Annotated in this window: 86 protein-coding genes and 1 pseudogene (2 of these 87 running past the window's edge); 51 read left to right on the forward strand and 36 right to left on the reverse strand. The window is 71.8% G+C overall.

Annotated elements, in window-relative coordinates:
* Both ACSRUE_RS09895 and ACSRUE_RS09900 read right to left on the reverse strand, forming a co-directional pair.
* Positions 1-142 carry the start of a hypothetical protein gene (locus tag ACSRUE_RS09895; protein WP_441290775.1) on the reverse strand. 569 nt of this gene lie to the left of the window's left edge, so 142 of the gene's 711 nt are visible here — the first part of the coding sequence; its start codon is at positions 140-142; the stop codon falls past the left edge of the window.
* A gap of 247 nt (positions 143-389) precedes the next feature.
* A complete protein-coding gene (locus ACSRUE_RS09900; RefSeq protein ID WP_441290776.1) occupies positions 390-1,373 on the reverse strand; it encodes a tetratricopeptide repeat protein in 984 nt (327 codons plus the stop codon).
* Positions 1,374-1,723: 350 nt separating this feature from the next.
* Between ACSRUE_RS09900 and ACSRUE_RS09905 the strand changes: the two genes are divergently transcribed.
* Entirely contained in the window at positions 1,724-2,191 is a 468-nt protein-coding gene (locus ACSRUE_RS09905) for a hypothetical protein (RefSeq protein ID WP_441290777.1), read from the forward strand.
* On the opposite strand, the gene ACSRUE_RS09910 is transcribed toward ACSRUE_RS09905, so the two are convergent.
* Together ACSRUE_RS09910 and ACSRUE_RS09915 are read right to left on the reverse strand one after the other, a co-directional pair.
* A complete protein-coding gene (locus ACSRUE_RS09910; RefSeq protein WP_441290778.1) occupies positions 2,188-4,344 on the reverse strand; it encodes an AAA-like domain-containing protein in 2,157 nt (718 codons plus the stop codon). The genes ACSRUE_RS09905 and ACSRUE_RS09910 overlap by 4 nt on opposite strands.
* A 24-nt stretch (positions 4,345-4,368) precedes the next feature.
* Positions 4,369-6,600, reverse strand: a complete 2,232-nt coding sequence (locus tag ACSRUE_RS09915; RefSeq protein WP_441290779.1) for an AAA-like domain-containing protein — start codon at positions 6,598-6,600, stop codon at positions 4,369-4,371.
* A gap of 556 nt (positions 6,601-7,156) precedes the next feature.
* Here ACSRUE_RS09915 and ACSRUE_RS09920 point away from each other — a divergent pair.
* A complete protein-coding gene (locus tag ACSRUE_RS09920) occupies positions 7,157-8,299 on the forward strand; it encodes an AAA family ATPase (RefSeq protein WP_441290780.1) in 1,143 nt (380 codons plus the stop codon).
* A 24-nt stretch (positions 8,300-8,323) separates the two neighbouring features.
* On the opposite strand, the gene ACSRUE_RS09925 is transcribed toward ACSRUE_RS09920, so the two are convergent.
* Together ACSRUE_RS09925 and ACSRUE_RS09930 are read right to left on the reverse strand one after the other, a co-directional pair.
* Positions 8,324-9,250, reverse strand: a complete 927-nt coding sequence (locus ACSRUE_RS09925) for a PD-(D/E)XK nuclease domain-containing protein (protein ID WP_441290781.1) — start codon at positions 9,248-9,250, stop codon at positions 8,324-8,326.
* 265 nt (positions 9,251-9,515) lie between these two features.
* A pseudogene (locus ACSRUE_RS09930) lies at positions 9,516-10,046 on the reverse strand (AAA family ATPase); the annotation flags it as partial.
* Positions 10,047-10,225: 179 nt separating this feature from the next.
* Here ACSRUE_RS09930 and ACSRUE_RS09935 point away from each other — a divergent pair.
* The 3 genes from ACSRUE_RS09935 to ACSRUE_RS09945 all read left to right on the forward strand — a co-directional run bounded on the left by ACSRUE_RS09935 (position 10,226) and on the right by ACSRUE_RS09945 (position 14,651).
* Complete coding sequence (locus ACSRUE_RS09935) at positions 10,226-11,617, forward strand: DUF1501 domain-containing protein (protein ID WP_441290782.1); 1,392 nt, start codon at positions 10,226-10,228, stop codon at positions 11,615-11,617.
* The gene (locus tag ACSRUE_RS09940; protein WP_441290783.1) at positions 11,614-12,846 is read left to right on the forward strand and encodes a c-type cytochrome; all 1,233 of its coding nucleotides are present in this window, start codon (positions 11,614-11,616) and stop codon (positions 12,844-12,846) included. Before ACSRUE_RS09935 ends, ACSRUE_RS09940 begins: the two co-directional genes overlap by 4 nt.
* Positions 12,847-12,968: 122 nt before the next feature.
* Positions 12,969-14,651: a metallophosphoesterase family protein gene (locus ACSRUE_RS09945; protein ID WP_441290784.1), complete on the forward strand. Its 1,683-nt coding sequence runs from the start codon at positions 12,969-12,971 to the stop codon at positions 14,649-14,651.
* Between the two features lie 231 nt (positions 14,652-14,882).
* Here ACSRUE_RS09945 and ACSRUE_RS09950 read toward each other — a convergent pair whose 3' ends face one another.
* A complete protein-coding gene (locus tag ACSRUE_RS09950; protein WP_441290785.1) occupies positions 14,883-16,373 on the reverse strand; it encodes a HEAT repeat domain-containing protein in 1,491 nt (496 codons plus the stop codon).
* Positions 16,374-16,685: 312 nt separating this feature from the next.
* Between ACSRUE_RS09950 and ACSRUE_RS09955 the strand changes: the two genes are divergently transcribed.
* From ACSRUE_RS09955 to ACSRUE_RS09985, 7 genes are all read left to right on the forward strand, one after another.
* Positions 16,686-17,798, forward strand: a complete 1,113-nt coding sequence (locus tag ACSRUE_RS09955) for a hypothetical protein (protein ID WP_441290786.1) — start codon at positions 16,686-16,688, stop codon at positions 17,796-17,798.
* The gene (locus ACSRUE_RS09960; RefSeq protein WP_441290787.1) at positions 17,795-18,418 is read left to right on the forward strand and encodes an RNA polymerase sigma factor; all 624 of its coding nucleotides are present in this window, start codon (positions 17,795-17,797) and stop codon (positions 18,416-18,418) included. The genes ACSRUE_RS09955 and ACSRUE_RS09960 overlap by 4 nt, the downstream gene beginning before the upstream one ends.
* The gene (locus ACSRUE_RS09965) at positions 18,415-19,272 is read left to right on the forward strand and encodes a hypothetical protein (protein ID WP_441290788.1); all 858 of its coding nucleotides are present in this window, start codon (positions 18,415-18,417) and stop codon (positions 19,270-19,272) included. Before ACSRUE_RS09960 ends, ACSRUE_RS09965 begins: the two co-directional genes overlap by 4 nt.
* A 61-nt stretch (positions 19,273-19,333) precedes the next feature.
* Positions 19,334-20,059, forward strand: coding sequence for a hypothetical protein (locus ACSRUE_RS09970; RefSeq protein ID WP_441290789.1), 726 nt, complete (start codon positions 19,334-19,336; stop codon positions 20,057-20,059).
* 184 nt (positions 20,060-20,243) lie between these two features.
* Entirely contained in the window at positions 20,244-21,038 is a 795-nt protein-coding gene (locus ACSRUE_RS09975) for a BPTI/Kunitz domain-containing protein (RefSeq protein ID WP_441290790.1), read from the forward strand.
* 350 nt (positions 21,039-21,388) lie between these two features.
* Entirely contained in the window at positions 21,389-23,098 is a 1,710-nt protein-coding gene (locus ACSRUE_RS09980; RefSeq protein WP_441290791.1) for a DUF1592 domain-containing protein, read from the forward strand.
* Complete coding sequence (locus ACSRUE_RS09985) at positions 23,095-24,501, forward strand: DUF1552 domain-containing protein (protein ID WP_441290792.1); 1,407 nt, start codon at positions 23,095-23,097, stop codon at positions 24,499-24,501. Before ACSRUE_RS09980 ends, ACSRUE_RS09985 begins: the two co-directional genes overlap by 4 nt.
* 15 nt (positions 24,502-24,516) lie before the next feature.
* Here ACSRUE_RS09985 and metH read toward each other — a convergent pair whose 3' ends face one another.
* Positions 24,517-28,359: a methionine synthase gene (gene metH / locus ACSRUE_RS09990; RefSeq protein WP_441290793.1), complete on the reverse strand. Its 3,843-nt coding sequence runs from the start codon at positions 28,357-28,359 to the stop codon at positions 24,517-24,519.
* Positions 28,360-28,361: 2 nt separating this feature from the next.
* Positions 28,362-29,315, reverse strand: a complete 954-nt coding sequence (locus tag ACSRUE_RS09995) for an ArsR/SmtB family transcription factor (protein ID WP_441290794.1) — start codon at positions 29,313-29,315, stop codon at positions 28,362-28,364.
* Between the two features lie 561 nt (positions 29,316-29,876).
* On the opposite strand from ACSRUE_RS09995, the gene ACSRUE_RS10000 reads away from it, so the two are divergent.
* The 6 genes from ACSRUE_RS10000 to ACSRUE_RS10025 all read left to right on the forward strand — a co-directional run bounded on the left by ACSRUE_RS10000 (position 29,877) and on the right by ACSRUE_RS10025 (position 39,388).
* Positions 29,877-31,895 carry an arylsulfatase gene (locus ACSRUE_RS10000; protein ID WP_441290795.1) on the forward strand — a complete coding sequence of 673 codons (2,019 nt, stop codon included), beginning with the start codon at positions 29,877-29,879 and terminating at the stop codon, positions 31,893-31,895.
* Between the two features lie 80 nt (positions 31,896-31,975).
* A complete protein-coding gene (locus ACSRUE_RS10005; protein ID WP_441290796.1) occupies positions 31,976-34,297 on the forward strand; it encodes a multiheme c-type cytochrome in 2,322 nt (773 codons plus the stop codon).
* 110 nt (positions 34,298-34,407) lie between these two features.
* Positions 34,408-35,508 (forward strand): aldo/keto reductase, encoded by a 1,101-nt coding sequence (locus tag ACSRUE_RS10010; RefSeq protein WP_441290797.1) that lies wholly within the window; start codon positions 34,408-34,410, stop codon positions 35,506-35,508.
* 1,196 nt (positions 35,509-36,704) lie between these two features.
* On the forward strand, positions 36,705-37,775 hold the full coding sequence (locus ACSRUE_RS10015; RefSeq protein WP_441290798.1) for an IS1 family transposase: 1,071 nt from the start codon (positions 36,705-36,707) through the stop codon (positions 37,773-37,775).
* Between the two features lie 162 nt (positions 37,776-37,937).
* On the forward strand, positions 37,938-38,591 hold the full coding sequence (locus ACSRUE_RS10020; protein ID WP_441290799.1) for a GNAT family N-acetyltransferase: 654 nt from the start codon (positions 37,938-37,940) through the stop codon (positions 38,589-38,591).
* Positions 38,592-38,737: 146 nt separating this feature from the next.
* A complete protein-coding gene (locus ACSRUE_RS10025; protein ID WP_441290800.1) occupies positions 38,738-39,388 on the forward strand; it encodes a hypothetical protein in 651 nt (216 codons plus the stop codon).
* Positions 39,389-39,425: 37 nt separating this feature from the next.
* On the opposite strand, the gene ACSRUE_RS10030 is transcribed toward ACSRUE_RS10025, so the two are convergent.
* The gene (locus tag ACSRUE_RS10030) at positions 39,426-39,986 is read right to left on the reverse strand and encodes an RNA polymerase sigma factor (RefSeq protein WP_441290801.1); all 561 of its coding nucleotides are present in this window, start codon (positions 39,984-39,986) and stop codon (positions 39,426-39,428) included.
* Entirely contained in the window at positions 39,983-40,270 is a 288-nt protein-coding gene (locus tag ACSRUE_RS10035; protein ID WP_441290802.1) for a transcriptional regulator, read from the reverse strand. The genes ACSRUE_RS10030 and ACSRUE_RS10035 overlap by 4 nt, the downstream gene beginning before the upstream one ends.
* A 266-nt stretch (positions 40,271-40,536) precedes the next feature.
* Between ACSRUE_RS10035 and ACSRUE_RS10040 the strand changes: the two genes are divergently transcribed.
* Both ACSRUE_RS10040 and ACSRUE_RS10045 read left to right on the forward strand, forming a co-directional pair.
* Complete coding sequence (locus tag ACSRUE_RS10040; RefSeq protein WP_441290803.1) at positions 40,537-40,698, forward strand: hypothetical protein; 162 nt, start codon at positions 40,537-40,539, stop codon at positions 40,696-40,698.
* Positions 40,699-41,158: 460 nt separating this feature from the next.
* On the forward strand, positions 41,159-41,824 hold the full coding sequence (locus tag ACSRUE_RS10045; protein ID WP_441290804.1) for a nitroreductase family protein: 666 nt from the start codon (positions 41,159-41,161) through the stop codon (positions 41,822-41,824).
* A gap of 24 nt (positions 41,825-41,848) precedes the next feature.
* Here ACSRUE_RS10045 and ACSRUE_RS10050 read toward each other — a convergent pair whose 3' ends face one another.
* A complete protein-coding gene (locus tag ACSRUE_RS10050) occupies positions 41,849-43,570 on the reverse strand; it encodes a protein kinase domain-containing protein (RefSeq protein WP_441290805.1) in 1,722 nt (573 codons plus the stop codon).
* 360 nt (positions 43,571-43,930) lie between these two features.
* Here ACSRUE_RS10050 and ACSRUE_RS10055 point away from each other — a divergent pair, with 360 nt between their 5' ends.
* Positions 43,931-46,249 (forward strand): helicase-related protein, encoded by a 2,319-nt coding sequence (locus tag ACSRUE_RS10055; RefSeq protein WP_441290806.1) that lies wholly within the window; start codon positions 43,931-43,933, stop codon positions 46,247-46,249.
* A gap of 275 nt (positions 46,250-46,524) precedes the next feature.
* Positions 46,525-47,211 carry a queuosine precursor transporter gene (locus ACSRUE_RS10060; RefSeq protein WP_441290807.1) on the forward strand — a complete coding sequence of 229 codons (687 nt, stop codon included), beginning with the start codon at positions 46,525-46,527 and terminating at the stop codon, positions 47,209-47,211.
* Positions 47,212-47,219: 8 nt separating this feature from the next.
* Here the strand turns inward: ACSRUE_RS10060 and ACSRUE_RS10065 are convergent, their stop codons facing one another.
* On the reverse strand, positions 47,220-48,134 hold the full coding sequence (locus ACSRUE_RS10065; protein WP_441290808.1) for a hypothetical protein: 915 nt from the start codon (positions 48,132-48,134) through the stop codon (positions 47,220-47,222).
* 204 nt (positions 48,135-48,338) lie between these two features.
* Between ACSRUE_RS10065 and ACSRUE_RS10070 the strand changes: the two genes are divergently transcribed.
* On the forward strand, positions 48,339-49,196 hold the full coding sequence (locus ACSRUE_RS10070; protein ID WP_441290809.1) for a hypothetical protein: 858 nt from the start codon (positions 48,339-48,341) through the stop codon (positions 49,194-49,196).
* Positions 49,193-50,296, forward strand: a complete 1,104-nt coding sequence (locus tag ACSRUE_RS10075; RefSeq protein ID WP_441290810.1) for a metallophosphoesterase family protein — start codon at positions 49,193-49,195, stop codon at positions 50,294-50,296. The genes ACSRUE_RS10070 and ACSRUE_RS10075 overlap by 4 nt, the downstream gene beginning before the upstream one ends.
* 30 nt (positions 50,297-50,326) lie before the next feature.
* Here the strand turns inward: ACSRUE_RS10075 and ACSRUE_RS10080 are convergent, their stop codons facing one another.
* Entirely contained in the window at positions 50,327-51,484 is a 1,158-nt protein-coding gene (locus ACSRUE_RS10080; protein WP_441290811.1) for a pyridoxamine 5'-phosphate oxidase family protein, read from the reverse strand.
* A gap of 343 nt (positions 51,485-51,827) precedes the next feature.
* On the opposite strand from ACSRUE_RS10080, the gene ACSRUE_RS10085 reads away from it, so the two are divergent.
* Together ACSRUE_RS10085 and ACSRUE_RS10090 are read left to right on the forward strand one after the other, a co-directional pair.
* The gene (locus tag ACSRUE_RS10085) at positions 51,828-52,661 is read left to right on the forward strand and encodes an AraC family transcriptional regulator (RefSeq protein WP_441290812.1); all 834 of its coding nucleotides are present in this window, start codon (positions 51,828-51,830) and stop codon (positions 52,659-52,661) included.
* Between the two features lie 468 nt (positions 52,662-53,129).
* On the forward strand, positions 53,130-53,741 hold the full coding sequence (locus ACSRUE_RS10090; protein WP_441290813.1) for a helix-turn-helix domain-containing protein: 612 nt from the start codon (positions 53,130-53,132) through the stop codon (positions 53,739-53,741).
* On the opposite strand, the gene ACSRUE_RS10095 is transcribed toward ACSRUE_RS10090, so the two are convergent.
* Genes ACSRUE_RS10095 through ACSRUE_RS10105 form a run of 3 tightly spaced genes read right to left on the reverse strand, consistent with a single transcriptional unit; the run spans position 53,738 to position 56,526 of the window.
* Positions 53,738-54,676 (reverse strand): HvfC/BufC N-terminal domain-containing protein, encoded by a 939-nt coding sequence (locus tag ACSRUE_RS10095; RefSeq protein WP_441290814.1) that lies wholly within the window; start codon positions 54,674-54,676, stop codon positions 53,738-53,740. The two genes, ACSRUE_RS10090 and ACSRUE_RS10095, sit on opposite strands and share 4 nt — an antisense overlap.
* On the reverse strand, positions 54,673-55,533 hold the full coding sequence (locus ACSRUE_RS10100) for a DUF692 domain-containing protein (protein ID WP_441290815.1): 861 nt from the start codon (positions 55,531-55,533) through the stop codon (positions 54,673-54,675). Before ACSRUE_RS10100 ends, ACSRUE_RS10095 begins: the two co-directional genes overlap by 4 nt.
* A 6-nt stretch (positions 55,534-55,539) precedes the next feature.
* Positions 55,540-56,526: a MopE-related protein gene (locus ACSRUE_RS10105; protein WP_441290816.1), complete on the reverse strand. Its 987-nt coding sequence runs from the start codon at positions 56,524-56,526 to the stop codon at positions 55,540-55,542.
* A gap of 382 nt (positions 56,527-56,908) precedes the next feature.
* On the opposite strand from ACSRUE_RS10105, the gene ACSRUE_RS10110 reads away from it, so the two are divergent.
* The gene (locus tag ACSRUE_RS10110; protein ID WP_441290817.1) at positions 56,909-57,688 is read left to right on the forward strand and encodes a hypothetical protein; all 780 of its coding nucleotides are present in this window, start codon (positions 56,909-56,911) and stop codon (positions 57,686-57,688) included.
* A gap of 77 nt (positions 57,689-57,765) precedes the next feature.
* A complete protein-coding gene (locus ACSRUE_RS10115; protein WP_441290818.1) occupies positions 57,766-58,773 on the forward strand; it encodes a DsbA family protein in 1,008 nt (335 codons plus the stop codon).
* Between the two features lie 120 nt (positions 58,774-58,893).
* Here ACSRUE_RS10115 and ACSRUE_RS10120 read toward each other — a convergent pair whose 3' ends face one another.
* From ACSRUE_RS10120 to ACSRUE_RS10140, 5 genes are all read right to left on the reverse strand, one after another.
* A complete protein-coding gene (locus ACSRUE_RS10120; protein WP_441290819.1) occupies positions 58,894-59,622 on the reverse strand; it encodes an Hsp20/alpha crystallin family protein in 729 nt (242 codons plus the stop codon).
* 226 nt (positions 59,623-59,848) lie between these two features.
* Positions 59,849-60,157 carry a response regulator gene (locus tag ACSRUE_RS10125; protein ID WP_441290820.1) on the reverse strand — a complete coding sequence of 103 codons (309 nt, stop codon included), beginning with the start codon at positions 60,155-60,157 and terminating at the stop codon, positions 59,849-59,851.
* 65 nt (positions 60,158-60,222) lie between these two features.
* Complete coding sequence (locus ACSRUE_RS10130; protein WP_441290821.1) at positions 60,223-65,364, reverse strand: AAA family ATPase; 5,142 nt, start codon at positions 65,362-65,364, stop codon at positions 60,223-60,225.
* A gap of 76 nt (positions 65,365-65,440) precedes the next feature.
* Positions 65,441-66,535, reverse strand: a complete 1,095-nt coding sequence (locus ACSRUE_RS10135; RefSeq protein WP_441290822.1) for a type VI secretion system protein — start codon at positions 66,533-66,535, stop codon at positions 65,441-65,443.
* Positions 66,532-67,173, reverse strand: coding sequence for a DotU family type IV/VI secretion system protein (locus ACSRUE_RS10140; protein ID WP_441290823.1), 642 nt, complete (start codon positions 67,171-67,173; stop codon positions 66,532-66,534). Before ACSRUE_RS10140 ends, ACSRUE_RS10135 begins: the two co-directional genes overlap by 4 nt.
* Positions 67,174-67,424: 251 nt before the next feature.
* Between ACSRUE_RS10140 and eno the strand changes: the two genes are divergently transcribed.
* Positions 67,425-68,720, forward strand: coding sequence for a phosphopyruvate hydratase (gene eno, locus ACSRUE_RS10145; protein WP_441290824.1), 1,296 nt, complete (start codon positions 67,425-67,427; stop codon positions 68,718-68,720).
* A 192-nt stretch (positions 68,721-68,912) separates the two neighbouring features.
* Here eno and ACSRUE_RS10150 read toward each other — a convergent pair whose 3' ends face one another.
* Both ACSRUE_RS10150 and ACSRUE_RS10155 read right to left on the reverse strand, forming a co-directional pair.
* Positions 68,913-69,287, reverse strand: a complete 375-nt coding sequence (locus ACSRUE_RS10150; protein ID WP_441290825.1) for an RNA recognition motif domain-containing protein — start codon at positions 69,285-69,287, stop codon at positions 68,913-68,915.
* Between the two features lie 601 nt (positions 69,288-69,888).
* On the reverse strand, positions 69,889-71,016 hold the full coding sequence (locus ACSRUE_RS10155) for a S8 family serine peptidase (RefSeq protein ID WP_441290826.1): 1,128 nt from the start codon (positions 71,014-71,016) through the stop codon (positions 69,889-69,891).
* 130 nt (positions 71,017-71,146) lie between these two features.
* On the opposite strand from ACSRUE_RS10155, the gene ACSRUE_RS10160 reads away from it, so the two are divergent.
* On the forward strand, positions 71,147-71,479 hold the full coding sequence (locus ACSRUE_RS10160) for a hypothetical protein (protein ID WP_437982231.1): 333 nt from the start codon (positions 71,147-71,149) through the stop codon (positions 71,477-71,479).
* A gap of 155 nt (positions 71,480-71,634) precedes the next feature.
* Positions 71,635-71,868 carry a hypothetical protein gene (locus tag ACSRUE_RS10165; RefSeq protein WP_441290827.1) on the forward strand — a complete coding sequence of 78 codons (234 nt, stop codon included), beginning with the start codon at positions 71,635-71,637 and terminating at the stop codon, positions 71,866-71,868.
* A 27-nt stretch (positions 71,869-71,895) separates the two neighbouring features.
* On the opposite strand, the gene ACSRUE_RS10170 is transcribed toward ACSRUE_RS10165, so the two are convergent.
* Entirely contained in the window at positions 71,896-72,804 is a 909-nt protein-coding gene (locus ACSRUE_RS10170) for a fibro-slime domain-containing protein (protein WP_441290828.1), read from the reverse strand.
* A gap of 524 nt (positions 72,805-73,328) precedes the next feature.
* On the opposite strand from ACSRUE_RS10170, the gene ACSRUE_RS10175 reads away from it, so the two are divergent.
* From ACSRUE_RS10175 to ACSRUE_RS10205, 7 genes are all read left to right on the forward strand, one after another.
* Positions 73,329-74,876, forward strand: coding sequence for a YncE family protein (locus ACSRUE_RS10175; RefSeq protein WP_441290829.1), 1,548 nt, complete (start codon positions 73,329-73,331; stop codon positions 74,874-74,876).
* Positions 74,873-76,300, forward strand: coding sequence for a hypothetical protein (locus tag ACSRUE_RS10180; protein ID WP_441290830.1), 1,428 nt, complete (start codon positions 74,873-74,875; stop codon positions 76,298-76,300). The genes ACSRUE_RS10175 and ACSRUE_RS10180 overlap by 4 nt, the downstream gene beginning before the upstream one ends.
* A gap of 583 nt (positions 76,301-76,883) precedes the next feature.
* Complete coding sequence (locus ACSRUE_RS10185) at positions 76,884-78,065, forward strand: hypothetical protein (RefSeq protein WP_441290831.1); 1,182 nt, start codon at positions 76,884-76,886, stop codon at positions 78,063-78,065.
* Between the two features lie 57 nt (positions 78,066-78,122).
* Complete coding sequence (locus ACSRUE_RS10190) at positions 78,123-79,157, forward strand: expansin EXLX1 family cellulose-binding protein (RefSeq protein WP_441290832.1); 1,035 nt, start codon at positions 78,123-78,125, stop codon at positions 79,155-79,157.
* Between the two features lie 212 nt (positions 79,158-79,369).
* Positions 79,370-80,473, forward strand: a complete 1,104-nt coding sequence (locus ACSRUE_RS10195; RefSeq protein WP_441290833.1) for an alpha-hydroxy acid oxidase — start codon at positions 79,370-79,372, stop codon at positions 80,471-80,473.
* Between the two features lie 310 nt (positions 80,474-80,783).
* Positions 80,784-81,701: a metallophosphoesterase gene (locus ACSRUE_RS10200; RefSeq protein WP_441290834.1), complete on the forward strand. Its 918-nt coding sequence runs from the start codon at positions 80,784-80,786 to the stop codon at positions 81,699-81,701.
* A gap of 769 nt (positions 81,702-82,470) precedes the next feature.
* Positions 82,471-83,223 (forward strand): hypothetical protein, encoded by a 753-nt coding sequence (locus ACSRUE_RS10205; protein WP_441293076.1) that lies wholly within the window; start codon positions 82,471-82,473, stop codon positions 83,221-83,223.
* A gap of 64 nt (positions 83,224-83,287) precedes the next feature.
* Here ACSRUE_RS10205 and ACSRUE_RS10210 read toward each other — a convergent pair whose 3' ends face one another.
* Positions 83,288-83,983, reverse strand: a complete 696-nt coding sequence (locus ACSRUE_RS10210; protein WP_441290835.1) for a Kazal-type serine protease inhibitor domain-containing protein — start codon at positions 83,981-83,983, stop codon at positions 83,288-83,290.
* An 864-nt stretch (positions 83,984-84,847) separates the two neighbouring features.
* Here ACSRUE_RS10210 and ACSRUE_RS10215 point away from each other — a divergent pair.
* From ACSRUE_RS10215 to ACSRUE_RS10225, 3 genes are all read left to right on the forward strand, one after another.
* Positions 84,848-86,074 carry an ROK family transcriptional regulator gene (locus ACSRUE_RS10215; RefSeq protein WP_441290836.1) on the forward strand — a complete coding sequence of 409 codons (1,227 nt, stop codon included), beginning with the start codon at positions 84,848-84,850 and terminating at the stop codon, positions 86,072-86,074.
* A 180-nt stretch (positions 86,075-86,254) separates the two neighbouring features.
* Positions 86,255-86,458: a CopZ family metallochaperone gene (locus ACSRUE_RS10220; RefSeq protein WP_437712074.1), complete on the forward strand. Its 204-nt coding sequence runs from the start codon at positions 86,255-86,257 to the stop codon at positions 86,456-86,458.
* Between the two features lie 57 nt (positions 86,459-86,515).
* The gene (locus tag ACSRUE_RS10225) at positions 86,516-87,895 is read left to right on the forward strand and encodes a GH1 family beta-glucosidase (protein ID WP_441290837.1); all 1,380 of its coding nucleotides are present in this window, start codon (positions 86,516-86,518) and stop codon (positions 87,893-87,895) included.
* A 136-nt stretch (positions 87,896-88,031) separates the two neighbouring features.
* Here the strand turns inward: ACSRUE_RS10225 and ACSRUE_RS10230 are convergent, their stop codons facing one another.
* Together ACSRUE_RS10230 and ACSRUE_RS10235 are read right to left on the reverse strand one after the other, a co-directional pair.
* On the reverse strand, positions 88,032-88,349 hold the full coding sequence (locus ACSRUE_RS10230; RefSeq protein ID WP_441290838.1) for a hypothetical protein: 318 nt from the start codon (positions 88,347-88,349) through the stop codon (positions 88,032-88,034).
* 161 nt (positions 88,350-88,510) lie between these two features.
* Entirely contained in the window at positions 88,511-90,715 is a 2,205-nt protein-coding gene (locus tag ACSRUE_RS10235; RefSeq protein ID WP_441290839.1) for a protein kinase domain-containing protein, read from the reverse strand.
* Positions 90,716-90,829: 114 nt separating this feature from the next.
* On the opposite strand from ACSRUE_RS10235, the gene argS reads away from it, so the two are divergent.
* Both argS and ACSRUE_RS10245 read left to right on the forward strand, forming a co-directional pair.
* Positions 90,830-92,563, forward strand: a complete 1,734-nt coding sequence (argS, locus tag ACSRUE_RS10240) for an arginine--tRNA ligase (protein ID WP_437763924.1) — start codon at positions 90,830-90,832, stop codon at positions 92,561-92,563.
* A gap of 179 nt (positions 92,564-92,742) precedes the next feature.
* Complete coding sequence (locus tag ACSRUE_RS10245) at positions 92,743-93,975, forward strand: choice-of-anchor L domain-containing protein (RefSeq protein WP_441290840.1); 1,233 nt, start codon at positions 92,743-92,745, stop codon at positions 93,973-93,975.
* 80 nt (positions 93,976-94,055) lie between these two features.
* On the opposite strand, the gene ACSRUE_RS10250 is transcribed toward ACSRUE_RS10245, so the two are convergent.
* Positions 94,056-94,568 (reverse strand): hypothetical protein, encoded by a 513-nt coding sequence (locus ACSRUE_RS10250; protein ID WP_437763926.1) that lies wholly within the window; start codon positions 94,566-94,568, stop codon positions 94,056-94,058.
* Between the two features lie 359 nt (positions 94,569-94,927).
* Positions 94,928-95,305, reverse strand: coding sequence for a hypothetical protein (locus ACSRUE_RS10255; RefSeq protein ID WP_441290841.1), 378 nt, complete (start codon positions 95,303-95,305; stop codon positions 94,928-94,930).
* Between the two features lie 181 nt (positions 95,306-95,486).
* Between ACSRUE_RS10255 and ACSRUE_RS10260 the strand changes: the two genes are divergently transcribed.
* The 3 genes from ACSRUE_RS10260 (at position 95,487) to ACSRUE_RS10270 (ending at position 99,459) form a co-directional block, all read left to right on the forward strand.
* A complete protein-coding gene (locus tag ACSRUE_RS10260) occupies positions 95,487-97,298 on the forward strand; it encodes an ABC transporter ATP-binding protein (protein WP_441290842.1) in 1,812 nt (603 codons plus the stop codon).
* A gap of 108 nt (positions 97,299-97,406) precedes the next feature.
* Positions 97,407-97,862, forward strand: coding sequence for a helix-turn-helix domain-containing protein (locus ACSRUE_RS10265; RefSeq protein ID WP_437763929.1), 456 nt, complete (start codon positions 97,407-97,409; stop codon positions 97,860-97,862).
* Positions 97,863-98,145: 283 nt separating this feature from the next.
* On the forward strand, positions 98,146-99,459 hold the full coding sequence (locus ACSRUE_RS10270) for a serine/threonine protein kinase (RefSeq protein ID WP_441290843.1): 1,314 nt from the start codon (positions 98,146-98,148) through the stop codon (positions 99,457-99,459).
* A 535-nt stretch (positions 99,460-99,994) separates the two neighbouring features.
* On the opposite strand, the gene orn is transcribed toward ACSRUE_RS10270, so the two are convergent.
* Positions 99,995-100,558 carry an oligoribonuclease gene (gene orn, locus ACSRUE_RS10275; RefSeq protein WP_441290844.1) on the reverse strand — a complete coding sequence of 188 codons (564 nt, stop codon included), beginning with the start codon at positions 100,556-100,558 and terminating at the stop codon, positions 99,995-99,997.
* Between the two features lie 120 nt (positions 100,559-100,678).
* Here orn and ACSRUE_RS10280 point away from each other — a divergent pair, with 120 nt between their 5' ends.
* Together ACSRUE_RS10280 and ACSRUE_RS10285 are read left to right on the forward strand one after the other, a co-directional pair.
* On the forward strand, positions 100,679-101,911 hold the full coding sequence (locus ACSRUE_RS10280) for an acetyl-CoA C-acetyltransferase (protein ID WP_441290845.1): 1,233 nt from the start codon (positions 100,679-100,681) through the stop codon (positions 101,909-101,911).
* Positions 101,908-103,008: a cation diffusion facilitator family transporter gene (locus tag ACSRUE_RS10285; RefSeq protein WP_441290846.1), complete on the forward strand. Its 1,101-nt coding sequence runs from the start codon at positions 101,908-101,910 to the stop codon at positions 103,006-103,008. Before ACSRUE_RS10280 ends, ACSRUE_RS10285 begins: the two co-directional genes overlap by 4 nt.
* A gap of 32 nt (positions 103,009-103,040) precedes the next feature.
* Here the strand turns inward: ACSRUE_RS10285 and ACSRUE_RS10290 are convergent, their stop codons facing one another.
* The 4 genes from ACSRUE_RS10290 to ACSRUE_RS10305 form a co-directional block, all read right to left on the reverse strand.
* A complete protein-coding gene (locus tag ACSRUE_RS10290; RefSeq protein WP_441290847.1) occupies positions 103,041-104,627 on the reverse strand; it encodes a hypothetical protein in 1,587 nt (528 codons plus the stop codon).
* Positions 104,585-104,968, reverse strand: coding sequence for a hypothetical protein (locus ACSRUE_RS10295; RefSeq protein WP_437763934.1), 384 nt, complete (start codon positions 104,966-104,968; stop codon positions 104,585-104,587). Before ACSRUE_RS10295 ends, ACSRUE_RS10290 begins: the two co-directional genes overlap by 43 nt.
* Positions 104,968-107,433 carry an Hsp70 family protein gene (locus ACSRUE_RS10300; protein ID WP_441290848.1) on the reverse strand — a complete coding sequence of 822 codons (2,466 nt, stop codon included), beginning with the start codon at positions 107,431-107,433 and terminating at the stop codon, positions 104,968-104,970. The genes ACSRUE_RS10295 and ACSRUE_RS10300 overlap by 1 nt, the downstream gene beginning before the upstream one ends.
* A 176-nt stretch (positions 107,434-107,609) precedes the next feature.
* Entirely contained in the window at positions 107,610-108,767 is a 1,158-nt protein-coding gene (locus ACSRUE_RS10305) for a CAP domain-containing protein (protein ID WP_441290849.1), read from the reverse strand.
* 105 nt (positions 108,768-108,872) lie between these two features.
* Between ACSRUE_RS10305 and ACSRUE_RS10310 the strand changes: the two genes are divergently transcribed.
* From ACSRUE_RS10310 to ACSRUE_RS10320, 3 genes are all read left to right on the forward strand, one after another.
* Entirely contained in the window at positions 108,873-110,345 is a 1,473-nt protein-coding gene (locus tag ACSRUE_RS10310) for an MlaD family protein (protein WP_437763937.1), read from the forward strand.
* Between the two features lie 110 nt (positions 110,346-110,455).
* Entirely contained in the window at positions 110,456-112,081 is a 1,626-nt protein-coding gene (locus tag ACSRUE_RS10315; protein ID WP_441290850.1) for a multiheme c-type cytochrome, read from the forward strand.
* A gap of 106 nt (positions 112,082-112,187) precedes the next feature.
* Positions 112,188-113,105, forward strand: coding sequence for an alpha/beta fold hydrolase (locus tag ACSRUE_RS10320; protein ID WP_441290851.1), 918 nt, complete (start codon positions 112,188-112,190; stop codon positions 113,103-113,105).
* Positions 113,106-113,335: 230 nt separating this feature from the next.
* Here ACSRUE_RS10320 and ACSRUE_RS10325 read toward each other — a convergent pair whose 3' ends face one another.
* Positions 113,336-115,343, reverse strand: the 3' portion of a protein-coding gene (locus tag ACSRUE_RS10325; RefSeq protein ID WP_441290852.1) for a hypothetical protein. 17 nt of this gene lie beyond the right edge of the window; 2,008 of the gene's 2,025 nt are visible here — the last part of the coding sequence; its start codon lies beyond the right edge, outside the window; the stop codon is at positions 113,336-113,338.

Below are 115,343 nucleotides of genomic sequence, written 5' to 3' on the forward strand. Positions count from 1 at the left end.
CTCCGGCGTCGAGCGCGATCGAGGTGCTTCCGCCTGGGCAGGTCATCGCGTTCGCCATGACCGTGGAGGGCAGCTCGCACGCCGCCGGACCGCATTCGCACGCATCGCACGTGTCCGGCAGCCCTTCAGGCGCGTCAACCATCCAGCCTTCCCACTTCGGTGGCTGGCCGTCGATACAGGGAGGTGCATCGTCCTCCGGACCTACCCACATCCACAGCACTGGAGCCGAATCGGCCGGCGGCGGAAGCAGCGGCACAAACCACTCGTCTTCGCACGCGAGCAGCGTTATCGCGGAGACGAACAGCAACATCGGACGCCGCATCAGAAAGGCCTCCGTGCCAGCGTCGCCATGCTCACGCGCTGACGGTCCAAAGCGGCATCGCCGACGCTCACCATCGAACGCGAACCTCCGCGCCGTGCGCCGTCACTCGAATCTGCGCGTCGTTCGGCAACCAGACGTACACGAGGGTGGCCGCGCCTGCTGCCGCCCCAGCGATCAACGCGCTGGTACCCAGGAGACGCATCAGCTTCCCGCTTGCGGCAGTATCGACCATCTCGTCGTAGTCGGGTTGAAATGCGGGGTCGACCGTGCTCATCAGCTGGGCGTGCTGTCGAGCCGCCTTCGCCTCCTGCTCGTACCCCTGCGCGCTCTGCAGGGACACGGTGCCTGCCACCAAGAACCCGACCGAGGCCACCGCGCCCGTCGTGACGATCCGGAAGTCCGGCCCGGACCGGCCTGCGCCCTGCGGCGGCCCTTTTGGCGCCGCAGGCCCGGGCGCACCAGGCCCGGAAGCCCCCTTCGGCGGCCGAGCGCGCTCCTCCGGCGCTTGTGCCGGCTTGTCGAACGTGAGCGGCACCTCCTTCGACTCGCCCGCCTCCACCTTCACACCCGCGCGCGCGACCTGCCCCTCCTGCCCGACGGCCATCACCTCGTGCTGGCCAGGCCTCACGTAGACGCGGCTGCCGTCCTTCACCCCCCGGCCGTTCACGAACATGCCCACGACGCCGGGCGGCGGCATGAGGACCACCTCACCCACGCGCCGCCGGGCCCGGGCGAGGTCGGCGTGCCGGTGATCATACAGGCGCCGCTCCACCTCCGTGCGCGGGGCCGGCATGTGCTCGACGCACTGCGAGAGCTCCACCACGGCCTCCTCCCAGCGGCCCATCCGCGCGTCGAGCTGCCCCATGTTGCACATCGCGACGTTCGACCGCTCGATATCGTACACCTCGCCCCACAGCTCCCGGGCTCGCGCGACGTCGAGCCGAGCCAGCGCCGCCCCGGCCTCGCGAATGAGCTCCTTGACGGCTCGCGAGCGCTTCAGAGGCGCCTCCGCGCGCGCGGGAGCAGCCGCGAGCAGCACGAGGAACAACACTGCCCACGACGGAAGCCAGGATGCTGATCGAGGACCTCGCACGCTCCACCTCGGGCGCGCCAACGTACGTGACCGCGCGCCAGCGTCACGTTCGCTCTCTACCATCCTCCGTATGTGTCTGGCCAGCGCTCCCGGCACGTGAGCGATGCCGCGAGGCATCTGGCGTTGCATTGCATTTCGGCGACGAAATTTCTCATCCCATCCGCATCGATCGCCGTCTCATCCTTCCGAAATCGCACCCGCGCGGAGGATGGCCCTTGGACGGGCGGTGCGAAGGAGGTCGCAGCGCTCTACCGCTGGGTTGACGAACTCCTCCACCGGCGGGCGCTCCGCTGTCCGCGGATGTGCTGGTGTGCGAGGCGGCGCTGTTCGACACCTGGGGCGACTACCTCGCGGCGCTCGGGCTCCCCGATCACGGCCTGGATCTCCCGCGCGCCACGCAGACCAACGCGCTCATGCTGGCGGCGTTCGAGCGGCTCGGGATCGCGCTCTGCGACCGCGCCCTGGAGCACGATCTCAAGGCGAAGGAGCGCGTCCCGATCGAGCGGCGGCTGATCTTCGCGTTCGATCTGCCCGCGCAGGACCCGGACGAGGCGGCGTTCGCCCCGCGCTTCGACGTCCTGCACCGGACGTTCCTGAGCTACCCGTCGCGGCTCGGGCCGCCGGATCGGCAGGGGAAGTTCTTCGCGCTGTACGAGGGGACGGTCGCGCGGCACCGCGCGAAGGGCGCGGCGAAATCGCGGTTCTCGCCGGAGGAGGCGGGGTGGGCGGCCGTCTGTTACGGGCTCGTGCGGCACCCGGAGTTCCACCTGTATTAGTCGTGGTTCTGTTGGATGTGCTGTCCGGGTTGCGCAGTCCCCTGCTCCCGCCCATGAAGATTCGGGAGGGAACAAGTCGTTTGCCGGCGAGCTTCGCGGTTTTGGCATTGCTGCTCCCGGGTGATCGCTGCGTCGCGTGCGACGATCGCTGCATCGCGTGTTTTCTCGGCGGCAAGCCGAGCGTCGTCCAGCCTGCGTTGAGCGACAATCGCCTCCTGCACCTCCTGCGCGCGCTCGGCTTTGCTCCGAGCCAGCTCTTCCGTGGCTTTCTTGAGGCTCGTTTGGAGCGATTTTTTTTCGAGGGTGAGCCTGTCCACGAGGTCTTTGTTCTCCTCGATGTATTTCTTGACCTTTGCCTCTTCATCGCGCTTCTGCGCGAGCGCTCCTTCTCGCGCGATCAAATCGGCCTCAAGCCGAGAATTCTTCTCTTCGAGCGCTCGCTGGCGACGGCCTTGCTCCTCTGCCTGGGCTCTCGCTTCCTCCGCCTGGTCTCTCGCTTTGTCCGCCTCGACTCTGGCTTGCTGGGCGGCATCCTGGGCCAGCGCGCCGAGAGCGATGCTCCCCAGGAGGAGCATGCCGGCGATCGGCAGGCCGATCAGCAATAAGCGGCGCTTGTACAACCGGGTAGACTCCTCGATTTGCCTGCGTTTCTCCTCAGCCTCGAATTGACGGCGTCTGACCTCGGTGAGCTCGATCTGCAGAGCAGCGCGCTCCTGCTCCGCCTGTTCCTTCTCCCGCTCGACGCGCGCCTTGTCTTCCGCGATCTCGGCGAGCTCCAGTTCGACCTGCCTCACTTCCGTCTGGATGGACGCTCGCTTCAAGCCCAGCTCCGCCGTCTCGCGGCGCTGGCTCGCGTCGAGGAACGCTCGCTCGTCATCCGACAGCGGGGCCGTCTTCGCGAGGCGCAGCGCGTCCTCCAGGACCACCCCCCGGAGCAGCGCGTCCTCGTCACGGCCCGATTCGATCCATTTCCACACCGCCTCCGCGATGAACCGCCGCTCCCCCTTGCTCTTCAACCACTCCATGTCGAGCGCGGTGCTGAAGATCCGGTTCCGGAGCTTCAGCTCTCGTCCCGCCGCGGTGCGCGCATCCTTCACCATGCCGCAGAGGCGCAGCTCCATCTGCACGGCGCTCTCCGTGTCGGCGGCGACGTCCTCCCCGAGGAGCAGGCTCCGGTAGAGGAGGATCTTGTCGGTCAGCATAGCCCCGGGTCGTCCGAAGGACGCATCCTCGAAGCGACGGGCTGCATAGTTCAGGTTCGGATCCTCGAGAGGGCGCTCGAGGAACTCGCGCCGCATGACCTCATCCACCGTCGCGTGCTCCGCTCCGACGGCGACGCGCGCATGGCCGGCGAGGGCGGCGCACGCGCGCATGGTCATGTACGGGTGTCCGTCGGTCCACGCGTAGATCGTATCGAGGAGCGCGCTCGCCTGCGCCCCGAGCGCGTCAAGACCCGGCGCGAGCGCGTCGAGCTCCGTTCGCGTGAAGTCGTCGAGCGGGATCGCCTCGCTGATGTTGAACGGCGTGACCGTCTTGTTCTTCACGAGGTCGTTGGGCGTGGTCACACCGATGAGGCAGAACGTGAGCCGCCGCAGATCGGCGTCCTCGCTTCGCTCCTCATGGAGCGCGCGGATCGTCAGGAAGAAATCCTCGAGCCCGAAGCTCGCCAGGCGGACCGCCTCGATCTCGTCCAGGAAGATCACCACGCGCTGGCTGCCGAGCTCCGTCTTGAGGAGGCGCCGCAGGCAGTCGCCGAAGCGCCTCGCGGGCGCGACATGGCGGTGTTCCTCCCAGAACGCGACCGGATCGTCGGCTCGCAGCCGGCGGGAGATCTCCTCGGTCAGCCCGAAGAACCACTCGTCCTCGCTCCCGGCCGTGCCGACCGCCGTCAGATCGACCGACGCGCACCGGATGCCGCGCTCCGCGAGCGTCCGCGCCGTCCGGACGCGCAGGCTGGACTTGCCGATCTGGCGCGGCGCCAGGATATGACAGTACCGCCCGTCGAGGAGCGCCTCGGGCAGCAGGCGGTCCGCGGGGCGCTCGACGTAAAATGAGCTCTCCAGCAGGCTGCCAGTGAACTGGAAGCGGCGCGGCGGCGCGTCGCGCGGGTCGGAAGCGGACGACGGGGGCAGGGCGTCCTGGCTCACCATCATGACCAGGATCGTAACGCGCCGGGGTCAGCAGCGCTCCCGGAAGTAGCTCGCCACGAGTACGTTGGGGACGTCGTACCCGCTGTCCGTCCGGTGCACCAGCCCCGTCTGGTAAAGCCGTGCGTATTCGTCGGCGCTGAGCTTGATGGTCGGGTCCCGCAGCACGGCGCAGAACGGTTTTCGGAGCTCTTCGCGCTCCGACACGACGAGCCACATCTGACGGAGAGCGGACGCGCAGTGCTCCACCTTGAGCCGCTCCAGGTCGAGCAGCTCGTCCTTGCTCGTGCCGGTCGCCTCCAGGAACAGGATGAGGCGGGACAGATACGGTTGCCCGCTCGTGAGCTCGAAGAGGCGCTGGAGCTCCTGGTCGCCCCAGCGACCGCCGTAGAGCCGCGCGAGATGGTGCAGTTGCTCGATCCGGAAGTTGTCGATCCGGATGTGGCGCGCGGCGGCGAAGAGCTCCGACACCGCGTCGGGTGCGTGGAAGTAGAGGCTGGAGCCGGGCGCCGCGAGCAGCAGCCGCACCGGAGCCCACCGGCCGTCCTCGCGGTTGTCCACCCACTGACGGAGCATCCGGGCGACCGGGTTGCCTGCTGGCCGACCGATGATCCGCTCCATCCGGTCGAGAGCGACAACGACGCGCTGGGGCGAAAGGGGCGGTGCCAGGATGCGCTGCTCGAGGAGCAGCGTTAATCGGCGATCGGGCGTGCTAGGCCTCTGCCAGGCGAGGTCCACCCAGTCCGCGACGGAGGGACCTACGTGGCCCCCCTCCTGGAGGGCTTTCGCGTAGGCGTCGACGAGGAGGAGCGCCATTTCCCAGAAGCAGGCCGGCGGGTCCTCCAGCGCTCGATCCGTCAGCAAACCGAGGTCGACGTGGAGGACCAACCGGTGGCCGCCAGCCGCGCGGTCCTCCTTCCGGATCAGCGCGATGATCCGGCGCATGACCGTGCTCTTGCCGGACATCGGCGGGGCCTTGAGGATGACCGGCGCGGCCGGGTGACGCAGCATATTCACGACGAGCTGCTCCTCGCTCGCGTGAGGGACGTACCACGCCTCGCTGTACCCGAGGCCCGGCGGCTCCGGCATCGCGGCATCCCCCTGCGATGCGAGCGCCACGCTCGGCCGCGACGGGGGCGCTCCTCCGTGCTGTACGGGCTGGGCCGGCCGCGGCCTAGTGCCGAGATCGCTCGAGAAAGAGTTCTGCTCATCGAGGGAGAAGCGATCGTAATCGGGCACCAGCCGCCATAGCCCCGTGCCCGCCTGCCGCCGCGCGATGCGGGGCCACACCCGCAGCGTGCCGCGGCGCTCCGCGTCGAGATCGATGCGCCCCGCGCTGTAGCCGTGTAGGCGGGTCACGTGGCTCCCCTGCGCGCCGTTCCATGTCTCCAGCCCGAAGAGCGACGCCCCCTGAAAGTGCCGCTGCGCGGGCGCGCCGCCGACGCTCTGGACCACCGCGTGCGGCTCGTGCATGTGGCCATAGACATGGCCGATGAACCACTGGGGGAGCAGGATGGACCCCTGGTAGAAGGCCAGCGCGTCGGGCGTCAGCCACTCGGGCGGATGGTGGGTCATCAGGAGGCACGCGTGGTGCTGTGCCGTCCACCCTCTGGGGCTTCCGTTACAGATCGCGTGGAGTTGATCCGGGTGCAGTGCGATCTGGCCTCGCTGGATCGAGCCGCTGAGGTGGAGGAATGCGGAGTTCAACCCGACGACGCCGAGAGATAGGCCGTCCTTCTGAATGGAGGCGGCGAACTCTCCCGGCAACAGGCCCGCGTCTCTCACCGTGAGCCAGGCCGGCGGCGGGTGGGCGGCGTGCCACGACCGTGTCCAGCGGGTGTACTCCGCGAATGCGGTGTCCACGACGTCCCGGTAGGCCTTCCCGTCGGTCTCGTGCCAGAAGAGCGCCCCCCGGAGGTCCTGATCGTGCGACCAGTTGAGCAGGGCTCTAACCTCTGGCGACCGCTCGCTCGGGCGCTGCAGATCGTGATTGCCAGGGACGGCCAGCAGCACGGGGGTGGAGCCGAGGTCTGCCAGGTGGGTCCAGAGCTGCTGGAGCGTTTCCGTCAGCCTGTCGAACTGATCGCGGGTGCCGCTCTGCACGAGATCGCCGGAGAAGAGCACGACATCGAACGGCCCCGCCTGCCTGTGGACCAGCGCCAGATCGCGGCGAAACTCGTCTTCTAGTGAGGGCCAGAGCGGGCCCATGCCCTTCATTCCGACGTGCAGGTCGGTCAGATGGAGCCAGCGGATCGACGGCATAGGTCGCATGAGATTCGTTCCGCAGAAGCCCGTCAAGCGCACTGCTGTGCACGCAGCTGCCAGCGCACCTTCGAGCTCGCCAGCCGCCCGGGGAGCTCTGGGGAACACGCCCAGCAGCCCCGGGAACGCGTCCAGCGCCGGCGGGGAGCGTACCCAGCAGCGCCGGGAATGTGCCCAGCAGCGCCGACGAGCGCGCCCAGCAGCTCCAGGGACGTGTCCAGCAGCTCCGGGGAGCTCCAGCAGCTCCAGGGACGTGTCCAGCAGCTCCGGGGAGCATATCCAGCAGCTCCAGGGACGTGTCCAGCAGCGCCGAGGAGCATGCCCAGCAGCGCCGGGAAGCGCGCCCAGCGACCGCCGGCATGCGCGCCCGAGCCGCTGGCCGGCATCGGGGATGGGCTGGCGTGCTCCCGACCGCTGCTGTCCTGGTCGCGGCGCTGCGGCGCACCGCTCCGCCCTCCGCCCCGAGCCCGGTCGCGCGTGACTCCGGTGGCTCGCATGGCAGGATGGCGGCGCGGTGGCGCGCTTCTTCAACACTGCCGGTCCGTGCAGGCCCGACATGCACTACATGGTCGATCCCCTCCGCCGCATCGAGCGGCTGCGCCGGCTGATCGAACGCCAGAGCTACTTCGTCGTGCACGGTCCGCGGCAGACGGGCAAGACCACGTCGTTCCTGTCCCTGGCCGCAGCACTGACGCAGGAGGGCCGCTACGCGGCGGCGCTCCTGTCCCTCGAGGTCGGGCGCGCCTTCCCGGAGGACGTTGGCGCCGTGGAGGCCGCCATCCTTCAATCATTTCACGATGATGCGGCCTTCCAGCTCCCGCCCGACCTGCGTCCGCCTCCCTGGCCCGACGGGGCGCCGGGACACCAGCTGGCCGCCGCGCTGGCTGCGTGGGCGCAGGCCTGTCCTCTCCCGCTCGTGCTCTTTCTCGACGAGATCGACGCGCTCACCGGCCCTACGCTGCTCTCGGCGCTGAGCCAGCTCCGCGGAGGCCACCGGCGAAGACCGCAGGGCTTCCCCTGGGCCATCGCCCTCATCGGGATGCGCGATGTCCGTGATTACAGGGTCACCGCGGGCGAAGGGGCCCAGCTCGGCAGCACCTCGCCGTTCAACGTGAAGGAGGAGTCCGTGCTCCTGCGCGATTTCACCCGCGACGAGGTGGCGGAGCTTTACGCCCAGCACACGGTCGACACGGGGCAAGTCGTCGCGCCCGAGGCGTTCGACCTCACGTTCCAGCTGACCGGCGGGCAGCCCTGGCTGGTCAACGCGCTCGCCAGGGAGATGGTGGACGAGCTCGTGCCCGACCGCAGCGTGACGCTCCTGCCCGCGCACGTGCGCGCCGCGCGCGACGCGATCGTCGTCCGGCAGGACACGCACCTCGACAGCCTCGCCGCTCGCCTGCGGGAGGAGCGCGTGCGCGCGGTGATCGAGCCGATCCTCGCAGGCTCGGCGCTGGGCGCGGTGCCGGAGGACGACCAGCGTTACGTGATGGACCTGGGGCTCGTCCGCCAGACGGAGGGCGGCGCGTTAGAAATCGCTAACCCCTCCTATCGGGAGATCTTCCAGCGCTTCCTGTCCCCAATCGCGGTTGCCTGTCGCGCTATCGACAGATGGCGCGAGGAGAACGCCGGTAGCATATTGTCGATTGACGAGCTCGATGCTGCGCTGAGTACGGAGCGCGACAGCTGGGGAGAGCTATGAGCCGACGCAGGATCGCTGTCAGGATCATCGGCTGACCCCCGCCGCCGCGCGCACCGCCACCTGCTTGCCGCTGAACGCCACCGCGAGCGCGTGCACCGGAGACGCGCCGGCGGCGCGGAGCTCGGCCGTGTAGTCCCTGTGGGCGATCTGCGACAGCCTCTCTTCCAGCGCTTGCTCCGGCGTCTGGCCGCCCCGCGCCACCTTCATCTCCAGCACGACGCCGGGTTTGCCCGGCTGCCGGGGCCGCACCAGCACATCGGGCCTCCCTTCGCCGGACTCGCGGCTGGACCGCACCTCGTAGTCCGGCTCCAGGGTGGCGAGCAGCCCTGCGACGAACCCGTGATAGACCTCCTCCGGGCCGAGGCGGCGCGCCTCATGGTACGAGAGGACATTCACGACGAACGCCCGGAGCTGCTCCTCGAAGGCGGTCACATCGCCGCTCAGCAGCGCCCGCACCAGCCGCCGCGAGCTCGCGCCCTGCCCGGACAGCCGCTCCTCCATCCAGTCGCGGAAGGTGCTGATATAGACCTCGCGCACCTCGTCGTTCGGGATCGACAATCGATACGCCGGCACATGGGTCGTCCCCGCCTCGACCGCCTCGGCGCGCAGGTACCCCGAGAACACGAGCAGGGCAAAGAGCGCCCGCGGGCTGCCCGGCAGCTGGTCGAAGGCCACGTTCTCGTCGAGCCGCTGCTCGATCGCGCCCCCCTCGAGCAAGATGGCGATGTCGTCCTCGACGTCGAGCGCATGGTGCACCAGCAAATCCCTGATGAGCTCGTTCGCGCTGATCGACACCCAGTAGCCGCGGGTGCGCCTGTCGTCGCTGGCCAGGAAGCTCAGCACGGACCAGGGATTGTAGACCACGGTCTCGCCGAAGATGTAGCCGTTGTAGGCCATGCGGACGCTCTCGAGCGTGTCGAGCGCGCTCCCGTCCTTGAGGAGCGCGATCACCTCGGGCTCGGTGAAGCCGAAGCAGGTGGAGAACTCGGTGCGGAGGAGCGAATAGACACCGATGTTGTTGAGGCCAGAGAAGATGCTCTCCCTCGCGATCCGCAGGACGCCCGTGAGAACGGCCCTGGACAGATGAGGGTTGTCCTTGATCCCGCCGGTCAGGAAGTCGAGGACGCTCGCGGGCGTAGCCCCCGACGAACCCGGCGTGGATCGGCTCGTCGTACTCGTCGATCAGGATGACGACCTTCTCGCCGGAGGCGCGGTGCAGGTACGTGGAGAGATCGAACAGCGCGCGCTGATAGAGCACTTCGTCCGCGGTGCCGTCGAGGATGGCGCGGTAATCTCGCGCCTCCCGCTCGCTCAGGGCGCCCCCGTCGAGAAGCGCCCGGTGCTCGTCGAACAGCGCCTCGATCTTCTTCTGGATGGCATTCCAGCACGCCTCGAAGGCGGGCGCCTTGACGTCCCGGAAGGTCATGAACACGACCGGATAGCGCTGGAAGTGCGCCCGGTACGCTTCGCCCGCGCGCCAGACGGAGAGATCCTCGAACAGGTGCGAGAGGTCCTCGTCGCGCCTCTCGAAGAAGTACCGGAGCATCGACAGGTTCAGCGTCTTGCCGAAGCGCCGCGGCCGCGGGAGCAGGAGCCCCACGAGCCCCGGACGGTCGAGGAGCTCCTGGATGAGGTGCGATTTATCGACGTAGACGAGCCCGCGCTCGCGGAGATCGCGGAAGTCGGAGACGCCGAGAGCGACGTGCTGAATCATGGGGGCGCTCGACGGGCAGGGCACCAGGAGCATGGAGAAGTGCGAGCTCGGCAGCAAGCGGGCAGCGCCGGCCGTCAGCCTGCGCCGCTCTGGCCTCCAGCGCGCGCCCGCCAACCCAGCGGCCGTCACGAAGGCGGCACGCACGAGCTCGCCGGGCGGCAATGTCGTGCGGGCGCGCGCGGCCGCGGAGGGTATCCTGAGCAGCGCGCCCGATGCCTCGCCACGCCCCCCGCCCCCGCCGCCTCGCCGTCCCGCGCCGCGCGCTGCTCGAGGCCGCCGCGGGCGCGGCGCTCGCCGGCGTCCTCGGCCTGCCGGCGCGCGCGCTCGCCGCGCAGGGCAAGGCCGCGGAGGACGAGTTCTTCCTCTTCCTCCACGCGTCGGGCGGCTGGGACGTGACGCTCTGGGCCGATCCTCGCAACGAGGCCAGGGGCCTCGTGAGCCCCGCGACGACCGACAACACGGACACCGCGGGGCTCCGCCTCTGGGTCGACGCGCCCGCGGCTGGCGGCGCCAAGACCTTCGCGCCGGTCACGCCCAGGGGCTCGAGCCTCGTGTTCGGCCCCGGCATCGGCGCCCTCGCGGACATGCACGACCGGCTGTGCATCCTCAACGGCCTGGCGATGAACACCGTGAGCCACCCCGACGGCACGGCGTTCTCGACCACGGGACGGCACCTCAGCGGCGGCCGCACCGTGGCCTCGAGCGTCGACGCGATCTGCGGGAGCGAGCTCGGCGCGAGCCAGACCTTCCCCGTCGTCTCGGTCCAGTTCCCCTCGGCGTTCGTCGGCGATCGCCTCGATCGGCGCGCCGTCCCGCTCATGGTCGGGGAGATCGGCACCCTCAGCCGCTCGCTCTCCCGCGCGCGCCACTACGACACCGACGAGGACCGCGCCGCGGTGACCGCGCTCCTCTCCGAGGAGGCCAGGTCCCTCGCCGCGCGATCCAGCCACACCGACGCCCTGCGCGGCTTCGCCATCCAGGCGGAAGGGCTGGGCAAGATGCTGAGCGCAGGCCTCCAGGACGTGTTCTCCAGGGGCAAGCTCATCCAGGCGCACCCGGAGTTCAACCACGCGGCCCGCTTCGCAAGGCAAGCGGCCGTCAACGCCGCGTTTGCGATCGAGGCCATGCGGCGGAACGTGGTCCGCTGCGTGAGCTTCTCGAGCAGCGGGTTCGACACGCACACGAGCACCTACCGGCAGCACGCGGCCACCCAGCAGGAGCTCTTCGACCTCATCGCCGCCCTCCTCGGCTCGCTCGACAGGACCCCGCACCCGACCCGGGCCGGCAAGAAGCTCTCGGATCACACCCACCTCCTCGTGACGAGCGACTTCTGCCGCACGCCCCAGCTCAACACGGCGATGGGCCGCGACCACTACCCCAACAACTCCGCCATGGTGATCTCCCCGCGCTTCCGCGGGAGCTTCGCGTTCGGCAAGACCGACCCGGAGCAGCTCCTGCCGGCCCCGGCGAAGACGTTCCGGGGCGGGCCGCGGCCGATCGCCCCGCCCGACCTGCTCGCCACCTTCCTGTTCGCCTTCGGCATCTCCCCGCGCGAGCACCTGCGCGACGGCGAGGTGGTGCCGGAGCTGCTCCGGTCGCCGTGACGCTCCTCCGCCGAGCGGCGTCCGCCGCCGCGCTGGCGCTCTCGTCCTCGGCGCTGACGCTCTCATCCTCCGCGTTAGCGCTCTCGTCGTCTGCGCTGGCGCTCTCGCTCACCGGATGCGCGGCGCAGGCCGCGGCGCCCCTCCCGCCGCTCGTCGTGCGCGAGGTCGCGTGGCCGTCCCCGGGGGAGCTCGGCCCGGTGCGCGCGGTCGCCGACGACGGGCGCCGCGTCGTGGTGTTCCACGACGGCGCCGCGGCCGTCTTCGTGAACGGCGCCCTCGCGAGGGTGGAGCGCGCGCCCCACCGCTGGGTGAGCGCCGCGGCCCTGCCCGCGCCCGACGGCTACGGCACGTGGATCGTCGGCGTCGACGCCGAGGGCCGGCTGCTCCGGCTCCCGGGCCAGGGGGCCTTCGAGGTCGTCTCCGACCGCTACGGCCTCGAGCGCGCCGCGGTGCGGTCCGCGATCGGCCTCGGCGAGGGCGGCGCCGCCTTCGCGCTGGACCGCGAGATCGCGGTGGCGGACGGCGACACCGTCACGCGCTACGCGACGGGCCCGCTCGCGACGCTCGCGGCGGGGGCCGGGCGCGTGGCCTTCGCGGCCGGGGGCGACGGGCTCGGCGCCCTCGACGTCGCCACGAGGGCGTTGCGATCGTACCCGCTCCCGGCGGACGGCGCCGCGCCGCTGCTCGCCCTGACCGGCGCGGGCGCGCTGCTCGCGGCGACGCCCGCCGCGCTCTACGCGGAGGACGGCGCCGGCGTCCTGCGCCTCCGCTTCCGGGCGCGCGCCGCGCTCCACGGGCTCGCCGTCTCCGGCGACCGCGCTTGGTTCGCCGACGGCGACGAGCTCGGCATGCTCGATCAGGCCGGCGCGCGCGAGACCCGCGGCGCGCGCCTCCCGCAGGGCGGCAGGCTCGTCGGCTCGCCGAGCGGCGACGTGTGGCTGCTCGCGTCGGGCGCCCTCCGGCGCTTCGCCCCAGCGGACGGCGACGGGCCCGCCTGGGGCGAGATCGCGCCCGTGTTCGCCCGCGCGTGCGCGCGCTGCCACCTCCCGCGCGGCGAGGGCGGCGTCGACCTCTCCACGCCCGCGGCGTGGGCTTCGCTCCGCGAGGCCATCGCGCGCCGGGTCGTGGACGAGCGGAATATGCCGCCCCCGGGATACGCGCTGTCGGAGGCCGACCGCGCGCGGATCCGCGCCTTCGTCGGGCGCGCAGGGCCGCCCGCGCGGCCGTGATGTGGGCTCGCCGCCGTGGCCGCGACGCGCGCTCGCCCGCGCGGCCGTGAGGCGCGCTCGCCGCCGCCGCGCGCCCGTCTTGCGCTACCCTGGGGCACCATCGCGAAGAGGAGAGCTGCCTGATGATGTCGTTCAGCCCGGATCCGCGCGTCGCCGAGCAGCAGATGCACGCCATCATCTACTACCTCACGGGGTTCGGGTACATCGACGGCGAGCTCGATCCGACCGAGAAGTCCTTCATCCGCGGCTACATCCACGACCTCGTCCGGCAGCGCGCGCGCGACGCCCTCGGCGTCGGGGCCCAGGAGAACGAGGACGTCGTCGGCCGGTGGACCAGCCACTTCCACGAGGTCTTCTCCGAGATCGACCACCAGATCCAGAGCCATTTCACCGAGAGCGTCGCCGAGGGAGAGGACCCGAAGGACTTCGTCCTCTCCAAGATCAAGCTCCGCTGCTTCGAGCTCCTCGACGGCTTCGACGACGACAACCGGAAGGCGCTGCTCGCGACCGTCGACGAGCTCATGCTCGCCGACGGCGTCGTCCACCCGAACGAGCAGCGGTTCCGCGACGAGCTCTCGTCGCTCCTGTCGGCGTCGCCGATCGAGATCGACGACGTGGACATCGAGACGATCGAGCAGGGCGCGGTGGTGATCGATCCGGCCACGCGCAAGCAGGCGCGCGAGGTCGATCACCCGTTCTTCAAGGCGTTCGAGTGGGACTACGCGAGCGATCCGGCCACGTTCGCGGAGCAGGCCAAGGTCGACATGGACCTGATGCGCAGGTTCGAGGCGAAGCTCGAGGAGCAGCGCGCGCGCGGCGCGGGCCGGCTCGACGGCGCCGCGGATCTCGCGGGCTTCGCCGGGCAGGCGCCCTTCCTCGACGGCCACGTCTACGTCGCCTCGCCCGACCCCGCCGAGGACGTCGAGCTCCTGGTCATCGGCGACCTGCACGGCTGCTACTCGTGCCTGAAGGGGGCGCTGATGCAGGCCGACTTCTTCGCCAAGGTGCAGGCCCACCGCGACGACCCCGCGCACAACCCGCGGATGATGCTGGTGTTCCTGGGCGACTACATCGATCGCGGCAGGTTCAGCTACAACGGCGTCCTGCGCACGGTGATGCAGCTCTTCCTCGCCGCGCCCGACAGCGTCTTCGTGCTGCGCGGCAATCACGAGTACTACGTCGAGCTGAACGGCCGCGTCCTCGCGCCGGTGCGGCCCTCCGAGGCGATGAGCTCGCTCGCGGCCATCGCCCCGAACGAGGTGTTCGCCGCCTACATGCGCCTCTTCGAGGCGCTCCCGAACATGCTGGTCTTCGACAGGATCCTCTTCGTCCACGCGGGGATCCCGCGCGACGAGACCATCGCCGCCCGGTGGACGTCGGTGTCCTCGCTCAACGACCCGGAGATCCGGTTCCAGATGCTCTGGAGCGACCCCAGCGAGGTCGACGCGATCCCCGCGGAGCTCCAGAGGTCCACGGCGCGCTTCCCCTTCGGCAAGCGGCAGTTCAAGAGCTTCATGCAGAAGCTCGGCTGCACCACGCTGATCCGCGGCCACGAGCGCATCCCGGAGGGCTTCCGCGTCGTGCACGACGACCCCGACGGGGTGCTGCTGACCCTGTTCTCCGCGGGCGGGAAGACCAACGACGACCTGCCGGAGGCCAGCAACTACCGCGAGGTCACGCCGATGGCCCTCACCATCCGGTACAAGGGCGGCGTCAGCCAGCTGACCCCGTTCGCGATCGAGTACGAGCGGTACAACGATCCCAAGTACAACGCGTTCTTCCGCGAGCAGCTGCCGTCGCTCTAGTCAGAAGTCCGGCCGAGGCGATCGGTCGGCTGCTCGGGCTGCGGTGGTGGCGATGATGCTCGGCGCCCTTCACCGCGGGCGATGCGGCGGCGGAGGGCGCCCCGTTGGGCCACGCCGGAGCCGCCCTCGGCGGCGAGACAGGCGGAAACTATGAAAATCGCTGCTGTTTCCGGCGATCGCTCGTCGTCGAGCGGTTCTGACCTCCGGAGGCCGCGCCGCGGTCGCCGCGCTTCAATGCCGCGCGCGGCGATCGATCGCCTTGATGGCCATCCGGGCCGTGTCGCACACGCGGTCAACGTTGCTGCGGGTGCCGGTCGCGGTGCGCTCGAACGGCTTGGTCTCATCCTCGAGCAGCCGCTCGAGCGCCGGCCGCACCCGCGCGTCGCCGACGTCGCCCAGCATGCGCGCGGCGTCCTGGCGCACGAACGGATCGGCGTGCCTCGTCAGCTCGGTCAGCACCTCGAAGCCCGCGGCGCGGTCCTGCCGGACGAGCGCCCGGCAGGCGCTCATCCGGTGGGAGCGCTCCTCGCCGAGCGCGAACGCCCGCAGCCGCTCCACGAGCGCCGGCGCGTCCACGTGGACGAGCACCTGCAGGCCGTACATCGCCACGCTCGGCTCGGCGTGATCGAGCATCGCCGTCGCGGCGGCGACGAACGCCGCGGCCTCCGACGGCGGCACGCCCCGGCTCGCCATGCCCGCGAGGCGCCAGCCCGCGTCCGTCGCCACGCCCTTGCGCGGGTCGCGGGCGCGCGGCGCGAGGTCGGCCAGCAGGATCACCTTCGCCTCGTCCAGGGCGCGGAGGGCCGCCGACGCGATCGAGCCGTCGGCGTCGTCGAGCAGGGCGCGGGCATCGGCGGCCCAGCGCGCGGGATCGCCCTTGCACACGACCTTCAGCGCCGCCCGGCGCGGCCCCGGCTCCGGATCGCGCAGGAACCGCCGCGCCCGCGCCCCCGCGCCGTCGTCGAATTTGCCGAGCACCTGGAGCGCCTGCTGCCGGACGCCCGCCTCGGGGTGATCGAGCCGCGCGATCACCAGCTCGAGCGTGTCCCCGCCCAGCCGCGGCAGCTGGCACATCGCCGCCAGCGCCGCCGCCAGGCGCTCGCCCCGGCGCAGCGCGCCGGCCAGCTCGGGCTCGAAGCCCGGCATGCCGGTGCCGAACCAGTGGAAATCGTACCCGGCGAGGAGCTCGTCGAGCCAGCGCTCGTACCAGTCGAGGAAGCCCTCGTTCTCGGGGAAATACGGGCGCCCGCCGTCGAGGTCGATGTACACCACCCGGCCGCGCGCCGGCCCGGTGACCACGAGCTGGCTGAAGTAGCTGCAGCCCTGCATGCCGAGGCTCAGCGTGCCCCGCAGCGCGCGGTCCATCGCCTCGTCCTCGCCGGGCAGGAGCACATCGAGCCAGTCCTCCCCGGGCGGCAGCGTGTCGGGGTGCAGCGGGCACGCGGTGTCGAGGTCGTCGATCGCCTCGTACCGCGCCTCGTCGCACTGCGCGAGCGTCAGGAGCCCGTAGAACGGCCCGGCCCCGCCGTGCCCCACGTGCAGGAGGAACGCGCGGTAGTCCTCGGGCAGCCGCGCCCGCCGCGCGGCCTCGAACGCCGCCACCTCGGCCTCGGTGGCCGGCGGCCTCAGCTCGAAGCGATGAGCGTCGCTGCCAAAACACGAGAGGCCCCGCTCCCGGACCGCGGTCAGCTTGGCGACTATCCCATCGAGGCGCTCGCGCACGGCCTCACGCTAGCACCGGCGAGCGCCGCCGCGCGCCCGCCGGATCACGGCGCCGGGCGCTCGACGGGGGGCGGGCGTGGCGCCAGAAGGGCGCCGCGAGGCACGCGCGCCCGCCGCCTGCGGCTGCGCTGGCGGACGCGTCCCCTCGATCCTCTGGTAGACTCGCTGGCGCGTCGAGCCGCGCCGACCTCCCGAGCGGAGCGCAGGGCCTCCTGCGGATCGCGAAGGAGCCCGGCGCCATCGTCGTCCGCGATCCGCGGGACGTGATGGGCCCGCGCGACCGCCGCGGGTCGGACTTCATCGCTGCAGCCGATGTCCTCTTCTTCGTCTCTTTCTTTCACCGCGCTCGCCGCGCTCGCGCTCGCCGCGACGGCGGCCGAGGCGCGCGCCAGCGCCGCGGAGGGCGCGGCGAACGCGGGCGGCGTCGAGCTCGACTGGATCGCGCCCGGGGACTGCGCGGATCGAGGGCGCGTGCTGGCCGAGATCGAGCAGCGCCTCGGGCGGTCGTCCGAGGCGAACGGCGAGCCGCTGCTCAAGGCGCGCGCGGTGGTGTCCCGGAACGGGCGCGGGTCGTGGGATCTCCGCCTCACGACGACGCTCGGCGAGACGACACGGTCGCGCGAGCTCCACGGCGAGACCTGCGCCGAGCTCGCGGACGCGGCGGCGCTGATCATCGCGCTCGCGATCGATCCCGACGCAGCGAGCCGCGGCACCCCGACGGCGGAGCCGGACACCGGCGCGGCGCCAGGCGACATCTCCGGCGCGGATCCAGGCGCCGGCGCGGATCCAGGCGCCGGCGTGGCGCCGGAGGTGGACGCATCTCCGGACGCGCCCACCGCCGCCGAGGCGCCGCCCGCGGCCACGCCCCTGTCAGGGGCCACCGCGGCCCCGGCGCGGCGCCCGTCGCGCTCCCTCGAGCTGCGCGGCACGCTCAGGGCCTCCGGCGTCCTCGACACCGCCTCGCTCCCGGCGCTCGCCCCGGGCGCCGGCATCGCCGCGGGCGTGCTGATCGGAGCCGTCCGCGTCGAGCTGTCCGGCACCTACTTCGGCGCGCAGCAAGCGTTCGTCGAGCGGACGACGATGGGCGGCGACGTCCAGCTGACCACCGGCGGAGTGCGCGTGTGTTACGCGATGCGTTATCGCTCGATCGAGCTCGGACCCTGCGCCGGCGTCGAGGTCGGCGTCATGAGCGCGGCCAGCTTCGGTGCGGCGTCGCCCGGCTCGAACCGGGCGCTCTGGGTCGCGCCGCACCCCGGAGCGCTCGCGACCTTCGCCCTTTCGGACCGGCTCCGCGTCCCGCTCACGCTCGACGTTCCGTTCCCCGTGACGCGCGATCGGTTCGTGCTCGTCGGCATCGGCGCGGTCCACCGGAGCGCCGCCGCCGCGCTCCGCGCCTCGCTGGGGGTCGAGGTGCGATTTCCGTGACGGATCCGGACAGCGCCGGCCATGTACTTCGCGTGACGAGGACGTCCCCCGCGTCGGCGCTTCCCTTCGCGGGGTCCGTGTTCGATCCGCGCTTCGGCGTCCACGACGGGCCCGCCTCCCTCGACTTCGACGCGGTCTACGACGAGCACGCCGACTTCGTCTGGCGAAACCTGCGCCGGCTCGGCGTCAGCGAGGCGAGCCTGGACGACGCCTTCCAGGACGTCTTCGTCGTGGTCCACCGGCGGCTCGGCGAGTTCGAGCCGCGGTCGAGCGTGAAGGCGTGGCTGTTCGCGATCCTCTGCCGGGTGGCGCGCGATCACCGGCGCCTCGTCCGGCGCAAGGGAGGGCTCGAGGAGCTGCCGGGCGGCGTGGCGGACCGCGCGCCGGGGCCGGCGGAGCGGCTCGAGCAGGTCGAGGCGCTGAAGCTCGTCGACGCGCTCCTCGCGGAGCTCGACGACGACAAGCGCGCGGTGCTCGTGATGGCGGAGATCGAGGAGCTGAGCGCGCCGGAGATCGCCGCGGCGCTCGACGTGAAGCTGAACACGGTCTACTCGCGGCTGCGCGCCGCGCGCCGCGAGTTCGAGCTGGCGCTGGCGAGGCGCGGGGGCGGATGGCCATGAGCGATCCGGGCGAGAAGGCGCGCGCGCTCCTGAAGGCGGCTCAAGCCGACGGGCTCGCGCCGTCCGACAAGGCGCGGCTCCGCGCGGCGCTCGCGGGCAAGCTGGCGCTAGGCGCGCCGCAGGAGCCGTCCGGGGAGGCGCCCACCTCGCCCCCGCCGCCGCTCGCGGGCAGCGGGGCAGGCGGCGGCGTGCTCGCGGGCAAGGCGGCCGGCGGCGTGCTCTCGGGCAAGGTGATCGCGGCGGGCGCGCTGATCGGCGCCGTCGCCTTCGCCGGCGGGTTCTTCACCGGCAGGGCGACCGTCGACGTGCCTCCGCCGGCCAGCGCAGCGCCGCAGGCGAGCGCGCCCGCGGTGACGCCGCCCGCGGCGCCTCCTCCCGCGGTGACGCCGCCCGCGGCGGCTCCAGCCGCCGCGCCGGCGCCGATGGCGGCGCCCTCGCGCGCCGCCCGCGCGGTCGCTTCCGCACCGCCGCGGCCGCTGGATCCGGGCGCGGAGGACGCCGCGCGAGCGCCCTCGACAGGCGGCGGCGAACGCGAGCCGGCGCGCCCGCGCGGCGGACAGCCGGCGACGCCGAGCACGCTCGCCGCGGAGATGGCCCTGCTGCGCGAGGCGCAGGACGCCGTGCGGGACGGCGATCCGTCGGCCGCGCTCGATCGCCTCGACGACCTCGGCGCCCGGTTCCCGGAGGGCCAGCTCCGCGAGGAGCGCATGGCCGCGCGCGTGCTCGCCCTCTGCGCGGCAGGGCGGGCGCCGGAGGCGCGCGCGGAGGCCGAGCGGCTCCTCGGCGAAGCGCCGGGCTCGGTGCACATGGGCCGAGTCCGCGCCTCGTGCGCGTTCCGAGAAAATCTCGACTGACAGAGACGGATGTTCCTCGCGCCGGCCATGTAGCGATGGACCGCAAGAGACAGGAGGAACCATGAATCGTTCGACCCGCGTCGCGCTCGCGTTGCTCTTCACGGCTGCCTCGCTCGGGAACACCGGCTGTCAGTCGCAGGATCTGCCCATCGGCAGCGGTGAGCCCAGCCCCGACTCCAGCGCGGCCGCGCTGCTCGTCGCGCACTGGGATGGATACGTCGAGAACTTCAAGTTCCGCTCGGGATCGGACGTGATCCAGATCGACATCGACACCGTGGAGGGCGCATCGATCCAGGGGAAGGTGCGCTTCGGCACGGGAGCCGCCATCCCCCCGGCTGTGGATCCGGACGTGGGCTATCCCACGTCGATCGGGCCGGGCGACTACTACGATACCGAGCTGCCGTACGAGGGGTTCGATTTCACCATGCTCGATGCGCAGCTCACCGACCGCCGGCTGCATTTCGCCATCGATCCCCGAGAGCTCTGGACGGGCTGGTGCGAGCTTCAGACGTCGTACCTCATCCAGCCAGACTCGGACGCCTACCTCTGCATGCCCAACGGGGGGTGGGGAACAGGGGCCGCCGGCTGTACCCAGGACGGGCAGCCCGCCGACTGCGGATACATCGCGCTGTGTAGAATAGGCGTTTGTGATTGTGATGCATCCGGGTGCACCATCGATGCGCGCAACACGGTCGCCTTCGATTTTGTCGTCGACCAGCAGAGGGCAGACGGCAGCATCGTGTTCGGGAGCGCCATGTACAACGTCCGGCTGACGCGCGACCCCTGACGGCGAGCCGCTCGGGGACCGGCCGCCTCGACGACGCCGTCATGGTGTGCCGCGCCGTCTGGCACACCGAGGCCCCACGCCCGCGCGATCCGGGCCGAGATCGGCGGGCGCATCGACCGGACGCCCAGGGCATGCCCGTTGCAACTCGCCCGGCATGCCTCGGCGCTTATCCCTGGGTCTTGGCTTGCTTAGCTCCCTTCTGCTCGCCGCAGGCTGCTCCGGGAAGGTGGAGCCCGCAGGCTCGGGCGGCGGGGACCCGGGCGGAGGCGGTTCGTCTGCGGAGACCGGCGGCGGTGGCGGCGGCGGGCAATTGCCCGTCCGGTGCCTGCTGCCGGCGGATCCGGGTCGGTGTGACGCGGCGTTCCCGAAATACCGGTACGACCCGGCCGCCGGCGCGTGCAGGGAGTTCACCTACGGCGGCTGCGAGGGCAACGAGAACCGCTTCGATTCCCTCGCGGCGTGCGAGGAGGCCTGTCGGGGCGAGCTGCCCGACATAGGCGTCTGCAACGCGCCGAGCGATTGCGTCCTGGTGTCGCGGGGCTGCTGCGGCGCCTGTGACACGGCCGTCGCCGAGAACTTCAGGGCCATCAACCGCGCCGGGACGAAGCTCAACGAGATCATCCAGGGGTGCGGGGGCGTCGCGTGCGGCGCGTGCCCGGAGGTCACCGAGGCGGAGCGCACGACCCAGTACTTCACCGCCACGTGCGAGGCGGGGCGCTGCGTCGTCCTCGACGTGCGCGAGTCGCCGCTGACGGAGTGCGCGGTCGACTCGGACTGCGCCCTGCGCGACGGCCTCGGCTGCTGCGAGGGGTGCGACGGGACAGGCATCGTCGCCCTCCACCAGAGCGCGGAGCTCGATGCCCTGGTCTGTCCCGCCGGCATGGGCGCGTGCCCTCCGTGCGCGCCCGTGTTCCCGGACGGCATGACGGCGGTCTGCTCGTCGGGCAGGTGTCAGCCGCAGATGCCCCCGACGCCTTGAACGACGCGGGACGACGAGGGACGACCAGCGCTCCCGGCGTGCGTGGTCAGGCGCTGTCTCGTGAATCGTGGATAAGGCACTTTCCTGCGCCCACCTGGGCGCCTTTCCAGTCTCGACGCGTCATCGCCGCGCTGCGCCGATTCCGGTGAACAGCTCCGGCGCATTGGGTGGGACCGACGGAACCGCCGGGGCCGAAAGAACCGCCGGAACCGACGGAACCGCCGGGGCCGAAAGAACCGACCGCTCCACCGTCGCCTCGCATTGACGCTGAGCGCCTGGCCCCGATAGCCTGTTCCATGGAGCGCTCGTAGATTCTTCTTTCTTCGAGCTCATTCACGAAGGAGCTGCCCGTGAATCGAAGCACCCCGAGGATGCTGCTCGCGGCCATCGCGCTCTCCAGCGCGGCCGCGTGCTCGGGAACGTCTGGAGACGGCGGATCGGACCCGGGCGACGGCCCCGGCCCCGGTCCCGGCCCCGGCCCCGGTCCCGACCCCAGCGCCCAGTGCGCGCCCGGCGTCACCGCGCCAGGCCCCACCCCGCGCCTGACGCGGCTGACGCACGCGCAGTACGACAACACCGTCCGGGATCTCTTCGGCAAGGACATGAAGGCCTCGGCGGCGTTCCTCGCGGACCCGGCGTTCGAGGGGTTCAACAACAACGCCAAGGGGCTCCTCGTCTCCGACCGCCTCGCCCGCGATTACCGCCGCGCCGCGGAGACCATCGCGGCCGACGCCGTCGTCGACCAGGCCGTGCTCGGCAAGATCGTGCCGTGCGCGCCGGAGGGCGACGGCGCGACCTGCGCCCGGCAGCTCATCCGGGAGCTCGGCAAGCGCGTCTACAGGAGGCCGCTCTCGGCGGAGCAGGAGGAGGCGTACGTCGCCGCCTACGCCCGCGGCAACGGCCTCTTCGACGCGGGCACGCCGTTCGAGCAGGGCGTGCGCCACGTCATCGAGGCGATGCTCCAGTCGCCGCACTTCCTCTACCGCATCGAGCTCAGCGAGGCGCTCGACGGCGGGGGGATCATCCCGCTCGACGCCTACGAGGTCGCGACGCGGCTCTCGTACCTGCTCTGGAACAGCCTGCCCGACGACGCGCTCCTCGAAGCGGCGGAGGGCGGCGCGCTGGGCACGCCCGAGGGCATCGAGGCCGAGGCGCGGCGCATGCTCGCCGACCCCAGGGCCACGAGCGCCCTGGACGACTTCCACGCCCAGTGGCTCCACATGAGCCGTTACGCGGATCTCTCGAAGGATCCGGCGCTCTACGAGGACTTCGACGCGAGCGTGTCCTCGGCCATGGCGGCCGAGACGAGGCAGTTCATCCGGCACGTCGTCCTCGAGATGGAGGGCGACTTCAGGACGCTGATGACGGCGCCCGTCGGCTTCGTGAACGACAGGCTCGCCCCGATCTACGGCGTGGAGGGGTCGTTCACGAGCGAGCTCGTGGAGACGCCGCTCGACCCGGCGGAGCGGGCGGGGCTCCTCACGCAGGCCGGCTTCCTGAGCTCGCACGCGTTCTTCAACAAGAGCTCGCCGATCCACCGCGGCGTGTTCATCCAGCGCCAGATCCTCTGCACCGACCTGCCGGACCCGCCGGCGAACATCAACACGACGCTGCCGCCCATCCAGGGCGAGATCAAGACCACGCGCGACCAGGTCGAGGTGCACACGTCGCCGGACGCGTGCAACAAGTGCCATGGCGTCATCAACCCGCCGGGCTTCGCGCTGGAGCACTTCGACGCGGTCGGGCGCTACCGGGCCGACGAGGGCGGCGAGCCGATCGACGCGACAGGCACGATCGCCGTCGGAAAGGCCGAGATCCGCTTCGACGGCGCCGTGGACCTCGCGACGCAGCTCGCGGAGAGCCCCGTCGCGCAGCGGTGTTATCTGACGAACTGGTACCGCTACGGCAATGCGCGCCAGCTCTCGCGGGAGGACGCGTGCACGGTCGCCGAGCTCGACGCGAAGCTCGGCGCGTCCGGGTACAACATCAAGGAGCTGCTGGTCGCGCTCACGCAGACGAAGACGTTCAGGTACCGGGCCGTGGAAGAGGTGGACCAATGAATCGCAGAACGTTCTTGCGGGGCGCGTGCGGGGTGATGCTCGGCCTGCCGCTCCTCGAGTCGCTGCGCCCGCGCGACGCCAAGGCGGACGCGAGCGCGCCGCGCCGGTTCATCGCCTTCTTCATGTGCAATGGCGTGAACATGGCCAAGTTCTTCCCGAGCACGCAGTACGGCGCGCTGACGGCCGCCTCGTTCGGGGCGACGCGGGCCATAGCGCCCCTCGCCGCGTACCGGGACAAGCTCTTGATCCCGCGGGGCATCCACATGGTGCCGCGCGGCTACGGGTTCGACCCGACCGCGGGCGACGATCACGCGAAGGGGATGGGCTGCAAGCTCACGGCGCAGCCGCTCGTCCAGGGCACCCAGTACGCGGCGGGGATCTCGCTCGACCAGTTCATCGCGAACAAGATCAACCCGCCGGGCACGCCCGCGCTGACGCTGATGGTCGGGGCGAAGACGCCGAACGTGCGCGGGCACATCTCGTACACCGGAAGCGAGCAGCCCGTCGGCGGCGAGAACAACCCGTGGCTCGCGTACCGGGACCTGGTCGGCGGGACGGATCTCGAAGAGGAGGCGCTCGTGCGGCTCACGAAGCGCCGCGAGAGCGTGCTCGACCTGGTCTCGGTCGAGTACGAGGCCCTGCTCAAGAAGAAGCTCAGCAAGGCCGATCGCGACAAGCTCGACATGCACTTCCAGACCGTGCGCGACCTCGAGGTCGGCATGGGCGGCTCGGGGATCATCCCGCGCGAGCTCTCGCCGGAGCGAGCGGCGGAGATCGAGGCGATCGACCCGGACACGGTGGCGTTCGACGCGGAGTTCAAGAAGGTCGGGCGGATGCAGATGGACATCCTCGCGCTGGCGATCGCGACCGGCGCGACGCGATCGGCGACGCTGCAATGGGGCTCGGGCGCGGCGGGGCCCGTCTTCAAGTGGGATGGGATGGCCCACGAGTACAACCACCACAAGCTCTCGCACGGGAACACGAGGGACGACGACACCGGAAACGCCGTCGACGGCTACGAGGAGATGCTCTTCAACATCGATCGCTGGTTCATGGGCGAGTATGCCTACCTGCTCGACCGGCTCGCGGGCTACGAGGAGGGCGGGGCGACGGTGCTCGACAACAGCGCCGTCGTGTTCATGAACGAGCTCTCCGACGGCCTACGCCACGATTTCCGCGACCTGCCGTACATCATCGCGGGGAGCTGCGGCGGCTACTTCAAGACGGGGCAGTACATCAAGGTGACGCGGCAGTCCAATACGGTGCAGGACAAGGACGCGCCCCACAACAAGCTGCTCACGACGCTCGCGAACGCGGTCGGCTGCACCGAGGAGGGCGGGGGGCCGATCACGAACTTCGGCTCCTTCGGCCAGCCCGGCGAGATCGACGAGCTCAAGGCCTGATCCGGCGAGAGATTTCTACTGGTTTGAAGCGTCGTAGTTGAGGTTCGGGCGGAGCCAGCGCTCGACCTCGGCGACGGTCATGCCCTTGCGCGCGTGGTAGTCGACCACCTGGTCGCGATCGATCTTTCCCAGGCTGAAGTACCGGGCCTCCGGGTGCGCGAAGTACAGGCCGCTCACGCTCGATCCGGGCCACATCGCGAACGACTCGGTGATCTGGATGCCGGTGCTCTTCTCGACGTCGAGCAGCCGCCAGAGCGTGCCTTTCTCGGTGTGATCCGGGCACGCGGGGTACCCCGCCGCGGGCCGGATGCCGCGGTACTTCTCCTCGATGAGCTCGGCCTTGGTCAGGTCCTCCTGCCGGCCATAGCCCCACTCGTCGCGCACCCGCTTGTGCAGGCACTCGGCGAACGCCTCGGCCAGGCGATCGGCGATCGCCTCGGCCATGATGGCGTTGTAGTCGTCGTGCACCGCCCTGAACCGCTCGCACAGCTCCTTCAGGCCGATCCCGGCGGTCACCGCGAAGCCGGCGATGTGGTCCCGGAGGCCGGTCTCCCTGGGCGCGATGAAATCCGCGAGCGACCGGTTCGGCTCGCCGCTCTCCTTCGCCGTCTGCTGGCGCAGGAAGTGAAGCCGATCGAGCACCTCCGTGCGCGTCCCGTCCGTGTACACCTCCACGTCGTCGCCCACGGCGCTCGCGGCGAAGAAGCCGTACACGCCGCGCGCCGTCAGCAGCTTCTTCTCGATGATCGTGTCGAGCAGCGCGTTCGCCTCGGAGAAGAGCTGGCGCGCCTGCTCGCCGTACTTCTCGTGCTCCAGGATCCGCGGATAGACGCCCTTCAGCTCCCACGTGTGGAAGAACGGCGTCCAGTCGATGTACTCGCGCAAGGTCGCGAGCGGGAAGTCCTCGAGCACGCGCGCGCCGGTGAACTCGGGCACCGGCAGATCCTCGGCGCGCCACTCGATCCGCGTCCGGTTCGCCCGCGCGGCCTCGAGGGAGACGAGCTTGTGCTTCGGCGCCGCGTGGAGCCGCCGCAGCTTCTCGTACTCGGCGCGGTGCTGGGCGACGAACGCCGCCTTGCCCTCCTCGCTCAGGAGGCTCGTCGTGACGGGCACGGCGCGGCTCGCGTCGACCACATGCACGACCGGCTCGCTGTAATGCGGGGCCACCTTCACGGCGGTGTGCGCCTTGCTGGTCGTCGCCCCGCCGATCAGGAGCGGCAGCTTGAAGTTCTGCCGCTCCATCTCGCGGGCGACGTGGATCATCTCGTCGAGCGACGGCGTGATTAGCCCGCTCAGGCCGATCAGATCCGCCTTCTCCTGCCTGGCGCGCTCGAGGATCTTCTCGCACGGGACCATGACGCCCATGTCGATCACCTCGTAGTTGTTGCACGCGAGCACGACGCCCACGATGTTCTTGCCGATGTCGTGGACATCGCCCTTCACCGTGGCGAGGACGATCTTCCCCTGCGTCTTCACCGCCTGTCCAGCGGCGGCCATCGCCGCCTTCTCCTCCTCCATGAACGGCGTGAGGTACGCGACGGCCTTCTTCATCACGCGCGCCGATTTCACCACCTGCGGCAGGAACATCTTGCCCGCGCCGAAGAGATCTCCGACGACGCTCATTCCATCCATCAGCGGGCCCTCGATCACGGAGAGCGGGCGGCCGAGCTTGGCGCGCGCGTCCTCGGTGTCGAGTTCGATGTACGTGTCGATGCCCTTGACCAGCGCGTGCGACAGCCGCTCCTCGACGGTGCCTTTGCGCCACTCCTCTTCTTTCTTCTCGGCCGAGGCGGCGCCGGCGCTCCTGGCCTTCAGCGCTTCGCCGAAGTCGACGAGCCGCTCCGTGGCGTCCGGGCGCCGGTTGAGCAGGACGTCCTCGACGAGCTCGCGGAGCTCCGGCTCGATCTCCTCGTACACCTCGAGCATGCCCGCGTTGACGATGCCCATGTCCATGCCGGCCCGGATGGCATGGTAGAGGAACGCCGAGTGCATGGCCTCGCGCACCCGGTTGTTGCCGCGGAAGCTGAACGAGATGTTCGACACGCCGCCGCTGACCTTGGCGTGCGGCAGGTTCGCCTTGATCCAGCGGGTGGCCTCGATGAAGTCGACGGCGTAATTGTTGTGCTCCTCCATGCCGGTGGCGACCGTGAGGATGTTCGGATCGAAGATGATGTCCTCGGGAGGAAACCCCACCTCGTCGACGAGGATGCCGTAAGCGCGCTTGCAGATGCGGATCTTGTCCTCGTAGGTGGCGGCCTGCCCTTGCTCGTCGAAGGCCATGACCACGACGGCGGCGCCGTACTTGAGGACGGTCCTCGCGCTCTCGCGGAACTTCGCCTCGCCCTCCTTGAGCGAGATGGAGTTCACGATGCCCTTGCCCTGCATGCACCTGAGGCCCGCCTCGATGACCTCCCATTTCGACGAGTCCACCATGAACGGGACCTTCGCCACCTCGGGCTCGCTGGCCAGGAGCAGCAGGAAGCGCGTCATCGCGGAGACGCCGTCGATCATGCCCTCGTCCATGCAGATGTCGATGACGTTGGCGCCGTTCTCGACCTGCTGGCGCGCGACGCTCACCGCTTCCTCGAACTTCCCTTCCTTGATGAGCTTCGCGAACTTCGGCGATCCGGCGACGTTGGTGCGCTCGCCCAGGATCATGTAGACGCCGGGCTGCTGCGTGAACGGCTGCGAGCCGGACAGGCGCAGGGGGATCGGCGGGCCGGACGAGGCCGCGCCGCCGGGCGGGGCCTCCGCGGGGGGCCTCGGGTCGAGGGCGCGCGGGGGCTTGCCGGCGAGCGCCTTGGCGATGGCCGCGATGTGCTCGGGCGTGTTGCCGCAGCAGCCGCCGGCGATGTTGAGGAGGCCTGCGTCCGCGAAGCCGCCGATGTGGCGCGCCATGTCCGGCGGCTCCAGATCGAAGCCCGTGGGGGAGAGCGGGTTGGGCAGGCCGGCGTTCGGGTAGCAGGAGATCGCGGCGCTGGACTTCTCCGAGAGGTCGGACAGGAACGGATACATCAGGTCCGGGCCGAGCGAGCAGTTCAGCCCGATGGCGAGCGGGTTCACGTGCTTCACCGCGTTCCAGAACGCCTCGACCGTCTGCGCGGAGATCATCGTCTCTCCGCCGCGCCCGACGGCCGCCGAGATCATCACCGGCAGGGTCTTGCCGTCCTTGTCGAACACCTCTCGAATGGCGACGAGCGCGGCCTTCGCGTTGAGCGAGTCGAAGATGGTCTCGACCAAGAGCACGTCGGAGCCGCCGGCGATCAGGGCGCGGATCTGGTGGACGTACGCCTGTTTCACCTGATCGAACGTCACGACGCGGAAGCCGGGGTCGTCGGCGTCCGGGGAGTTGGACAGGGAGACGGTGAGCGGGCCGATGGCGCCCGCGACGAACCGCTGCCGCCCGTCGGCGTTCGCCACGCGATCGGCCCATTCGCGGCACTGCCGCGCGGACTGCTCGTTGATCTCCCAGGCCAGGTCGTTGAGGAACGGGTCGTCGATGATCCCTTGATAGAAGGCCGGGTCCTTCCGCCCGCCGTGCTCGCGCGGGTCGTCCACGAAGAACTCGCTCTGCGTGATGCTGGTCGCGCCGAAGGTGTTCGTCTCGATGATGTCCGCGCCGGCCTCGAGGAACCGCCGGTGGATATCGCAGATCATCTCCGGCTGCGTGAGCGAGAACAGATCGCCGTTGTTCAGCAGGTCTTTCTTCGAATCCGCGAAGCGCTCGCCCCGGATGTCGGCTTCCTTCATCCCGTAGGTGCGGATGGTCGTCCCCATCGCCCCGTCGATGATGACGATGCGGCTCTGGAGGAGCTTCTGGAGTGGATGAAGGGGAGGCGTTGTGTTGTTGGACGGCATGATCAGCCTCGCTTGGCGCTCTTGGAGGGACCGGGGGTCGGCTTGTCGGCGATGGCGAGCACGACCTGGAAATGGGGTTTCTTCGTCTCGCGGCACGCGACTTCGGACGCGACGACATCGAGCTTCACGCGGGTGAGCATGGCGCGGATGTCGGAGGGCGAGAAGCCGGGGTGGCGCTCGCCGTAAGGCACGGTGATCTCCCGCTGCTGGTGCGCGTCGAGCGACAGGATGACCACCCGACCGCCCGGGCGGAGCACGCGGGCGCACTCTTCCAGCGCCCGCGGCGGGTCCTCGGCGTAGGTCAGCGTGTGAAACACGAGGACCGAGTCGAAGGAGGCGTCTCCGAACGGCAGCGCGTGGACGTCGGCGACCTCTGCGCGGACGTGGGGCTGGGTCGAGAACCGCTCTCTCGCGGCCTCGATCATCCGGCTGCTCGAGTCGACGCAGGTGAGCGAGCGGCAGTACGGCGCGAGCGCGCTGGCCGCCGCGCCGTCGCCCGACCCGACGTCGAGGACGTCGCCGAGGCGGAGCAACGCGGCGATGCCGACCGCGAGCGACTGCCATGTGCGGCCCGGGGAGTAGTGCCTCTCCATCTCGCCGGCGAAGGACTCGGGGAGGCCGCCGCGCCGCTCGGCGTCGAGCTCCAGGAGGCGCCGCTGGTCGCCTTCCAGGGTCGGGTCGGGCGATTTCGTGGCCTCATCGAGGAGGGCCTTCGCCGTCCCGGGCAGGGTGTCGACCGCGAGCGCATAGAACGACTGCGGCCCCTGGCGCCGATCCCGCACGAACCCCGCCTCGCGGAGCCGCCCGAGGTGCGTCGAGACGCGCGACTGCGCGATGCCCGTCACGCGAACCAGATCCGTCACCCGCAGCTCGCGCTCGCGGAGCAGCACGCAGAGCCGTATCCGGCTCTCGTCCCCGAGGAGGTTCAGCGTCTCGATGTATTCGGAAAGACTCATGTATTCATGTATCTAGATGCGCGAATGTCATAGAGGCGCCGGCTGCCGGAGTCAAGCGCGCCAGTGCCGGAGGTGCACCGAGCGCTGGCCGCCGAGCTGAGCCCGAAACACGGGCGGGGCCTTGGCCATCCGCTGTCCAGGACGATCCGGCCGCGAAATTGTCTTGTATAGCGTCATGTGATCCGTTATGACGGACGAATGTCTCCCTTCCTTGGAGCCACGTGGACGTTCGGCGCGCACTCGGGGACCGCAGGAGCGTGCCGTCGAGCAGGCGCTCCTTGCTGTTGCTGTAGTTAGCCGCATGCGCCGTGGCGCGAGCTGCGGTGAGGAGAACAGCGAGGCAGCGCACCGGCGTCCCGGTGACGCGCCACGCTGCCGTTCGTCGTGACGGCCGAGCCACGCGGCTCGTCGCCGTGCGAGTTCGCCCTTCTCGTGGCGCGTCCGGCTGACGTTTGGCCAGGGCGCGAGCCGAGGTGTCCCTCCGGGATCACGGCGGAAGCTCGTATCCAACGACGTTCGACTCCGGCATGCGGCGCTTCCAGCACTCCCAAGGAGACAGGTATGAAGCGGTTCTTCGAACGTCACCGATGGATTGGTTCAGCGCTCGCGACCGGGCCCTGGTTGCTCGCCACGCTGCTCGGCCCGATGGGCTGCGGGAGCGACGACGACTCGGGCAGCGGCGGCGGCGCCGCTCAGACGAGCACCTCGAGCGGCGGGCCGGGCGGTTCCACGAGCGGTGCCGGCGGCGGTGGCAACTCGGGTGAAGCTGGCGCGACCGGCGAAGGCGGCGGTGCCGGAGGTGCCGGCGGTAGCGGCGGTGCCGGAGGTGCCGGCGGTAGCGGCGGTGCCGGAGGTGCCGGCGGCAGCGGAGGTACGGGCGGCGGAGATGGCGGTGCCGGCGGCACGGGCGGCGGCGGTACGGGCGCCGGTGCGGGCGGCGGCGGTGCCGGCGGCACGGGCGGCGGAGATGGCGGTGCCGGCGGCACGGGCGGCGGCGGTACGATCGTCGAGTTGCCCAACATCGTCACGATCGTGGCCGACGATCTGGGCTTCTCGGACCTCGGCGCGTTCGGCGGCGAGATCAGCACACCGAACCTCGATACGCTCGCCGCGGAAGGCCGCATCCTCACCGGGCACCGCTCCGGATCGCTGTGCGCGCCGACCCGCGCGATGCTGGTCTCGGGCACCGACAGCCACGCCGTCGGGCTGGGCCGCATGGGCGGCGGCACCGGACGGCAAGCAGGGCAGCCCGGCTACGAGGGCTACCTGACCGACAACGCGCTGTCCGTCGCCGAGATCCTGAGAGACGCCGGCTACCATACGTACATCGCCGGCAAGTGGCACCTCGGCGACACGGAGGATCAGAGCCCTCCGGCGCGCGGCTTCGAGAAATCGTACGTCCTGCTCCCCGGCGTCGCGACGTTCTTCAACGAGTTCGCCGACCCGCCGACGACCGCGCAGGCTCGGCTCTATCGCGAGGACGGCGTGTACACGCAGCCGCCGCGCGACTTCTACGCGACCGAGCTCTACACGGACAAGCTCATTCAGTACATCGAGAGCAACCGCGCCGACGGCAAGCCGTTCTTCGCGTTCGCGACGTACACCACGCCGCACTGGCCGCTCCAGGCGCCGCCGGAGTACATCGACAGGTACCGCGGCCGCTACGACGCGGGCTACGACGCCATCCGCGAGCGGCGCCTCGAGCGGCTCAAGAGCCGCGGCGTCATCCCCGGATCGTTCACGCCGAATCCCCGCTTGCCGAGCGGCGGCAGCAACCCGAAGACCTGGGAAGAGCTGACGCCGGAGGAGCGGATCTACGAGGCGCGGCGCATGGAGATCTACGCCGCCATGGTCGAGAACCTCGACGCCAACATCGGCAGGTTGATCCAGTACCTCAAGCAGGTCGGCGAGTACGAGAACACCTTCATCTTCTTCCAGTCCGACAACGGCGCGGAAGGTGGCAATCGCGAGGGCTTCGCCGCCACCGACCCGAGCCGCTCCGGACCGGTGGTGAACACGCTCGAGAACCTGGGTCGACCGGGCTCGTACATCGGCGTCGGACCCCGCTGGGCCGAGGTGAGCGCCACGCCGTTCCGGCTGTGGAAGAGCTACACGACCGAAGGCGGCATCGCCGTTCCGGCCATCGCACGGCTGCCGGGACAGCACCAGAGCAGGCCGCAGTTCGACGGGACCACGCACGTGATCGATTTCCTGCCGACCGTGCTCGAGCTGGCCGGTGTGCCCAATCCGGGGAGCACCTACAAGGGCAGGGAAGTCGAGCCGATCAGCGGGCGCTCGATCCTGCCGGTGCTCGAAGATCGGGCGACCGGCCTGCGCGCGCCCGGGGAGACGTTGATCTGGGAGCACGGCAACCACCGCTACGTGATCCGCGACAACTGGAAGCTGCTGTGGCTCAGCGCGCCTTATGGTCCGACGCCGCGCGCCTGGAGCCTGTATGATCTGGCCACCGACCGCGGCGAGATCAACGACGTTTCCGCGGCTCATCCGGACGTGGCGGCCGAGCTCGCCGCCGCGTGGGCGCAGTACGCCACCGCCCGCGGAGTCATCCTCACCGAGTAAACGCGCACCCTGCCGCACGCGAGGCCCGGGCGTCTCTGCGCGACCCGCGTCTCGCGGCGGCGCTCGCCTCCGCTCCGCACATGGCCGATTCCCGACTCGTTCGCTCGTGGCCCATCGCTGTCCTGACCCTGGCGCTCGTCGGGCTCGTGGTCTGGCGCGCGCCCACGAGCGCGTCCTCGCGCACGCCAGCCGACGCCTCCACGGCGAGCGCTCCGGGGGCGAAACCCGGGGCGGCGCGCGGCGGCGCCTCAGGCGGCGCCGCCGAGGCCTCGCCGGCTGCCGCGACGCCGGTCGGCTCGGCGGAGCGCTCGCCGGAGCGCGCGGCGGCCGGCTTCGTCGGCAGCGACCGCTGCGCGCCGTGCCACGCCGAGGAGCACGCCGCGTGGCAGGGCTCGCAGCACGCGCGGGCCATGCAGCACGCGACCGCCGCCACCGTGCTCGGGGACTTCGACGGGGCGCGCCTGCGTTACGCCGGGCAGGTCCACCGCTTCGATCGCCAGGGCGGGAAATACTGGGTCACCACGGACGGCCCCGATGGCCAGCTGCACCGCTATGAGGTGCTGTACACCTTCGGCGTCGAGCCGCTCCAGCAGTACCTCGTCGCTGGCCCGGGCGGACGCTTGCAGGCGCTGCCGTTTGCGTGGGACGCGCGCCCTCAACCACGCGGTGGGCAGCGCTGGTACCACCTGCACGAGCGCGACGACGTGCGCGCCGGCGACGTGCTGCACTGGACCGGCGCCAGCCAGAACTGGAACCACATGTGCGCCGAGTGCCACTCGACGCATGTCACGAAAGGGTACGACGCGGCCGCGGATCACTTCACCACCACCTGGTCCGAGATCAGCGTCGGTTGCGAAGGCTGCCACGGCGGCGGCGCGCGCCACCTCGACTGGACCAAGGCGAGGACGCCCGACCCCTCGAAGGGCCTCGACGTGCGCTTCGACGAGCGCAAGGACGCCACGTGGACGCGGCTGCCCAGCGGCACCGCGCAGCGCGGCAAGCGCGCCTCGAGCGGCACCGAGAGCGCCACGTGCGCGCTCTGCCACAGCCGCCGCGAAACGCTCTCGCAGCCGTTCCGGCACGGCGCGCCGCTGCTCGACAGCGTGGCGCTCGAGCTGCTGACCGCGCCCTTCTACACGCCCGACGGCGTGATGAGCGACGAGGTCTTCACCTACGGCTCGTTCCAGCAGAGCAAGATGGCGCATGCCGGCGTGACGTGCAGCGACTGCCACGAGCCGCACTCGGGCCGTCTGCGCGCCGAGGGCAGCGGCGTGTGCGCGTCCTGCCACGAACCGGCGCGCTTCGATGTCCCCGCGCATCACCACCACGCCGCGGACGCCGCCGCCGCGGACGTCCCCGGTACGCCCGGCGCGCTCGCCGCTCCGCGCTGCGTCGATTGCCACATGCCGGCGCGCACGTACATGGGTGTCGACGTCCGTCACGATCACGGCTTCCGGGTGCCTCGGCCGGATCTCTCGGTCCGCCTCGGGATCCCGAACCCATGCACCGACTGCCACGCGCGGAAGCCCGCGAGCTGGGCCGCCGACGCCGTGCGCGCCTGGCTCGGCCGCCCCGCGCAGGGCTACCAGACCTATACCGAGGTCCTCGCTCTCGCGCGCACCGCGCCCGGCGACCCGGCCGTCGCCGCTGGGCTCCAGCGGCTCGCGACCGACGGCGCCCTCCCCGGCATCGCGCGCGCCACCGCGCTCGCCTCGCTGCGCGCCGCCCCGACGGCCGCGTCGCTCGCCGTTCTCGGCGCGGCGCTCGCCGATCCCGACCCGTTGTTACGGCGCGCTGCGCTCAGCGCGCTGGAGGGCTATGACCCTCGTCGCGCCGCGGCCGTCGCCGCGCCGCTCCTCGCCGATCCCGTGCGCGGCGTGCGCGTCGAGGCCGCGCGCGTGCTCGCGGGCGTCGACCTCGGCGCCTTGCCCGAGCGCGCCGCGCAGGAGCTGGACGGAGCGTTGCGCGAGTACATCGTCACGCAGACCCTCCACGCCGATCGGGCCGAGGCCCAGAACAACCTGGGCCTCGTCTTCACCCGCACGGGCAAGCCGCGCGACGCCGAGCACGCCTACCTCGCCGCGCTTCGCATCGAGCCCGGCTACGTCCCCACCTACGTGAACCTCGCCGATCTCTATCGCGAGCTCGGCCGCGACGCGGACGGCGTCGCGCTGCTCCGGCGCGGGATCACCCGCCTTCCCGAGCAGGCCGAGCTGCTCCATTCACTGGGCCTGGCCCTGGTCCGGCGAGGCCACCAGGATCAAGCGCTGGAGCCGCTGAAACGCGCCGCCGAGCTCGCGCCAGAGCAGGCTCGCTTCCAGACCGTCTACCAGGCCGCGCTGACCGCCCAGCGATCTTCCACTTCGGCTGCTCACGCCCAGCCTCGTCTCGGACGGCCGTGAGCTCCTCGGCCCCCAGCGGTCACCACGCTGGTCGTGAACGTGAGCTCGTGCCTGTCGCATGGCACGCCCCCTGCAGCCGGGCTTCGCCCTGAAAAGGAGCGTTGCCTGTCATGACGAAGCGACCTTCTCGGCGGACCTTCCTCCACGCCGCGGGCGCCAGCCTCGCGCTCGGCGCGTGTGCGGGGAGCGCGCAGCTGCGGCAAAACGCTACATCCCCGGGCGCGGGCGCTCCGGAGCCTCCCGAGGGGCCTTCCTCCGGGGCGCCGGAGGAAGAGGACGTCGCGCTGCCGGCGGGCGGCGTGATGCCGACGAGGACCCTCGGGCGGACCGGCGTGAAGGTCAGCCTCCTCGGCCTCGGCGGCTACCACATCGCGGTCCCCAGCGACGAGCAGGAGAGCATCCGGCTCGTTCGCTTCGCGATCGATCACGGGGTCACCTTCCTCGACAACTGCTGGGATTACCACGACGGCAAGAGCGAGGAGCGCATGGGCAAGGCGCTTCAGGACGGATACCGCAGCAAGGTCTTCCTGATGACCAAGCTCGACGGCCGCACCCGGGCGACCGCCGAGGCGCAGCTCGAGCAGTCGCTCCGGCGGCTGCGCACCGACGTCATCGATCTCGTGCAGATGCACGAGATCATCCGGATGAGCGATCCCGAGCAGATCTACGGACCCGGCGGCGCGATGGAGGCGCTCGTGGCCGCGAAGAAGGCTGGCAAGATCCGGTTCATCGGCTTCACGGGGCACAAGGACCCGGACATCCACCTCGCCATGCTGAAGACGGCCGAGCGGCAGGGTGTCCCGCTCGACACCGTGCAGATGCCTCTCAACGTCCTGGACCCCCATTACCGGAGCTTCGAGAAGGCGGTGCTCCCGGTGCTGACGCAGCAGGGCATCGGGGTGCTGGGGATGAAGCCGTTCGCCGGCGGGGAGATCGCGAGGGCGGGCGTGGTCTCGCCGACGACCTGCCTGCACTATCCCATGAGCTTGTCGACGTCGGTGGTCATCACCGGTTGCGACAGCCTGGGTGTCCTCAAGCAGGCGCTCAAGGCGGCTTACACGTTCCAGCCGCTCGGCAGCGAGCGCGTCTCGGCGATCCTCGCGCACACCGCCGAGCTCGGGGCCAGAGGAGAACACGAGCAGTTCAAGACCACCGAGCGCTTCGACGGCACGACGAGGAACCCCCACTGGCTGACGACCGCGAACCTCTGAGCGGGAGCCCTGCGGGGGCTCCCAACGCAAGCGGGGGCAAGCCTCGCCACGGACGTCGCCGAGCAGGCGCCCTGCTCCTCCGCCGACGCCCCGCGCGCGCCAGCCGCCGCAGGTGCCCGAGCGTGTGGATTTTCTAGCTCTGCTGCGGGAAGTCAGCCGGGGAAGCGAACCGCGAAGCCGCCAAGGGCGCCAAGAAAACCGGGGAATAGGGGGGGATGCCCGGACGGCCTCCTTCCCCTCTCCCCTTGGCGTCCTTGGCGGCTTGGCGGTTTTTCTGCCGATCCGGGGCAACTTCCCGCAGTAGTGCTAGCCCCACAAGAGAGAGCGCCGCCGATGGCATCGATCGATTGTTGATATGCCGTCGCTTTCCCGGGAGAGTGAATGAATCAGGGTTGCATGTCCGACATGGCCGACCGCCTCGCCGCCCAGGCGCGGGCCCATGTCCGATATGCTGGGGTGCCTGGTCGAGCAGGCGCGGGCCCATGTCCGATATGCCGGGGTGCCTGGTCGAGCGGTAGTGCTCAAATTTGAGCAACGGGCACCGGTCCGCCTTGACGCCTGAAACATCGACTGCGGCAACCAGCCGCCTGGAGCCCCTGCATGCCCGACGTGTCTGATACTGTGGTCAACGAGGCGCCCCTGCGCAGCCTCATCTTCGTGTCTCTGGACCCCTCCTGGGCCGATCAGTACCGACGCGCCGCGCCAGAAGAGCGGCGCGCGATGTTGGGGAGGGGCGCGAAGCTGGTATGCCGGCGGGAGATGGTCACATCGAGTGATCTATCTCAGGCTTTAGCGTGTGGACCTCGCCACATCCTGGACACGTTACCTGGCCACCTCTCAGAAGCTGCCCAAGAGTGAGCCGCATGTTCCTTTTGCAGCTCGGGCAGTCGAGGTCTACCGGGTCATTCTCCGGGTCGCTGACTTCTACTTCTATCTTGAACATTTCGCCTCCCACGTAGAGGAGACCACATCGTCCAGGCGTCCGCCAGACCGCAGGCGGCTAGGACACTGGTTGTCCTATCTTCGCAGAAACGCCGGGAAACATAGGCGTTTCGTGTTATTTTAAGGGCCACTTAGCAAAGCGCCCCGCCTCGGCTGGAACCCGAGACGGGGCTGCGAACACCGGACGGTGGCCCGCCCGATGCACCTCGCACGCGCATCATGGGCCTCCCTCTGGGGAGAGGCAAGGCCCTTGCATGGCACACGTGCTGCCGATGGCGAAGCGCGTCGAGGTCGTGTCGCATCTCGTCGAAGGAGCGGGCATCCGCCCGACGTCGCGGCTCACAGAGGTCAGCCAACCGGCGATCCTGTCGCTGCTGCTCCGGATGGGGGAAGGCTGCGAGCGGCTGCACAACCGGCTGGTGCGTGACGTCGACTGCGTGACGGTCCAGGTCGACGAGATCTGGAGCTACGTCCAGAAGAAGGAGGCTCGCGTGAAGCCGGGCGACTCGCCCGAGTTCGGCGAGGCGTACACGTTCGTCGGCATGGCGAGCGCGTCGAAGCTTGTGATCGCCTACCGCGTGGGGAAGCGGGACGAGGCGAACACCGCCGCCTTCATCAAGGATCTGCGCGCTCGGCTGGTGACGATCCCGCAGCTCTACAGCGACGGGTGGGCGCCCTACGTCGCCGCGGTCGGTGGCGCGTTCACGCTTGCTGGCTCGGTCGACTACGCCCAGGTGGTGAAGAACTACCGCCGGAAGGGCCGCAAGGACGACGACCACCGCTACGAGCCGCCGCGCGACCCGTTCATCACGAAGACGCCCGTCTTCGGTGTGCCCGACATGAAGCGCGCCAGCACGTCGCACGTGGAGCGGCAGAACCTGACCATCCGCATGCACATCCGCCGCTTCACGCGCCTCTGCAACGGCTTCAGCAAGCGCCTCCCGCACCACAAGGCGGCCGTCGCGCTGCACATGATGTTCTACAACTTCTGCCGCCCGCACGAGGCGCTGCGCGTGACGCCCGCCATGGAGGCCGGGCTGACCGATCACATCTGGAGCATCGAGGAGTTCGTCACGGCGGCGCTCTCCGAGGCGCCGGGGGAGCCCCCGAAGCCCAGGGCGCTCAAGCTGCCCGAGCCGCCCGCAGGGGCGCCTACAGCGCCGGCCAGGGCGCTGCCCAACGGTCGCGGGTTCCTGCGGCTGGTCGGGAGCGCGCCAGCTGTTCCTGTGGCGCCTACGTCCGCTCCGGAGCCCCCGCCGTCAGAGCCGCCCCCTGCGCCGGAGCCGAGGCGGATGGTGCAGCTGTCGCTGTTCGACCCGTCCTAACCGCAGAGCAAGCCACAAAAACCACGTAATTACATACGCTTAGCGTGCCGTGACATACTCGTTCACGGACGGTATGGCGTGCCCCACCAGGGATGGATATTCTGAGGACGTCGCCGTGCGCGCGGAAGCACAACAAGTCGTTCAAGTCAAGCTGTGGCCAGCATGCCCACCATTCCGAAGCTGAAGCGCGCGCAATTTTTGGGCCAAAGATGGGATCTTCCCGACGTAGGAAAAGTCACAGCCGTCGAACCTACGGCGGACCTGCTCGCCCAAGCGGATCGCGTGTGGCCGGAATTTCGTAGAGAGTCCGATCTCCACCGGCACTGGGTATGGAGTGACCTCATGGGTCCAATGGAGGACCGGTTTGCACTCGTGGACAGCGGCGGTCAAGTTGTGTCTCTCTGGTGCAGTCTCAAGAAGCGACCGATCAAGCTGATCGAGGGCACATTCTACAGGCTCGAATATGTTGAGATTGATCCGAGACATCGCGGAAGCTCCCTGGGCGGGTTTACGGTGGGCTTGGCCGCTGCCCGCGCTGTCGAGGCCGGTTGCGACGGACTCGTTCTTGCAGCTCTACCCACGGACGGACTCAAGCGGGTCTACGAACGTCTCGGGGGCGTGCAGCGCTTGCCGTACCGATGGCAGATCGCCAGAGAGCTCATTCCGTTCGTATTCCCGCAAGACGCCATCACCAAGCTGAAGGATCTGACCGATGGATTCATCGACGAAGAAGAAGAAGAGGGAGGAGTTCATGGAGATGATCCGACAGGCAGGACCGCTCCCGACCTCTGCTCTGGCATCGGGAGAACCCCCTAGATCGCACCCGTCGCGCGCAGCCCATCGCGTCGCCGAACTCCTTATTGGAGGGCTGCCATGCATTGAGGACGGCCGCGTTCAGAGGCTAGCTGACAAGATCCAACATCTGACATCGCTGGATCTCCAGGAGGCGAAGCAGGCGAAGCATGGCTAAGGTCTCGGACCTTCCATCGCGCGGCATCAAACAGCTGGGGCTGTCCCCGGCTGTTCGAGCCGCGCTAACAGAGATACAAGCAGAGCTTGCTGACGCTTACAGAGACAGCTTTGTCCAGATGATGCAGACGATGCAATCACAGGCGTCTGCGCTGGACCGAATTCAGAACACATTACGCATTCTTGTAGAGCATATCGAGCCGACGCTTGTGTCACAGTTGCCGCCGGCTGTCCGAGTAGCCGGCGATGGCGAACGGCCAGATCTGGCCAGCACGCTTGTCGTGGCCGATCCTATTGGCGCCGGATACACGCTTAGTCAAGCAAGTCTTGCCAAGGCGCTAGGGCTCACCACAAGCGACGTCTCGCCACTGTGCAAAAGCTTTAAACTTGCTGAAGACGGGGCTTGTGCGGTTGTCGTGCGAAAAGGACAGCGGGCACAAATCGTCAATTACCACCCTCGGGCAGTGGAGCGGTTCAAGCAACTTCTGAAGGACCCGCCAACAGACTTGGATCAAGCTGGAAAGCAGGCGCTGTCTCGTGTGCTGAGGAAGCTTGAGCCGAATAGCACGGCGATGAGCCAGCATGGCGTGGAGGCGACCGATTCTGGCCGCCCATCCGATCCAGGCACAGAAGACGGTATGTAGCGTATAGTAGTGGCGATGTGGCGCGCCGGGCGTGCGTCTACCGGCGCCACCGCTTGAGACGCAGCGCAAGGGCTTCGCGCGCGATCCTGAGCCTAGACGCTGCCGTGCTCGGGTTCATCCTGCGCCGCTTGGCGTACGCGACGAGGCTCTCCGGGCTGTCGACCGAGAGCAGCGCCTCCCGCTGCCACGGCGGCAGGCTGGCCATGGCGTCGAGCACTTCACGCGCCTCGATCTGCGCGTGCAGGTCGATGCCGACGGGCTCGTGCAGGAACCCGAGCGGCGACGGGTGGAGCACGGCGCGGCGCACGTACGCGCTGTTGACGTAGTGCGAAGCGAGGCGCCACGCGATGCCGTGGAGCCACTTGCGGAGCGCGTCCCGGGGCTTGTCGCGAGGGTCGGGACGATAGAGCCCCCGACGGACGGCGTTCCAGGCGTTGAGCAACACCTCGGCTTCCACGTCGCGGCGGTCGCGCTTCGGGATGCCAGCGAGCGTCGCCAGGATGATGCCGCGTTCGGCGAGGATCGCCTCCATCGTCGGCTTCTTCTTCGGGTAGCGCGCGGCAGGCGGGCGTCCGGCCCCCTTCCGCGGGCGCGTCATGCGCTCCTCCCGCAGGTCGGGCACCGGTCGACCGAAGCGAGGCCGCCTAGGAGCTGGTCGACCGAGACGCCGGCCGCCTTCGCAGCGCGGAGCGCTGTCGCGGGGGAGCCGTTGGCCCTGCCGTTCGCGATGCTCTCGACCGCGATGACGGACATGTCCATCACCTCGGCCAAGCAGGACCAGGAGCCGTACGCGGCCCGCAGGCTCCGCAGCGCCGCCCGGAGGCGCTTGCGCTGCGTGGGGGTCAGGGAGAGGCAAGGGGCGAAGCGGCGGCGCTTGGGCACACCTCCGCCTTGCCCACCGTCGGGTGGGATCAGGTATAGCTGCACTGTCGGACCTCGCTGTAACCGGGGTTCGGCCACGCAGCCCGGGGTGTTCCACCACCCGCGGGCTGCACTTCCTTGCGCCGAACGCTACGGACCGAGATCGAGATCCGCCACGCGAATCAGGCTATTTTGAGCACTCCTGCTCAAAGTTGAGCATTACCGGTCGAGCAGGCGCGGGCCCATGTCCGATATGCCGGGGTGCCTGGTCGAGCAGGCGCGGGCCCATGTCCGATATGCCGGGGTGCCTGGTCGAGCACGCGCCGGCCATGTCGTCCGGGCGTTGGGGCTCCTACATGGCGGGGCTCGCCGGCTCCTGCGGCGCGGCCGGGGCTTCGGGTCCCGGCGCGGGCGCCGTGATCGCCGAAGGGGCCGGCGGCCCGAGGTAGAAGAGCGGCTCCTGGATGTCCTCCAGGTGATTGGCCAGCGGGACGGGGGCGTCGCCGCACCGCCGAGGTCTGGGCAGACACGCCCGCCAGGGCGGGTGATGTCGATACGGCGGGCGCCTCCGGCGGGTGCGGCCAAACCGCGGGTCCGCGGCCCGGCCGCGCTCGATTGGCTCCGGCTCACCCTGGTGCCCTTCGAGCGTGAGGACCCGCTGGCGGTGCACGATGTCCAGTGGTGCGCCATGTCAATGAATCACGAACCTGTTCGACGACTCGACCAGGATGGTGGATGGCATGTTCTGTCCGCTGCGATGTGAGATGAGATGCCCCTTGCCTTCCGGAACCCGTTTGTTTTCACTATCCGCCCGAATTGGTCTCGCTCCGCCACGCGGCGATTCGACCCTGGCGAAGTCGTCGAATAGGATTGCGATTTCAATGAGCAGATCTGGAGAGGCAGGCGGTCATGGACGTCTATGAGGCAGTCAGGAGCCGGCGGGCGGTGCGCGGATTCACCGACCAGCCCGTCTCGAGGGAGGTGCTGGAGCGCGTGCTCTCCGCAGCGGCTTGGTCGCCATCCGGATCGAACCTCCAGCCGTGGAACATCTACGTGGTGACCGGCGCGCCGCTGGCTGAGCTCAAGAGGCTCGCCGTGGCGCGCGTGGCTGCGGGCGACCCCTGGGACGAGCGGGAGTACGAAATGTACCCGCCGGGACTGAAGTCCCCGTACAGAGAGCGCCGATCCGCCTTCGGCAGGGAGCGCTACGCCTCGCTCGGCATTGCTCGCGAGGACTGGGAGGCGCGACAGAGGGCCGCGATCGCCAACTGGGACTGTTTCGGCGCGCCCGCCGCCCTGTTCTGCTACATCGACCGTGACGTGGGCCCGGCCCAATGGGCCGACACCGGGATGTATCTGCAGACCGTCATGCTGCTGCTGCGCGCCGAAGCGCTGCACAGTTGCCCGCAGATGGCGTGGTCGCAGGTTCGCAAGACCGTCGCGCAGGTCCTGTCACCCCCGGACGGGCTCATCCTCTTCTGCGGCATGTCGATCGGCTACGAGGACCCCACGGTCGGTTACACCCGTACGGGCCGGGCGCCGCTCGACGAGACGGTCAAGTTCATCGGCGGTTAGCTCGCGCTCTTCAGGGACGGGAGACTAGAAGCCGAAGGTCGGATCCTTCTCGGAAGCGCCCTTGCTGGAGGGCGCAGCCCGAGAAGGCCGCCTCGCCGGCGGAGGCGCCGGCGGACGGTTCGATCGGAGCGTGGCCCTCGCCGAGCTGGAGGGGGGAGCCGGTGAGAGAGCTGCCGGCGCGGCGTCTGCGCCCGCCGGGGCCGACGATGCCGGCGTGGCGGGGACGGCGCTCGCGTCCGGCGGAGGCGAGGAAGGCACCTCCTCCACCCGTGTCGGCGGTGCGGCGGACTCCGGAGCGTGGGGCGAAGACGTCGCCGCAGGGGCCGCGGTGACCTCGGGAGCAGGCGAGCGAAGCAGGACGACGGCGGCGATCCCAAGGCCGACCACGAGCACGCTGGCAACCACGGCGAGCGCCGCCCGCGGCGGGGCGCGACGATCCACGGGCGGGGACAGCGCGCCTCCCACGGCCTCCAGCGTGCCGCTGGCGGTCAGCGTGCCGCCCGCGGCCAGCGTGTCTCCCGGGCCGCCCATGCCTCCCGGGCCGCCCATGCCTCCCGCGACCTGCGTGGGATCCGCCACGACCGTCCCGCCCGCGGCCAGCGTGCCGCCGGCGGTCACCGCGTCGTCCAGGGCCACGGTGCCACCCCCGAGGACCGGCGCGCCGCCGTGAGCCGGCGCGCCGCCGAGAGCCGGCGCGATGCCGTGAGCCTGCGCGCCGCCGAGAGCCTGCGCGCCGCCGTGAACCGGCGCGCCGCCGAGAGCCTGCGCGACGCCGTGAGCCTGCGCGACGCCGTGCGCCTGCGCGCCGCCCGAGCCCGGCGAGCTGGTACGCGCCGGCGCGCCGCCGTGAGCCAGCGCCTCGGTCGAGTCCAGCGAGTCGCGCGAGTCCGGCACCGCCGTGCGCTGCACCGCCGCGGCGAACGCGCGGGCGAGCTCGCTCGCGCTCTGGAACCGCTCCGCGGGCTCGCGCTTGAGCGCGCGCTCCAGGAAACGATCCAGCTCGGGCCAGAGGTTCGGCGCGAGCTGCGAGGCGACCGGGATGTCGCCCGTGCAGATCTCCACGAGCACGTCGCCGAGCTCTTCGCCGGGGAAGGGCAGCTGGCCCGTGAGGCACTGGAAGATGATCACGCCGAGCGACCAGAGATCGCTGCGGAAGTCGATCGTCTTGCTCCGGCGCACCTGCTCCGGGCTCATGTAGTGCGGCGAGCCGATGAGCGTGCCGGTCTTCGTCGCGTCGGCGGCCAGCCCGGTGCCGATCGCCTTGGCGACGCCGAAGTCGAGGATCTTGACGATCTCCTCGCCCTGCCGCGCGAGGAAGATGTTCGCCGGCTTGAGGTCGCGGTGGATGAGCCCCACCTCGTGCGCGCGGCGGAGCGCCTTGCTCACCTGGCTCACGATGCCGAGCAGCTCCTCCGGCTCGAGACGCCCGTGGCGCGCGAGGTACGCCGCGAGGTCCTCTCCCTCGAGCAGCTCCATCGCGAGGTACGGCGTGTCGCCCTCGAGACCGTAGTCGTAGACGTGGACCACGTTGGGGGTCCGGAGCTGGGCCGAGGCCTTCGCCTCCCGCTCGAACCGCGCGCGCGCGACGGGGGAGTCGACGTGCTGCGGCATCATGAACTTGAGCGCGACCTCGACGTCCAGCTGGAGGTGCCGGGCCACCCAGAGGAACCCCATGGCGCCGCCCGCCAGCGGGCGCTCCAGGCGATACTTCCCACCGACGACGCTCCCCGCTTCAAGCGACAGCATGCGATCGAGCCTTCCGCGTCCCAGCGTCCTTCCGTTCGGGCCTCCGCGGTCTAGCAGAGGCCGGGCCCCATGTCGCACTCCTTACAGCGGCCGGCATCTCACCTCATCATGCCACGGGCGCGGCGACGCGACGAAGGCCGAGCGCGAGCGGGCTGCTGTCGCAGGACCTCCTCCCCTGCCGCGGCAGCCCTTCGCCCCCTGCCTCCCCGGGCGCGCCGGGCGCCCTGCCGCCGCCGCCGCGGGTGGCTCCGCCGCCGCGCGCCCGAGGAAGAGCCCGCTCCGCCGCAGGGCGCCGGGCGCGCGCCCTCGCCGCCGCGCAGGGGCCGTCTTCGCGGCGTCCGGTACTAAGCTGCGTGCGCCATGGTCGACGCTTCCCCCATCACCGCCGTCCTGGGCCCGACCAACACCGGCAAGACCTACCGCGCCATCGAGCGCATGCTCTCGCACGACTCGGGCATGATCGGCCTGCCGCTGCGCCTGCTCGCGCGCGAGGTCTACGACCGGGTGAGCACCCGGGTCGGCGAGGCCCGCGTCGCGCTCGTGACCGGCGAGGAGAAGCGCGTCCCCAGGCGGCCGGACTACTGGGTGTGCACCGTCGAGGCGATGCCGGTCGATCTGGAGGTCGACTTCCTGGCCATCGACGAGATCCAGCTCGCCGCGCACGACCAGCGCGGCCACGTGTTCACCGAGCGCCTGCTCCTCTCGCGCGGCCGGCGCGAGACCTGGTTCCTCGGCGCCGACACGATGCGGCCGCTCATGGCCGAGCTCGTGCCGACCGCCAGCATCGTCCAGCACCCGCGCCTCTCGCGGCTCGCGAGCGCCGGGGCCGGCAAGCTCTCGCGCCTGCCGCCGCGCAGCGCCGTCGTCGCGTTCTCGACCCCGCAGGTCTACGAGATCGCCGAGCGGCTGCGCGCGCAGCGGGGCGGCGCGGCCGTGGTGCTCGGCGCGCTCTCGCCGCGCACCCGCAACGCGCAGGTCGCCCTCTTCCAGTCGGGCGAGGTCGACTACCTCGTCGCCACCGACGCGATCGGCATGGGGCTCAACCTCGACGTGCGCCACGTCGCGTTCGCGGCGCTCCGCAAGTTCGACGGGCGCGCCGTGCGCGACCTCGACCCCGCCGAGCTCGCGCAGATCGCTGGCCGCGCGGGCAGGCACCTCGCGGACGGGACCTTCGGCACCGTCGCGCCGCTCTCGCTCCCCGACGGCGTGGCCGCCGCGATCGAGGCGCACCGGTTCCCCCCGGTGCGGCGGCTGCTCTGGCGGAGCAGCGAGCTCGACATGAGCTCGATCGACGCGCTCCTCGCGTCGCTCCGGGCGCGCCCGCGCGCCCGCTCGCTGAGGCTCGTCGACGACGCGGAGGACACGGCCGCGCTGGCGAGGCTCGCCGAGGACCCGGAGGTGCGAGCGCGCGCGCGGGGTGAAGAGGCGGTGGGGCTCCTCTGGGAGGTCTGCCGCATCCCCGACTTCCGCAAGCTCCTGTTCGAGTCGCACGTCGCGCTCCTCGCCGAGATCTACGGGCAGCTCTCGGGCCCGAGCGCGGCGCTCGACGCCAGCTGGATGGCCGCCCGGGTGGCCGAGATCGACGAGGTGGGCGGCGACATCGACACGCTGATCACGCGGATCGCGTCGATCAGGACGTGGACGTACATCTCGAACCACGCGCGCTGGGTCCGCGACGCGGCGGCGTGGCAGGAGCGCACGCGGGCGATCGAGGATCGCCTGAGCGACGCGCTCCACGAGCGGCTTGTGCAGCGCTTCGTCGAGCGGGGCGGCGGGGCGGCGCGCCGCTCGCGGTCGTCGCCGGGCGCGCGGTCGTCGCCGGGCGCGCCCTCGACGCAGCGGCGCGCGGAGGCCGAGCCGCCGGCGGTGCCGGAGGGGCACCCGTTCGCGCCGATCGCGGCGCTGCGGGCCCGGCTCGCGCCGGGGCCCGCGGCGCCGGCGCCCGAGGACGACCGGGCGCGCTGGGTCGAGGCGCTCGTCGGGGCGCCGCACGAGCGGTTCTCGGTCGACGTGGGCGGGCGGATCTTCGACGGCGAGCGGCTGCTCGGGCAGCTCGCGCGCGGCCCGACGCTGCTCCTGCCCGACGTGCGGCTCGCCGCGCTCGAGGACCTCGGCGCGGGGGCGCGGTCGCGCGTGCTCCGGCGGCTCGTGGCCTTCGCGCGCGATCTCGTCGAGGCGCTGCTCGCGCCGCTGCGCTCGCCCGAGGTGCGCGCGCTCCCGGGCGCGGCGCGGGGGATCGTCTACCAGCTGGAGCAGGGGCTCGGGACGGCGGCGGCGCGCGACGCGGAGGAGCAGGTCGCGGAGCTCGCGCCGGAGGGCCGGGCGCTGCTCGCGGCGCGCGGCATCGAGGTGGGCGAGCGCGTGCTCTACGTGCAGCCGCTGCTCCGGCGCGGCGCGCTGGAGCGCCGCCTCGCGCTGTGCGCCGCCTGGTTCGACCGCGGCCGCGTGCCCGCGTGCCCGGCGCCCGGCGCGGTGTCGATGGCGGTCGCGCGGGGCGTGGATCCGAAGGCCTACGCGGCGATCGGCTACCCGGTGTTCGGGACGCGGGCCCTCCGCGCGGACGTGGCGGAGCGGGTGCTCCGGGCGCTCGCGAGCGGCGAGCCGGCGGAGCGGCTCTCGGGCTGGATGGGGTGCTCCGCGCGGGAGGCGCCGAGGGTGGCGGCGTCGCTGCTGGGGTAGGCGAGCGGAGAGCGGGCCGGCGATCGCCCGACGTCGAGGTCAAGCGCCGCGCGCATCGGATCCTCGGCGAGGTGCCGCCCAGCGCCCCGAGGACGCCAAGAAAAGCACAAAAATCCTGGCGTCTTGTGGCGGGTTGGCGGTTCCATCATCCCGGCAGGGTCGGCGAACCCCCGCACCCCTTTGTCTTATTTGTTGACCAGGATGTCTCGCTGCCCTGGGCACCCGGGCTCACAACTGCGGCGGTCCCCGCGCCCGCCTTCAACGAGGCGATTCTCATGTCCGAATTGTCGTCCAGGAGCGCGAGCCAAGATCTGACGAGCGCTGTCAGACCGGCGGCCATCATCGTCATCTCGCTCTATATCGCGGCGCAGCTCATCAGTCAGATCGCCAGCCTCAAGATCGGCGTCGTCTTCTCGCTGGCCGTGGATATGGGGACCTTCATCTATCCCCTTACCTTCACCTTGCGGGACATGGTCCACAAGACCATCGGCAAGCGCGGCGCCCAGACGCTGATCCTTTGCGCCGGAGGGGTCAATCTCCTGATGGCCCTCTACCTTCTTTGGGCCGCACAAGTGCCGTCTGACCCGTCGTGGGGGCTCGGCGATCAGTTCTCGGCGATCCTGAGCCCGGTGTGGAGAATCGTGTTCGCGAGCATCGTCGCGGAGGTCGTGAGCGAGCTGCTGGACACCGAGGTTTTCCATCGGGTCCGCGAGGCCTATCTGAGAAAGTCGGGCCCCAGGCGCCAGTGGCTCGCGGTCCTCGCGAGCAACGCGGTCAGCGTCCCGGTCGACAACCTGCTGTTTTGCTTCGGCGCCTTTGCCTTTGTGCTGCCGTTCGAGGTGATCCGGCAGATCTTCGCCATCAATCTCGCGACCAAATTCGCCATGACCCTGATAAGCCTGCCGGGCATCTATCTCGTGCCCGACAAGAAGAGCGAGGGCGCCCCGGGGCAGCAGGCATAGCCCGCCGCTCAGGGCTTGCAGAAATCTTTGGCCGTCTGGACGGCGGCGACGGTGACTTTCACCGCCTTCGCGCCGCCGGAGATGACGTACTCGGACGCCCCGTAGATGTCCGCGCCGGGCGCCCAGTTGTACGAGTAGCCCAGCCTGGTCCAGGGGAAGCCCGTGGGCGTCTGGCCCTTCTCCGGCACTTGCCACGACGACATCGCGTGGTTCGTGAACCACCTGTAGTAATCGGCCGGCGCCAGTGAAGGCTGCTTTGCAGGCAGCTTCGTCCCGTCGCAGGAGTCGGTGTCGACGCGGGCGTCCGTGCACGGGCGGAAGATGCTCGCGGCCGGCACCCCCGAGAACGTGACGAACTGCCGCTCCGTCGTGTCCGCGGGGAGCGGCGGCTGCGGGGCCGACAGGCCGAGGACCTGGTGGATCTGGAGCACCACATCGCCTGTCCACGTCTTGCACTTGTTCTGGAGCTCGCCGTTGCTCGTGACCCACACGTCCCACTTCACGTTCACGGGCTGCTGCGCCACGTAGGCGCCGCACTTGTTCGGCCCGCCGTCGCCCCGGCAGCCGGCCCAGGTGGTCACGGTGTAGGTGCCGTTCGCGTCGGGCTTGAGCGGCACGAGCTTGCGCGCGGCAGCGGGCGTGACGACGGCGGACTTGAAGATCGCCTCGCTGTAGAGCGCGTCGAGATCCACCGCCGCGGGGGCCGCCGGGCCGGGCGCGGCTGTCGCCGGCGCGGTGGCGGCCGTCGCCGGCGCGGTCGCGGTCGGAGCGGGGCTCGTCGCAGGGGCCGCGGGCTCCGGGCCGGGTGATGGGGCGGCGGCCGCGGCGGGAGGCCGAGCCCCCGACTCCGTGACGCACGCTCCGAGCGGGAGCAGGAACAGGCTTGTCATGGCCGCCGTCGCGGCGCGTGAGGATCGGATCATCTTCGCGGCTTCTCCTTGGTTGCCGGACAACACTATCCGACCTGCGGCTCCGGCTACAGCCTCACGCGCCCCGTGTGCTGGTGGAGCTGCCCGGTCAGCGACGTCGACTCCGTGCCATGTGAACGAAGGTCATCTCGGCGTGATCGACGGGCCCTCGGTCGCCGCGAGCTCTCCAGGACCGATGGCCGAGGGCGGCGCCTCGCCGTGGGCGGGCTCGTGGGCGCGGCGGCCTCAGGGGCCTCGCGGCGCGTCATCGCGCCGATCGTGCTCACCACCGTGACGGGTGTGGGCCTGTTCGGGATCTCCCTTCTGGCGGACCTCTATGGCGTGCTCGCCCCGGAGGGCGGCACCGGCAGCCCGCCTTTGTCGCTGCCCTGGGTCGAGACGCAGCTCGGATTCGCCTACGTCCATGACCCCACGTTCGCGTACCGCACGTTCCTCGTGCCGGGCATGGATCTGCGCCTGAGCTCCCTCCGCCTCTCGGGCTCCGGCTGGTTTGCCTTGAACGACGACAATGCGCGCCTCCGCGTCGAGGCCGCGCATCGCTTCATCGGCCCCGGCACGCCGGACGGCCCGCGCGCGGCGGACGGCTCGTTCCTCGAGATCGAGGGCGCGCTCACCCATCACCGCTACACCTCCGACGACTTCTCGATCACCACCGGCGAGGTCAGCCTCGAGGGCCGGCTCGATCTCGCCCACCTCGGGCGCACGCTGCGGGGCTCGTTCGCGGAGATGGGCTGGGGGATCGCGGTCGAGGGCTACCGCCACGGCCGCCGCCCGCTCGAGGGGAACGAGCTCTTGATTCCCCGCTTCGCCTTCGGCGCGTACCTCGGGCACGCGGGGTATCCGCGCGGCGAGGCCAAGGTGGTTTACGACCACCGGCACGACGGGGTTGTCGGCGGCGCGAAGCTCCCCGGCCTCGGCAGCGGCGTCCCGGGCCATTTCGGCCTGGAGGGCCGGCTCCATGCCTCGCCCCGCTGGGGCCTGCTCGCCGACGTGAAGGCGGGCTCCGCGTACGTCGGGCGCCTCGCGCTGCTCTTCCGCCCCGGAGACTCGCCATGATCCCGAGAGACGCTCTCCTCGCGCTCATCGCCCTCACCGCGCCGCTCGCCCTCTCCTGCCTGGACGTGGCCGAGGGCCGCGCGCGCCGCGACCTGGAGGTGGGAAAGGCCTCGCGGGGAAAGGCGCGCGTCACCGTGGACGAGGGGCTCGCGGCGGTCCGCCGCCTCGACCCAGGCGAGCTCGCGCTCTGGGCGAGCGCGCCCGCGCTCTCGATCCGCCTCACCGACGAGGCGGGCGGACCGTGGAAGATCACGATCGAGAACATGCTCGCCGACGCCGAGCTCTCGGCGCGCGTCGGGGACAAGCGCGTGCCCGTGGAGCTCGTCGAGGCGCCGTTTCCGACCCAGCGCACCTTCCGCCTCTCCCTGCCGCCCGGCGCCGAGGCGACCCTGTCGCTGCGCCCGCCGGACGAGGCGCGGCGCGAGCCGTGGCGGTTCGCGGTCTTCGTCGACGTCCAGGAGGACATCGACCGCGTTCAGGACATCTACGCGAGGATGAACGAGGCGGAGGGCGTCCGCTTCGCGCTCATCAGCGGCGATCTCACGTCGCGGGGCTCGCCCGAGCAGCTCGAGCGATTCCAGCGCGAGATGAAGACGCTCCGTCTTCCCTGCTATGCGACGCTCGGCAACCACGAGCTCGGCACGCGGGACGACCTCTACCACGAGTGGTTTGGCCGCGGGAATTACCGCTTCGCGTTCCGAGGTGTGCAGTTCACGATGCTCGACTCGGCGAGCGCGACAATCGATCCGCTCGCCTACGGGTGGCTCGACGGCTGGCTCACCGAGGGGCAGGATCTCCTGCACGTGGTCACGATGCACCTCGCGCCCCTCGACCCGGTGGGCTCCCGCAACGGCGCATTCGCGAGCCGCGCCGAGGCGAACAAGCTCCTCACGATGCTCGCGGGCGGGCGCGTGGATCTCACGTTCTACGGCCACATCCACTCGTTCTATGCGTTCGAGAACGCGGGGATCCCCGCGTACATCTCGGGCGGCGGGGGCGCGATCCCCGAGCGGCTCGACGGCATCGGGCGCCATTTCGTCACCGTCGACGTCGAGCCCCCCGCCAAGGTTGCGCAGGTCGCCGTGGTTCGCGTGGATTGAACCGGATCGCCTCGCTGTCCGAGCCGATCGTCATCGCAGGCGACCTTCGCGCTGGCTCTCCGGGTCGTCCCCCCTCGTCGCGCCGCGGCCGTAGCCCTCGTCCGTCAGCCCCTTGCGGTAACCGAGATCGATGAGCCAGCGCAGGAGCCTCGGGAAAGCGCCGGCGCCGCTGCCGAGGAGGCGAATCATCGTCGCCTTCGCGCCGCCGTCCTCGTTGAGCGCAAGGTGCTGAGTCGCCAGCGCCATCAGATCGGGGACGGCGCCCGCGTCGACGTCGGCGGAGCGTTGCCAGATCTTCGACCGCTGCAGGGCCTCGTTCGCCAGGAGCTCCGCGCGCGCCACGCGGAGGACGAGCGCGGCCTGCGGTGGCTTTCCCGCGAGCGCCATGGTCGACAGGAGCGCCGGATCATCGGTGACGTGCGCCGCGCCGCCCACGTGGAGAACGTCGTCGCGCCCCGGGACCACGGCCGCGAGGGAGACCTGGTCGCACGTCATGACGTTGTGGAACGTATCGGTCCGCCGGTTTCCCCGGCGATCGGGGATGACGAGCGTCTCGTGGTCGAGGATCCGCAAGAAGCCCGGGAAATCTCCTCGCGGGCTCGTGTCGCCCGAGCCCGCGGCGTCCCACGACGAGACGACGGCAAAGGGGCTCGATGCGAGGAAGCGAGCCACGCTCGGATCGCCGAGCGGCCCGCCTTCCCTTTCGTGGCGCGCGCCATCACCCGGCGACGGCGGCTCGACGGCGGCGGCGGCGCGAGCGCGCGGCCCCTCCCAGAGGCGGGATCGGAGGATGCTCCTCGCGCAGTGCACGAAGGCCTCCTCGACGGTGACGACGATCCGGCCGCCGCGCCGCTCGGCCACGGAGCCGTTGAGCCGGAGGGTCTCGCCGATCCCCGGCACGAGGAAGACGAAGGAGGCGCCGCTGCCGAACTCGGGCGTCGGGTGCCTCGCCGGTAGCTCGAACCGGACGCGCTTCGGCGATTCCACGTGCGCGAAGCCGCGGGCACCTCCGACGAAGGTGCTGCGCCAGCCCCCCTGTTCGTCACGAAAACCGAAGCCGGCGACCGGCGCATTGGCGAGGACGCGCCGACATCCCTCGTCCAGGGCGCCGATCTGCTTCATGCGCACGGCCGGGATCGGGGCGCCGACGATCGCCTCGAGCTGCTGCGCGGTCATCACCTTCCGCATCGAAGAGCCTCCGCGTTCCTGTCCGCCGAAGGGCGGCCTTTTGGCTCCGGCACGGCCGCCGGAGCGCGCAGAGGAACCATCGCAGCCGGCGACCTTGACCGCATTCCGAGATGAGGACATTTTGTTTCGCAATCCGGCCATGGGTTCGAAGCGAAGGCAGCGTCCCGCGTCGCCTGTGTCATCCACGGCATCGCCGGCGTCGGCATCGGCCTCGCCCTCGGCCGGCTCCACCACGAAAGGTTCGTCGGCCCCGCCCGCGCCGTCGTCGATCGGCTCCCCCGGGTGGACCTTTCATGGCGAGGTCCAGATCGCGGACGAGCCACGCGCATCGGCGGCCGAGGCGATGGAGTCGCTCTCGCGTCGCTTCGCGCGCGAGGATCGTGGCGAGTGGCGAAGCACGCTCCCGCGGCCCGCCAACGCCGTCGGCCTGAGCATGGTCACCGGCGGGCTGGAGAGCGAGTTCCACAGCCATCGCGAGTCACAGCTGTTCTTCCTCGAGCGCGGCGAGGTCACGTGCGAGGCGTCGAACGCGCTGTGGATCGTCCCACCGCGTTCGGCGCTGTGGATCCCTGCCGGAGTGCTCCACAAGATACGAGGGCGCGCGCCGCTCGAGGGCTACGGCGTCTTCATGGAGCCGGACGCGGCTCCGAACCTGCCGGCCGAGTGCTGCGCCGTCTCGGTCACACCGCTCTTTCGCGAGCTGCTCGTCCGTCTCGCGGCGCGCCCCGCGCTGTACGACCTCGACGGGCCGGAGGCGCGGCTCGTGGCCGTCCTGTTCGACGAGCTGGCGGCGGCGACGATCGAGAAACATCGCCTGCCGATGCCGGCCGACCAGCGCCTCCGAAAGCTGGTCGACGCGATGGCGATGAACCCCGCCGACGGCGCGACGATGGGGACGTGGGCCCGCCGGATCGGCGTCGGCGAGCGGACCCTCAACCGGCTGCTCGTCCGGGAGACCGGCCTCAGCTTCGGTCGCTGGCGCCAGCAGCTCCACATCGTCCTGGCCCTCCAGCGGCTCTCGCGTGGAGCGAGCGTGCAGAGCGTCGCGAGCGACCTCGGCTACGAGAGCGCGAGCAGCTTCGTCACCATGTTCCGCAAGGCGCTCGGCGCGTCGCCGGCGCGGTACATGGCCCGTCGTCTCGGCCCGCTAGCGCTGGACCAAGGAGCTCAGCCATGACTCGATGTCCCGCGTCGGCGGGTAGCTGTCTTGCTCTCGCTCGCGATCGCCGTCGATCGAGAACCTGAACATCGGGCACTCTTCATCCGGCGGAAACGGTCGGGGGACCCGTGCGCCCCGCGGGGCGAGCACGGCGATGCCCACGAGCATGGCAATCGCGATGGAGACCCCGAGGAGGATCGCCGCGGGGCGAGGCGCGGCCCCGGACGGGAACGAGACGAGACGAGACGAGACGAGACGAGACGAGACGAGACGAGACGAGACGAGACGAGGACGCGCTCGTGGGCGATCCCTACATCATCGCCTCTTCCTCGCGCAGGCCTCCGGTTTATCGGCCTTGACAAATGAGCAGTGTCGCGCAAAAGTTCGACTTGGCTTGTGTCCACCTTGACAGGTGAGCAGTACTGCGCAAAAGTTCGACCGGGTACGCCTGCGCCCGCACGGAAAAGAGGAGATGAGACGATGCCCATGATCGGACGACAGTGCACGCGCGACGGCAGGACGGTCTGCCTTCGGATGAGTCAGACCGGGCTACCGGTGAATCAAGAGGAGCGAGGGCTCACGCTCGTGTACGGGTGGGCGAGCGAAGAGCGCCGCGCGCAAGGGATTCCCGCGTCGATCCAGGGAGTCGAGTTCCGCACCGACGCGGGCAAGGTCCTCGCGTTCGACTACTGCCCGTTTTGCGGCGAGAAGCTCGCGGGGAGCACGAACAGCGTCCGAGCGCCCGTCGCGCGGCGCCCTGCTCCGGAAGGCGCCCGCGCCGAGTCGCAGCCGGCGGCGGTCGAGCGCACACAGCGGGCCGGGCGTTCGGTCGAGGCCGTGCCGCCCACCCGTCCGAGCGCACCGGCGCGCGCGCAGGCGGCGGCGGGCTCGACGACGCTGAAGGTGCTTCGCGAGAAGCTCGGGCTCTCGCAGGCCGAGCTCGGCGAGAAGCTCGGTCTCGCGCGCAGCTCGGTCGCCAACTACGAAAACGGACGGTCACCTCTGTCGCAGCGGCTCCGCAAGTGGGTCGCGAAGCACGAAGCGAAGCTCAACGACGGGGGAAGCGGCGCAGCCGGCCGCGGGAGCGCGGCCGCCTAGAGGCCCGTCCACCAGCCGCTCGAGAGGGCGAGCGCGATCCAGCCTTGCAGATTGGCCCGCAGCTGCGCTGCTTCCGCCGCCGTGCAGCCCTGCTCGACGGCGGCAAGGGCCTGCCCGAACGGCAGCTCCAGGCAGCGCTCGAGCAGGCGGGCGAACAGCGGATCCACCGAGGTCGTGGTCGTGCCGGCGGCGCTCCGGGCGAAGACCCACGCGCGGGTTGACGCGTGGCGACGCCTCGCGTCCAGGGGGCGCTCTTCCAGATCGCCCCCCGCGAGCCGCGAGAAGCGTGCGAGGTCCCAGTCCTCGTGGGTGAGCGTGAAGGACACCGCGAAGCGCAGCCGCGCTTCGGCCAGCGTGGCGAGCTCCTCCGGCGTCGGCCGCCAGAGGCCCTCGAACGGCGACTCGCAGGCGCGCCGCTCCGCCTCGTCCATGCGCAGCGCCTGGCGGACCATCGCGAGCGGCGCCCTGGAGAGCTCGATTCGCCGGCGCCACGCGTCCTCGTGCCCAGGCGCCGGGCGCCCCGGCGGGCGACCGCGGCGCGCGCCGTCAGGGCTGCGCAGCGCGCCGCGGAGCCGCTCGGCGAACCCGCGCGTGCTCTCGTCGATGTCGAAGTGACGGGGCGGGCGCGCCTCGAGGTGCAGCGCGGCCAGGTGGTTGAAGTGCCAGCAGCCGATCGCCCGCGACACGCGCGGGAAGCTCGTCTGCAGGGCGGTGAACAGGCGCATCCAGTACTGGCGGTGATAGACCGCGAGCCGCTCCGCCGGCGCGAGGCCCCCGGGGCCGCCCTTCACCTGCGCCACGAGCCCCGCGGGATACCGCTCCTGCAGCTCCCGGAAGCGGCCCGCGCTCGAGTCGAGCGGCGCGCGGAGGACCGCGGTGAAGTCGCGCTGGAGCTCCCGCAGCCAGCCCGGCGGTGCCCCGCCCCTCGGGCTCATGAAGGCCGCACCCGCCGCGCCTTGCCGAGCTCCGCGAGCGCCACGTGCAAGGGCGGGATCTCCGCGTCCCACTCGAGGAGCGTCGGGAAAGGGCCGCCCCGGCGCCACGCCTCTTCGTAAAGAGACCATACCTCGTCGCATACCGGACGATCGTGCGTGTCGTGCCGCAAGCCGGAGGGCAATGTCTGGTGGCCCGCCAGGTGGACCTGCAGGACCCGGCGCCAGGGCACGCTGTCGAGGTACTCGCGCGGATCGAACCCGTGATTCTCGCTGGAGACGAACACGTTGTTGAGATCCAGCATGGCCCAGCAGCCGGACTCCTCCACCACGCGGCGGTAGAACTCCCACTCAGGCAGCGCGTCGCGCTCCCAGGCGACATAGGAAGACAGGTTCTCGATCCCGAACGGGACGCCGAGCGCCTCCTGGACCTCGAACGCCCGGCCCGCGGCGTAGGGGATGAGCTCCGGATCGTAGGGCGCGGGCAAGAGGTCGTGGTGCGTGACGCCCTCGAACGCCGTCCAGCAGAGGTGATCCGTGAAATAGGGAATGCGGAGCTCCTGGATCAGATCCCTGAGGCGGGACAGGTAATCGCGATCGAGGGGGGCCTCGCCCAGCAGGTTGACGGAGACGCCGTGGGCGACGATCGGAGTCCGCTCGGCGATGCGCCGGAGCCGCTCCCGGGGCAGGGGAGACGCGCCGAGGTAGTTCTCCGCGATGATCTCGAAGAAGCCGAGCTCGGGCCTGGTCCGCTCGATCGCGTCGTAGTGCGGCGGGCGCAGCCCGAGGCCGAGCGCGTCTCGCGAGGGGGCCCGCGCTCCGTCCGCGAGGCCGCCGGCAGGATCTCTCGGCGTGCCCATCGCCGGCTAGTCGCCCGGGTCGATCGGGTCTGCGGGCGGCAGCTGCTCGAAGCTCTCGCCTTCCGGCGTCAGGGTGCGCAGGTGGGCGATCAGCCGGTCCATCTCGGCGCGCGAGAGCAGGCGATAGGAGCCAGGCATGTTCGAGTAGGCCTGGCCCTCGGCGGTGGCGCCCTGGATCCCGAACGCGATGACGGATTGCAGGTACGCGTCCGGGCGGCGTTCCCAGAAATCGGCGATGAAGGCGCTCACGTCCTCGCCGGGCGGCACCTGCACGTTGAACTTGCCTGCCGCGCCGGCGTGGCAGTGGCTGCACTTCGCGCCTGCGAACGCGGCGGGCCCGTCTCGCCCCTGGTCCTCGGCGGTCTCGACGCAGCTCCAGCCCGCGCAGCTGTTCACGGCGCGGCAGGCGTGCTCATAAAGCTCGTTCCATGTCTGATAGACCATGCCGCGGCAGCTGTTCGTGCCGCCGCAGACCGCGTGGACCTGGACCACGCCGGGGCGCGCGGTGCCCACCAGCATGGCGGACTCGGCGCACCTCGCGGAGAACTCGTCGAGGGAGATCTGACCGTCGCCGTCCGCATCCATGAGGGCCAGCGCGTCGACCTGATCGGGCTGAGCGGGATCCGCGCCAGCGCTCCACACCAGCGTCTTGGCCGGCGCGTCGGACCCGTCGCAGTCCGAGTCGATGGCATCGAAATTCCGATCCTCGGCGCCGGGATGGACGGTGTTGTTGAAGTCGTCGCAGTCGCCTGCGCGCGGGGTCAAGCCGTCCCTGTCGTGGTCGCTGTCCTCGTCGTCCACGGGCTGGCCACCCGCGCCCGCCGTGCCGGAGCCGCCTGTCCCGGCGGGCTCCCCGCCGCCTGCGCCGCCGGTCCCGGCAGGGGGCTCGGCGCCCACGGGCGAGACGCCTTCGTCGTCGCCGCACGCGGGCGCGAAGGCGGCGAAGCTGGCGAGCGCCAGCGCGAACAGCGTGGATCCCGGTGATTTCGTCATAAGAGCCGTCCTGTCTTCGAAGGGCCGCGCTGCGCGCGCGCCTGCGGCCGCCCGGCGCAGGACGTATAATCACGGCTGTGGCGCGCGGAACATGTGGCAAGTTGTCGCATGCACATCCTCGACAGACGCCGTCGCGGTCGCGAGCTTCGCCCTGACCGGGCGGGCGCCGAGCGCCGCGTTTACAGCGGATCCGCGGGGCGTTCCGGGCGCGCCGGTGTCGCGCCGACGGTGAGATAGCCCATGCGCGCGTCGGTGATCGCCCGCCGGAGCGCGCCGTCCTCTTTGCGCGGCCTTTCTGGGCGCTTCAATTTGAGCGCGGCGGCCGGGAGAAAGGGAGTAAAAGAGGTCCTGAGCGCAGGAAGAAGGAAGAGAGGATCGCAGGATGACAGGCATGCTTCGCGGCGGGCTGTGGATCGGTTGTGCAGCGGCCGTGGTGGTCACGGCGGCGCCGGCGAGCGCCATGCAGCCTGCGTCCGAGGCCTTCCCTGCGCCCGCCGCGCCGCCGAGCGGGTCGGCCGTCGCGCCGCCTGCGCCGGCTCCGGGCGGCGCGGCGGCAGCGCCGCTCCTGCCGCCGCCGGCTCCGGGCGACGGTGGCGCGCCGCCGGCCGGGGTCGCGCCGCCCGGAGAGGCGCCCCCGAGCTGGACGACGAGCCCGGCGTCCTGGCAGCCCGGGGGCTCTCCCTGGCGCGAGCGGCGCGAGACAGAGCGCGTCTGGTACGGCTGGCAGCACCTCCTCGTGCTCAGCGGGACCATCGCGCTCGGACCCCTCGCTGTCGCCACGGAGAACGAGATGTTCGCCTGGATGACCGCCGGCCCATTCGTGCTCGGCGGCCCGATCACCCACTGGGCCAACGGCCACCTCGGCAAGGGCTTCCTCAGCCTCGGCCTCAACGTCGGCTGCACGTTCGGCGGCGGCCTGCTCGGCCAGGTCGTCGGCAGTACTTTCCTCAACAGAGACGGCGAGATCACCGGCCTCGTCTTCGGCGCCATCCTCGGAGCGCTCACGGCGAACATCGTCGACGCCGCGCTCCTCGAGTACGAAGAGCCCCCGGGGCCCGAGAGCTACGAGTACATCCGCCTCCGCCCGCTCCGGCTCCGGTTCGCGCCGCACGTCGCCCTCGCGCCCGGCCGCACCACCTTCGGTCTCGGCGGCGCCTTCTGAGGGGCCGCGGCGCCGGCCGCGCGCCTCGAGCGGCGCTTCGGCCTGGCCCGGCCGCGGCGGGGGTGTAGCATCCGCGCGTGTTCATTCCGAGATCAGGTGCACGACGGCCCGCGCTCGCCGCGCTCCTCGCGCTCGCCGCGCTCCCGGGTTGCGGCGGCGCGGAGCGGCAGGAACCCCAGTTCGCCGATTCCCCCGAGGTCCCGCTCCCCGAACCCCCGGGCAGCTCTTCCGGCGCGCCGCTGCTCGACGCGCCCGGCGGCGCGCCGGAGCAGCTGCCCGGCGTGGACACGGCCGAGCTCGTCCGCCGCGAGCGCGATACCTGGTGGCAGCTCGTCTCGCAGCTCTACGCGCCGTGCCCCGAACAGGCGGTGTCGCTCGCGCAGTGCGTCCGCGAGTCGCGCGCCTGCGCGGCCTGCGCGCCGGCCGCGCAGCTCCTCGCCGACAAGATCCGCGGCGGCGCGAGCGGCGCGGAGGCCCAGGCCGCGTACGGCGTGAGGTTCGGTCCGAACGTGAAGCAGATCGACCTCGCCGACTCGCCCTCTCGCGGGCCGGAGCGCGCGTCGATCCAGATCGTCGTGTGGTCGGATTTCGAGTGTCCTTCGTGCGGGCGCGCGGTCCCGCACCTCGACGAGGTCGTCGAGCGCCACGCGCCCCACGTCAGGCTGATCCACAAGGTGTATCCGCTGCGATCGCACCCGCACGCCGACGCCGCGGCGCGCGCGGCCATCGCGGCGCACCGCCAGGGCCGCTACTGGCCGATGGAGCGCCTCCTGTTCGAGAACCAGCAGCGGCTGGAGGAGAAGGACCTGTTCGGCTACGCGCAGAAGGTCGGCCTCGACATGGCCCGGTTCCGCGCCGACATGGCGGGCGAGCCCGCCGCCCGCGTGGTCGCGCGCGACAAGGCCGAGGCCGAGCGCGCCGGGCTCGCGGGGACGCCGTTCATCGTCATCAACGGGCGGGAGTTCGATCTGGCGCTGTTCAGCCTCCAGGGCGAGCTCGACCGGTGGATCGAGACCGAGCTCGCGATCCTCGGAGGGCGCGAGGCGGCGGCGCCTGGAGGCGGCGCGCCGCGCGACGCGAAGTAGGGCCGCCACGCGGCGTGGCCGGCGCGCGCGTGCGGGTCGCCGTCGATTGATCCCGCTTCCGCCAGGCGACGCCGGGGCGGCGGCGCGCCGCCGCCCCGGTGGGCCCCGGGTCGAGATCGGCTAGCTCGGCCGGTGCTTCTCGGACATCTGGCCGCCGCCAGCGCTCGTCCCCTGCGAGGGCCCGCCGCTCTTGATCTCGACCGAGCGGCCGCGCTGCTGCTGCTGCGGCAGCTTCAGACAGACCTCGAGGACGCCGTTCTCGAACCTCGCGTCCACGTCGTCGGCCTGCACGCCCTCGGGCAGCGGGATGGCGCGCGTGAACGACCCGTAGCTGCGCTCGGTGTAGCTCACCCCCTCGCGCTGCTCCTGCTGCTCCTGCCGGCGCTCACCCTCGATGATCAGGGTGTCGTCGCGGAGCTCCACCCGGATGTCGTCCTTGGTGACGCCGGGGAGATCGGCCTTGACCACGAGCTGACCGTTGCGCTCGCCCAGCTCGATGCGCGGCGACCAGAGGCCGCCCGCGAGGGACGAGAGACCCCGGCCGCCACCAGGCTCAGCCATCGTGCGGCCCTGCCTGAACGGCGAGAGCAACCCTCCGAAGCCGAAGTCGTCGAACATGCGATCCATGTCCTCCATCATCCGGCTCATCATCGCGAACGGGCTGAAGACGCCGCCTGCCGCGCCGTACCGCCCCATCTGCCCGCCGCCCTGCTGACGCTGCAGCCCGGTGGACTGACCGCCGGCCCCCTGGGAAGGGGTCTGACCCGTCGCCTGGCTGCCGGGCTTGCCTTGCTGCGGCTTGCTCACGGACACGTCCTGGCCTGTCGGCTGACGCTGCTGTTCCGCCATAGGAATCTCCTTTCGTTACGAGCGTCAGACCTGCAAGTGTGATGCCGTGTCGCGAGCGTGAACCAGCGTAGATGACGTGGCCTGTCGATGCCGCGCCGCTGGCCGTGTCCGCCATGGCGCGCCGCGCAGCCCGTCGCGGAGCGCCACGCGGGCGCGCCGTCGGCAGAGCGCGCCGCGGGCCGGGCTCGCGCAGGCGCCGCTGCGCCCGGGAGCCCGGTGGAATCGCTCACCGCCACCCCGCGAGGATCTCCTCGAAGCGCTCCAGGCTGCACGGCTTCTGCAGCACCGGACGGCTGAGATCGGACTCGCGCAACCCGGCTTTGCCATATCCGGTCAGGAAGACGAACGGGATGCCTCGCTCGCTCAGGATGTCGGCCACCGGATAGACCTTCTCGCCGGCGATGTTGACGTCCAGGCTCGCCCCGTCGATCTCGGCCGCGCGGGCCAGGCGCATCGCGTCCTTGATGTTCAGCGCCGGGCCGATCACCACACAGCCGAGGTCGGTCAGGACGTCCTCGAGGGACGAGGCGATCATGGGCTCGTCCTCGACGATGAGGACACGCAGCCCCTCCAGCCCACGTTCGCCTCCTGGGACCGGCTTCATCCTGCGCCCACGCGCTCGAGGGGCAGGTCCATCACGCAACGTACGCCGCCAGGCAGGTAGTCGAGGCGCACCTCCGTGGCGAGCTGGCGCCTGAGGTCGCGCTCGATCAGGCGTGAGCCGAAGCCCTTGCGGCGCGGCGGCAGGACAGGCGGCCCGCCCGCCTCCTGCCATTCCAGGTGGAGCAGGCGCTCGTCCGCCCGGGTGATCACGTCCCATGTGACCGCGACGTGGCCGGACGGCTGCGATAACGCTCCGTACTTGGCCGCGTTGCTCGCCAGCTCGTGAAAGACCATGCCGAGCGTCACCGCCGCCTCCGGGCGGAGGCGGACGTCCTGGCCGGCCAGGCGGACACGATCGGCGTCGCCATGGGCGTGCGGCGCCAGCTCGGCGTGGACGACGTCGTGGAGGTCGGCGCCCTGCCACGCGGTCTGGTTCAGGAGGTTGTGGGTCTGGGACAGGGCGAGCAACCGGGCGAGGAAGGCGTCCGTGAAGGCCTTGGGCGAGTCCGCCATGCGGAGCGTCTGCACGGCGATCGCCTGGACGATCGCCAGCGTGTTCTTCACCCGGTGGTTCAGCTCGTTCATCAGGAGCTTCTGGCGCTCCTCCGCCCGCCTGCGCTCGCCGTTCTCCTGCTGGAGCTGGGTGTAGAGGCGCGCGTTCTCCAGCGAGATGGCGGACTGGGAGGCCAGGAGCTCCAGCACCTCGATCCGATCCGCGGTGAAGGCGCGCGGGGTCAGGTTGTTCTCCAGGTAGAGCACGCCGACCAGCGTGCCCTGCTTCACCAGGGGGAGGCAGAGCACGGAGCGGGGGCGCCGCCCGCGCACGTAGGCGTCCTCCGAGAACAGGCTGGGCGCGGCGGCGTCGTCCAGGATCACGCGCTCTCGCGTGCGGATCACGTACTGGAGGATCGAGGTGGGGAGATCGCTCGAGGTGACGGGCGCCTGGCGAAGGGTGACCTCGACCCGACCGCGCCGGGTGACGACCTCGGCCTCGACGTCGTGCGCGGCGTGCGAGGCGTCGGCCGTGCGGATCAGCAGCCCCCGCTCGGCGCCCGCGTGCTCGACCGCGATCGTCAGCAGGGCCTCGATCACCCGGTCGAGGTTCAGCTCGCCAGAGACCGCCTGCGAGGCCCTGAGCATGGTCATGAAGTCGAGCCCCGGGCGCGCGCCGTGACCCGCGGCGGCGCCGCGGACGTCGGCGCCCCCGTCCCGCGCGAGGTCGGTCCGCCTGCGCAGCGCCTCCGGCCCGAGCGCGTGCGGAAAGTCCCTCTCGAGGCGCAGCATCGGCCGCACGGCGCCCCAGCGCCCATAAAGCCTGTGCGCCTCGGTCATGTAGGCGCGCGCGACGAAGCTCCTCCCCAGGTCGAGGTAGTGTCGAGCGCAGAGCTCGTTGGCCAGTGCCTCGTCGTGCAGGAAGCGGCCCTCCCGCGCGGCCGCGATCCCCTCATCGTAGAGGGCGCCCGCGCCCTCTCGCCGCTCGCTCCGGGCGACCTCGGCCTTCAGGATCAAGCCGCGGTGGCGGTGGCTCTCCGGGTCGAGCGCCGCCCACGACTCCACCTTGCGCGCGCACTCCCCGAGCCTCGCGAGGTACGCCTCCCTGAGCGCGGGGGCGGCGGCGCGCGCGGCCCGTGAGAACGAGAGCCCGCCGTAGAAGTGATAACAAGGGCTCGCGTGCCACGCGGCGAGCATGCCGAGGCTGGCCGGATCGGTCGAGCCCCAGATCTCGGCCACCTCCTCGTACGCGCCCTGGAACACGCCGGCGTGGACCTTGAAGACGTTCACGAAGTAGAGCGACGCCCGGTTGTCGATGCTGCGGGCGGCCTCGGTGACCGCGTCGATGTCGACCCACGCCCCGCGCTTCCAGTCGCCCTCGTCCGGCGTGCTCAGGTATTCGCAGAGCTGCCCGACGGCCCCGACGATCCACGTGATCGCGTTGAACTTGTCGAGCTTGCAGAGCGGCAGATACTGCCTCGCCTCCTCGATGACGTCGTGGAGGTGCTCCCCCCGGAGGAGGCCGTTCATGCTCGCGTTGCACGCGTTGTAGAAGGCCCAGATGTACTGCCCCGTCTCCATGCCGGCGTGGACGCCCTTGCGCAGGGACGCCTTCGAGCTCTCGTAGGTATCCATCCAGTGCTGGACCCACGCTCCCCACATGTTGCACAGCATGGACTCGGACTTCGCGTCCGGGTGGCGCTCGTTCAGGCGGACCGCCGCCCGCCCGAACTCGTACCCCTTCTCGATGTCGAGCCTGGCGCACAGGAGCGTCCCGAAGTTCACGTAGGCATAGATCGAGTTCCTCGAGATGCCATGGGTCAGCGAGTTCTGGAGCGCCTTCATCACCGTGATGCCGAAGTTGTTCGTCCCCAGCTGGTAGGTCGGCGAGAACATCTCCTGGAGCACGTCCTGCAGGGCGGCGATCTCGGGATCGTCGAGCGCGGGCAGATCGACGAGCGACGCGATCGGGCGGTCGCCGATCATCGCGATCGTCCGCTCCATCTCGGCCATGAGCGCGTCGTCGTCCGGATAAGGCGGCAGGTGGATGTCGTACGCCCCGAGCGCGGCGAGCCCCTCTTCCATGGCGGCGGGCAGATCGTTCTTCAGGATCTCCACGTTCATCTTCAGGCGGCGCACCTCCGTCTTGTGGAGGCGCCCCACCGCTCTATCGAAGCTCCCCGCGAGGGTGGAGAGCGCGTCGTCGTGGCGTCCGCAGAGCGACTCCAGGAGCCCCTTCTTCGTGTGGTAGGTGAAGGTCAGCTCGTAGCTGGAGGTCCACGCGTCTCCGGGCAGCATGGATATGCCATGTTCCAGGTACCTGAGGGCCGCGGTGAAGGCCGACGACTCCTGGGCGCGCCCGGCCGCCTGGAGGTTGAGCCTGGCCGATTCCATGCGCTCTTCCGGCGCGCGGATCAGACCGCCGGCGCTGTTCAGGTGATTGACGACGTCGAACAGCGCGCGCCCCTCGCCGGAGCGCGGCTTGCCGAGCAGGAGCTTCCCGATCCGGTAGTGAAACGCCGGCCTGTCTCCCTCCGGGATCAGCGAGTACGCGGCCTCCTGGATCTTGTCGTGCGCGAATCGAACCTGCTCGTCCGCGCTCACGATCAGGCCCTCGGCGACGGCGTGGTCGAGGCTCGCGTACGTCTCGTCGGGGGGCCGCTCGCTGACGGTGTTCAGCACGTCCATCTCGAACGTGTTGCCGATCGCCGAGGCCAGCCGGAGCACCCGCTGCGTCGCCTGCGGCAGGCGCCGGATGGTCTCCGCCATGAGGCTCAGGACGTTATCGGTGCACTCCAGCCGCTCGATCCGGCGCAGGTCCCAGCGCCAGCCCGCCGGTGGATCGAAGACAAGCGCCTTCGTGTCGTAGAGGTGCCGCATGAACTGCTTCACGAAGAACGGGTTGCCCCCGGTCTTCTTCATGATCGCGCCCGCGAGCGCCTCTCCGCCGCCGATCTGCAGGCTGTCGTCGATGAGCTCGGTCAGGTGCGCGAGGCCGAGGGGCGCGAGGACGATGTCGCGCGCCTCGAGGCCGCCCTTCGTGAGCTGCTCCAGGGCGACGAGGAAGGGGTGAGTCGGGCTCACCTCGTTGTCGCGGTAAGCGCCGCAGAAGAAGAGCGACTCCACGTCCTCTCTCGCGAGGACGCTCGTGAGCAGGCTCAGGCTGGCCGAGTCCACCCATTGTAGATCGTCGAGGAAGATGGCCAGCGGGTGGGCGTGCCGGGCGAAGACGGACACGAAGTTGTGGAAGTAGAGGATGAAGCGGTTCTGGGCCTCGACCGGGCCGAGCGCGGGGACGGGCGGCTGCTCGCCGAGGAGGTGCTTGAGCGACGGGAGGACGTCGCAGATCACCTGTCCGTTGGTCCCGAGGGCGCCCAGGATGGCGTCCCGCCACCGCGTGATCCGCTCCTCGCTCTCGGAGAGGAGCTGCCTGACGAGCGTGTCGAACGCGTGGACGATGGCGCTGTAGGGCGTATCGCGGTTGACCTGATCGTACTTCCCGCTGATGTAGTAGCCCTTCTCGCGCACGAGCGGCTTCAAGATCTCCTGGACGAGCGACGACTTGCCGATGCCCGAATAGCCCGAGACGAGGACGATCGTCCGCTTGCCCCGCAGCACGTCGTCGAACGCGTCGATGAGCTTCCGGATGTCTCCTTTGCGGCCGTAGAGCTTCTGGGGGAGCCGGAAGAGGTCCCTCCTGTCGTGGCGGCCAGGGCTGAACGCTTCCATCTGGCCGCCGCGCTGCCATCGCGCTCGGATCTCCTCCAGATCGGCCCTCAGCCCCTCGGCGCACTGGTAGCGGTCCTCGGCGTTCTTGCTGAGGAGCTTCATCGTGACGGCGGAGAGCGCGTCGGGCACCTCGGGGTCGAGCTCCGAGGGGGCGACGGGCGTCACGGCGATGTGGGCGTGCATCAGCTCGAGGGGGTCGAGCGCCTCGAACGGCCTTTGCCCCGCGAGCATCTCGTAGAGGACGACGCCGAACGAGTACATGTCCGTGCGGTAGTCCACGCTCCGGTTCATGCGGCCGGTCTGCTCCGGCGATGTATAGGGGAGCACCTTCGAGAGGACGCGGCGGCAATAGATCTCCTCCTTCTCGCGCGTCACGATGGACTCCGCGCCGAAGCCCGTGAGCTTCACCTGACCGTCCTCTCCGAGCAGGATGTTCGGAGGCCTCACGTCGCCATGGATGAGGCCATGGCGATGGATGTCGGCCAGGGCCTCGGCCACGGGGATCAAGACGTCCAGTGACGCGCGGACGCCCAGCTTGCAGGCCGCCTTCGCGGACAGCGGGGCGCCCGGGAAAACCTCGGTGACGAGCGCCAGGCCGTCCTCGTGCTCCTCGACGGCGTACACCTTGACGACCCTCGCCGAGTCGACCTGCCGTATCGCGCGGTAGGCGTGCCTGAAGCGCATGATATCGCCGGCGCGGGCGTAATCGGTGTGCAGCATCCTGATCGCCACGTCGGTGCCGTCGGCGTCCCGATGGGCTCGATACGTGGTGGAGCCCGGGCCCTCGCCGGTCTTCGCGGTGACGTGATACCCCTTGAGCTGGGCTGCGCCTGGTCGCACGGAGAGCGCGCGCCCAGGCTCGACGGAGAGAGCCTCCTGGGCAGCAGGTCGATTCCATGCCTCCGATGTGTCCGGCATCTCGCGGGCGTTTGAGCCCACGAGTTGCCATGTCAACTGGACGGCCGGGGCCGGCGGGGCCGCCCTCGGCGCCCGCTCACATCGCGTACCGCAGGATGATCTCGGTGAGCGCCGCGGCGAGCAGCAGCAAGAGCCCGCCCACGGAGCAGAACAGCGTGAACCGGTCGTCCCGCCACCGCTGCCGGAGCGGCACGATGTCCCGCTCCGGCAGCACGACGGCCCTCAGGGTCGCGTGGATCGGCAGCCCCCCCGGCCGCATCGCGACCGCCACGTTCGGCGGCTGCGCCAGCCCCATGTTGGTGAACCGCGTCACCCCCGCGCGGAGCCGGTCCCCCATGCCGGGCATCGCGCTGCCGATCGCCACCGCGCGGAGCCACGGCGCCCGCTCGAACGCGTTCGCCATCGCGATCACCCCGAACAGCTGCCGCAGCCGCGGCATCAGCGCCCGCACCTCGGCCAGGTGCTGGAACGCCCGCGTCCGCGCCTCGGGCGCGTCCTCCGAGCTCACCCGCGCGAGGCAGGTCGACTCCAGCCGCGCGTTCAGCCCCTCGAGCTCCTGGAGGATCCGCGGCCCGGTGTTGTCCGGGCTCGTCTCGAGCGGGAGCGTGAAGCCCCAGGGCTCCTCGCGCCCGCGCTCGGCGGTCCACTGGAACACCTCGGCGAAGCCCCAGAGCGTGTCGTAGCGCGACAGCACCACGTACGTCGGCACGTCGGCGTGCAGCGCACGGCCGACCTCGACGAGGTACGCGCGGATGCGGTTCGCGTACGCGTCGAGCCCCTGCTCGTCGAGCTCGACGAACTCCGCGATGCTCAGGACGAGCAGGATGCCGTCGATCGGCTCGCGCTCCCGCGAGCGGCGCAGCTCGTCGCAGAGCCGCGAGAGCTCGGCCGGCTCCCGCCGCGGGCCGAGCACCGACGCCTCCGGCTCGATGAAGAGCGCCTCCTTCGCCAGCCAGTAAGAGCACCGCGCCCCGGGCACGCCGATCGGGAGCTGCCCGCCGCTCACGGGCCACGTCAGGTTCATCGAGCGGATCACCGTGGAGCGGCCCGACCCGGGCTCGCCGAGCACCAGGTAGCAGGGGACCGCGTAGATCCCCTGGCCATTGTCCAGGTTCGCCTGCTCGACCAGCGTGTGGACGCTCGCCAGCTCGTAAACGAAGGAGCCGCTCATCGGACCCTTTGGGCGATCGTCCACGCGAGCGCGAGCGCGCCGGCGATCGCGACGAGCGACGCCAGGACCCGCCCGACGACGACGGAGCGCCAGAGCGACTGGGTGGGGAGGTGCTGCACCGCGACGCCGTCGACCTGCACCGGCTTGAGCACCCCGCCCTTCCAGTCCCGATCCGGATCCACGCCGAGCTTGAGCGACAGCTCGCGGCGGATCCGCAGCAGATCGTCGGTGTTCTGCCCCGGCAGCCCGTAGCGCCCGCGGAAGCCGAGCCCGAGCACGCACGCGTACGTCGCCATCACCGGGAGCGGGCCCTTCCGGACGCGCACGAGCCGCTCGAAGAACTCGACGCCCGCGTTGTTGGTCGTCCACCGCGACGCCTGGAGCGGGCGCTGCGCCCAGACCGGCCGCAGGTCCGGCAGCGACATCGCGATCTCGTCCGCGCACGCGGCGATCGCGAACATGCCGTCGTCGACCGAGGCGACCGGCATCTCCTGCGCGAGCCTGGACCCCTTCAGCTCCTCGAGCAGCAGGTTCGCCTGCCGCAGCACGTGATCGGCCGGCGGCCGCCGCGGGGACTGGCGGAGCATGCAGAGCCAGAGGAGCATCTCCTCACCGAAGACGCCGATGGACGTTTCCACGCGGGCGCGAGCTTACGCCAGGCGCGCACCGACCGTCGACCCGGGCGCGCGTCCACCTCGCGCGCCGCGGCTAGGTCGACGGGTCGGTCCGCGTCGGTCCGCGTCGGTCCGCGCCGGATCCCGCGCCGCGCGCCGCGGGTGCACCGGAGCGTCGACATCCGGGGGGGGCCGTGCCTATGCTCCGGCCGCTTCTCGAGCCCCCTTCGAGAGCAGCCGGGGTCGCGCGAAGGCGATCCCCTTGAGGAGAGGTCATGTCGGAGATCCAGAGCGTCATCGCGCGCGAAGTCATCGATTCGCGCGGCAACCCCACCGTCGAGGCCGAGGTCACCACGCTGAGCGGCACGGGCCGCGCGGCCGTGCCGAGCGGCGCGTCGACCGGCGAGCACGAGGCCGTCGAACTCAGGGACGGCGACAAGAAGCGCTTCCTCGGCAAGGGCGTGCTCACCGCGGTGAAGAACATCGAGACCGTCCTCGGTCCGGCCGTCCTCGGGATGGATGCGCTCGACCAGGCCGAGCTCGACAAGGTGCTCATCCAGGCCGACGGCTCCCCCAACAAGTCGAAGCTCGGCGCCAACGCCATCCTCGCCGTCTCGATGGCCGCCGCCCGCGCCGCCGCGGACACGGTCGACCTGCCGCTCTGGCGCTACCTCGGCGGCGCCGCGGCGCGCGTCCTTCCGACGCCGCTCATGAACATCCTGAACGGCGGCGTGCACGCCGACAACGGCCTCGAGATCCAGGAGTTCATGATCGTCCCCTACGGCGCCGAGTCGTTCGCCGAGGCGCTGCGCACGGGCACCGAGATCTTCCACACCCTGAAGGGCCTGCTCAAGAAGGACGGCATGATCACGGCCGTCGGCGACGAGGGCGGCTTCGCCCCGCGCCTGCCGTCGAACCGGGCGGCGCTCGAGTACGTCGTGCGCGCCATCGAGGCCGCCGGCCACCGCCCTGGCGAGGACGTCGGCGTCGCGCTCGACTCGGCGCTCAGCGAGTTCTACGACGCGAAGACCGAGCGGTACACCTTCGACAAGCAGTCGAAGACCCGCGAGGAGATCGTCGCGATCTACGACGAGCTCGCCAAGGCGTTCCCGATCGTGTCCATCGAGGATGGCGTCGCCGAGAACGACGAGAAGGGCTGGCGCCTGCTCACCGAGCGGCTCGGCAAGAAGGTCCAGCTCGTCGGCGACGACCTCTTCGTGACGAACCCCGCGCGCCTCGCGAAGGGCATCGAGGACGGCCTCGCCAACGCCATCCTCATCAAGCTGAACCAGATCGGCACCGTCACCGAGACGCTCGAGTGCATCCGCCAGGCGGCCGAGGGCGGCTACCGGTCGATCATCTCGCACCGCTCGGGCGAGACCGAGGACACGTTCATCGCCGACCTCGCGGTCGCGACGAACGCGGGCCAGATCAAGACCGGCTCCGCGTCCCGCTCGGATCGCGTCGCGAAGTACAACCAGCTGCTCCGGATCGCCTACGCGCTCGGCGACGGCCAGGTCTTCGCCGGCCGCGCGCCGTTCCGCCGCCCCGGGGCGAAGCGCGCCAGCTAGCTCCGTTCTACCCGGCCAGGAGTCCGGCCAGCGATGGCCGGGCTCCTGCGCGGGTCGCCGCGCCTTCGCGCTGGCGTTCCTTGCTTTATTTCCTGGGGGATCCCCCTGCGCTCCGCGCCCCGGGATCCGTGGTCGAGCGGGCGAGAGGCCCCGCGCGGCGCTGACCGCGCCGCCGGGGTCGACCTTGCAGCGCTACCAGCGGTCGCGCCCGCCGCCGCCGCCGCGGCCACCGCCGCGCCCGCCGCCACCTCCACGGCCGCCGCCGCCGCCACCCCCGCGGAAGCCGCCGCCGCCGCCGCCCCCGCCGCCGGGGCCGCCGGTGCGCTCGCGCGCCTCGTTGACCGTCAGGGTACGGCCGTCGAGGTCCTTGCCGTGCAGCGCGTTGATGGCCGCCTGCGCCTGGGCATCGCTCACCTCGACGAACCCGAACCCGCGCGACTGCCCGGTCATCCTGTCCGTCATCAATTGAATCGAGAGCACCTCGACGCCGGCCCCTTCGAACGCGGTGCGCAGGCTGTCTTCCGTCGAATGGAACGCCAGGTTCCCCACATAAAGCCGCTTGCTCATGTCTGCCGCCAATCCCGTTGCACGATCCCCGCTTCCCTCGCGGACGGCCCGGATCGTGCCGCGGGCCGCACGCGAAAACACTCCCCGACGACCGGCCGTCACCCCACGTTCGGACGAGGCAACCACGTTGCAGCAGGCGGCCGGATCTGAGGTCGAGGACGAACGAGCCTTGAGGCGCTCCGGAAGCTACCGGCCGGCGGCGGGGTACGCAAGGTATTCCCCCAGGCTGGCCGCGTCTGCCTGTTCTTGACCCCCGCCGCGCGCGGCGCGTCGGACCGTCGGACGGCGGCGACGGCGCGCGCCCACGTTGGATACGGCGTGCGCCTCGTGCCGCGATGCTCCGTGCGATGTGGACGAACGGGCTCCGGGCCTCCTCGCGCCGTTCGTGCTCGAAGTCCCGGCGAGCCGGCCCGCCAGACCGGCGCGGTACCCTCTGCCTGTCCGGAGCTCGACCTGGAGGTCCGTCGCGCTCGCCCACGGCGAGCCCGCCGCCGCGCAGCTCGCGGCGAGCGGCCGCTTCCGGGACGGCTCCGAGCGCCGCGTCACGGCGCAGCTCGGCTCGAGGGCCAGCGCCCTCGTCGCCGCGTGGACGCCGGCGAGCTCACGCGGCGGCGCGCGCGGCGGCCACCGCGGCGCGGGGCTGCACCACGCCGAAGCCCTGCCGCTCCGGCGCGATGCCGGGCAGCCCGCGCGCGGTCTTCATCAGGATGCGCCGGCATTGCTGCGGGGAGAGGCGCGGGTTCGCCTCGAGCATCTGCGCCACGACGCTGCTCACGATCGGCGCGGCGAAGCTCGTCCCGTCCACGTGTTTGTAATGGCCGGAGATCACCTTCTGGTCGCGCAGCTTGGCCGCCGCGAGCTGGCGCACGAGGTACGGCTCGCGGCCGGCGACGGCGTCGAGGTCCGGATCGACGCACGCGTGCTCGACGAGCAGCCCGGGCAGATCCTCGTCCCGGGCGCGGTCGAGCAGCGAGAGGAGCTGCGCCTGCGCCGCCGTCGGCGTCCCGGGCAGGATGGGCGCCGCCAGCCAGATCGCCGGCGCGATGAGCTCCGGCTTCTGCAGCCCGTCGAGGGTGAGGCCGTACGAAGAGTGGTAGTTCCACGTCTGCTCTCCTGCGCCGCCGTCGTCGAGCCCCCCGACGGTGACGACGCTCGGCGCGCTGGCCGGCGGCAGGACGCGGTGCCCCGGGTCGTGCCCTGCGTTGCCCGCGGCGGCCACGACCACGATGCCGTGCCGGGTCGCGTCGTCGGCGGCGCGCGACAGGCTCCCGGTCAGGTACGACTCCTCGTAATCGCCCCCGCAGGAGATATTGAGCACACGGATTCCGTGCTGCTCGCGGTGCGCGATCACCCACTCGATGCCCCGCCGGATGTCGTCGTGGACGATGCGGTGGGCGAAGCCGACCTTGACCAGCACGAGGTTCGCCTCCCAGGCGAGGCCGCGGAAGCGCCCGTCGGAGAGCGCGCCGTTCCCGGCGGCGACCACCGAGGTCATCATGCCGTGCCACGACGAGGCGTCCCCGTGCTCGAGCGCCGAGGGGCCCGCCTCGGGCGCGAAGAGGTCGTGGTAGGCGAGGACGCGGTTCCGGGGCGTGGTGAGGTCCGGGTGGGCGTAAAAGCCGGCGTCGAGGAAGGCGATGGTGACGCCGCGGCCGGCGTAGCCGGGGTCCGCGTGCAGCCGGTCCGCGATGGGCAGGATGCGCCTGGGGTCGAGGTCGCTTGGAGGCATCGGCGGGACACTATTTCACCGTTCCGCCGCCCTGCCCTCAGGAACTCCGCGCGAGCCCGCCCGCCCGTCCGGCGGACGCGCGCAGCGCGCCGCCTGGACGGGCGCGCGGCGCTCCGGCAGGCTCGGGCGCATGAGGTCGTTCATCGCGACGATGGTGTATGAGCTCCACCCGGACACGCCCCCGGAAGCGAGGAAGCTCCTCCGCGCGCACCTCGTCGGCAGGCGCTGGCAGGACAGGCACGACGGCGCGGCGATGCCGTCGACCGCGGTCTGGATCCGCCGCTCCGCGGAGGACCACGAGACGACCGACGACCTGCACGCCGCGTGCGCGCGCGACCTCGGCGACGCGGTGGCCGCCGTGGCGCGGGCGGGGCGGCCGATCCAGGTGCTGCGCGCGTGGATCCAGGTGAGCGGCGCGGGGACCTACGGGCTCGTCACGGTGCCGAGGCCGGCGGACGGCTGAGCGCGCGCGGCGGAAAGCCGCGCCCGCCGCGGCGCTTCGGGTAGGCTTGGATGGCTCGAAGGGAGGCCTGGATGGCTCGAAGGGAGGCCTGGATGGCTCGAAGGGAGGCCTGGATGGCTCGAAGGGAGGCCTGGATGGCTCGAAGGGAGGCCTGGATGGCTCGAAGGCTGGGGATTGGCGCGGCGCTGCTCTCGCTGGTCGCGCTCGCGGGTGGCTGCGGGGGGCTCTCGGCGGAGGAGGCGCAGCAGCGCTGTGCCCAGCTGCGCGACGCGGTGCCGTCCTGCTTCACCGACGAGAGCCACGAGGAGTGCGTGAGCTGCTACGAGGAGTGCGGCGACGCCTGCGAGCCGTCGGGGGCATGCCCGCAGACGTTCACCTGCGCAGAATGAGAGGGAGCTGCATGACCGTCGCCGGCGTCAGTTGACCTGGATGCCGCAGTTGAGGAACTCGATCGAGGTGTCGATCCGGAAGTGAGAGTCGGTCACGTGGCGCTCGGCGAAGAAGAAGTCGAGCTGATACGTCTTCCCGATCTCGAGCCCGAGGTCGTCGAGGTCGACGACCTGGGTCTGCTCGACGTGGATGCCCCCGAGGTCGACCACCTTCTTCCCGTTGATGTACGTGAAGACGTCGTCGTCGCCGGCGAACGTGAACTGCTCGCCGCCCTTGTACTGGAAGCCCATGTGCATCTCGAAGGTGAAATGGTAGTTGTGCCGCCGCCCCTCGTTGCCGAACAGCGCCTCGTCGATCGGGAAGAACTCCCGGTTGTTGTACGTCCACACGCCGTCGCCCTCGGGGTCCTCGAACTGCAGCGTGAGGTTCATCGGCATGTTCACGCCCTCGGTGTCGCGGAACCACACGTCGAAGTTCTCCTTGCCGGTCGTGGTCATGGTGCCCTCGGCCCCGCCGGCATAGACGGGTTTCAGGTCCTCTCCGAGGGTGTCCGTGACGATCATGTGATCGTCGCAGTTGACGCACTTGCCCTCGTCCTGCGGCTCCATGTCGGGGTGCGCCTCCTGGAAGTCGCGCACCCGGCCGGTGAACTTGCCGTCGCACGACTTGCCGGTCTCTTGGTCCCCGCCGGGGCTCCCGCCGACACCGCTGCTGCCGACGCTGGGATTGACCGAGCCGAAGCTGTCATCGTAGCCGCCCGTCCCGGTGGTCCCGCCGGTGGTCCCGCCGGTGGTCCCGCCGGGCCCGCCTGCGCCCTGCCCCTGCGATGACGCGTCGCCTCCGCTGCTGCTGTTCCCCTGATTGTCCACTGCGCTGCACGCACCCAGCACGCCCATAAGCGCAAGCGCCGCCACGCACCCAGCCGTCTTTTTCATCGCGAACCTCGTGTTAAGATGCCGTCCCAAGACCCCGCCGGTAAATTAGCATGATGGTGTCCTCCCGGCGTGCTGACGTGGCGCGTTATCCGGTCGAATTGCACGCGGCAAATGTGCCTATTCTTTTGGTGGCGCTGGGATTTTCTTCTGGTGGTGTTCGCCGGGCGAATCATGGCGCGCAAGCGCCCCGGGAGCGGGGAGCACGTCAATTCGGTGATATCGACGCTCCGGCCACCTCGCGGCCGCCGGCCGACTCCCGAGCTTGACGTCCAACGGCCGACTCCCGAGCTGACGACGACAGCCATGTTCCCCTCTGCTGCGCCGGCGACCCTCGCCCTGCCGCGCGAGGCACCTTTCGTGGCGGCGCGATCTCCAGCCACGTCGTTTCGTCCACGGCGCGGGCCGCTCGTGGCTTGGGCCACGTCGCCGGAGCGGCCGCGCCGGCACGAGGGGCTCGACTTCCGGGCACGCTCGGGTTACGCGAGGGCCGCTCGTCACGGACACGGAAGAGACGCAGGTGCGCGGTGGACCACGAGACGCGGAGCGATACCGAGCCCGGCTCCAGCGCCGCTGAGGCGCGGGAGGCTTGCCACGCCGCCGAGGCGAGCCCGGTGCCCGTCCCGTGGGCGGAGCCGCCGCCCCGGCGATCGACCGGCGCCGGCGTGGCGACCTGTCCTGTCTGCCTCGAGCGCATCGCCGCCGGGGTCGCCCTCTGCCCCGAGTGCGGGGAGCCGGCCGACGCGCCCAGGCGGCAGGCGACGGCGCCTTCGATCCCCGATGCCCCCAGCGACGCGAGCTGGCTCGCCCTCCACTGGCGCCCGCTCGTCACGATCGGCGCGATCCTGGGGCTCATCAGCACCGGCGGCGCGCTCCGCTACCTGGCGCCCCACCGGTTCGCGCCGTCCCGGGCCGCGTCGCCGGTCGCTCCCCCGGCCCCGGTGTGCGGGACGCCGTGCTGGAGCGGCGAGTCGTGCCAGCTCGGCCGCTGCGTCTGGCAGCGCCCGAACGACGTCGGCCACCTGGCCGGCGCGCACGCGCCCTCGATCGCCGGCCCCTTCTCGCTCCCCAAGGACGCGCTCGACGCGCTCCCGCTCGACCGCGACCGCTTCGTGGTCGCGCTGTCCGCCGGCCTGGAGGTGCGCAGCGCCCGGACCGGCGAGGCGCTGAGCCTCGTGTCCGAGGCGCCGCACGTCCGGCGCCTGCACCGCGTGGGCGATGTCGTCTATGCGACCGCGCCCTCGCGCATCTACGTGATCGACGCCGCCACGACGCGGCTGCTCAAGACGATCGAGCTCGGCGAGGCGGTGGGGGACATCCAGGTCGGCGCCTCGGGCCGGCGCGCGCTCGCCTCGCTGCCGGCGGCGCACGCGGTGGCGATCCTCGCGACCGAGTACCACGCCGAGATCGAGCGCATCCAGTTCGGCGACGACGCGGTGGGCCCCGTGGCCGTGGACGACAGCGGCAGCCGGGCGATCACGACGACGGGCCAGCTCCCGCTGCCCGGCCAGCGCGAGCCGTCGGGCGGCGTCGCCTACCCGTTCGACCCGAGCCGGCTCGGCTCGGAGCAGGATCGCGTGCGCACCTCGATGGTGGGCAACCCGGCCAGCGCGCTCATGATCCCCGACGGCTCGGCGGGCTTCGTGGCCCTCCGGGCCGAGAACACCCTGGTGCCGCTCACCTGGCTCCCGTCGGGCGCGGTCCGGCAGGAGGCGCGCATCACGACGTGCCGGGAGCCGGAGCAGATCGCGCTCGTCCGGAGCGACCGGCGCGCGATCGTGCGGTGCAACGAGGGGCGGGCGATCCAGGTCTTCGATCTGTCGAAGCGCGAGCTGCTCCGCGCCGTCACGTTCCCCGGCCGCGCGCTCGACATGGCCGTCGCTCCGGACGGGGCGCAGGCGGTCGTCGCGCTGAGCGGCGACGGGGCGGGCTCGGTGGCCCTTGTCGATCTGAAGAGCTACGCGGCGAAGGTCCACCCGCTCGGCGGCGAGCCGACGCGGGTGCGGCTCGCCCCGGACGGCGGCTCGGCGCTCGCGCTCGGCGATCGCGCCAAGGTCGCGTGGGTGCTGCAATGAGCGAGCGTCGCGTCCCGTGCCCGAGCTGCGGCGCGCGGATCGTCGAGGGGGCGCGCAAGTGCCGCGCCTGCAAGGGGTGGCTCGGCGAGCGCCACCGCGGCTCCGTGGGGTCGCTCTCCGGCCGCGAGCCGCGCCTGGCGCGGGCCGCGGTGACCGTGGCGAGCGGCGTCGCGGCCGTGATCATCGCCACCCTGACCAGCCTGAAGTCGCCCGTCGGCGAGGCGCCGCCGCTGACCGCGCTCGCGCCGGAGGGCGCCGCCTCGCGCGCCGCGCGCGACACGGCGGACGACGCGCCGGACCCCGCGGCGTTCGGCCCCGACCCGGTCGAGCCCGCGCCGCCCCCGGCGGAGCCGAAGGGCCGCTGGCGCGCCCGCGAGTTCCGGATCGGGGACGTGCACCCGCTCGACGTGGTCTTCAACCCGAGCGGCGCGTCGATCTACGTCAGCGGCGACGACGCCTCGCTGCGCGAGTACAAGCTCCAGAGCGGCGAGCTCATCCACAAGGCGTCGATGCCGGCGCAGGGCGACCACATCCGGCTCCTGTTCGACCGCTACGTCGCGGTGCTGCGGCACGTGGACGCCGCGCGGATCCCGGTGATGGACACGACCGCGTGGGATCGCGATCCGGTCCTGCTCGACGTCGGCCGGACGCCGGGCGACATCGTGGCGCTGCCGGACGGCAGGACGGTGGTCGCGGCGACGACGGACACGAAGCGCGTGACGAAGTTCGAGCTGCCGACGGGGGTGCGGCTCGCGAACATCACGCTCCCGCACGCCACGGGGCAGCTGTTCCTCGTGCAGGCCGAGGGGCGCCCCTACATCGCGGCGCTCGGCGCGCTGACGCACGGGGGCCGGCCGGCGGGCGCGTGGATCGATCTGTTCGACCCGAGCGAGTCGCCGTTCGGCGCGACCCGGCGGAGCATCGCGGTCGGGCGCGAGCCGCGCGAGGGCGACATCACGAGGGACGGCGGCGCCGTGTTCTTCCCGGATCGGCTGTCCAACACGGCGATCCTGCTGAGCGTCGCCGGGGTGACCGAGACGAGGAAGGCGCGCGTCGGCGTCGGCCCGACCGCGGGCTTCTTGCTCGATGAGGACCGCTACGGCATCACGCTCAACGCCGAGGCGCGGACCGCGAGCGTCATCGACCTGTCGACGATGGAGGTGAAGAGCACGCTCCCGCTCCGCGGGGTGCCGCGGACGGGCGTGACGTCGCCCGACCGGAAGACGCTCTTCGTGGCGCTCGGCGGGACCCAGTGGCCGCCGGTCGGCAGCGGCGTCGCGGTCATCGCGGGCGACCCGCCGCTTGTCGTCGCGTCGCTGCCCACGGGCAAGGGCGCGTGCGCCGTGGCGGTCTCGAAGGACGGCGCGCGGGCGGTGGTCGCTTCGTACTGGGACCGGTCGATCACGGTGCTCGAGCAGCAGTAGCCCGGCCGCGGCGGCGGGGCGGCGCGCGCCCGCGGGGCCCCTGGATGGCCTGCGTGGTTCTCCGAGGTTCCGCGGCGCGCAGGTGACGACACCTCCCGCGAACAGAGGTGTCGAACACGCGCCATCCAAGCTGGGAGAGAAGATGTGGTTGCGCCCCGGCGTCGCGTTCGCGATGGGGCTCGATGATCCGATGAAGGCGTCAGAGCACAAGATTCTGCAGATTCAATTCGGTGCGTTCAGGAATTCGACGAACCAGGCCTCGACGAAGGCCGAGATAGGACACCTCCCCCGTTCACGGTTCCGGCGATGCTTCCCGGGTTGACGCTACACGCAGTTCGCCCGATAGCGTCCGCATGCGGCTGGGGAACATCCAGGCCCTGCCCGGAGTCGGGCTGCGGTGGTGAGCTATCCCCCGCTGCGCGCGCGCGTGCTCGTGTTGGCGGCGCTCGCCGCCTGCCGTGGCGGCTCGGGTACACCTGGCGCCGGGCCGGCGCCCGACGCGGGTGCTGCAACGCCGGCGCCCTCCGTTGCGCCCACCGCGAGCGCGGCCAGCGCTCCGAGCGCGCCGTCGCTGGACGCGGGGGTGGCGGACGCAGCGGCAACGGACGCAGCTGCGGTCGATGCGGCAGCACCGGACGGCGCCGTACCGGACGCGGCAGCGGCACCAGCGGGCGCAGGCTGCGCGCTGCGCCGAGGGCCGCTCTCGCTCTCGCTCCAGGGGCCGGCGCTGCTGTGGTCTCCCGACGCGTCGGAGCGCGCCGACTTCCGGGTGATCTTCAACCGCGACGGCGTGGCGCAGCACGTCGCGCCGTCGTTCGGCGGGCTCACCGCGCCAGGCTCTCCGCCCGCGGAGGCCGCGCCCGACGCGCCTGACGCCGGAGATGGCGGCGGCGATCCAGCGCGCGCCTCGTGGCCGGCGTGCGTGGTGGCCTCCCGGTTCGTGTACTGCATGGATCACGGCGGCACGATCCGGAGGACCCCGCTCGGCGGCGGCGAAGGGCCGCCCATCGGCGCCGGGCGCCGCGGCACGGGGATCTCCGCCGTCGCGCTGCCCGGAGGGCACACGCTGCTCGCCTTCCTCTCGGATCGGAAGACGACCGAGGGCGCCGTGACGCAGGCCTTCGCGGTGCTCGACGACGGGGCCGCCGTGCCGCTCTCCGAGGAGGGCAGCGGCGCCACCTTCGTCGCGCTGTCGCCCTGGAAGGCAGGCGCGCTCGCGATGTACATCGACGCGCGGTCGGCGCTGACGCCGGTGCACGCCCGCACGCTGGGGCTCACGGCGGAAGGCAAGCTCGAGCTCGGCCCTGACGCGGTCGTCTTCGTCGGCGACGCGGGGGAATCGCGGATGGGCGGCGCGCTCGCCGTCGGTGCCGCCGGGCCTGCGTACGTGCTCCTGCCGGCGGCGAAGGACATCTCGGCGTTCGGCATGGCGGCGATCCGCGTCGACGAGGCGCCGCGCGACGACATGCCCGCGGTCTGGTCGCTCTACCCGAACGGGCTCAGCCCCGCGCCGATCGCGGCAACGCAGGGCGCCTCGCCGATCCACGTGGCCCGGGTCCGGCCGGTCTCGCGCGAGCCCGGGGCGCGCCAAGCGCTCGAGCTCGGTCAGCTCGACGGCGAAGGGCGGTTTCACGCGCGCTGCGTCGCGGTGGAGGGCAAGTCGTTCAAGCACGTGGCGATCGAGGCGGATCGCGGCGGCTCGCTGTGGATCGCGTACACGAACGCGGCCGGCACCTTCATCGAGCAGCGCGCCGCGAGGCCGTGATAAGCCAACCGCGTGGATTCGCGAATCCATCCCTATCGTAAATCTTAAGGAGTCGAGATGAAGCTAGGTTCTATGCCCAGGGGCATTTCATGGCCGCTCGTGGCGCTGATCGCGCTCGGCGTCGCTGGCTGCAGCGACGGCGGCGGCGGCGACGCCGGCAGCGCGGAGAGCGCCTCGTCCGCCGCCGGCGGGCCGGGGGGCGCGGGCGCGGTCGGCGCCAGCGCCGGCACAGGCGCCGGCGCAGGGGGCGGGGACGGCGTCACGACGGGCGCGGGCGCTGGTCCGGGCAGCTCCACGACGGCCGGCTCCACCTCCTCGACGAGCGGCGGCGGCGATCCCAGCGCCACGAGCACCGGCGCGACCACCTCGACGGGAACGGGCAGCGAGCCGGTGAGCTGCGACTACCCCGCGGAGTACGCGAACGGCTCCATCACCTTCTACACGCTCGACATGGGCTCGACCGAGGTGAACTGCAGCTACCCGATCGTCGGGCGCAACCCGGACGTCGTCGGGCACGTCCCGTTCGGCGGAGGCCAGTACTTCGCCGCCATGAACACCACCGACTACGACGCGGCGGCGATGTGCGGCGCGTGCGTCGAGGTCTCCCGGGACGACGGGCGCAAGGTGCAGGCCATGGTCGTGGACCAGTGCCCGATCGCCACGAACCCGAAGTGCACGGCGGGCCACATCGATCTCAGCAAGAGCGCCTTTCTCCAGATCGGCGAAGAGCGAGAAGGGTATCTGGGGACCACCCACGGCGGCGCGGCGGGGAAGATCTCCTGGCGGTACATCCCCTGTCCGACGACGAGCGCCGTCTCCTTCCGCCTCAAGGACGCGAGCAACAAGTACTGGAACGAGATCCTCGTCGAGGGGCACGCGCACCCGATCGAGAAGCTGGAGGTGGAGATCAACGGCACGTGGCAGACGGCCACGCGGCAGTCGTACAACTATTTCGTCGTCGGCGACGGGAACATGGGGAATGCGCCCTATCACGTCCGCGCCACCGACATCAACGGTTCCACCGTGGAAGCGATGCTGGACCTCAAGGCCGGAAACCAGCCCGCGAGCGGGCAGTTCGCCGCCTGCGACTGAGACCGAGGCCTGCGCCGCCTGCTCGAGGGCGGCCGCCCGGAGGCCCGGTGGTGGACGCGCCGCTCGCGCGGCGTGGCCGAGCTCCCACGGGCGCCGCGGCCGCGCCGGGCTGCGGGGAAGCGCGCTCGCCAGCCGGCTGGTCGCGGCGCCAGCTGGTAGGATGGCCGCTCCCTGCGGTCGCGACGCGCCGCCGGGATCTCCAGGAGAACACCGTGCAAGACCCTCGTCCCGGCCCGTCGCCGCTCACCGTCGACGACTTCGAGCGCGCAGCGCGCGCCCGGCTGTCGAAGATGGCCTATGACTACTACCGATCAGGCGCCGACGAGGGCCGCACGCTCCGCGAGAACCGGCGCGCCTTCCGCCGCCTCGAGATCCATTACCGCGTCCTCGTCGACGTGGCCCAGCGCGACATGAGCACGACCGTGCTCGGCACGAGGGTGCCGTTCCCCATCCTCGTGGCGCCGACGGCCTATCAGCGCCTCGCGCACCCCGACGGCGAGATCGCCTCCTCGCGGGCGGCCTCCGAGCTCGGCACCATCTTCACGCTCTCCACCCTCTCGACGACGAGCCTCGAGGCGGTGGCGGGCGCGTCTCCAGGGCCGAAGTGGTTCCAGCTCTACGTCCACAAGGATCGGGGCCTCACGCGCGCCCTCGTCGAGCGGGCCGAGTCCTCCGGCTACCGGGCGCTGATGCTGACCGTCGACACACCGGTCCTCGGCCGCCGGATAGCGGACGTGCGCAACGGCTTCGCGCTGCCCGAGGGGCTCGTGATGGCGAACCTCGTCGATGCCGCCGCGGCCGCCCCGGCCGAGGAGCGGGGCTCTCTGCTCGCGTCCTACGTCGCCTCCCGACATGACGCCTCGCTGACGTGGCGCGACGTCGGGTGGCTCGCCTCGCTCACGAAGCTCCCACTCCTGCTCAAGGGCATCGTCAGGCCGGACGACGCGGTCCGCGCGCTCGACGCGGGCGCCGCCGGCGTCGTCGTCTCCAACCACGGCGCGCGGCAGCTCGACGGCGCCCCCGCGACGATCGAGGCCCTCCCGGCGATCGCCGACGCGGTCGCCGGGCGGTGCCTGGTGCTGATGGACGGCGGTATCCGGTGGGGTACCGACGTGCTGAAGGCGATCGCGCTCGGCGCCCGCGCGGTGCTGGTCGGACGCCCAGTCCTGTGGGGGCTCGCCGCGCTCGGCGGCGAGGGCGTCGCGCGCGTGCTCGCGGGGTTGCGCGATGAGCTCTCGATCGCCATGGCGCTCGCCGGCTGTCCTACCCTGGCATCCATCGATCGCGACCTGATCCGACGAGCTCAGGCGCGATGATGGATTCCTGAGTCTCACGAGCGCGGAGTTTTCCAAGATCGGCGCTATCCCGCGTGCGGCCAGGCGGCGGACGGCGACGATCGCGACGCGCTCGTGCGCACGTGCGCACGTCGATCCATTGCTGCGCTCCGCTGCATCGAGGTGCCAAGGCGTCTTCGACGAAAGAAAAGGTGGCGGCCACTCAACCTCACCCTTACACTCGGCCATCGTGAGCAGCGCAGTACCTGCGAGGGACCGGTGGCGGAGGCTCTTCACGCGAGGCGCTGGTGCCTCCGGGGGGATGCCGGCGCCCGAGGGAGCGGACCCGGCCATGGGGATTCGGCTCCGGCGTTTCGCGGGGCCGGCGGCCTACCTCGAGCAGGTGTCGTCGCTCCGGATTGCCCACCTGACGGATCAGCATGTCGGTCGCGTGACGTCGGTGCGGGTGCAGCGCGCGGCCGTCGCGCTGACGAACCTGCAGCGGCCCGACCTCGTCGTGCTCACGGGCGATTTCGTGTGCCACAGCCAGCTCTACCTCGATCAGCTGGAGGAGGTGGTGCGCGGCTTCGAGGCGCCGGTGATCGCCGTGCTGGGGAATCACGATCACTGGTCGGGCGCCGACGCGGTGAAGCGCGCGCTCGAGCGGGGCGGCGCCGCGGTGCTCTGCAACGCGAGCACGGTGGTCACGCTGGGCCATGAGCGGCTCCAGGTGGTGGGGCTCGACGACGCGTATACGGGCCACGCGTCGCTCGAGAAGGCGGTGAAGGGGGTGCGGCGCGACCTGCCGACGCTGGGCCTCTCGCACATCGCGGAGGAGGCGGACGGGCTCTGGCGCCATGGCATCCCGCTGGTGCTGTCGGGCCACACGCACGCGGGCCAGGTGACGGTCGCGCGGCTGAACGAGCTCTCGATCGGCAAGATCGCGGGGCACCGGTACATTCACGGGCTCTACGGCACGCGCAAGCGGGGGGAGCCTGGCCAGGGGGCGGTCTACGTCGGGGCGGGGATCGGCGCGGCGGTGATGCCGTTGCGCCTCGGCGAGCGGGGCCAGCGGGAGGTCGCGATCTTCGAGCTCGGCAGCGAGCCGGGGTCGTTCGACGAGCACCACGCGGAGCAGGTGCCGCACCTCGGGCGCAAGCCGACGCCGGAGCTCATGGCGAGCCGCGCGGCGAAGGTGGCGAGGAACCGGGAGCGGCGGGCGCGGGTGCACCGGCACGGCGAGGGGAGCGCCGGCGGCGGAGAGCCGTAGCGCCCAAGGGCTTTGCCACGCGCCCCCGGCGTGGAGCTTGACGCCGAAGCCGCGCCGCCCCATCGCAGCCGCGACGATCGGATACGCCGCCTCATCGACACACCACCGGGCGCGCGACGCCTGTGCTCCCCCCCTCGGCGAGCTTCATGCGCGCGGCCGCCTGCTCGCAGACGTGGCTCGCGACGAGGTCGCCGCACTCCCTGTCCTGGATGCACCGGCTCTCGTCGACCGTGAGCCACGAACTCCTCGTTCCCGTTACAGCTGATGTTCTGCCGACAGAGCACGGGAGTCGCGGCGAACGACGGACAGCACGCCTCGAGATGCGCAGCCGCGTTTTCGCACAGGAACTCCTGCTCGCTGATGCCCATCCCGAGGGCGAGCGGCGCGAGCAGGATGACGCACAGGATTCGACGGGTAGAGATCCAGGATCTCACGTTCAACCTCGCTGCAAGCGTGAAGGCGGCGTGGTGGAGCGCGGCGCCCCGGGCGCCATGGCATCCTACCGCGAGCGCAGCCCATGTCCTCGGTCTCGCCCCCCCGCACGCTCGACGAACCCAGCGGGTCGGTCGATTCGCATTGACGCCCGTCATGTGAACGTTCACATTGTCCGCCGCACGTCCTCCTTTGGCTTCGTCCGGTGGTGCACCGGGCCGCTCACGAACCTGACATGGCCACGCGAACGAGCCGTGATATCAACGGCGTTTCGCGTCCCTGGCCTCAACTGCCGGCGCCCTCGCCGGACTGGTGTAAAATGAGAATCTCTTTGATCGTGGTCCCTGCGATGATGGTCCTTCTCGCCTGCGGCTCCGATTCCGACCCGCCTGCGGACGACCAGGCCAGCGCCAGCACGACGAGCGCTTCGGGGTCGGGCGGGGGAGCCTCGACGGCCGCCAGCACGAGCGCCTCCAGCAGCGCGAGCTCCAGCAGCAGCGGCGGGGCCGGCGGCAGCGGCGGGGCCGACGCCAGCGGCGGGGCCGGCGGCAGCGGCGGCGAAGAAGAAAACCTGCTCGCCGCGGCCGACAGCATCGACGGCTTCCGCTGGGAGATGCCGTGCGACCAGGACCCGGGCAACAGCGACGAGTGTGCGTGTTCGGCGCTGGTCGACGAGACCAAGACGTTCGGCGGCTCGCCCGACACGGTCTATCTGGTGACCGTCCGGCTCCGCGGCGTCGTCGAGCCGGAGACCTACAAGGGCGGCACGCCCGACGGCATGCACTTCCGCGTGGGCGGCACACCCGACAACGGGACGTACAACCGCTACAGCATCTCTGTCTCCGACCCGGCCGAGGTCTACTGGCTCAACGATAGCCCCACCGTCGGGCACGACACGTTCAAGATCGACCACACGAAGACCATTCCGATCCGGGGCGGATCCAAGGTGTCCTTCAAGGGCGAGGATCCGAATCACATCAGCATCGCCAACTTCAAGCATCTGGTCGTGGAAGGTGTCCCCCCGGCGCCCGAGCCGTACGTCGGTCAGTTCATCCAGCTCGACGTGCAGTCCGTCGAGAAGCAGCCGTGAACGCGCGCCGCGCCGCCCGCGCTCCTCGCGCCCGAGCCGCCGCGGAGCGGGGCGGCGATCTCGCTCACTCGATCGGCCCGTCCGCGCACGCGCCCCGCGCGTCGACGGAGGTGCCGCTCACGGCCGCCGTGCACGCGTTGGCGTACGTCTGGCCGTCACAGCCGCACACGGGCGCGAGCTCCTTCGTGCAAACTTCGGGCTTCTCCGCGCAGGTGCCGGACGCGTCCGCGCGCCCGCAGATCGCGGAGGGCGCGTACTTGCAGTAGAGCCCCTCGCCGCACACGCGCGGCCCGCCGAGGGTGAAGCCGCCGCAGCTCTCGCCGACCCCCACGATCGTGGGGCCGCACTCCCCCGCGCTCCTCACCGAGACGCCGGCCGTGGCCGCGACGCAGCCGTTGCTGTACGTGCGGCCATCGCAGCCGCACACCGGATCGAAGCCCTGCGGGCACGCGGCGGGCATGATCTCGCACGTGCCGCTCCGGTCGTACGCGCCGCAGTTCGCCACGGGGGCGAAGTCGCAATATAGGCCCGCCGCGCAGCGGATGCCGGCGATGCCCCCGCACATGCCGCCGGGCCGCGCGAGGGGGAAGCGGTTCTCGTGATCCAAATACGGAGGTGCTGCCGCCACGTCGCTCGTCGCGAGCGCGCCCTCGGCGGCCCCGGTCTCCTCCGCATCCGCGACCTCGGCGTCATCGGATGCCGCCGTGCAGGCGGCGAGCGTCGCAGCGAACACTGCACCCAGAACATGTGTCATCTTCATGATCGTGAAAACTCCTCGTGAGGAAGCGGCCCGGCGCTCCGGGCGTCTCCTCGGCCATGCGCATCGCGCGCGAGCTGGGCAACGCGTCGCTGTGCGATGTCGCCGTGTCCTCCAACCCGTCGAGCCCTGGCTCGACCTGGGGCGACAGTGCGTCGGCATGTCAGGACTCCAGCGCCTTGACGCTCGCTCTCCTTCACGCCCCACGGTGCCTGCGCTCATCGACTCGATGTTTGCTTGCTTTCCGCGTTTGCCGTTTGTCGTTCATTGAGCGTCGATTGCCGGTGAGCGCCTGCCGTCTGTCATCCCCCGCTTGTCGTTCGTTGCCGTCTGCAATCGGTGTTCCCTTGGAGAAGAGATGAGGCCGCCCGCCGCGGAGCTTCGCGACGTCGCGGCAGCGGGGAGCGGGGCGATCGCCAGGTCGGGGCGGGTCGGGCGCCGAGAGGACCGCGCGCTCCCTGTTTCTATCTCACACACGGCGATGCGGCGTTCCGCCACACGGGGGTGCGGACTGTGGGAGCCCATCCCCCGAAACGGGGCAGTTTGCTACGTGGACGGCGGGAGGGGCGCTGCACCGGTGGCTGCCCTCGGGCAGCGATGATTGTGATGTTGACATAAGCAGCTCTGACGCGCCGCGGGGTGGAGGGGCGTCGAGGCAGCTACGCGCGGGGTGGTGGACGAGAGCAAGCGGGAAGACGTGCGGGGAGAGGGCGGAAGCGCGGGCGACCACGGGTGACCACGGGGGACCACGGGTGAAGCGCGGAGAAGCGCCGGAGACCACGCTCGCCGCGCGCGCTTTCGTGACAGCTCGGCTGCGACCCCCCTTGCTTTTGCTGCGCGAGGACGGCTAAGTCTGGTTTTGCTCGAATGGTCCGTGCCAACGACAAGACGGCGAACAACCGCACCCCTCGGGAGCTCAACCGCTCCCTCGTCCTCGACCTCGTGCAAGAGCACGGCCCGATCTCCCGCACGAACCTCGCGCGGTTGAGCGGACTGACCAAGCCGACGATCTCGGCCATCATCGAGGAGCTCCTCGACAGCGGCAGCGTCCGCGATGTCGGGACCGAATCGCGCGGCGGGCGACCGGCGCGGCTCCTCGAGTTCAACGACGACAGCGCGGCCTTCCTCGGCATCGAGATCGGCGTCGAGCAGACGGCCGTGGCCGTGGCCGACGCCCGCGGGCGGCTGCGGGCGCGGCTGGAGCAGCCCACCGTCCTGCGCGATCCGCACCGGACGGTCCGCGATATCGTCGAGCTCGTGCCGAAGGTGCTGCAGCTGAGTGGGGTGCCGCGGAAGCGGCTGCGCGGCGCCTGCGCGGTCTTGCCTGGGCTCATCGAGCGGCCGAGCGGCGTCTGCGTGCTTGCGCCCAACCTGGGCTGGGAGCGGTTCCCTGTGCGCGCGGAGCTCAGCCGCGCGCTTCGCATGCAGGTGCCTGTGTACAACCTGCCTCAGGCAGCGGCGGTGGCGGAAGGGGAGCTCGGCGCGGCGCGGGGGCACGCGTCGTACGTGTGGATCTACGTCGGGCTCGGCGTCGGCGCGGCTCTCGTCACCGATGGACGCCTGTTCTTCGGGATGCAGGGCTACAGCGGGGAGATCGGCCACTGCCGCGTTGCGGACGACGGCCCTCCTTGCGGCTGCGGGCGCCGCGGATGTCTGGAGACGTTCGCCTCGGTCATGGCGCTCCGGCGCGCCGCCGAGGCGGCGTCGGCGCGCTCACCCCAGCTCGCCGCGCTCGCTCGCCCGCACGCCGTCAGCGCCATCGCGAGCGCGGCGCTCGCCGGCGACGAGAGCGCCTGCGCGATCTTCCACGAGGCGGGCACGCAGCTCGCGCGCGGCATCGCGGTCCTGCTCAACCTGCTCAACCCCCAGCTCATCGTGCTGGGCGGCGAGCTGCTGGCCGCGCCCGACATCCTCCTTGCCGGCGTGCGCGAGGAGCTGCCGCGCCACGCGGTCCGCGGCGCGGACGTGCCGGTCGTCGCCTCTCCGCTGGGCGGCGAGGCCGGCGTGCTCGGCGCCCTCCTGCTCGCGCGCGAGGGCGCGGTTCGCTCGCTCCGCCTCGTGCCCGACGGCGTGCTCCAGGACAGCGCGCCGTAGGTGAACGGGTCCCAGGCGGGCGAGGCGCGCTCTCCGCGCGCCGGAGAGGCCATTGCCTGGGCGGTTCCGGGGGACTCTTGCGTCGACGCGCGACGGCGCGAACGGAGCGACGGCGCTCCGCCCAGGCGCACCCGGCGTGCCTTCGTTGACGCTGCTGCCTCGAGCGGGCATAGGGGGGAGATGCGCAGAATCGTTATCGAAGGGATGACCTGCGGCCACTGCGTCCAGGCGGTCTCGAAGGCGCTCGCGAAGGTCCCTGGCGTGACGCGGGTGAGCGAGGTGAGCCTCGAGCGCGGAGAGGCGGTCGTCGAGGGGAGCGCGGCGGCGGAGGCCCTGCTCGCGGCCGTGCGCGAGGCCGGCTACGAGGCGCGCGACGCTGGCTGACGCCGCGGTGCGCCGCGGTGCCGAACCTCGGCCGCCTTTGGTATCGTGGCGGCCACCATGACGCGACAGCAGAGCGAAGAGGGCTTTCCGGAAGGGTTCCTGTGGGGCGCCGCCGCGGCGTCCTACCAGATCGAGGGCGCCGCGCACGAGGACGGCAAGGGGCCGTCCGTGTGGGACATGTTCTGCAGGAAGCCGGACGCCGTGTGGAACGGCCAGACGGGCGACGTCGCGTGCGACCATTACCACCGGTACCAGGAGGACGTCGCCCTCATGCGCGACATCGGCCTCCGCGCCTATCGACTCAGCACCTCGTGGCCGCGCGTCCTCCCGGAGGGCACGGGCGCCGTCAACGAGCGCGGGCTCGCGTTCTACGATCGCCTCGTGGACGCGCTGCTCGAGGCGGGCGTCGAGCCCCACATCACCCTGTTCCACTGGGACTTTCCTCTCGCGCTCTACCACAAGGGCGGGTGGCTGAACCGCGACAGCGCCGACTGGTTCGCCGAGTACACGAGCGTCGTGGTCAGGAAGCTCGGCGATCGGGTGAAGGACTGGATGACGCTCAACGAGCCCCAGGTGTTCGCCGGCGCCGGCCACTACGAGGGGCGCCACGCCCCCGGCGACCGGCTGCGCTTCGCCGAGGTGCTCCGGGTCTGCCACCACGTCTTGCTCGCGCACGGCAAGTCGGTGCAGGCCATCCGCGCGGCGAGCCCCGGGAGGAGCAACGTCTATTATGCGCCCGTCGCGCAGGTGAAATACCCCGCGACCTCGTCGCCGGAGGATCTGGAGGCGGCGCGCGCGGCCACGTGGTCGGTGAACGCGCGGACCACGTGGACCAACACGTGGTGGATGGACCCCGTGTTCTTCGGCAGGTACCCCGAGGACGGGCTCCGCCTGTTCGCGAGCGAGCTGCCCGAGGTCCGGAGCGGCGACATGGAGATCATCGCGCAGCCGGTCGATTTCTGCGGCGTGAACGTCTACTGGGGAGTCCCGGTGCGCGCCGGGGCGAACGGCGCAGCCGAGGTGGTGCCCCACCCGGTGGGACACCCGATCACCGCCTTCGAGTGGTCGGTCACCCCCGAGTGCCTCTACTGGGGGCCCAGGTTCTTCCACGAGCGGTACAAGCGGCCCATCGTGATCACCGAGAACGGCCTGTCGACCCGGGACTGGATCTCGCTCGACGGGAAGGTGCACGACCCCCAGCGCATCGATTTCATGGCGCGTCACCTGATCGAGCTCCGCCGGGCGATCGCCGAGGGCGCGGTCGTGAACGGCTACTTCCACTGGTCGATCCTGGACAACTTCGAGTGGGCCCACGGCTACAAGCACCGCTTCGGCCTCGTCTTCGTCGACTACCCGACGGGCAGGCGCGTCCTCAAGGACTCGGCGCACTGGTATCGTGAGCTCATCGCCTCGAACGGCGCGACCCTCGGGGGGTGAGCGGGGCCGCCCCGCGCCTCGATACGCTGCGGCGTCCACCGTGAGGAAAGGCCATTCGCCCGGGAGCGCCGGGCGAATGGCCTTGTCGCCGGCGCGCGCTGCGCGGCCCGCTCCTCGATAAAGCGCCTCGGGCGCCTCAGGAGGCGATCGGCTCGTCGCCGTCTTCGTCCTCGTCCTCGTCGTCGTCTTCGAGCGACTCGTCGCCTCCGCCCGCCAGATCGTACCCGTGCGGATCGAACTCATCGAACATGGCCTGCAGGCGCTCGCTCAGGGAATCCCACGTGTCCGGCGGCTCGCTCGCCTGGCGGTCGCGCTCGGCGAGGGCGAGCGCGGCGGCGACCACCGCCGTCAGCGGGCGCGCGTCCTGGAGCACAGCGACCTTCGAGGCGTCGCCGCTGCACGCGTAAGCCAGCAGATACGCCCTGTAGATCTCCTCATTCGTCTTGTCGCTCATTCCTGATCCTTCGTCCTTGTCGTCCGCGCTCCGCCCGTCGCCCCGTCGCCGTGCTCTGGCCTCCTGGGCGCCGTGGAACCCGGGGGCGCGAGCCTAGCCCATCTCGGCGGCCCTCGGGGCCGCGTCGCGCCGGGAGCCCGCGCCACGCGGGCGCGCTCGGCTCAGTAGCGCAGCCGGTCCCGCAGGGCGCGCACCGCGCGCTCGAGCCCCTCGTGGTGGTGGAAGCAGCACTGCCCGATGCGCGGCTGGCACTGCGACGAGCGGAGCATCTCCAGGAACACGAGCGCGCGCGCGTCCCCCTCGAGCGCCGCGCGCTCGAAGAGCGCCTCCTTGCGCCGGCAGGGGGCCTCGCGCAGCGCGACGGCGATGCGCAGCGGGGCGCTCGCGCGCTTCAGCACCTCGGGGCGGCGGAGCAGCGCCGCCGCGCGCTTTCCGCCCTGCGTGCCCCCGTAGCCGCTCGAGATCTCGTAGGCGATGTCGAGGCCCTCCGGGCCCAGGCGGCTCTCCAGCGCGTCGAAGATCGCGTCCGCGCGGCCGTCGGTCCGGTACGAGCTCTTCACGGCGACGGCGGCCGCGGCCGTCATCACGTCGCGTTGCTCGAAGGCGGCGCGATCCTTGTCGAGCAGCGTGAGCAGCGCGCTCTCCGCGTCGCCCCACCGCTTCGCCCGGACCGCCGCCACGAGGCGCTCGCGCTCGGCCGGGAGGCCCGCGCCCTCGAGCGGCTCCGGGCCGGCGAGCGCCGCGCCCGCGTCTGCCGCGCCCGCGTCTGCGTCCAGCGCCGCCGTGCCCGCGTCCAGCGCCGCCGCGCCCGCGTCCAGCGCCGCCGCGACGTCGGCCGACCCGGGGGCCGAGGCGCTCGCGACGGGCGCATCGGAGGGGGCTTGCAGCGGGGTGCCGAGGGCATCCTGCGCCTGGGCGGCCGGCGCCCCGGCGGGGACCGTCTGCGCCGCTGCGGGCGCCGCCTGGAGCTCCGGGCCGGCGGCCGCCGGGGCGCCCGCGCGCAGCCAGCCTGCGCCCGCGGGCAGCCGGCCGAGGAGCAGCGCGCCCGCCGCGCCCATCGCGGCCACGGCGGCCACCCCGAGCATCCAGCCCCACGCGCGCCTCCTCGCTCGTGGCCGGCCTCCTGCCGCCCCGCGCGCTGCCTTTCCGGGCGCCCCGCCGTCCGGTCCGGCGGCCCCGAGCTGCAGGCCGAACCCATCGGCCTCGGCGCTGCCGGTCGCCGCGCCGCCGGCCGCGGCTCCCCCGGCCGCGGCTCCCCCGGCCGCGGCTCCCCCGGCCGCGCCCGCGCGGTCTTGCCCTGCCGGCAGCTCGGGCGGCATCGCGTACGGGATCGCGCGCAGCGGGTCGCTGAGCCGCCACGCCCCGCTCGAGAGCGGCTCCTTCCAGGGGAGGAGGCCGAGCGCCTCGGACCTCGGCACCGCCGCGTCGAGCGCCGCGAGCAGCGCGCGGGCGTTCGCGGGGCGCTCCGCCGGGTCCTTGCGCAGGATGCGCATCACGAGCGTCTCGAGCTCGCGCGGCGCCGCCGTGCCCGGGGCGCGCAGCCGGAGCGGCGGCGGCGCCGTGTGGAGCTGCTCGCGGAAGATCTCGACGGGCAGGATCCCGTCGAACGGGTGCTTCCCGGCGAGCATCTCGTAGAGGATGAGCCCGAGCGCGTAGAGATCCGAGCGCTCGTCGACGTGATCCATGCCCTGCGCCGCCTCGGGCGCCATGTACGCGAGCGTGCCGAAGACCATGCCGCTCAGCGTGATCCGGCCGGCGTCGGGCCGCGCCTCGCTGCTGTGCGCGTCCGTCGTGGAGAGGCGCTCGATCGGCACCTTCGCCAGGCCGAAATCGATGAGCTTCACGGCGTCGGTGCCGTCCTCGACCATGACGTTGCGCGGCTTCAGATCGCGGTGGATGACGCCGCGCTCGTGCGCCGCGGCGAGCGCCGCCGCGATCTGCCGCGCGATCTCCGCGGCGCGCGGGGCGGGCAAGGGGCCCCTCTTGATGATGCGATCGAGCGTCGTGCCGCGGACGTGCTCCAGGACGAGGAACCGGGAGCCGTCGGGGAGGGTGCCGAAGTCGGTCGCCGAGGCGATGTTCGGGTGCTGGATGTGCGCGCCCGCGATCGCCTCGCGCTCGAAGCGCGCCGTGAGCTCCGGGGAGCCCTTCGCCGCGGGCAGGAGGAGCTTCACCGCCAGCCACTTGCGCAGGAGCAGGTGCTCGGCCTTGTAGACCGCGCCCATCCCGCCCGTCGCCACGAGCTCCACGATCCGGTACCGGTCCGAGAGGACCGTCCCGACCAGCTGGGCCGCCGCGCTCTCCGCGAGCGCGTTGCTCGCGGCGGGCGGCGGATCGCCGGGGGCAGGGGGCTGGGGAGCGCTCACGTGAGGCGTGAACTGTCCGGCCTACCCCGATTTTTGTCAAAGGTGCGCTGATGTGGCGTGGCCGCGCCGGCTTGCCTATTGAATTGGCCGGGCGCCCGGGCCAAAGGATGCGCCATGGCCGATCCCGTCCACGCCCTCGCCCGCGCATTCCAGGCGGCGATCACCACCGCGTTCGGCGCCGAGCACGCCGCGGTTGATCCTTCCCTGCGCCGCTCCACCCACGCCGACTACCAGGCGAACGCCGCCATGGCGCTCGGCAAGCGCCTCGGCAGGCCGCCGCGCGAGGTCGCGGCGGCGATCGTGGCGGCGCTGGAGCTCGACGGGATCTGCCGGAAGGTCGAGATCGCGGGCCCCGGGTTCGTGAACCTGACGCTCGAGGACGCGTACCTCACGCGCGAGCTCGCCGAGACGGCGGGCGGCGGGCGGCTCGGGATCGCGCCCGCGGCCGAGCCCGAGACGGTGATCGTCGACTACTCGGGCCCCAACGCCGCGAAGGAGATGCACGTCGGCCACCTCCGCAGCACGATCATCGGCGACGCCCTCGCGCGCGTGCTCGAGGCGCTCGGCCACCGCGTGATCCGCCAGAACCACCTCGGCGACTGGGGCACGCCGTTCGGCATGCTGATCGAGCACATGCTCGATCTCGGCGAGGCCGCGGCCTCGCAGGAGCTCTCGGTCGGCGATCTGGACGCGTTCTACCGGCAGGCGCGCGCCAAGTTCGACGGCGACCCGGCGTTCGCCGAGCGCTCGCGCCGCCGGGTCGTGCGGCTGCAGGGCGGCGACGAGCAGACCCTCGCGCTCTGGCGGCAGCTCGTGCGCGAGTCGACGCGCTACTTCGAGTCGGTCTACCGCCGCCTCGGCGTGACCTTGACCGACGCGGATTTCGCCGGCGAGAGCTTCTACAACCCGATGCTGCCCGACGTCATCGAGGAGCTCGGTCGCAAGGGGCTGGCGCGCGAGAGCGAGGGCGCCCTCTGCGTCTTCCCGGCCGGCTTCACCGGCAAGGGCGGCGAGCCGCTGCCGCTCATCGTGCGCAAGCAGGACGGCGGCTACGGCTACGCCACGACGGATCTCGCCGCGATCCGCCACCGCCTCACGACGGTCGGCGCGCGCCGGATCGTCTATGTCGTCGGCGCGCCGCAGAGCCAGCACTTCGCGATGGTCTTCGCGACCGCGCGCGAGGCGGGCTGGCTCGCGCCGCCGGCCCGGGCCGAGCACGTGGCGTTCGGCTCGGTGCTCGGGGCCGACAAGAAGATGTTCAAGACGAGGAGCGGCGACACCGTGAAGCTCTCGGACCTGCTCGACGAGGCCACGGAGCGCGCGGCGAAGGTGGTGCGGGAGAAGAACCCCGAGCTCGACGCCGAGGCCGCGGACGCCGTGGCGCGGGCGGTCGGCGTGGGCGCGGTGAAGTACGCCGATCTCTCGAGCGACCGGATCAAGGACTACGTGTTCGACTGGGATCGCATGCTGGCGTTCGAGGGGAACACGGCGCCCTACCTGATGTACGCGCACGCCCGCATCCGCTCGATCTTCCGGAAGGCCGGCGTCGAGTCGCCGCGCGAGGCCGGGATCGTGCTGGGCGAGCCGGCGGAGCGGGCGCTCGTGCTGGAGCTGCTCCGGTTCGGCGCCGTGCTGGAGGACGTGGCCGCCACGCTCGAGCCGCACCGCCTGTGCGGTTACCTGTTCGAGCTCGCCGGGTCGTTCACGAGCTTCTACGAGCGCTGCCCGGTGCTCCGGGCGGAGAGCGACGAGGTGCGCCGCTCGCGCCTCGCGCTCTGCGATCTGACGGCGGAGGTGCTGGCGAAGGGCCTCGGCCTGCTCGGGATCGAGGCGCCGGAGCGGATGTAGCGCGTCCGGCAGCGGCGCCCGACCCTGCCTGCGTTCGGCGGGCGCGCAGCCGCCTGAGCTGCGCGCGTCGTGCCTGAGCTGCGCGCGTCTTCCTGAGCTGCGCGCATTCGGACCGAGGTTGTGCTCGCACGCTCGATGTTGCGCGCGACGTCGGTCCGTTCCCTCTGGCAAAGTGCAGCATGATCGAACAACGGTTGGCTCTCCCCTGCTCCGGCATGGCCGTGATGGCGGTGCTCGCCGTCGCATTCGGGTGCTCCGCAGTGGGCGGCGCGTCCGCGCAGGGGGGCGGGGGAGACGGGCGCGAGCAGCCCTCGGAGACCATCGGAGAGGACGGCCCCGGCGGGCTTTATGAGCCGGGCGAGCCAGGGCTCGACCCCGGCGACGCAATCCCCATCACCGATCCCAACGTGGACGGCGACGGAGATGGGTTCACGCCCGCGGAGGGCGACTGCAACGATGCTGATGGAAATGTGAATCCAGGCGCGATCGAGGTCGAGGTCACCGAGCCTGACGCGAACGGCCAGATCCCCGCGCCGGCGGACGAGGATTGCGACGGGGTGATCGACGACGTGCCGCCACCGTGCGACGAGGGCCTCTCGCTGGAGGACTTCGATCCGGTGAACGGGGCCAAGGCGATCGACCTTTGCGCCGTGGCGTCCCGCGAGGACAGGCGCTGGGGCGTGCTCTCCGCGAGGTATGTCCGCGGGGACGGCTCGCCTGCAGAGCGATCGCCCGCGGTTGGCGTCTTCGATGGGTTCGGCCCCAACGTGCACGTGCAGGGCGGCGCGCGCCTGCTCGCGCTCTCGACGGGGAGCGCACGCCTGCCTGGCCACCCCGACGCCTGCTGGTCCGAGAGCTGCTCGAGCTATGGTCCCGGCACCGCGCCCCCCGGGTTCCCTCAGGACAACCCTTCCTGTCCTCCGTCCAGCTTCATCAACGACGACATCGGCCTCGAGGTCGTCCTCCGCGCGCCGACGAACGCGACCGGCTACGAGTTCCTCTTCAAGTTCTATACGTTCGAATACCCGGAGTGGGTCTGCGAGGACTTCAACGATCAATTCGTCGCGCTGGCGACGCCCGCGCCTCCCGGGTCGTACAACGGCAATCTCTCGTTCGACGGGGAGGGAAGGCCGGTCAGCGTCAATATCGCGTTCTTCGATGTCTGCGACGGATGTCCGCTCGGCTCGGAAGAGCTCGTGGGGACGGGGTTCAGCCCGCGCCGCGACGGCGGCACCCGGTGGCTCAAGACCCGCGCGCCGGTGCGTGGCGGCGAGGAGATCTCGCTCCGGTTCATCCTGTTCGACACCGGCGACGATCGCTTCGACTCGACCGCGCTCATCGATGGCTTCCGCTGGATCGCGACCGGCGGCACGGTCAGCCTGGAGACGGTGCCCGCGGTCCAGTTCCTCTGAGGCGAGGGGCGCTCCTCCGCGCGCCGACGCCTCGTCGGCGCGCGGTCGCGAGGCCTGGTCGCCCCGCTGGGCGCTCCGGGCTACCGGCACGTCCGGCAGTCCCCCCCGCAATCCACGGCGAGCTCGCTTCCGTTCAGGACCCCGTCGTCGCACGAGGGCGCCTGGCAGACACGCTCCCTGCACACGCCGGAACCGCAGTTCTCGCCGGTGAGGCACGCCTCGCCCGCGGGGCAGAGCGGGCACGAGCGCGTGCCGCAGTCGACGCCGGTCTCGAAGCCGTTCGCCACGCCGTCGACGCAGGTCGGAGCCTGGCAAACCCCCAGGCGACACACGCCCTCCTTGCAGTCGATGCCCGTCTCGCAGGAGGCGCCGAAGCCACACGGCTTGCACGAGCCGCCGCAGTCCCGGTCGGTCTCTCCTTCGTCCGCATCCGTGACGTCATTGCTGCAGTGCGGGGGGATGCAGGCGTCCGCCGTGCAGGTCCAGCCCTTGAGGCACTCCTCGCAATTCCAGATCTGGATGACACCACCACTCCCCTCGCAGGAAAGGAAAACAGGCGCCGTCAGCCCCAATGCAATGACGCGTCGAAGCATGGTGCTCGCTCTTCTCGTAGTTGATGGTCTGGTGACGATGACAGTACATCATGCACGGGCATCGAGGGTACCGATCTGGCTTTTGTCGCGCGGATTTATCGCATTCCGGACTGGCGGTCCGGATTGTCAAATAATCGACATGAAGAGGCCCTCGACGTGCGAGCGCCCTGATCCGACGGGCGGAGATCGGACACGCAGAGATCGGAAGTGCGGAGTAAGGCGGGTGAGGAGAGGGGAGGGGGCTCATCCACCACGCGCCATGCGAGAGGGGCCGCAGCGGCCGTTCTCTACGGATCGGCAGGAGCGCGCGCCGCGTGGCGGGGCGGCGCGCTCCTCACGCGAGGCGGCGCGCGCCGCGCTCAGGCGCGGGCGGCGGCGCGGCGCGCCGTGATGAAGGATCGCACGCAGAGGGCGACGAAGCCCGCCGAGAGGACGGCCATCACGGACTGGGCGATGACGGCCGGGGGGCGCGCCACGTCGCCGCCGGAGAGCAGCGTCGGCAGCTGGGTCAGGCCGCGGGCGGAGCCGAGGACGCCGAGGACGCCGACCATGGCCGACGCGTGCATGGCGTGCATGCGGTACCTCTCCTGCCGCGCGAGCAGGCCGAGCCCGATCGCGACGACCCCGAAGCCGGCCGGGATGAGCGCCGTCGGCGCGCTCGTCGCCGCGAATCCGCCGACGCCGAGCGCTGTGAGCAGCGCTCCGTAGCCCATGGTCAACGTGGACATGCTCGACATGAAGAGCCTCCTTTTCTTTCGGAGGCCCGGGATACCGCGCCGGGCGCGCGTCCGCCACCGCATCCGCCCGCCCGTCGCCCGCGACCGCGGCCGCCCGTGGTCGCGATCGCGTCCCTCAGCCCTCGCGCCCTCGCGGGTCTTCGCGGGCGGAGCGCCGCGGCGTGGTTAGAATCCGCCGTCCATGCTCGGCCTCTCCCGCCTGCGGGACAGCTTTGCGTACACTCCACGGACGCTCCAGCTCGTCTGGCGCTCGTCGAAGGCGGCGAGCGTCGCCCTCGGTGCGCTCACGCTCGCCGCGGCGGCGCTGCCGCTCGGGGTGGCGTACGTGGGAAAGGCGATCACGGACGCGGTGGTCGCCCGCGACGAGCGCGCGGCGCTCGTGTGGGTCTCGGTCGAGCTCGGCCTCGTGGCCGCGCTCGCGCTCGCGCAGCGCGGGCTCTCGCTGACGCGGCAGCTGCTCGGCGCGCGGCTCTCGATCGACATCCACGGGATGATCCTCGAGAAGGCGCTCTCGCTCTCGCTGGTCCATTTCGAAGACCCCGAGTTCTACGACCAGCTCACCCGCGCGCGCCGCGAGGCGTCGTCTCGCCCCGCCGCCGTCGTGACCGAGAGCTTCTCCCTCGTGCAGAACCTGATCACGCTCGCGGGGTACGCCGCGCTGCTCGTCGGGTTCAGCGCCCTCGCGGTGCTCGCGCTCGTGCTCGCGGCCGTCCCCGCCACGGTCGCCGAGGCGCGCTTCTCCGGCGCGGCGTTCCGCCTCCGGAACTGGCGCTCTCCCGAGGCCCGCCGGCTCAATTACCTGGAGTACGTGCTCGCCAACGACGGCCACGCCAAGGAGGTGAAGCTCTTCGGGCTCGGGCCGACGTTCCTCGAGCGGTACAGGGCGCTCGCGACGTCGTTCTACCGGGAGGACAGCGCCCTCGCGGTCCGCCGCGCCGGGTGGTCGTTCGGCCTGTCGCTCCTCGGCACCGCCGCGTTCTACGGCTGCTATGGCGCCATGGCGGCCGGCGCCGCGGCGGGGCGCATCTCGCTCGGCGAGATGGTCCTTTACGTGGCCGCCTTCCGGCAAGGCCAGCAGGCGTTTCAGGCCGTGCTCGCCGGCGTCGGCGGCATGTACGAGCACAACCTCTACATGTCGAACCTCTTTCAGTATCTGGCCATCCCGACCGGCGAGCCGCCCGCGCCGCCGGCCGGCAGCGGAGACGCGCCTGCGCCCCCGCCGGCCGGCGACGCGCGCGACCGGGGCGTGCGGTTCGAGGGGGTCGGCTACCGGTATCCTGGCCAGTCGCGCTGGGCGCTCCGGGGGATCGATCTCCACATCCCGAGCGGCCAGAGCCTGGCGCTCGTCGGGCACAACGGCGCCGGAAAGACCACGTTCATCAAGCTGCTCGCGCGGCTGTACGAGCCCACCGAGGGGCGAATCCTGCTCGACGGCAAGGATCTCCGCGCCTGGGAGCCCGGCGCGCTCCGCCGGAGGATCGGTGTCGTCTTTCAGGACTTCGCCCAATACCAGCTCACGCTGCGCGAGAACGTCGGGCTGGGCAGCGTCGAGCACCTCGCGGACGAGCCGCGCGTCGCGCGCGCGGTCGCCGAGGGCGGCGCCGACGAGGTCGTGACGGTCGTGCCCGGGGGCCTCGACGCGCAGCTCGGGCGCTGGTTCAAGGGCGGCGTCGAGCTGAGCGGCGGGCAGTGGCAGAAGGTGGCGCTCGCGCGCGCCTTCATGCGCGAGCAGGCCGACATCCTCGTGCTCGACGAGCCGACCGCGGCGCTCGACGCCGAGGCCGAGCACGCGGTCTTCCAGCGGTTCCGGTCGCTGTCCAAGGGGCGGACGACCATCGTCATCTCTCACCGCTTCCCGACCGTGCGCATGGCCGACCGCATCGTCGTGCTCGACGGGGGGCGCGTCGTCGAGGAAGGCACCCACGACGAGCTCGTCGCCCGTGGCCAGCGCTATGCCCGCATGTTCGCGCTGCAGGCCGAAGGGTACCTGTAGCGCGGCCGGCGCGGCGCGTTCGGTGCGCCGGCGAGCGGGCGCGCTCCGCACGCGGCGCGGCCTGCTTCTCGTGGGCTCGGGCGAGCTCTGCCTGCTAGGCTCGCGCTCATGCGCGACACGCTCCCCAAGGAGGTCGGCCAGGCGGTCCACATCCTCCGGTTGCTCCGTGGGCTCAGCATGCAGGAGTTCGCGGAACGGGCGCAGCTCTCGGCAACGTACCTGCGGCAGGTCGAGCGCGGCGAGCGGGATCTCGGGCTCGGCGCGCTCGGCCTGATCGCCCAGGGGCTCCAGTGCGAGCCGCGCCTGCTGCTCCCCGGCGACGGGCGCAGCCCTGTCGCATCCATCGTGGCAGAGCGCTTTGACCAGGCCGAGGAGGCGCTCCAGAGCGCGATCCTCTTTCTGCTCATGGAGCCTGACGATTCAACGAGAAAGCAAGCAATGCTCGCCCTCGCCAGCGAAGATCCGGAACGCGCGCGCCCGGCAGCTCCGCCCAAGTCGCCCCGCCCGGAGCGCGCCTTTTCAGGGCGTATTACTCCGCCGTCGAGCCGTCGTTCCGGAAAGTGATAGACCCGCCTCGCGCGCTCCGTGGCGCCGGTCGGCGCTGGCGACGGCTTCCGCGCGCCTGAGACCTCTGTTACTGTCGCCGCCAACCGATGTTCCCCGCGCCGTGTCCGGGGGTGTCATGGACTCGAACCTCGTGCCGGAGGTCCGACGCAGTGAGCAGAATCTTTTGGGCTGATCCAACACCGCAGCCAGCATGGACGAACGCGCGCCGCGCTGCGCTCTCCTTCCAGCGCGCGAGGCCTGAGTCCTCCGTGCCCGTCGCGCCGATCGAGGCGGAGGGGCCATGGTGATCCTCGGGCAGGAGTTCGCGGGGTACACCATCGTCGCGAGCCTCGACTCTCCCGCTCCGGCGGAGGCGTATCGCGCGCTCGACGCCGATGGCCGCGAGGTGACGCTCTATGTCCAGGAGGGCATGGGCATCGACGCCGGTGCGTTCCGCGGCGCGCTGGAGAGGCTCCTCTCGCTGTCTGCGCGGGTGCACGGCATCGTGCCTGTGATCGCGGGCGGGATGGAGGGAGATGCGGGGTGGATCGCTGCCCGGCAGAGCGACGATCCCTCGGTGGAAGATCTGCTGCCCCGGCTTCGCTCCGTCGCGTACGAGCTCGTCGTCGACGTCGCGCGGACGCTGGGCGCCGCGCACGCGCTGGGGCTCTCGCACGGGGATCTCGGCCCGCACACGGTGGTGATCACCGGTCAGGGCGCCGCTGTCCTGAGGGCGTTCGGGCTGCACCTGCTGTTCGGGGCGCCCGGGGACGCCATGGCGGATGCGGCGCGGTACCGGGCGCCGGAGGTCTTCAACGATCCGCATGCTCGCGCGATGGATGAACGAACCGACGTCTACGGGCTCGGGATGCTGCTGTATTGCCTCCTCGGGGGTCAGCGCCCGTTCGACGGCCGCGATGATCTGGACGTGTGCGCGCTCGACGAGGTGCCGCCGCCGCTCGAGGGGGTGTCGGCCCAGGTGAACGAGGCGCTGACCCGGGCGCTCGCGAAGGACCCTGACGCGCGGTTCCAGACGGTCCACGAGCTCATGGCCGCCGTGCGGCCGCTGCTCGTGGGCGCGGCGCCGCTCGCGGGGGGCGCTCCGCCGCCGAGGGGATCGCGCCCGCGAGCGGCGGCCGCTCCGCCGCTGCAGGAGCCGGCGCCGGATACGGAGCGGAGCGCGCCCGCTCCGGCGTCCCGCAACACGCTGCCCACCGGGACCCTCCCTCCGGAGGCCATGCGGCACCCCGTCGTCGAGATCGCCGCACCGCGCTCGCGCAGCAACGTCCTGCTGGCCGGTGGAGCGCTGCTGCTCGTCGCGCTGACGAGCGCCGCCGTCGCGGTGCCGTTGAGCTCGTACATCGCCCAACGTGGGATACCGCCCCCACCCGCCGGGCCACCGGCTCACGTGAGTGACTTGCATCACAATGAGCCGACAGCCTCACCGGTGCAGTGCGACCCCGGCGCCTCCGAGGCGGTGGGTCCTGCCGTCGAGGCGCCGGCGACGAAGTCCAGGGCGACGCGCCGCGCTGAGCACGCCCCGCTGGTCGCGACCCCCGCCGTGGAAGCCAAGGGTAGCCCCGGGCAACCGTGGTACGGCGACCAGCTGTTCTAAGGCAATCCCGCGAGCCCGTTAGCAAACGACACCCCGGCGGATTGGGGCCGCCGGGGTGTCTACGCCGCAGACCTCGTGCCGGAGGCCTGGACGCATGGCTAGCCTACTCAATGCATTGCATCGATCGATCAAATTTTCTCACATCGCAGACAAATTTTGTTCGATTGCCAGCAGAGCCGGGTTTTCGGCTGGGTGAACCGACCGAGGCTGAAGCAGGGCGCCCGGGCGGGTGGGTGAACCGACCGAGGTTGAGGTTGGGGATGCCGGCCGACCGAGGTTGGGGATGCCGGCCGACCGAGGTTGGGGATGCCGGCCGACCGAGGTTGGGGATGCCGGCCGACCGAGGTTGGGGATGAAGGCGCCGGAGCGGCAGAACAACCGCCAAGCCGCCAAGGACGCCAAGGGGGAGAGGGGGAAGGGGGCCGTCCGGGCATCCCCCTGTTCCCCTCTTGGCGCCCTTGGCGGCTTGGCGGTTCCCTTCCCCGGCCGACTTCCCGCAGTCGTGCCGGGGCGCCCTTCGGCTCACCGCGATCGCTCAGCGGAGCTCGTTCCCCGGGAGCGGCTGGAACACGTTTGCCCGGTACCACCTGAGCTCCTCGATCGACTCGCGGATGTCGTCGAGCGCGCGGTGGATCTCGCGCTTCTTGGGCGCTGCGCGCAGCGGGTACCAGCGGCGCACCAGCTCCTTGAGCGTCGAGACATCCACGATGCGGTAGTGCAGGAAGGAGAGGAGCTCCGGCATGTAGCGCTGCAGGAAGGCGCGGTCCTTCCACACGGAGTTGCCGCACAGCACGGCCGTCCCCTTGTCGCAGTGCGCCTCGAGGAACGCGCGCGTCTCGGACTCCGCGTCGCCGACCGAGAGCGTGGACGCGCGGATGCGCTCGAGGAGCCCCGAGCGCTCGTGGAGATCGCGGACGAAGTCGCTCATTCCCGCGAGGACGCTCTCCGGCTGGTGGATGACGAGGCACGGCCCCTCGGCGACCACGGTCAGGTCGGGCTCCGTGACGATGGTCGCGATTTCCACGATGGCACACGAGCCCTCGTCGAGCCCCGTCATCTCGAGATCGACCCACACCATGCGCTGCGACCGGTCCGTCATCGGCGGCGAGCATAGCCGATCCGCGCCGGCTCCGGTCCACAGAGACCCGGCGCGACCCGGCTGCCCCGGGAACGGGCGGTGTGCTAAGCACGGGCCGGACACCGGGCTCGGAGGCCTGTCATGCGAGACGTCTTCATCGTGGATGCCGTTCGCACGCCGCGCGGGCGCGGCAAGGCGGGCAAGGGAGCGCTCTCGGGCGTGCACCCTCAAGAGCTCCTCGCGCAAACGCTCAATCGCCTCGCCGAGAAGACGGGGATCCGCAAGCAGGACGTCGAGGATGTGGTCGTCGGGTGCGTGACCCAGGCGGGCGAGCAGGGCGCGTGCATCGCGCGCACCGCCATCCTCGCGGCCGGCTGGCCGGACGACGTGACCGGCGTGACCGTCAACCGCTTCTGCGGCTCGGGCGCGCAGGCGGTGAACTTCGCGGCGATGGGGGTCATGTCCGGCCAGCAGGAGGTCGCCATCGGCGGCGGCGTCGAGAGCATGTCGCGCGTGCCGATGGGCTCGGACGGCGCGCCCCTCGACGGGAACAACCTCGCCCTCCGCAAGAAGCTCGCGATGGTGCCGCAGGGCATCTCGGCGGACCTCATCGCCACGATCGAGGGCTTCTCGCGCGAGGACGTCGACCGCTTCGCGCTGGAGAGCCAGCGCAAGGCCGAGCGGGCCGCGGGCGAGGGGCGCTTCGCGAAGAGCCTCTTCACGGTCGTCGATCTCGACGGCAAGCCGCTGCTCAACAGGGACGAGCACCCGCGGGCCGGGGCGACGATGGAGGCCCTCGCGAAGCTCGAGCCGGCGTTCGCCATCCTCGGGTCGACGCCGATGGGCCCCGCCGGCGAGACCGTGGATGCGCTGGCGCTGGCGCGCTATCCGCAGGTGGCGTCGATCCGGCACGTCCACACGGCGGGCAACTCGAGCGGCATCGTGGACGGGGCGGCGGTCGTGCTGCTCGCGTCCGGCGACTACGTGAAGGCGCACGGGCTCGCCCCGCGGGCGAGGATCCGCGCCACGGCGACGGCCGGCGCCGAGCCGGTGATCATGCTGACGGCCCCTGCGCCCGCGTCGGAGCGCGCCCTCAAGAAGGCGGGCATGCAGGCGCGCGACGTCGATCTCTGGGAGATCAACGAGGCGTTCGCGGCGGTGCCGCTGCAGACGGCGCGCAAGCTCGGCATCGACCTCGACCGCGTCAACGTGAACGGCGGCGCGATCGCGCTCGGGCACCCGCTGGGCGCGACCGGGGCCTGCCTGATCGGGACCGCGCTCGACGAGCTCGAGCGCTCCGGCAAGGCGACCGCGCTGATCACGCTGTGCATCGGCGGAGGGATGGGCGTGGCGACCATCCTCGAGCGGGTGTGAGCCGCTCCGGCGCGGCGATGGGGGTGCGCGACGATCACGGGAGCGCCTCTGACGAGCACCAGCACGGGCGCGGCGCTCGGCGCGGCGACGGGCACGATCACGGGCATCGCCATGCCCCGGGTCACGACCACGGACACGATCACGGCGACCCGCAGCGCCACGACCACAGCCACGATCTCCGGCGCGCGCCGCTCCGCCGGCTGATCACGGCGTTCGCGCTCACGACGTCGTTCCTGGTCGTCGAGGCGGCGGTCGGGTGGTGGTCGAAGAGCCTCGCCCTGCTGGCCGACGCGGGTCACATGCTCGCGGACGCCGCGGCGCTCGGCATCGCCATCATCGCCCAGCGCATCGCGGCGCAGGCGCGGACGCGCGAGCGGACGTACGGCTTTCGGCGCGCGGAGGTGCTCGCGGCCTTCGCCAACGGCGTCGCGCTGGCGCTGACGGCGATCTGGATCTTCATCGAGGCGGCCCACCGCTGGCGCGCGCCCCAGGCGGTGCACGCCGAGGCGCTGGCGATCACCGCGGCGCTGGGGCTGCTCGTGAACGTGGTCGCGGCGCTGCTGCTCTCGGCCGGCGAGCACGGGCACAACATCAACACGCGGGCCGCGCTGGCGCACGTGCTGTCGGACGCGCTCGGCTCGGTCGGCGCCATCGCCGCGGGCGTGCTCATCCTCGCCTTCGGCTGGACGCGGGCCGATCCGGTGATCAGCGCGGCCATCGGCGCCCTCGTGCTCTGGGGCGGCTGGCGGCTCGTGCGCGACACGTCCCGCGTGCTCATGGAGGGCAGCCCGATCGAGATCGATCTCGCCCACGTCGAGGACACCATCCGGAGCGTATCCGGCGTCGTCGACATCCACGATCTGCACGTCTGGTCGATCTCCGACGGCTTCAACGTGCTCACCGTGCACGTGGTCCTCGCCAAGGGGCACCACGGCACGAACGTGGCCGCCGCGGTGGCCCGGCGGCTGCGCGAGAAGCACGCGCTCACCCACTGCACGATCCAGCCGGAGCCGCTCCAGGAAGAGCTCCTGGTGACGCTCAGGCGGCCGGGCGCCGGGGCGCCGGGCGGGGACGGGGGCGGGCCCGCGGGCGGCTGAGCGCCGCTCTAGATCCGGCGCTCCGCCCCGCGTCAGACCCCGCACTCGACGTTGCCGCGCTGGAGCGCCGTGAGGCGCGAGTCCTCGAGCGCCTCGGCCTCGGCGAGGAGCCACCGGAACATCGCGTTCGCGATCGCCCGCTCCTTGCGCGTGTTGAACAGCCAGACGGCTGCGTGGCACACGTCGGCGTGCAGCTTGGGGAACGCGAGGCGGCGGAACTCCACGCCGACGAGCACCGCCGCGGCCTCGTACTGCGCGCGCAGCGACGTCCACTCGCGCCACTCCGAGAGCGCGGGCAGCTCGCGCCGCTCGTCGACGCGGCGGCGCAGGGCGTCGCACGCGATCTCCACCTCGGACAGGAGCTCGTCGCGGAGGCGCCGGCGCGTGCGGCCGATGGTCGCGCCGAGGTCGTCCCACGCCGCGCGCGGCACGCGCGCCGCGCGCAGCGTCGCCGCGAGGTCCTCCTCGACCGCGCGCGCCAGCGGGCCGAGCGCCGCCTGCGCCCCCGAGGCGCCGAGCGACGCCGCCCGCTCGCGGAGCTCGGCCTGCGCGCGCTCGTCGTCGAGCGCCGCATCCCACGCGCCGCCGAGCCGCCTGAGGTCGTCGCCCGAGACCTGGCCCCGGGGCCGGAGCAGCAGCGCGGCGTGGAGCAGCACCGCCCGGCTCCACAGATCGCCCTCGGCGACCCTCGCGGCGCAGGGCTCGGGCGCCTCCGGCTCCGGGCGCGGCGCGCCCGCGCCCGCTTCCAGGGCCCGGCGCACGAGCGGGAGCGTGGCGCGGCGGCGGGGCGCGACGAGCCATCGCAGCCAGAGCCCGAGCGGCCCCGGCGCGGGCTCCTCGCCGAGCAGCCGCGCCGCGACGGCGCCGAGCAACCACATCGCCCGGCCGCCGCTCACACACGCGTATCCGCTCACGGCCCCCCAGTCGCCGCGGGAGGCCGCCTCCGCTGCGAGCCAGCCCGCGGCGACGCGGCGGGCCGCGTCGGGGCAGGCGCGCTCGTCCAGGCCGGCGACGCTGTCGAAGAGCGCCCGCGCGCCCTCCACGTCGCCGCGGTGCGCCGCGAGCATCGCGCCCGCGGCGATCCCCGCGCCGCGCAGCGGAGCGGCGCTCGCCGAGGACGGCGCGGGCCCCTCGCCGGCGTGCTCGCCGCCGCGCTCGATCCGCTCGCTGACCCAGGCCTCCACCGCGGCGTCCGGCTTCCGCGTGCGGCAGAGCGCCCACGCGGCCGCGAGCGCCGCGCCGCCGCGCCGATCGACGCGAAAGGCCCCGTCCGACAGCGACGCGACGAAGTACGCGGCGCGCGGCAGCCCGAGCGGGATGAGCGCGTGGCGAGCGAAGGACCAGGGCGCCATGAGCAGCGCGAGCGGCGCGAGCGGCACCGCGCACCAGAGCTGACCCCCGGCGAGCGCGAGCGCGAGGAGGATCGCGATCGGCACGAAGACGAACAGCACCACGACGTTCCAGAGGCCCACGCCGAGCATCCGGGGGCGCGGCGCAGCCCCGGGCGAGGCCTTCCGCGCGGCCACCTCGATGATCACCCGCACGACGACGGCGAGCACCAGGAGGCCGCCCCAGCTCATCTCGCCCTCCAGCCGAGCGCGGACAGCGCCTCGGGCCACGGCGCGCGCGGATCCTCCCCGGGCGGCTCCGGCGGCGGCAGCTCGCCGAGGTCGTCGTCGAGATCGTCCTTCGGCGGCGGCCTCGGGTCGAGCCGCGCCCAGACCTCGTGCGCCAGGCGGCGCTCCGGGTCCCGCAGCGCCGCCATCGCCTGCCGCACCTTGTCGGCCGTCCGCGCGCCGGGGCCGACCGGCGTCGGGTACGTCGCGGCGCTCGCCAGCTTGAGCTCGAGCATCCCGAGCAGCTTCTGCCCCTCGCGCTCGATCTCCGCGCGGCTCGCGCTCGGGCGCAGGCCGAGCACGTAGAACGGGTTGTCGCGGATGCGGCCGAGCGCGCCGTCCATCACCGCACCCCCGACTCGTGGCCGAGCCTGCGCTTCTGCGCGTCGACCGGCAAGAGGCGCCAGAGCTCCTCGGTGATCGCCCTGAGCGCCGCCGTGTCGCCGCGCTCCGCCGCGCCGCGCCCGTCGCGCACGAGCCGCTGCGCGCGGACCAGATCCGAGGCCTGGTGCGCCTCCGAGGCGGCGTCCTCGAACATCCACACCCACGCCTTCGGGTGGCGCTGGAACGCCGCGCTGCTCAGGTTGCGGACCAGGCGGAGCTGCCGCTGCAGCTCGACCTGGTTCTTCTCGGCGCGCGCCCGCGCCACGCCCTGCGCGGCCTCCTCGAGGAGCGCCTTCTCCGTGCTCGATCCGAGCTGCGAGATCCACGTCGACGCGCTCGCGACGGCGGCCTGCGCCTCGGCGTCGAGCTCCGGCCAGCGCTTGTCGGCCTCGGCCTGCTCGAGCAGGACGTCGAGCTCGAGCAGCGCGCGCCGCGCCTTCTGCCCCGCGTCGGCGTCGCCGCCGCGCGCCGCGGCGGCGTCGCGCTCCACCTCGGCGAGCGCGCACTCGACGTACGTGACCTTGCCGAGCGCGTGCGGCGCGTCCCTGCGCAGGGCGGCCTCGCGCACCGCGGCGAGCCGCTCGCGCATGGCGGCGAGCGAGGCGTCGAGCACCTCCGGCGCCGCCTCGGGGACGAGGAGGTGCGCGACGCGCTCGAACACGAGCCCCTGCGACGGGATCAGCGCGCGCGCCGAGAGGTGCCCGCCCCGATCGAGCTCGAGCGTCAGCTCGATCGCCGAGCCCGCGGGCAGGGTCGCCGTGAGCCCGCTCCCGTCGATCTCGAGCGTCCCGACCACGCGGCAGAGGTGGGCCACGTCGAGCTCGCCCTGCACGACCGGGATCTTCAGCACGCACGCGCCGGAGCCCTTCGGGACGCTCTCCACGCTGTGGTGCACGAACGTCCGCCGGGCCGGCAGCGGCGCGCCCCGCTCGAAGTAGACGCGCACGGAGTTGTCCGCGAGCGCGACCCCGATCGTGCGCGACAGCGGCGGATCGCCGATCGTGAGCCCCTGGACGATCGTGATCGCCTGCGGGTGCACCGGCACCCGCGCGCCGCCGGCCGCGCTCGCCTCGATGTTGAACACGTTCGGCCGGCGCGGCAGCAGGTCGACGGTCACCACGAACGCCCCCTCGGCGTCGAGCGGGGCCTCGGCGCTCGTCCACCCGTCGCCTTCCCGCGTGAGCCGGATCCGCTCGGGCGCGGCCCCCGGCCCCTCCATGACGCGGCCGACCACGTGGGGCGTGAGATCGCTCGACATGGCCGGGTACTGGAGCCACAGCCGGCGACCCTCCTCCTTGGCCCGCGCGCCCGAGGAGGCGGCCCGCGCGTCGAGCCCCGCCGTCGCCGCGTAGATCGCGGCCCCCTGCGCGACGAGCGTCATCGGGTCGAGCCCCTCGCCGAAGGGCGCGCCGAGCGCGCCCCGGACGCGCTCGCGCAGCGCCGGCATCACCGTCGGCCCGCCCACGAGCACGACGCGCGCGAGCTGCGACGCGTCGAGCCCGTGCGCCGCGAGCAGCCGGCGGCAGACCTCGATCGAGCGGTCGATGATCGGCGCGCAGAGCGCGTCGAGCGTGGACCTCTGCAGGACCAGGTCGACGTCGACGGGCGCGCCGTCCACCTCGAACGCCGCGGGCACCGCGAGCGCCGCCTCGTCGGCGCGGGTGAGCTCGATCTTGATCTCCTCGACCGCGAGCTTGAGCTTGCGGAGCGCGGCGGCGTGCCGCGGGTCGGCGCGGCTCACGGTGACGCCCTGGGTGCGCGCGATCTCGGCGAGCGCCCAGTCGACGATCGCCCAGTCGAAATCGCGTCCGCCGAGGAAGTTGTCGCCGTCGTGCCCGACGACGCGCAGCAGCCCGTCGCGCGTCTCGAGCAGGGAGACGTCGAACGTCCCGCCGCCGAGATCGTAGACGAGCCAGCTGCCCGTCGACTCCTCGACCGTCCAGCCGGCGGCCAGCGCCGACGCCACCGGCTCCTGGATCAGCTCGACGCGCTCGAACCCCGCGCGCCGCGCCGCCTCCGACGTCGCCGCGCTCTGGGGCAGCTCGAAGAGCGCGGGCACCGAGATCACCGCCGAGGCCGGCAGGACCCCGAGGTGCTCCGCGACGTCGGCGCGCAGGGAGCGCAGCACCTCGGCGGCGAGCTCCTCGGGCTTCTTCGCGACCTTCGCCGCCGCGAACTCGATCGGCTGGGCCGTGCCCATCAGCCGCTTGAACTCCGCGCGGGTGTTCTGCGGATCGCCCTCGAGGAACCGGCGCGCGCGCGCGCCGACCGTGACCGTCCCGCGCGCGTCGATCCGCACCACGCTCGGGGTGAGCGTCGCGCCCTGGGAGTTCCTGACGAGGGTGACCTTCTCGCCGTCGAAGGCGGCCGCGGTCGAGTTCGTGGTGCCGAGGTCGATGCCGACGTAAAGCGGGCGTGCAGCCATCACTCGCAAGGATACACGCGCGGCACGGCGGCCGCCCGGCGAGGCATGGAACACGCACGGCGAAGCCGCTGGCGCGCGGCTGGCGCGCGGCTGGCGCCCGCCCGCCCGCCGCAAGGCGCGTCCGCCCTCGGGGTACGGGAACAGCGTACGTCAGCGCAGCGCCGCGGCGCCCGCGGTCACCCTGCGAACAGCTGCGTCACCCAGACCCGGCCGGTCGGGTCGCGCACGACCGCCACGCCGGTCCTCCCGTAGCGCCGGTCGAGCAGGTTGCCCCGGTGCGACGGGCTCGCCCAGATCGCGCGGTGCGCTCCCTCGGTCGTGCCCGAGCTGGCCACGTTCTCCCCCGCGATCGTCGCCTCGTACCCGGCCGCCCCGAGGCGCGCCGCCGGATCGCCCGAGCCCACGTCGTGGCCCACCATCTTCGCCTTGATCATCTCCTCGGAGTGCGCCCGCGCCAGCGCGGCGAGCGCCGCGTCGCGCGCGAGCGCGGGCAGGCGCTCCGACGCCCGCGCGGCGTTCATCATCCGCAGCATCGCGTCCTCGTCGCCCTGCGCCCCCTTCGCGGCCTCCTCGCCCGGCGCCGCCGCGCGGACGAACCGGCCCGGCGGAGCGCTCCCCGCGAAGATCATCGCCTCCAGCACGGGCCTCGGCCCGGTCGACACCGTGGCCAGCACCTGCACGAGCCAGCTCCCCGGCTGGTCGACCGCGAAGCTCGAGCGGAGCCGCGCGCCCGACAGGGAGCTCAGCACCGTCTTGGGCGCGCCCCGCGGCCCCAGCAGCACCACCTTCGCCGCGGTCGCCGGGACCCGCATCGTCCCTTCGAGGGTCACCCATTGCCCTACCCGCGCGGTCGTCGGCAGCGGCGACAGATCCGCGAGCGCGTCCACCCCGATCGCGGACACGATCACCGTCCCGTCCGGCTTCTTCGCCTGGGCCACCCCACATCGCCGCACCCCGAGGGTGGTCCACCCCGAGAGCCACCCGTCGATCCGCGCCCCGATCTCCGCCGGCCCGAGCCCTCGGCCGGAGATCGACCATCCCCTCGGCCACGCGTGCGGCGCGCCGGCCGCGCGCAGCGTGAACGCGAGCTCGTCGGGCGGCATGATCTCCCCGCCCTGGAGCTGCCGCTCGACGTTGCGCTGGGCGACGGCGGCGAGCGCCGTGTCCGCGCTGCCGCAGCGCGCCGCGAGCGCGGCGATCTCCGGCGAGACCGCCTTGGGGGGCTGCGGCGAGCGCGTCGTCGCCTCCCACGTGAGCGCCGGCGGCTCCGCTGCCGCCGCGCCCGCGGAGGCGAGCGCCGCGCCGAGCACCCCGCTGGCCCACCATGACCGCATTCGACTCGGCTAGCAGGTTTCCCGCCCCGGCGCTCGTTCACCCGCGTCGCCGCGAAAGCCGCGCGGTCCCGCGGGCGGCTCGTGCTACCGTGGCCGTCGCGCAGGATGGCTGAGGTCTCCAAGGCCGCGAAGGTCGGCGTGATGACGATCGTGCTCGCGGGCGCGGCCTACGGCGGGTACCGCTTCGTCTCGCGCGACATCGGCGGCGGGAACGGCTACCGCGTCTGGGCCACGCTGCCCGACGCGATCGGCGTGTCGCCGCAGTCGCGGGTGATGATCTCGGGCATCCAGGTCGGCGTCGTCGACAAGATCTCGCTCTACAACGGGCAGGCGCGCATCGACATCAAGATGAGCCCCGACGTCCCGCTCTACGAGGACGCGGCCATCGGCAAGCGCGCGACGAGCCTCATCGGCGAGTCGTTCGTCGTGCTCTCGCCCGGCACCGAGGGCAAGCCGCGCATCCCCGACGAGGGGAGGGTCCTCTATTACATCGACGAACCGACGATCCAGTCGATGCAGGGGCAGGTCGCCGAGATCCTGAAGGACGTCAAGACCGTCACCGAGACGCTGAGGAACACCGTCGGCTCCGAGGGCGGGCAGGAGCGGCTCGCGCAGATCCTCGAGAACCTCGCCGAGGTCACCGAGCAGATGAACGCGACCGTGCGCGAGAACCGCGCGGGCGTCACGGAGACCATCAACAACATCAACCAGATCACGGGCGACTCGGGCCCGCGCCTGCGGGAGATCCTGCGCAACGTCGAGCAGGTGAGCCGCGACATCCGCATGATGACGGCCGCGGCCGAGGTGCCCGGCCGGAACGGGCAGCCCGGGGAGCTCCGGAGCGCCGCAGAGCGCGTGGGCCGCGCGACCGAGAGCCTCGAGTCGGCGCTGAAGCACGTCGACAGCGTCGCCGCGCGCGTCGACCGCGGGGAGGGGACGCTCGGCCGCATCACCCGGGACGAGACGCTGATCAACGAGGTCGAGACGGTCGTCGAGAACGTCGGCGAGCTCGTCGGCGGGCTCAGCCGGTTCCAGACCGTGGTCGGGCTGCGCACCGACTACAACTTCCTGGCGAACACCATCAAGAGCTACGTCGAGCTCAGGCTCCAGCCGACGGAGGACAAGTACTACGTCGTCGAGCTGGTGAACGACCCGCGCGGCAAGACGGACTTCCAGCAGATCGACGTCGACACGACCAACCCGAACGAGCCCGCGCACTACCGCGAGGTCCGCACGATCACGACGAACGCCTTCCGGTTCTCGTTCCAGTTCGCGAAGCGGCTCGGCCCCTTCACGGGCCGGTTCGGCATCAAGGAGTCGACGGGCGGCCTCGGCCTCGATCTCCACCTGCTCGACGATCGGTTCGAGCTCCGCCAGGACCTCTTCGGCTTCGGCGAGGAGCTGTCGCCGCGCTGGCGCGTCGCGCTCGCGTACGAGTTCATCCGGAAGCTGTGGCTGCTCGGCGGGATGGACGACATCCTGAACGGCGATCGCCGGGATTACTTCATCGGCCTGCAGCTCCGGTTCAACGACGCGGACCTGAAGACGGTCCTGCCCTTCGCGCCGTCGAGCTTCTGATCGCGCCCCCGCCCTCTCGGCGCGGCCCCGGCGGTGCGCGCGGGCCCCTGTGCTATAGCGCGAGCATGAAGCGCTCGCTTCTTCGCCGAGTGCGTCGCGGATACGCGCTCTTGATCCCCTTCGCCGCGATCTCCGCGGCGGCCTTCGCTTCGGCCTGTCAGGGGTGCAAGCTCCCCGCGACGGCCGCCGTGAGCGCGGACGCGGACGTGGACGCGAACGCGAACAAGCCGACGGTGCGGCTCTACGTGCTCAGCACCGTGGCCGGCGCGCTGGAGCCGTGCGGCTGCACGAAGGATCAGCTGGGAGGCATCGACCACCTCGCCGCCTTGGTCGAGGCCCAGCGCGGCGAGGCCCCGGATCGGCTCGTGGTCGGCGCGGGGCCGCTGCTCTTCACGGATCCCGAGGTGAAGCCGGAGCGCTCCTCGCAGGACGCGTGGAAGGCCGAGGCGATGGCGCTGGCGGCGAAGGAGATCGGGCTGACGGCGTGGGCGCCTGGCGAGAACGACTGGGCGCTCGGCGCGGAGGCGCTCGGCAAGTACCAGGCGCAGTCCGGGGCGGCGCTGCTCGGCAAGAACCTCGAGGGCGCGAAGGGCGTCCAGGGCGTCGTCGTGCGCGACGTCTCCGGCGTGAAGGTGGGCCTCATCGGCGTGAGCGACCCGAAGGGCCGCTCCGGCGCCTACCCCGAGGGCGTCAAGGCCGGCCCGGCGATCGACGCGATGAAGGCGGGCGTCGAGGAGGCGAAGAAGCAGGGCGCGAGCGTCTTCGTGGGGCTCGCGGCGCTGCCCAGGGGCGAGGCGCTGCGGCTCGCGGACAACGTGCCGGAGCTGCACGTGCTGGTGCTCGGCAAGCCGAGCGAGCGCGGCGACGGCAACGACGGCCCGAAGCCGCCGGAGATCATCGGGTCGACGCTGGTCGTGGAGACGCCGAACCACCTCCAGTCGGTGGCGGTCGTGGATCTCTTCGTTCGAGACGGCGGCGGCGGCCCGCTCGTGTTCGCCGACGCGGGCGGCGTCGCGAAGGCCGGGGAGCTCATCAGCCTGTCGGAGCGCATCCGGGAGCTCGAGATCCGCCTCAACGGCTGGGAGGGCGACGAGCGGGTGGCGGCGAAGGACGTCGAGGCGCGGAAGGCGGATCTCGAGAAGCTCCGGGCCGAGAAGGCGCAGCTCGAGGCGGCGGAGACGAAGGTGACCGGCAGCTTCTTCCGCTACAGCTCGGTCGAGGTGCGCGAGAAGCTCGGGGCCGACAAGGACGTCGCCGGGCAGCTCCTCGCCTATTACAAGCGGGTCAACGACCACAACAAGCAGGCCTTCGCGGATCGCGTCCCCGAGAAGCCGGCGAAGGGCGAGGCCAGCTACATCGGCATCGACGCCTGCACGAACTGCCACGACGAGGAGCGCAAGGTCTTCGACGGCACCGCGCACGCGCGGGCCTACGCCACGCTGCAGCAGGATTTCAAGGAGTTCAACCTGGACTGCGTGAGCTGTCACGTGACCGGGTACGGCAAGCCGGGCGGCTCCACCGTGACGCACAACGCGTCGCTGCAGAACGTGCAGTGCGAGGAGTGCCACGGCCCCGGCTCGCTGCACGCGAAGGATCCCGAGAAGAAGGGGCTCATCGTGCTCTCGCCCCCGCCCCAGAGCTGCGTCACGCAGTGCCACCACCCGCCGCACGTGGAGGGCTTCGATCCCATGGCCAAGATGCAGCTCATCCTCGGCCCCGGGCACGGCAGGGACTGAAGGAGGGGGCGCGGCGGCGGCCCTCTCCCGCTGGTTCTTCTGGTTCTGGGCTGCTTCTGGGCTGCGGCATTCCCGCGCCGTTTCGATCGCGCTACGGAATGCGCCTGTGACGAACGTCCACGCCGTCGTCTCTCGCCTTGGCCCGGTCGAGAGCGCGATCCTAGCGGAGCTCACCGCGGGCGCGCCGCCGTTCGCTGTGCATCGCCGCGCCGCGCTGAGCTCGACGCTCCGCTACCTGGAGGGCGGCGGCGGCTCGCCGGTGGTCCTCCTGCACGGCCGCGGGAACGCCGCGACGACGTGGTTCCCGCTGCTCCCCGAGCTCGCGCGGCGCCACCGCGTCGTCGCGGTGGATCTTCCCGGCTTCGGTCACGCGTCGTCTCCGCCCTTCGGCGGCGGGGGCTTCGAGGAAGGACTCCGCTTCTTCGCCGAGCCCGTGGAGGAGCTCCTTCTCGATCTGGGCCTCGGCGACGCCGCCCTCGTCGGCCACTCCCTCGGCGCGCTGGTCGCGGCGGAGATCGCGCTCCGCAAGCGCGCGCGCCCGCGGAAGCTCGTGCTCATCGGCGCGATGGGGGTCGGTCCCGTCATGACGGCGTGGAGCCGCGCCTATTTCCGCGCCCCGCCGGAGCGCCTGGTGCGGGTGCTCGGCCCCGCGCTCTTCCGCCGCCTCCGTCCGCCGCGGCCCACCCCGCTCGGCGAGCGTCTGGCCGCCTTGCACGGCGAGCTTTACGCCGTGCCGGACGGCCGGGTCGCGCCCGCCGCCGCGTTCAACGCGCTGTTCCCCGCCCTCGGCGCCGTTCCCCATCGCCTCCCGCGGCTCGGCGAGATCGACGCGGAGACGCTGGTGCTGTGGGGCGAGCGCGACGACGTGTTCCCGGCGCCGATCGGCATCGCCGCGGCCGCGGCGATCCCCCGCGCCACGCTGCACATGGTGCCGCTCGGGCACGCGCCCCACCTGGAGGATCCGGCGCTCGTCCTCCCGGCGCTCACCGCATTCCTCTCGGCCGGAGCAGCTCCCTCCCCGTAGCCCTCATGCGATGGCACGACATCGCCGTGCCGTTCAGGAGGGGAGGATCGTGGTCCGGGATGGGAGGATCGTGGTCCGGGAGGGGAGGATCGCGGTCCGGGATGGGAGGATCGTGGTCCGGGATGGGAGGATCGTGGTCCGGGAGGGGAGGATCGTGGTCCGGGAGGGGAGGATCGCGGTCCGGGATGGGAGGATCGCGGTCCGGGAGGGGAGGATCGCCGTCGAGGGCCTCAGTGCACGCCGCCGACGAGCCACGCCTGCGCCGGGACGAGCACCTCTTCGGGCGAGCCTCCGCCCTGCGACGCCGGGCCGGTCGCGCTGCCGTCTCCCATCGGCGTCATGCGGAACCCGTGGTCGCCGAACACGAGCAGCAGCGTCCGCGGCGGCAGGCTGGCCATGAACCGCGCGATCACGTCGGCGACCTCCTCCGCGATGGCCTCGATCCGCTCGGCGAACGGCGGCCCGGCGGCGCGCAGGCGCGCCTCCACGAGGTCGAGCTTCATCAGCTCCCGCGACCCGACCCGCTCGCGCCGCAGCGTCGCCACCGCGCGCCCGCGGGCGATGGCGGGCTCCGCCTCGCTCGGGGGCATCGTCTCGCGGAGCCCGTCCGGCCCTCGGGCGAGCAGCGAGATCTGCGCCGTCGTCGTCGGCGGCAGCGCCGCCCAGAGAAGCGATCGCTCCACCAGGATCGCCCGATCCACCAGGATCTCCTTCATGTGCGCGGCGACCCGCTCGCCGAGATCGAAGCGCATCGCGTCCACGAGCAGGAGCTTCACCCCGCGCGCCCCGTTGAGCCGGGCGATGCGGGCGGCGATGTCCGGGGCGTCGAACACCATGGGCGGCCGCTTGCCGGTCACGCGCAGCGCCGAGAACGCCTCCCGGTAGCTGTGCTCGAAGCTGGTCCTCCAGCTGTCGACGACGCCGCGCACGGCAGCGTCCGTCTCGCCCGCGAGCGTCGCGCCGAGCAGCGGCGTGTAATGGGTCGCGAACAGCTGCTCGATGACCCGGACCGGCTTCGGGCCGCGGGCGTTGTCGAGCTCGACGGCGAGCGCGCGCCACTCCGCCGCGCTGAGGACCCGGTCGCGCGGCGTCTTCCGCTCCCGCCGCGCCTGCGGGGGCGCGTCGGCGTCCGCCTGGGCTTCGTCGGCGTTTGGCGCGTTTGGCGCGTTTGGCGCGTTTGGCGCGTTCGGCGCGTTCGGCGCGTTCGGCGCGGCCTCGTGCGCCCCTCGCGGCGGCCTGAGCGTCGTCGCTGCGCCGCGCTCCTCGTGCGGCGCGCCCGGCTCGGCGGCCGGCGCGCCCGGCTCGCCGCTGGCGGGCGCCATCGCGGCCGTCTCGTCCGTGGCCGGCGGCGTGCCCGCGCCCGGCGCCCGCGCCGCGACGGCGCTTCTCCCGGCGACGGCGGCCGGCGCGTCTGCGCGGCGGATCCTCGAGGAGCGGGGGGGCAGCACGCCGCGCAGCCGCCCATCCGTCCGCCCTTCGGCGGAGGCGGGCGACGCCGGTGCTCCATGCGCTTCGGGGGCCGTCGGCCTGGCCTCGAGCGCCTCGTCCGGGGCTGTCGATCGGGCCTGGAGCGCCTCGTCCACGGCTGTTGGCCCCGCCGGGAGCGCCTCGATCGGGGCTCTCGCTCCGGCGCTCGGCTGCGTCGGCCCGGCGGGGCGCTCCTCCCCGCGCGCCGCGAGGCTCCGCGCCTGCCCGCGCGGGGGCATGGAGGAGACGGCGCCGTACCCGTCGCGCGTGCTCCTCTCGACGAGGTCCGCGAGGGGCACCGGCGCGAGCACCTGCGCGGACCTGTCGTCCGCGTCGAAGACGAGGGCGACGGGCGCCTCGCGCGCCGCGCCGAGCCAGGCGAGGAGCGTCGCGCTGTCGTCCGGGTGGAGCGCGCGCGGCGAGGCCGAGCGCCCGCCCGCGAGGCGCGGAAGGGCGACGGCGAGGCCCGCGGCGCCGAGCGCCCTGGACCGGAAGATCTGGTCGGCGATCACCACCTCGATCGGCGCGCCCGCCTGGACCCGCGGCGGCAGCGCGCCGCGCAGGGCCAGCGCGAGCTCGACGGCCTCCTCGATCGTCGCGCGGAGCTGCCCGTCGGGCGCCGCCGGGGCGCTCGCCCAGAGGAAGCGCTGCGACCTGAGCTCGCGCTCGGAGTCGGCGCCCTGCTCGCTCGGGGCGAAGCGGGCCGTGCCGCACGGGGGCGCAGGGGGGGACGTCGGTCGGCCCTCCTCGGAGGCGGAGTCGAGGCGGGAG

It is taken from the genome of Sorangium sp. KYC3313, from assembly GCF_052075895.1.
Taxonomy (GTDB): Bacteria; Myxococcota_A; Polyangia; order Polyangiales; family Polyangiaceae; genus Sorangium; species Sorangium cellulosum_B.

What these genes read in the sequence shown, in the direction of transcription:
- ACSRUE_RS10090 (WP_441290813.1), top strand. Translation starts at nt 53,130, where the DNA reads ATGATCGGACGACAGTGCACGCGCGACGGCAGGACGGTCTGCCTTCGG.
- ACSRUE_RS10305 (WP_441290849.1), bottom strand. Translation starts at nt 108,767, where the DNA reads ATGCGGTCATGGTGGGCCAGCGGGGTGCTCGGCGCGGCGCTCGCCTCC.
- ACSRUE_RS10250 (WP_437763926.1), bottom strand. Translation starts at nt 94,568, where the DNA reads ATGCTTCGACGCGTCATTGCATTGGGGCTGACGGCGCCTGTTTTCCTT.
- ACSRUE_RS10255 (WP_441290841.1), bottom strand. Translation starts at nt 95,305, where the DNA reads ATGTCGAGCATGTCCACGTTGACCATGGGCTACGGAGCGCTGCTCACA.
- ACSRUE_RS10170 (WP_441290828.1), bottom strand. Translation starts at nt 72,804, where the DNA reads ATGAAAAAGACGGCTGGGTGCGTGGCGGCGCTTGCGCTTATGGGCGTG.
- ACSRUE_RS09945 (WP_441290784.1), top strand. Translation starts at nt 12,969, where the DNA reads ATGATGTCGTTCAGCCCGGATCCGCGCGTCGCCGAGCAGCAGATGCAC.
- ACSRUE_RS10190 (WP_441290832.1), top strand. Translation starts at nt 78,123, where the DNA reads ATGAAGCTAGGTTCTATGCCCAGGGGCATTTCATGGCCGCTCGTGGCG.
- ACSRUE_RS09920 (WP_441290780.1), top strand. Translation starts at nt 7,157, where the DNA reads ATGCACTACATGGTCGATCCCCTCCGCCGCATCGAGCGGCTGCGCCGG.
- ACSRUE_RS10045 (WP_441290804.1), top strand. Translation starts at nt 41,159, where the DNA reads ATGGACGTCTATGAGGCAGTCAGGAGCCGGCGGGCGGTGCGCGGATTC.
- ACSRUE_RS10030 (WP_441290801.1), bottom strand. Translation starts at nt 39,986, where the DNA reads ATGACGCGCCCGCGGAAGGGGGCCGGACGCCCGCCTGCCGCGCGCTAC.
- ACSRUE_RS09955 (WP_441290786.1), top strand. Translation starts at nt 16,686, where the DNA reads ATGTCCTCTTCTTCGTCTCTTTCTTTCACCGCGCTCGCCGCGCTCGCG.
- ACSRUE_RS09970 (WP_441290789.1), top strand. Translation starts at nt 19,334, where the DNA reads ATGAATCGTTCGACCCGCGTCGCGCTCGCGTTGCTCTTCACGGCTGCC.
- ACSRUE_RS10065 (WP_441290808.1), bottom strand. Translation starts at nt 48,134, where the DNA reads ATGATCCGATCCTCACGCGCCGCGACGGCGGCCATGACAAGCCTGTTC.
- ACSRUE_RS10095 (WP_441290814.1), bottom strand. Translation starts at nt 54,676, where the DNA reads ATGAGCCCGAGGGGCGGGGCACCGCCGGGCTGGCTGCGGGAGCTCCAG.
- ACSRUE_RS10220 (WP_437712074.1), top strand. Translation starts at nt 86,255, where the DNA reads ATGCGCAGAATCGTTATCGAAGGGATGACCTGCGGCCACTGCGTCCAG.
- ACSRUE_RS09995 (WP_441290794.1), bottom strand. Translation starts at nt 29,315, where the DNA reads ATGAGTCTTTCCGAATACATCGAGACGCTGAACCTCCTCGGGGACGAG.
- ACSRUE_RS09935 (WP_441290782.1), top strand. Translation starts at nt 10,226, where the DNA reads ATGCCTCGCCACGCCCCCCGCCCCCGCCGCCTCGCCGTCCCGCGCCGC.
- ACSRUE_RS10280 (WP_441290845.1), top strand. Translation starts at nt 100,679, where the DNA reads ATGCGAGACGTCTTCATCGTGGATGCCGTTCGCACGCCGCGCGGGCGC.
- ACSRUE_RS10135 (WP_441290822.1), bottom strand. Translation starts at nt 66,535, where the DNA reads ATGAGCGGCTCCTTCGTTTACGAGCTGGCGAGCGTCCACACGCTGGTC.
- ACSRUE_RS10260 (WP_441290842.1), top strand. Translation starts at nt 95,487, where the DNA reads ATGCTCGGCCTCTCCCGCCTGCGGGACAGCTTTGCGTACACTCCACGG.
- eno (WP_441290824.1), top strand. Translation starts at nt 67,425, where the DNA reads ATGTCGGAGATCCAGAGCGTCATCGCGCGCGAAGTCATCGATTCGCGC.
- ACSRUE_RS10215 (WP_441290836.1), top strand. Translation starts at nt 84,848, where the DNA reads ATGGTCCGTGCCAACGACAAGACGGCGAACAACCGCACCCCTCGGGAG.
- ACSRUE_RS10300 (WP_441290848.1), bottom strand. Translation starts at nt 107,433, where the DNA reads ATGGCTGCACGCCCGCTTTACGTCGGCATCGACCTCGGCACCACGAAC.
- ACSRUE_RS10050 (WP_441290805.1), bottom strand. Translation starts at nt 43,570, where the DNA reads ATGCTGTCGCTTGAAGCGGGGAGCGTCGTCGGTGGGAAGTATCGCCTG.
- ACSRUE_RS09965 (WP_441290788.1), top strand. Translation starts at nt 18,415, where the DNA reads ATGAGCGATCCGGGCGAGAAGGCGCGCGCGCTCCTGAAGGCGGCTCAA.
- orn (WP_441290844.1), bottom strand. Translation starts at nt 100,558, where the DNA reads ATGACGGACCGGTCGCAGCGCATGGTGTGGGTCGATCTCGAGATGACG.
- ACSRUE_RS10005 (WP_441290796.1), top strand. Translation starts at nt 31,976, where the DNA reads ATGGCCGATTCCCGACTCGTTCGCTCGTGGCCCATCGCTGTCCTGACC.
- ACSRUE_RS10265 (WP_437763929.1), top strand. Translation starts at nt 97,407, where the DNA reads ATGCGCGACACGCTCCCCAAGGAGGTCGGCCAGGCGGTCCACATCCTC.
- ACSRUE_RS10150 (WP_441290825.1), bottom strand. Translation starts at nt 69,287, where the DNA reads ATGAGCAAGCGGCTTTATGTGGGGAACCTGGCGTTCCATTCGACGGAA.
- ACSRUE_RS10080 (WP_441290811.1), bottom strand. Translation starts at nt 51,484, where the DNA reads ATGCGGAAGGTGATGACCGCGCAGCAGCTCGAGGCGATCGTCGGCGCC.
- ACSRUE_RS10200 (WP_441290834.1), top strand. Translation starts at nt 80,784, where the DNA reads ATGGGGATTCGGCTCCGGCGTTTCGCGGGGCCGGCGGCCTACCTCGAG.
- ACSRUE_RS10020 (WP_441290799.1), top strand. Translation starts at nt 37,938, where the DNA reads ATGCCCACCATTCCGAAGCTGAAGCGCGCGCAATTTTTGGGCCAAAGA.
- ACSRUE_RS10165 (WP_441290827.1), top strand. Translation starts at nt 71,635, where the DNA reads ATGGCTCGAAGGCTGGGGATTGGCGCGGCGCTGCTCTCGCTGGTCGCG.
- ACSRUE_RS10060 (WP_441290807.1), top strand. Translation starts at nt 46,525, where the DNA reads ATGTCCGAATTGTCGTCCAGGAGCGCGAGCCAAGATCTGACGAGCGCT.
- ACSRUE_RS10125 (WP_441290820.1), bottom strand. Translation starts at nt 60,157, where the DNA reads ATGATCGCCTCGTCCCTCGAGGACGTCCTGACCGACCTCGGCTGTGTG.
- ACSRUE_RS10225 (WP_441290837.1), top strand. Translation starts at nt 86,516, where the DNA reads ATGACGCGACAGCAGAGCGAAGAGGGCTTTCCGGAAGGGTTCCTGTGG.
- metH (WP_441290793.1), bottom strand. Translation starts at nt 28,359, where the DNA reads ATGCCGTCCAACAACACAACGCCTCCCCTTCATCCACTCCAGAAGCTC.
- ACSRUE_RS10110 (WP_441290817.1), top strand. Translation starts at nt 56,909, where the DNA reads ATGACAGGCATGCTTCGCGGCGGGCTGTGGATCGGTTGTGCAGCGGCC.
- ACSRUE_RS09915 (WP_441290779.1), bottom strand. Translation starts at nt 6,600, where the DNA reads ATGCCGTCGATCCGCTGGCTCCATCTGACCGACCTGCACGTCGGAATG.
- ACSRUE_RS10105 (WP_441290816.1), bottom strand. Translation starts at nt 56,526, where the DNA reads ATGACGAAATCACCGGGATCCACGCTGTTCGCGCTGGCGCTCGCCAGC.
- ACSRUE_RS10085 (WP_441290812.1), top strand. Translation starts at nt 51,828, where the DNA reads ATGGAGTCGCTCTCGCGTCGCTTCGCGCGCGAGGATCGTGGCGAGTGG.
- ACSRUE_RS10010 (WP_441290797.1), top strand. Translation starts at nt 34,408, where the DNA reads ATGACGAAGCGACCTTCTCGGCGGACCTTCCTCCACGCCGCGGGCGCC.
- ACSRUE_RS10025 (WP_441290800.1), top strand. Translation starts at nt 38,738, where the DNA reads ATGGCTAAGGTCTCGGACCTTCCATCGCGCGGCATCAAACAGCTGGGG.
- ACSRUE_RS10015 (WP_441290798.1), top strand. Translation starts at nt 36,705, where the DNA reads ATGGCACACGTGCTGCCGATGGCGAAGCGCGTCGAGGTCGTGTCGCAT.
- ACSRUE_RS10055 (WP_441290806.1), top strand. Translation starts at nt 43,931, where the DNA reads ATGGTCGACGCTTCCCCCATCACCGCCGTCCTGGGCCCGACCAACACC.
- ACSRUE_RS10100 (WP_441290815.1), bottom strand. Translation starts at nt 55,533, where the DNA reads ATGGGCACGCCGAGAGATCCTGCCGGCGGCCTCGCGGACGGAGCGCGG.
- ACSRUE_RS10075 (WP_441290810.1), top strand. Translation starts at nt 49,193, where the DNA reads ATGATCCCGAGAGACGCTCTCCTCGCGCTCATCGCCCTCACCGCGCCG.
- ACSRUE_RS10160 (WP_437982231.1), top strand. Translation starts at nt 71,147, where the DNA reads ATGAGGTCGTTCATCGCGACGATGGTGTATGAGCTCCACCCGGACACG.
- ACSRUE_RS09910 (WP_441290778.1), bottom strand. Translation starts at nt 4,344, where the DNA reads ATGATGGTGAGCCAGGACGCCCTGCCCCCGTCGTCCGCTTCCGACCCG.
- ACSRUE_RS10295 (WP_437763934.1), bottom strand. Translation starts at nt 104,968, where the DNA reads ATGGACGGCGCGCTCGGCCGCATCCGCGACAACCCGTTCTACGTGCTC.
- ACSRUE_RS10120 (WP_441290819.1), bottom strand. Translation starts at nt 59,622, where the DNA reads ATGGCGGAACAGCAGCGTCAGCCGACAGGCCAGGACGTGTCCGTGAGC.
- ACSRUE_RS10270 (WP_441290843.1), top strand. Translation starts at nt 98,146, where the DNA reads ATGGTGATCCTCGGGCAGGAGTTCGCGGGGTACACCATCGTCGCGAGC.
- ACSRUE_RS10040 (WP_441290803.1), top strand. Translation starts at nt 40,537, where the DNA reads ATGTCCGATATGCCGGGGTGCCTGGTCGAGCACGCGCCGGCCATGTCG.
- ACSRUE_RS10245 (WP_441290840.1), top strand. Translation starts at nt 92,743, where the DNA reads ATGATCGAACAACGGTTGGCTCTCCCCTGCTCCGGCATGGCCGTGATG.
- argS (WP_437763924.1), top strand. Translation starts at nt 90,830, where the DNA reads ATGGCCGATCCCGTCCACGCCCTCGCCCGCGCATTCCAGGCGGCGATC.
- ACSRUE_RS10180 (WP_441290830.1), top strand. Translation starts at nt 74,873, where the DNA reads ATGAGCGAGCGTCGCGTCCCGTGCCCGAGCTGCGGCGCGCGGATCGTC.
- ACSRUE_RS09985 (WP_441290792.1), top strand. Translation starts at nt 23,095, where the DNA reads ATGAATCGCAGAACGTTCTTGCGGGGCGCGTGCGGGGTGATGCTCGGC.
- ACSRUE_RS10155 (WP_441290826.1), bottom strand. Translation starts at nt 71,016, where the DNA reads ATGCCTCCAAGCGACCTCGACCCCAGGCGCATCCTGCCCATCGCGGAC.
- ACSRUE_RS10130 (WP_441290821.1), bottom strand. Translation starts at nt 65,364, where the DNA reads ATGCCGGACACATCGGAGGCATGGAATCGACCTGCTGCCCAGGAGGCT.
- ACSRUE_RS10310 (WP_437763937.1), top strand. Translation starts at nt 108,873, where the DNA reads ATGGCTGAGGTCTCCAAGGCCGCGAAGGTCGGCGTGATGACGATCGTG.
- ACSRUE_RS10210 (WP_441290835.1), bottom strand. Translation starts at nt 83,983, where the DNA reads ATGAAGATGACACATGTTCTGGGTGCAGTGTTCGCTGCGACGCTCGCC.
- ACSRUE_RS10000 (WP_441290795.1), top strand. Translation starts at nt 29,877, where the DNA reads ATGAAGCGGTTCTTCGAACGTCACCGATGGATTGGTTCAGCGCTCGCG.
- ACSRUE_RS10230 (WP_441290838.1), bottom strand. Translation starts at nt 88,349, where the DNA reads ATGAGCGACAAGACGAATGAGGAGATCTACAGGGCGTATCTGCTGGCT.